The organism is Rufibacter ruber, assembly GCF_014138425.1.
GTDB classification, from domain to species: Bacteria; Bacteroidota; Bacteroidia; order Cytophagales; family Hymenobacteraceae; genus Nibribacter; species Nibribacter ruber_C.
Genome location: NZ_JACJIQ010000011.1, coordinates 57,672 through 173,014, shown reverse-complemented (window position 1 = coordinate 173,014; position 115,343 = coordinate 57,672). Strand labels below are relative to the sequence as shown.

The 115,343-nt window shown below is 48.6% G+C and carries 91 protein-coding genes and 1 tRNA gene (1 of these 92 only partly in view); 33 read left to right on the top strand and 59 right to left on the bottom strand.

Features of this window, described 5'->3' with window-relative positions:
* Together FHS90_RS14005 and FHS90_RS14000 are read right to left on the bottom strand one after the other, a co-directional pair.
* Positions 1–56: the 5' end (the start) of an RNA polymerase sigma factor gene (locus FHS90_RS14005; protein WP_066505647.1), read on the bottom strand. It extends 553 nt beyond the left edge of the window; 56 of the gene's 609 nt are visible here — the first part of the coding sequence; it begins with the start codon at positions 54–56; its stop codon lies off the left edge, out of view.
* Complete coding sequence (locus tag FHS90_RS14000) at positions 47–1,177, bottom strand: glycosyltransferase (RefSeq protein ID WP_182513495.1); 1,131 nt, start codon at positions 1,175–1,177, stop codon at positions 47–49. The genes FHS90_RS14005 and FHS90_RS14000 overlap by 10 nt, the downstream gene beginning before the upstream one ends.
* Before the next feature lie 170 nt (positions 1,178–1,347).
* On the opposite strand from FHS90_RS14000, the gene tgt reads away from it, so the two are divergent.
* From tgt to FHS90_RS13985, 3 genes are all read left to right on the top strand, one after another.
* Entirely contained in the window at positions 1,348–2,478 is a 1,131-nt protein-coding gene (gene tgt, locus FHS90_RS13995; RefSeq protein ID WP_182513494.1) for a tRNA guanosine(34) transglycosylase Tgt, read from the top strand.
* Positions 2,479–2,584: 106 nt separating this feature from the next.
* Positions 2,585–3,661: an LptF/LptG family permease gene (locus FHS90_RS13990; RefSeq protein WP_182513493.1), complete on the top strand. Its 1,077-nt coding sequence runs from the start codon at positions 2,585–2,587 to the stop codon at positions 3,659–3,661.
* Between the two features lie 304 nt (positions 3,662–3,965).
* Positions 3,966–4,889, top strand: coding sequence for a DMT family transporter (locus FHS90_RS13985; RefSeq protein ID WP_182513492.1), 924 nt, complete (start codon positions 3,966–3,968; stop codon positions 4,887–4,889).
* Here FHS90_RS13985 and ispE read toward each other — a convergent pair.
* Positions 4,866–5,678 (bottom strand): 4-(cytidine 5'-diphospho)-2-C-methyl-D-erythritol kinase, encoded by an 813-nt coding sequence (ispE, locus tag FHS90_RS13980; RefSeq protein ID WP_182513491.1) that lies wholly within the window; start codon positions 5,676–5,678, stop codon positions 4,866–4,868. The two genes, FHS90_RS13985 and ispE, sit on opposite strands and share 24 nt — an antisense overlap.
* A 267-nt stretch (positions 5,679–5,945) precedes the next feature.
* Between ispE and FHS90_RS13975 the strand changes: the two genes are divergently transcribed.
* Genes FHS90_RS13975 through FHS90_RS13960 form a run of 4 tightly spaced genes read left to right on the top strand, consistent with a single transcriptional unit; the run spans position 5,946 to position 9,493 of the window.
* Entirely contained in the window at positions 5,946–7,046 is a 1,101-nt protein-coding gene (locus FHS90_RS13975; protein ID WP_182513490.1) for a transglutaminase domain-containing protein, read from the top strand.
* Positions 7,047–7,083: 37 nt separating this feature from the next.
* Positions 7,084–7,704, top strand: coding sequence for a sugar transferase (locus tag FHS90_RS13970; protein WP_182513508.1), 621 nt, complete (start codon positions 7,084–7,086; stop codon positions 7,702–7,704).
* Positions 7,701–8,360, top strand: a complete 660-nt coding sequence (locus tag FHS90_RS13965; RefSeq protein WP_182513489.1) for an acetyltransferase — start codon at positions 7,701–7,703, stop codon at positions 8,358–8,360. The genes FHS90_RS13970 and FHS90_RS13965 overlap by 4 nt, the downstream gene beginning before the upstream one ends.
* Entirely contained in the window at positions 8,357–9,493 is a 1,137-nt protein-coding gene (locus FHS90_RS13960; protein WP_182513488.1) for a DegT/DnrJ/EryC1/StrS family aminotransferase, read from the top strand. The genes FHS90_RS13965 and FHS90_RS13960 overlap by 4 nt, the downstream gene beginning before the upstream one ends.
* Before the next feature lie 801 nt (positions 9,494–10,294).
* On the opposite strand, the gene FHS90_RS13955 is transcribed toward FHS90_RS13960, so the two are convergent.
* Positions 10,295–10,879 (bottom strand): 50S ribosomal protein L25/general stress protein Ctc, encoded by a 585-nt coding sequence (locus FHS90_RS13955; protein ID WP_066829745.1) that lies wholly within the window; start codon positions 10,877–10,879, stop codon positions 10,295–10,297.
* Positions 10,880–11,034: 155 nt separating this feature from the next.
* Positions 11,035–11,967, bottom strand: a complete 933-nt coding sequence (locus FHS90_RS13950) for a ribose-phosphate pyrophosphokinase (protein WP_066829748.1) — start codon at positions 11,965–11,967, stop codon at positions 11,035–11,037.
* A gap of 726 nt (positions 11,968–12,693) precedes the next feature.
* Between FHS90_RS13950 and FHS90_RS13945 the strand changes: the two genes are divergently transcribed.
* Positions 12,694–14,127 carry a hypothetical protein gene (locus FHS90_RS13945; protein ID WP_182513487.1) on the top strand — a complete coding sequence of 478 codons (1,434 nt, stop codon included), beginning with the start codon at positions 12,694–12,696 and terminating at the stop codon, positions 14,125–14,127.
* 90 nt (positions 14,128–14,217) lie between these two features.
* Here the strand turns inward: FHS90_RS13945 and FHS90_RS13940 are convergent, their stop codons facing one another.
* From FHS90_RS13940 to FHS90_RS13930, 3 genes are all read right to left on the bottom strand, one after another.
* Positions 14,218–14,709 (bottom strand): hypothetical protein, encoded by a 492-nt coding sequence (locus FHS90_RS13940; RefSeq protein WP_182513486.1) that lies wholly within the window; start codon positions 14,707–14,709, stop codon positions 14,218–14,220.
* A gap of 208 nt (positions 14,710–14,917) precedes the next feature.
* Positions 14,918–16,069 carry an SH3 domain-containing protein gene (locus FHS90_RS13935; RefSeq protein ID WP_182513485.1) on the bottom strand — a complete coding sequence of 384 codons (1,152 nt, stop codon included), beginning with the start codon at positions 16,067–16,069 and terminating at the stop codon, positions 14,918–14,920.
* Positions 16,070–16,142: 73 nt separating this feature from the next.
* A complete protein-coding gene (locus FHS90_RS13930; RefSeq protein ID WP_182513484.1) occupies positions 16,143–18,803 on the bottom strand; it encodes an NB-ARC domain-containing protein in 2,661 nt (886 codons plus the stop codon).
* 235 nt (positions 18,804–19,038) lie between these two features.
* Here FHS90_RS13930 and FHS90_RS13925 point away from each other — a divergent pair, with 235 nt between their 5' ends.
* Entirely contained in the window at positions 19,039–19,620 is a 582-nt protein-coding gene (locus tag FHS90_RS13925) for a recombinase family protein (RefSeq protein ID WP_182513483.1), read from the top strand.
* Here the strand turns inward: FHS90_RS13925 and FHS90_RS13920 are convergent.
* From FHS90_RS13920 to FHS90_RS13855, 14 genes are all read right to left on the bottom strand, one after another.
* Positions 19,617–20,594 (bottom strand): ADP-ribosylglycohydrolase family protein, encoded by a 978-nt coding sequence (locus tag FHS90_RS13920; protein WP_182513482.1) that lies wholly within the window; start codon positions 20,592–20,594, stop codon positions 19,617–19,619. The genes FHS90_RS13925 and FHS90_RS13920 overlap by 4 nt on opposite strands.
* Positions 20,595–20,665: 71 nt before the next feature.
* On the bottom strand, positions 20,666–21,631 hold the full coding sequence (locus FHS90_RS13915; RefSeq protein ID WP_220483070.1) for a DUF3644 domain-containing protein: 966 nt from the start codon (positions 21,629–21,631) through the stop codon (positions 20,666–20,668).
* A gap of 290 nt (positions 21,632–21,921) precedes the next feature.
* Positions 21,922–22,989, bottom strand: a complete 1,068-nt coding sequence (locus FHS90_RS13910; protein ID WP_182513480.1) for an HNH endonuclease — start codon at positions 22,987–22,989, stop codon at positions 21,922–21,924.
* 61 nt (positions 22,990–23,050) lie between these two features.
* Positions 23,051–23,947, bottom strand: a complete 897-nt coding sequence (locus tag FHS90_RS13905; protein ID WP_182513479.1) for a PD-(D/E)XK nuclease family protein — start codon at positions 23,945–23,947, stop codon at positions 23,051–23,053.
* Positions 23,948–24,019: 72 nt separating this feature from the next.
* On the bottom strand, positions 24,020–24,862 hold the full coding sequence (locus FHS90_RS13900; protein ID WP_182513478.1) for an agmatine deiminase family protein: 843 nt from the start codon (positions 24,860–24,862) through the stop codon (positions 24,020–24,022).
* 8 nt (positions 24,863–24,870) lie between these two features.
* Positions 24,871–25,632 carry a hypothetical protein gene (locus FHS90_RS13895; protein ID WP_182513477.1) on the bottom strand — a complete coding sequence of 254 codons (762 nt, stop codon included), beginning with the start codon at positions 25,630–25,632 and terminating at the stop codon, positions 24,871–24,873.
* Positions 25,633–25,691: 59 nt separating this feature from the next.
* Positions 25,692–26,381 carry a hypothetical protein gene (locus tag FHS90_RS13890; RefSeq protein WP_182513476.1) on the bottom strand — a complete coding sequence of 230 codons (690 nt, stop codon included), beginning with the start codon at positions 26,379–26,381 and terminating at the stop codon, positions 25,692–25,694.
* Positions 26,382–26,393: 12 nt separating this feature from the next.
* A complete protein-coding gene (locus tag FHS90_RS13885) occupies positions 26,394–27,992 on the bottom strand; it encodes a GIY-YIG nuclease family protein (protein ID WP_182513475.1) in 1,599 nt (532 codons plus the stop codon).
* A gap of 77 nt (positions 27,993–28,069) precedes the next feature.
* Complete coding sequence (locus tag FHS90_RS13880; protein WP_182513474.1) at positions 28,070–31,042, bottom strand: type I restriction endonuclease subunit R; 2,973 nt, start codon at positions 31,040–31,042, stop codon at positions 28,070–28,072.
* A gap of 5 nt (positions 31,043–31,047) precedes the next feature.
* Positions 31,048–32,370, bottom strand: coding sequence for a restriction endonuclease subunit S (locus tag FHS90_RS13875; RefSeq protein ID WP_182513473.1), 1,323 nt, complete (start codon positions 32,368–32,370; stop codon positions 31,048–31,050).
* A gap of 12 nt (positions 32,371–32,382) precedes the next feature.
* A complete protein-coding gene (locus FHS90_RS13870) occupies positions 32,383–34,101 on the bottom strand; it encodes a type I restriction-modification system subunit M (protein WP_182513472.1) in 1,719 nt (572 codons plus the stop codon).
* Positions 34,102–34,278: 177 nt separating this feature from the next.
* Positions 34,279–34,674: a hypothetical protein gene (locus tag FHS90_RS13865; RefSeq protein WP_182513471.1), complete on the bottom strand. Its 396-nt coding sequence runs from the start codon at positions 34,672–34,674 to the stop codon at positions 34,279–34,281.
* Positions 34,675–34,749: 75 nt separating this feature from the next.
* Positions 34,750–36,150, bottom strand: a complete 1,401-nt coding sequence (locus FHS90_RS13860; protein WP_182513470.1) for a hypothetical protein — start codon at positions 36,148–36,150, stop codon at positions 34,750–34,752.
* A 361-nt stretch (positions 36,151–36,511) separates the two neighbouring features.
* Positions 36,512–36,712 carry a hypothetical protein gene (locus FHS90_RS13855; protein WP_182513469.1) on the bottom strand — a complete coding sequence of 67 codons (201 nt, stop codon included), beginning with the start codon at positions 36,710–36,712 and terminating at the stop codon, positions 36,512–36,514.
* Between the two features lie 83 nt (positions 36,713–36,795).
* Between FHS90_RS13855 and FHS90_RS13850 the strand changes: the two genes are divergently transcribed.
* The 3 genes from FHS90_RS13850 (at position 36,796) to FHS90_RS13840 (ending at position 38,029) form a co-directional block, all read left to right on the top strand.
* The gene (locus FHS90_RS13850; protein WP_182513468.1) at positions 36,796–36,996 is read left to right on the top strand and encodes a hypothetical protein; all 201 of its coding nucleotides are present in this window, start codon (positions 36,796–36,798) and stop codon (positions 36,994–36,996) included.
* A 5-nt stretch (positions 36,997–37,001) separates the two neighbouring features.
* On the top strand, positions 37,002–37,364 hold the full coding sequence (locus FHS90_RS13845; protein WP_182513467.1) for a hypothetical protein: 363 nt from the start codon (positions 37,002–37,004) through the stop codon (positions 37,362–37,364).
* 80 nt (positions 37,365–37,444) lie between these two features.
* Positions 37,445–38,029, top strand: coding sequence for a hypothetical protein (locus FHS90_RS13840; RefSeq protein ID WP_182513466.1), 585 nt, complete (start codon positions 37,445–37,447; stop codon positions 38,027–38,029).
* 302 nt (positions 38,030–38,331) lie between these two features.
* Here FHS90_RS13840 and FHS90_RS13835 read toward each other — a convergent pair whose 3' ends face one another.
* A complete protein-coding gene (locus FHS90_RS13835) occupies positions 38,332–39,015 on the bottom strand; it encodes an ADP-ribosyltransferase (protein ID WP_182513465.1) in 684 nt (227 codons plus the stop codon).
* Positions 39,016–39,130: 115 nt separating this feature from the next.
* Between FHS90_RS13835 and FHS90_RS13830 the strand changes: the two genes are divergently transcribed.
* Complete coding sequence (locus tag FHS90_RS13830) at positions 39,131–39,280, top strand: hypothetical protein (RefSeq protein WP_182513464.1); 150 nt, start codon at positions 39,131–39,133, stop codon at positions 39,278–39,280.
* Positions 39,281–39,542: 262 nt separating this feature from the next.
* Here FHS90_RS13830 and FHS90_RS13825 read toward each other — a convergent pair.
* Together FHS90_RS13825 and purL are read right to left on the bottom strand one after the other, a co-directional pair.
* Positions 39,543–39,615 (bottom strand) — tRNA-Gln (locus FHS90_RS13825).
* Positions 39,616–39,709: 94 nt separating this feature from the next.
* Positions 39,710–41,932, bottom strand: a complete 2,223-nt coding sequence (gene purL, locus FHS90_RS13820) for a phosphoribosylformylglycinamidine synthase subunit PurL (protein ID WP_182513463.1) — start codon at positions 41,930–41,932, stop codon at positions 39,710–39,712.
* Between the two features lie 742 nt (positions 41,933–42,674).
* Here purL and FHS90_RS13815 point away from each other — a divergent pair.
* Positions 42,675–43,085, top strand: coding sequence for a hypothetical protein (locus FHS90_RS13815; RefSeq protein WP_066829754.1), 411 nt, complete (start codon positions 42,675–42,677; stop codon positions 43,083–43,085).
* Between the two features lies 1 nt (position 43,086).
* Entirely contained in the window at positions 43,087–43,320 is a 234-nt protein-coding gene (locus FHS90_RS13810) for a hypothetical protein (RefSeq protein WP_182513462.1), read from the top strand.
* 3 nt (positions 43,321–43,323) lie between these two features.
* On the opposite strand, the gene FHS90_RS13805 is transcribed toward FHS90_RS13810, so the two are convergent.
* Both FHS90_RS13805 and FHS90_RS13800 read right to left on the bottom strand, forming a co-directional pair.
* Positions 43,324–44,451, bottom strand: a complete 1,128-nt coding sequence (locus tag FHS90_RS13805) for a hypothetical protein (RefSeq protein WP_182513461.1) — start codon at positions 44,449–44,451, stop codon at positions 43,324–43,326.
* A gap of 1 nt (position 44,452) precedes the next feature.
* Complete coding sequence (locus FHS90_RS13800) at positions 44,453–45,091, bottom strand: ABC transporter ATP-binding protein (protein ID WP_182513460.1); 639 nt, start codon at positions 45,089–45,091, stop codon at positions 44,453–44,455.
* Between the two features lie 257 nt (positions 45,092–45,348).
* Between FHS90_RS13800 and atpD the strand changes: the two genes are divergently transcribed.
* From atpD to FHS90_RS13775, 5 genes are all read left to right on the top strand, one after another.
* Positions 45,349–46,854 (top strand): F0F1 ATP synthase subunit beta, encoded by a 1,506-nt coding sequence (atpD, locus tag FHS90_RS13795; RefSeq protein WP_066829767.1) that lies wholly within the window; start codon positions 45,349–45,351, stop codon positions 46,852–46,854.
* Positions 46,855–47,019: 165 nt separating this feature from the next.
* Entirely contained in the window at positions 47,020–47,268 is a 249-nt protein-coding gene (gene atpC / locus FHS90_RS13790; protein ID WP_066829770.1) for an ATP synthase F1 subunit epsilon, read from the top strand.
* Positions 47,269–47,856: 588 nt separating this feature from the next.
* Entirely contained in the window at positions 47,857–48,984 is a 1,128-nt protein-coding gene (locus tag FHS90_RS13785) for an aminotransferase class V-fold PLP-dependent enzyme (protein ID WP_182513459.1), read from the top strand.
* 598 nt (positions 48,985–49,582) lie between these two features.
* On the top strand, positions 49,583–50,143 hold the full coding sequence (pth, locus tag FHS90_RS13780) for an aminoacyl-tRNA hydrolase (RefSeq protein WP_066829932.1): 561 nt from the start codon (positions 49,583–49,585) through the stop codon (positions 50,141–50,143).
* 627 nt (positions 50,144–50,770) lie between these two features.
* Positions 50,771–51,289, top strand: coding sequence for a DUF421 domain-containing protein (locus tag FHS90_RS13775; protein ID WP_066835014.1), 519 nt, complete (start codon positions 50,771–50,773; stop codon positions 51,287–51,289).
* Between the two features lie 127 nt (positions 51,290–51,416).
* Here FHS90_RS13775 and FHS90_RS13770 read toward each other — a convergent pair whose 3' ends face one another.
* A complete protein-coding gene (locus FHS90_RS13770) occupies positions 51,417–51,959 on the bottom strand; it encodes a GAF domain-containing protein (RefSeq protein WP_220483069.1) in 543 nt (180 codons plus the stop codon).
* 239 nt (positions 51,960–52,198) lie between these two features.
* Between FHS90_RS13770 and FHS90_RS13765 the strand changes: the two genes are divergently transcribed.
* The 3 genes from FHS90_RS13765 to FHS90_RS13755 all read left to right on the top strand — a co-directional run bounded on the left by FHS90_RS13765 (position 52,199) and on the right by FHS90_RS13755 (position 55,735).
* Positions 52,199–53,413: an MFS transporter gene (locus tag FHS90_RS13765; RefSeq protein ID WP_182513458.1), complete on the top strand. Its 1,215-nt coding sequence runs from the start codon at positions 52,199–52,201 to the stop codon at positions 53,411–53,413.
* Between the two features lie 197 nt (positions 53,414–53,610).
* On the top strand, positions 53,611–54,696 hold the full coding sequence (locus FHS90_RS13760) for a lactonase family protein (protein WP_182513457.1): 1,086 nt from the start codon (positions 53,611–53,613) through the stop codon (positions 54,694–54,696).
* Positions 54,697–54,763: 67 nt separating this feature from the next.
* On the top strand, positions 54,764–55,735 hold the full coding sequence (locus tag FHS90_RS13755; RefSeq protein ID WP_182513456.1) for an NAD(P)H-quinone oxidoreductase: 972 nt from the start codon (positions 54,764–54,766) through the stop codon (positions 55,733–55,735).
* A gap of 296 nt (positions 55,736–56,031) precedes the next feature.
* On the opposite strand, the gene metG is transcribed toward FHS90_RS13755, so the two are convergent.
* The 9 genes from metG to msrB form a co-directional block, all read right to left on the bottom strand.
* Positions 56,032–58,077, bottom strand: a complete 2,046-nt coding sequence (gene metG, locus FHS90_RS13750) for a methionine--tRNA ligase (protein WP_182513455.1) — start codon at positions 58,075–58,077, stop codon at positions 56,032–56,034.
* A 354-nt stretch (positions 58,078–58,431) separates the two neighbouring features.
* Positions 58,432–59,562 carry a cytochrome c peroxidase gene (locus FHS90_RS13745; RefSeq protein ID WP_220483068.1) on the bottom strand — a complete coding sequence of 377 codons (1,131 nt, stop codon included), beginning with the start codon at positions 59,560–59,562 and terminating at the stop codon, positions 58,432–58,434.
* A 146-nt stretch (positions 59,563–59,708) separates the two neighbouring features.
* Positions 59,709–61,196, bottom strand: coding sequence for a DUF6850 family outer membrane beta-barrel protein (locus FHS90_RS13740; protein WP_182513453.1), 1,488 nt, complete (start codon positions 61,194–61,196; stop codon positions 59,709–59,711).
* A 41-nt stretch (positions 61,197–61,237) separates the two neighbouring features.
* Entirely contained in the window at positions 61,238–62,539 is a 1,302-nt protein-coding gene (locus FHS90_RS13735; protein ID WP_082893753.1) for a DUF4876 domain-containing protein, read from the bottom strand.
* Positions 62,540–62,548: 9 nt separating this feature from the next.
* Positions 62,549–65,311: a TonB-dependent receptor gene (locus tag FHS90_RS13730; RefSeq protein ID WP_182513452.1), complete on the bottom strand. Its 2,763-nt coding sequence runs from the start codon at positions 65,309–65,311 to the stop codon at positions 62,549–62,551.
* Between the two features lie 181 nt (positions 65,312–65,492).
* Entirely contained in the window at positions 65,493–65,843 is a 351-nt protein-coding gene (locus FHS90_RS13725) for a hypothetical protein (protein WP_182513451.1), read from the bottom strand.
* 21 nt (positions 65,844–65,864) lie between these two features.
* Positions 65,865–66,170 (bottom strand): hypothetical protein, encoded by a 306-nt coding sequence (locus tag FHS90_RS13720; RefSeq protein ID WP_182513450.1) that lies wholly within the window; start codon positions 66,168–66,170, stop codon positions 65,865–65,867.
* A 68-nt stretch (positions 66,171–66,238) separates the two neighbouring features.
* Positions 66,239–67,018, bottom strand: coding sequence for a DUF3050 domain-containing protein (locus FHS90_RS13715; RefSeq protein ID WP_066838243.1), 780 nt, complete (start codon positions 67,016–67,018; stop codon positions 66,239–66,241).
* 196 nt (positions 67,019–67,214) lie between these two features.
* Positions 67,215–67,724, bottom strand: a complete 510-nt coding sequence (gene msrB, locus FHS90_RS13710; protein WP_182513449.1) for a peptide-methionine (R)-S-oxide reductase MsrB — start codon at positions 67,722–67,724, stop codon at positions 67,215–67,217.
* Positions 67,725–67,952: 228 nt separating this feature from the next.
* On the opposite strand from msrB, the gene typA reads away from it, so the two are divergent.
* On the top strand, positions 67,953–69,758 hold the full coding sequence (gene typA / locus FHS90_RS13705) for a translational GTPase TypA (protein WP_066838244.1): 1,806 nt from the start codon (positions 67,953–67,955) through the stop codon (positions 69,756–69,758).
* Between the two features lie 92 nt (positions 69,759–69,850).
* On the opposite strand, the gene FHS90_RS13700 is transcribed toward typA, so the two are convergent.
* The 6 genes from FHS90_RS13700 to FHS90_RS13675 all read right to left on the bottom strand — a co-directional run bounded on the left by FHS90_RS13700 (position 69,851) and on the right by FHS90_RS13675 (position 79,819).
* Positions 69,851–70,993, bottom strand: a complete 1,143-nt coding sequence (locus tag FHS90_RS13700; RefSeq protein ID WP_066838245.1) for a DUF4249 domain-containing protein — start codon at positions 70,991–70,993, stop codon at positions 69,851–69,853.
* Positions 70,994–71,001: 8 nt separating this feature from the next.
* Complete coding sequence (locus FHS90_RS13695) at positions 71,002–73,428, bottom strand: hypothetical protein (RefSeq protein WP_066838246.1); 2,427 nt, start codon at positions 73,426–73,428, stop codon at positions 71,002–71,004.
* The gene (locus FHS90_RS13690) at positions 73,428–74,564 is read right to left on the bottom strand and encodes a DUF4249 domain-containing protein (RefSeq protein ID WP_066838248.1); all 1,137 of its coding nucleotides are present in this window, start codon (positions 74,562–74,564) and stop codon (positions 73,428–73,430) included. Before FHS90_RS13690 ends, FHS90_RS13695 begins: the two co-directional genes overlap by 1 nt.
* A gap of 5 nt (positions 74,565–74,569) precedes the next feature.
* Positions 74,570–77,104 carry a TonB-dependent receptor gene (locus FHS90_RS13685; RefSeq protein WP_338152765.1) on the bottom strand — a complete coding sequence of 845 codons (2,535 nt, stop codon included), beginning with the start codon at positions 77,102–77,104 and terminating at the stop codon, positions 74,570–74,572.
* Positions 77,105–77,330: 226 nt separating this feature from the next.
* Positions 77,331–78,140, bottom strand: coding sequence for a hypothetical protein (locus FHS90_RS13680; protein ID WP_066838255.1), 810 nt, complete (start codon positions 78,138–78,140; stop codon positions 77,331–77,333).
* Between the two features lie 602 nt (positions 78,141–78,742).
* Complete coding sequence (locus tag FHS90_RS13675; protein WP_182513448.1) at positions 78,743–79,819, bottom strand: oxidoreductase; 1,077 nt, start codon at positions 79,817–79,819, stop codon at positions 78,743–78,745.
* A 242-nt stretch (positions 79,820–80,061) separates the two neighbouring features.
* Here FHS90_RS13675 and FHS90_RS13670 point away from each other — a divergent pair, with 242 nt between their 5' ends.
* The 5 genes from FHS90_RS13670 to FHS90_RS13650 all read left to right on the top strand — a co-directional run bounded on the left by FHS90_RS13670 (position 80,062) and on the right by FHS90_RS13650 (position 83,593).
* Positions 80,062–80,532, top strand: a complete 471-nt coding sequence (locus FHS90_RS13670) for a hypothetical protein (protein WP_182513447.1) — start codon at positions 80,062–80,064, stop codon at positions 80,530–80,532.
* A gap of 236 nt (positions 80,533–80,768) precedes the next feature.
* Positions 80,769–80,960 carry a cold-shock protein gene (locus tag FHS90_RS13665; RefSeq protein WP_066838271.1) on the top strand — a complete coding sequence of 64 codons (192 nt, stop codon included), beginning with the start codon at positions 80,769–80,771 and terminating at the stop codon, positions 80,958–80,960.
* Positions 80,961–81,176: 216 nt separating this feature from the next.
* Positions 81,177–82,070, top strand: a complete 894-nt coding sequence (locus FHS90_RS13660; RefSeq protein ID WP_182513446.1) for a polysaccharide deacetylase family protein — start codon at positions 81,177–81,179, stop codon at positions 82,068–82,070.
* A gap of 15 nt (positions 82,071–82,085) precedes the next feature.
* Positions 82,086–82,928 (top strand): metallophosphoesterase, encoded by an 843-nt coding sequence (locus FHS90_RS13655; protein WP_182513445.1) that lies wholly within the window; start codon positions 82,086–82,088, stop codon positions 82,926–82,928.
* 125 nt (positions 82,929–83,053) lie between these two features.
* Positions 83,054–83,593: a pyridoxamine 5'-phosphate oxidase family protein gene (locus FHS90_RS13650; protein WP_182513444.1), complete on the top strand. Its 540-nt coding sequence runs from the start codon at positions 83,054–83,056 to the stop codon at positions 83,591–83,593.
* Positions 83,594–83,877: 284 nt separating this feature from the next.
* Here FHS90_RS13650 and FHS90_RS13645 read toward each other — a convergent pair whose 3' ends face one another.
* Entirely contained in the window at positions 83,878–85,047 is a 1,170-nt protein-coding gene (locus tag FHS90_RS13645) for a trans-sulfuration enzyme family protein (RefSeq protein ID WP_182513443.1), read from the bottom strand.
* A 630-nt stretch (positions 85,048–85,677) separates the two neighbouring features.
* Complete coding sequence (locus FHS90_RS13640; protein ID WP_182513442.1) at positions 85,678–86,100, bottom strand: OsmC family protein; 423 nt, start codon at positions 86,098–86,100, stop codon at positions 85,678–85,680.
* Between the two features lie 56 nt (positions 86,101–86,156).
* Here FHS90_RS13640 and metX point away from each other — a divergent pair, with 56 nt between their 5' ends.
* Positions 86,157–87,212 carry a homoserine O-acetyltransferase MetX gene (gene metX, locus FHS90_RS13635; protein ID WP_182513441.1) on the top strand — a complete coding sequence of 352 codons (1,056 nt, stop codon included), beginning with the start codon at positions 86,157–86,159 and terminating at the stop codon, positions 87,210–87,212.
* A gap of 214 nt (positions 87,213–87,426) precedes the next feature.
* Here the strand turns inward: metX and FHS90_RS13630 are convergent, their stop codons facing one another.
* From FHS90_RS13630 to FHS90_RS13590, 9 genes are all read right to left on the bottom strand, one after another.
* Positions 87,427–88,305 carry an endonuclease/exonuclease/phosphatase family protein gene (locus FHS90_RS13630; protein ID WP_182513440.1) on the bottom strand — a complete coding sequence of 293 codons (879 nt, stop codon included), beginning with the start codon at positions 88,303–88,305 and terminating at the stop codon, positions 87,427–87,429.
* A gap of 343 nt (positions 88,306–88,648) precedes the next feature.
* Complete coding sequence (locus FHS90_RS22780; protein WP_220483067.1) at positions 88,649–90,160, bottom strand: TSUP family transporter; 1,512 nt, start codon at positions 90,158–90,160, stop codon at positions 88,649–88,651.
* Positions 90,161–90,663: 503 nt separating this feature from the next.
* The gene (locus tag FHS90_RS13620; RefSeq protein ID WP_182513439.1) at positions 90,664–92,346 is read right to left on the bottom strand and encodes an NADPH-dependent assimilatory sulfite reductase hemoprotein subunit; all 1,683 of its coding nucleotides are present in this window, start codon (positions 92,344–92,346) and stop codon (positions 90,664–90,666) included.
* Between the two features lie 438 nt (positions 92,347–92,784).
* The gene (locus FHS90_RS13615; RefSeq protein ID WP_182513438.1) at positions 92,785–94,500 is read right to left on the bottom strand and encodes a diflavin oxidoreductase; all 1,716 of its coding nucleotides are present in this window, start codon (positions 94,498–94,500) and stop codon (positions 92,785–92,787) included.
* Positions 94,501–94,510: 10 nt separating this feature from the next.
* Complete coding sequence (gene cobA, locus FHS90_RS13610) at positions 94,511–95,326, bottom strand: uroporphyrinogen-III C-methyltransferase (protein WP_182513437.1); 816 nt, start codon at positions 95,324–95,326, stop codon at positions 94,511–94,513.
* A gap of 609 nt (positions 95,327–95,935) precedes the next feature.
* Positions 95,936–97,213, bottom strand: a complete 1,278-nt coding sequence (locus tag FHS90_RS13605) for a sulfate adenylyltransferase subunit CysN (RefSeq protein ID WP_182513436.1) — start codon at positions 97,211–97,213, stop codon at positions 95,936–95,938.
* A gap of 308 nt (positions 97,214–97,521) precedes the next feature.
* Complete coding sequence (gene cysD, locus FHS90_RS13600; RefSeq protein ID WP_182513435.1) at positions 97,522–98,430, bottom strand: sulfate adenylyltransferase subunit CysD; 909 nt, start codon at positions 98,428–98,430, stop codon at positions 97,522–97,524.
* 14 nt (positions 98,431–98,444) lie between these two features.
* Positions 98,445–99,197: a phosphoadenylyl-sulfate reductase gene (locus tag FHS90_RS13595; protein WP_066839311.1), complete on the bottom strand. Its 753-nt coding sequence runs from the start codon at positions 99,195–99,197 to the stop codon at positions 98,445–98,447.
* 301 nt (positions 99,198–99,498) lie between these two features.
* Positions 99,499–99,681 carry a hypothetical protein gene (locus FHS90_RS13590; protein WP_153042863.1) on the bottom strand — a complete coding sequence of 61 codons (183 nt, stop codon included), beginning with the start codon at positions 99,679–99,681 and terminating at the stop codon, positions 99,499–99,501.
* Positions 99,682–99,945: 264 nt separating this feature from the next.
* Between FHS90_RS13590 and FHS90_RS13585 the strand changes: the two genes are divergently transcribed.
* Together FHS90_RS13585 and FHS90_RS13580 are read left to right on the top strand one after the other, a co-directional pair.
* Positions 99,946–101,262 (top strand): leucine-rich repeat-containing protein kinase family protein, encoded by a 1,317-nt coding sequence (locus tag FHS90_RS13585; RefSeq protein ID WP_182513434.1) that lies wholly within the window; start codon positions 99,946–99,948, stop codon positions 101,260–101,262.
* Between the two features lie 356 nt (positions 101,263–101,618).
* Complete coding sequence (locus tag FHS90_RS13580) at positions 101,619–103,400, top strand: glycoside hydrolase family 15 protein (RefSeq protein WP_066834164.1); 1,782 nt, start codon at positions 101,619–101,621, stop codon at positions 103,398–103,400.
* A 739-nt stretch (positions 103,401–104,139) separates the two neighbouring features.
* Here FHS90_RS13580 and FHS90_RS13575 read toward each other — a convergent pair.
* The gene (locus tag FHS90_RS13575; protein WP_182513433.1) at positions 104,140–106,311 is read right to left on the bottom strand and encodes a bifunctional alpha,alpha-trehalose-phosphate synthase (UDP-forming)/trehalose-phosphatase; all 2,172 of its coding nucleotides are present in this window, start codon (positions 106,309–106,311) and stop codon (positions 104,140–104,142) included.
* Positions 106,312–106,565: 254 nt separating this feature from the next.
* Between FHS90_RS13575 and FHS90_RS13570 the strand changes: the two genes are divergently transcribed.
* Positions 106,566–107,651 carry a mechanosensitive ion channel family protein gene (locus FHS90_RS13570; RefSeq protein WP_246387030.1) on the top strand — a complete coding sequence of 362 codons (1,086 nt, stop codon included), beginning with the start codon at positions 106,566–106,568 and terminating at the stop codon, positions 107,649–107,651.
* A gap of 963 nt (positions 107,652–108,614) precedes the next feature.
* Here the strand turns inward: FHS90_RS13570 and FHS90_RS13565 are convergent.
* The 4 genes from FHS90_RS13565 to FHS90_RS13550 all read right to left on the bottom strand — a co-directional run bounded on the left by FHS90_RS13565 (position 108,615) and on the right by FHS90_RS13550 (position 115,298).
* A complete protein-coding gene (locus FHS90_RS13565; RefSeq protein WP_182513432.1) occupies positions 108,615–109,838 on the bottom strand; it encodes an RtcB family protein in 1,224 nt (407 codons plus the stop codon).
* A gap of 465 nt (positions 109,839–110,303) precedes the next feature.
* Positions 110,304–110,603 carry a hypothetical protein gene (locus FHS90_RS13560; protein ID WP_066834170.1) on the bottom strand — a complete coding sequence of 100 codons (300 nt, stop codon included), beginning with the start codon at positions 110,601–110,603 and terminating at the stop codon, positions 110,304–110,306.
* A gap of 355 nt (positions 110,604–110,958) precedes the next feature.
* Positions 110,959–114,243: a S41 family peptidase gene (locus FHS90_RS13555; RefSeq protein WP_182513431.1), complete on the bottom strand. Its 3,285-nt coding sequence runs from the start codon at positions 114,241–114,243 to the stop codon at positions 110,959–110,961.
* Between the two features lie 461 nt (positions 114,244–114,704).
* Complete coding sequence (locus FHS90_RS13550; protein WP_182513430.1) at positions 114,705–115,298, bottom strand: thymidine kinase; 594 nt, start codon at positions 115,296–115,298, stop codon at positions 114,705–114,707.
* Positions 115,299–115,343 lie beyond the last annotated feature (45 nt).

The window sequence follows — 115,343 nt, the reverse complement described above, 5'->3', positions numbered from 1 at the left end:
TGGATCAGTTTAAAATCGTGTTTCGCTTTCGCGGAGAATTGCTTGTTTACTTCCATCTTACCTTTTTAGTTCTTAATACCGAGATCCCGATCCCTATATAATTGAAGTAATACCCTAGTTCCAGCACGGGCAGTAACCACCAGTTGAGCGGGTCTTGCAGGCGTTTGGCTACAGACAGGTAGGTGCCGTACAGCGCTACAAACCTTGCTCCAATAATAACGCCAACCCATGGCAATTGGTACTGCATTGCTAAAAGAACGGGTGATATTACATAAAATAGCACATTAGACAAGACAAAAAGTCCGATTCTGACCTGTTCTTTCTTCCGGTACTGCCGTCCCGCCGACAGGTGCCTTCGCTTCTGCTGCCACCACGTACGCCACTGCGTCTCAGGGGCACTCTGCGTGTGGGCTTCCGGATCTATGACCATCTGAACGCTTGAATGTTTGGCGGCTTCCTGCACAAATAAGTCGTCATCGCCACTTAGTGACCTAATGTGGCTGGCAAATCCCTTATTTCTATAAAAAGTGGTTTTGGTATAGGCCAGGTTTCGGCCAACCCCCATGTACGCCCCACCCCTCTTGGCAAACGACAGATACTGCATTGCCGTTAAGAAGGTTTCAAAACGGATCAAATGATTTAAAAATCCATATATCTGCATATACGGAGAAACGCCTAAAATGATATCTCCGCCCCCAAAAAAACCACCGGCCATGCGCTGGGCCCATTGCAAAGAAACAGGTCTGCAGTCAGCGTCTGTAAACAAAAGATGCTCATACTGAGCGGCTTTTATCCCCAGAAAAATGGCCGTCTTTTTGGGACTCATGTACTCGGGCTCCACCTTTACGCGCACCAACTTTACCTGCGGGTGCTCCAGCATATATTCTTTCACCAGCACGTGGGTGCCGTCCCGGGAGCGGTCATCAATGATGATGATTTCATGGGGCCGCGGGTATTCCTGCTGCACCAGCAGCGGCAACAGCTCCTTCAGGTTCTCCACCTCATTGTGGGCGCACACCAGAATAGACAGGGGCGGCAGATCACCGGGCTGGGCAGGCTTAGGGTCTTTGTGAAACGCCAGCGGAAGGAAATAATAGAGTTCGTAAAAAAACTGGATCAGCACCAGCGTGCCGAGCAGGTAAAGCAGAATGTCTCCTGAATGTGTGTAGTAGTCCAAGGCGCATGTAAAACAGAAGCCAAAAATAGCACAAAATTCCATGCGCGGCGGTTATACCCACGGCAATCTGTATCTTTGCGGTTTGGATAATCTGCGGCGGTGGGTTCTTGGCCAACGCGCTGCCCGCCAACCCTTAATAAGCAGATTCTCCGGCACTTTACCTGTTGTACATGACCTTTGAATTCCTAGCGAAAGATCCCGCTTCCAAAGCCCGCGCGGGGGTATTAACCACGGCGCACGGCACCATACAAACCCCTATTTTCATGCCGGTGGGCACTGCCGGCACCGTGAAAGCCGTGCACCAGCGCGAACTGAAAGAAGACGTGAAAGCCCAGATCATTCTGGGCAATACCTACCATCTGTACCTGAGACCAGGGCTGAACGTGCTGGAAAAGGCGGGCGGACTGCATAAATTCAACGGCTGGGACCGGCCCATTCTCACAGACAGCGGCGGGTACCAGGTTTTCTCGCTTTCGGGCACGCGCAAAATTGTGGAGGAAGGCGTGAAGTTCAGGAGCCACATTGACGGCTCCAGCCACCTGTTCACCCCAGAGAACGTGATGGACACCCAGCGCACCATTGGCGCTGACATTATCATGGCCTTTGACGAATGCACGCCCTACCCGTGTGACTACAAGTACGCCAAGAACTCTATGGAGCGCACGCACCGTTGGCTGCAGCGCTGCATAGACCGCTTTGACACCACTGACCCCAAATACGGCTATGAGCAGACGCTGTTCCCTATTGTGCAGGGCAGTACCTACAAAGACCTGCGCATTCAGTCTGCGGAGACCATTGCCAGCAAGAACCGCCCGGGCAACGCCATTGGCGGTTTATCTGTCGGCGAGCCCGCCGAAATGATGTATGAGATGACTGAACTGGTCTGCGATATACTGCCCGCTGATAAACCGCGTTACCTCATGGGCGTGGGCACCCCGGCCAATATTCTGGAGAACATCGCCCTGGGCGTAGACATGTTTGACTGCGTGCTGCCAACCAGAAACGCGAGAAACGGAATGCTGTTCACCACGCAAGGCATCATCAACATCAGAAATGAGCGTTGGAAGGAAGATTTCTCGCCCATTGATGCGGAACTGGGCGGTTACGTGAGCACGTTCTACAGCAAAGCGTACCTGCGGCACCTCATGCACGCCACTGAGATGCTGGGCGCCCAGATTGCCAGCGTGCACAACCTCACGTTCTACCTGTGGCTGGTGGGGCAGGCGCGGGAGCAGATCATGGCCGGCACCTTCAGGGCCTGGAAAGACCAGATGGTGAAGAAATTAATGACACGTTTATAATTGAGAATTCAGAATTAGGAATTAAGAATTGGGAGAAGCGCATTTCACCTGTCTCTAGATTGAAATAATTCCTAATTCTCAATTCTTGATTCCCAATTAAAATACGGTGAAGCTACTAGATAAATACATTCTCAAGAAGTTCCTGACCACGTTTGTGTTTGTGGTGCTGATTCTGATTGCGGTCATCTGCGTGATTGACTTCGTAGAGAAGAATGATGACTTCATTCAGAACAACCTGTCAGTGAGCACCATTCTGTTTGATTATTACATCAACCTGATTCCGTTCTACGTGAACCTGCTGAGCCCCATCACCGTGTTCATTGCCACGGTGTTTGTAACGGCTAAGCTGGCGTCTCATACTGAGATTGTGGCCATCTTGAGCAGCGGCGTTTCCTTCAAGCGTATGCTGGTGCCCTACGTCATTGGCTCAGCGCTTATTGGCATCTTCACTTTCTTTTTCTCCTCTTATGTCATCCCCAACGCGAACAAAACACGGGTGGCGTTTGAAATTAAGTACGTGAAGAACCCTTACACGTATGAGGGTCGCAACGTGCACTTTCGCATTGGCCCTGAGACTTATGCGTACCTGGAGAGCTATAACAACCACGCCAACGTGGGCTACCGCTTTACCCTGGAAACCATTAAAAAGCAGGAGCTGGTCAGGAAACTGTCTTCAGAGTCTATCAGGTGGGACAGCACCAAGCAGAAATGGCACATGGACAGCTACACCCTTCGGATTTTTAACGGCGACAAGGAAACCGTGACCCAAGGCGGGGCCATTGACACCACCTTGAACCTGCTGCCCAAAGACTTCGCCAGCACCTACCGCCTCAAAGAAACGCTGACCAACGCTGAGCTCAACAAGCTGATTGATGAGAAGATCCTGCGCGGGGCCACTGACGTGGAAATGTACATGACGGAGAAGTACGAGCGCATGAGTTACCCTTTTGCCATCACCGTGTTGACCATCATTGGGGTGATTTTAAGCTCCCGAAAGGTGCGCGGCGGCGTGGGTTTGCAGATTGCGTTAGGGTTCATTCTGGCCTTTATCTTTATCATCTTTGTGATGATGAGCCGAAGCCTGGCCTCAGTGGGCGGCATTCCTCCGCAGGTGGCAGCCTCTGTCCCCCTGGTTGTATTCTCCATAATTGGGGTGGTGCTCTACCGTACGGTGCCCAGGTAATTTCAGATGGCTGAGTCTTCACCGGTGCTAATGTCCAGACGCCTGCCACAAGTTGCGTTTTTGAGCTATTTTAGCCAAAACAGCTCAAAAACAGAAAGGCATATACCGTGGTTCTGCTGGCGCCGAAGGAAGGAGTAGAAAGGCACGTATGAATTCCTTCGCCATAGAAGGCCATAGAAAACCGCAATAATTTAAGCACAATACCCAACCTGTTTTGGGCCTGTTTTCCGGAAAACAGGCCCAAAACAGAAAACCCAAGCTTCGGCGTAGCCAAAATCCATACTTCTTAATTCCCAATTAACCCTTGGAAACTCCCCGCTTTAAAGATTACCTGGAACTGCATTTCATCATTCTGCTGTGGGGCTTCACGGCCATTCTGGGAAAATTGATTTCTATTCCGGCGGTGGAGCTGGTATTCTTCCGGACCATTATCACGGCGGTGGCCTTGGGGCTCCTGATCAAGTTCAGGGGCCAGTCGCTGAACATTGGCAGAAAGAATGCAGTGAGAATTGCCAGCGTTGGGTTTCTGATTGCCGCGCACTGGATTCTGTTTTTCGCCTCGGCCAGAGTTTCCTCCGTGTCCATCTGCCTGGCGGGCCTGTCTACCTCCAGCCTCTGGACCTCTTTTCTGGAGCCTCTCTTCACCAAGAAAAAGGTCAAAGCCCATGAGGTGGCGCTGGCCGTGCTCATCATGGTGGGGCTGTACATCATCTTCCGGTTTGAGTTTGACCACGCGGTAGGCATTGCCATGGCGGTGGGCTCGGCGTTTCTGGCCTCCTGCTTCACCATTATCAACAGCAAACTCACCAAGCAGATGCCCGCCACCACCATCACCTGCTATGAGATGGCCGGGGCCTGGCTCGCCACCACGCTCTTCCTGCCCTTCTACCGCACCTTCATGACAGACACCGGCCAGCTGCAATTGGCCGTGTCCTGGGCAGATGTGCTCTGGATTGGGATTCTCGCCATTGTCTGCACCTTTTACGCCTATACCGCCGCGGTGCGCCTCATGCAGAAGTTCAGCGCCTACACCATGAACCTCACGGTGAACCTGGAGCCGGTGTACGGTATTCTGCTCGCCTTTTTCATTTTCAATGAGGCGGAGCAGATGTCGGCGGGGTTTTATTACGGGGCGGCTATTATCCTGTTCAGCGTGTTCCTGCACCCCATTCTGGAGGCGGTGGTCAACCGGCGGCAGCGGAAACTAAAGAACGCCCTGCCAAACTGAGTACTCTGCCGGGAAAGGCAACGGCGCGGCTGGCGGTGTTTGGAACAGCCCGTACATGGTAGACCCAGACCCCGACATGGACGCATACACCGCGCCCATCTCATACAACTGCGCCTTGATCTGCGGCAGCACCGGGTATTGGGGAAACAGGCTCTTCTCAAAATCATTCACCACGGTTTCTTTCCAGGCGGCCATGTCCTGGGTCAGGAGCGTTTTCAGGCTGTTTTTTGGAAAACACGGTGAAACGGCGGCGTACGCCTCAGCGGTGCTGATGGCAAGGTTGGGGTACACCAGCAGCAGGTGCCAGCCTGCCAAATCCAGTTCCAGGGGTTCAAAGACATCTCCTTTCTCTACGGCCAGCACCGGCTTATTCTGCACAAAAAAGGCGCAGTCGCTGCCCAGTTGCCGGGCGTAGTCTTCCAGCTTCTCAATTGTAAGACTCAGCTCAAAGACTTGGTTCAGGGTTTTGAGGGTAAACGCCGCATCTGCGGAGCCGCCGCCCAACCCCGCGCCCATGGGAATAACCTTGTGCAGGTGCATCTGGATGTTGGGCAGATCAAAGTCCTTTTTCAGCAGCTCATAGGCTTTCCAGCAGAGGTTACCCGTAGGCGCACCGGGCACCGGCAACCCCGAAAGGGTAAACGTACTTTCGGCCTGGGCCGGAAGAATCTCCAGCGCATCTGTCCAGGGCACCGGGTAGAAGCAGGAGACCAGGTTATGGAACCCGTCTGGGCGCTTCTCCACTAACTGCAGGCCAAGGTTAATCTTCGCGTTGGGGAACTGAATCATGGTGCAAAGGTAGCAAAGACAGGTATAGTTTAGGCAGCCGGCCCGGGAAAGAACGGCCTCCCTTTTTGCTTTTTCTGCTGGAGGAAAGCAATTTACAGAACCAAGTACGCTACGGGTGTGTTCAGCGGGAAAGGACAATGTGCGTTTTGGGGCCGTTTTTCTGAAAACAGGCCAAAAACGCACCCTGTCTCACTAAATCAATCCATTTATCGTTTTAAAAACAGAAGGTACTCAGGCTGCCTTTCCTTTTTTTCTCCTAATCATCAGATGCGGGCGTTCTTCTATTTTATTCTCTTTCTTACCCTCCCGTTTACGGGGGCGGCACAGGCTACTTCGCCGTTTGCGCACGTAGACCAGAAGATTCTGCAGCTGCCGGCGCAGCAGAGCCAGAGCGTTGAGCAGCTCTCAACGTACATCAACCAGCAGTTCAAGACCCCGCAGGAGCGGGTGCGGGCGGCGTATGTGTGGCTGGCGAACAATGTGGCCTATGATGTGGCGGCCCTGAACATGAATTTCACCATCAAGAAAGGCCACAACTTTGTGGAGCAGACCCTCAAAACCAGAAAAGCCATCTGCCAGGGTTACGCCGAAACCTTTCAGGAGCTCTGCCAGCGGGCGGGCGTGAAAACCTTCTTTGTGGGCGGTTACACCAAACAGCTGGGGCGGGTAGAGTACATCCCGCACGCGTGGTGCGCCGCCCAATTAGATGGCCAGTGGTATTTGTTTGACCCCACCTGGGGTGCCGGGTATGTAGAGGGCAACACCTTTGTAAAGAAATACAATGAGCAGTTCTTCATGGTGGCGCCGGCCATGATGATCAAATCGCATTATCCGTTTGACCCGCTGTGGCAGTTCTCCACGTTGCCCATCACCAGCAAGCAGTTTAATGAAGGGTTACCGGCGGCGCCGAATCTGAAAATCCGTTTTCACTATACAGATACGTTAAAAGCGTATGACGCCCAAGATGAGAACCAACGCCTGGCCGGCACCGCCCGCCGCATGCAGGCGCACGGCGTTGACCATGCGTTTCTGGCCAACTACCTGCAGCACCTGAACCAGGGCGTAGAAATTGACCGCTACAACGCCATCACAGACACCTACAACCGGGGCATTGACCTGCTGAACCAGTTCACCTATTACAAGAACAAAAAACAGCTTTCCCAGAAGAGCGAGGCAGAACTCAGAAAGATGCTTTCTACCTCAGTGACCAACCTGCAGGAGGCGAAAAAGCAGATGGCGTCTACCCACTGGCAGAAAGGGCAGCAGGAGATGGCGGCCTTCGCCCGAAACATTGAGCTGGCCCTGAACCAGGCGCTTTCTCAGGAAGTTTACCTGGACAGGTATTTCCAATCAGCAAACATCAAGTGAAAGCCGTATTTTAGGGGCTTGAACAGGTGTGCCCCTTATGTACCAGCGCTTCGGGAAACGTTTCTTAGACCTTTTGATTGCCGGGGCGGCCCTGCTGCTGCTCTGGCCGGTCCTGCTGGCAGTGGCGCTGGTGCTGTGGGTGGGCTTTGACGGCCATGTGCTGTTCAGGCAGCAGCGCCCCGGCCTGCACGGCCAGCCGTTCACCTTTTACAAGTTCGTGACCATGACGCAGGCCCGGGATCTGCAGGGGCACCTGCTGCCAGACGCCCAGCGTCTCACCCCCCTGGGGAAATTCATCCGGAAAACCTCTTTAGACGAACTCCCCCAGCTCTTCAACGTGCTGCGCGGTGACATGAGCCTCATTGGCCCCCGCCCGCTGCTCCTGGACTACCTGCCGCTTTACAGCGCAGAACAAGCCCGCCGGCACCACGTAAAACCCGGCATTACCGGTTGGGCGCAGGTCAATGGCAGAAACCTGCTGTCTTGGGAAGAAAAGTTTACCTTTGACGTCTGGTACGTAGAACACGTGTCGTTACGGGTAGACCTCCTCATCCTGTGGCGCACCCTGCGGCACCTGTTCAAGCCTGAAGGCATATCTGCGCCCGGCACCGCCACCATGGAACGCTTTACCGGCACCAGAGACAACCCTGCTTCATGAGTGAGAAAAAACAGAAAATAGCCATTGTAGGCGCTGGCGGCCTGGGCCGGGAGGTGCTCATGCTCCTCCACCAGATCAACCACCACACGTCCAGCTGGGAAATAGTTGGATTTTATGATGATGCCGCTCCCGCGGAAGAAAAAATCTGCGGCTTCCCCTACCTTGGCACCGTTGACCAGCTGAACCGTACACAGTGGCCGTTGCACGTGGCAGTAGCCATTGGCAGTTGTTCGGCCAAAGCCGAAGTGGTGGCCCGGCTCTTCAACCCGCTGCTGCAGTTCCCGGTCCTGGTGCACCCCACGGTGCTTCTCCTGGAGGAACAGGCCCATCAGATTGGCGAAGGCTCCATTATCTGCCAGAACTGCATTCTCACCACCAATGTCACGCTGGGCAGGCACGTGTTGCTCAACCTGGCCTGCACCATTGGCCATGACGCTGTGCTGGGCGATTTCTGCTCCCTCATGCCGCAAGTGGCGGTCAGTGGAGGCGTACGGATGGACAACGGCGTTTACGGCGGCACCAACAGCACCCTTCTGCAGAACCTGCACGTGGGGGCATTCACCACCATTGGCGCCGGAGCCGTAGTCACCAAAGATTTACCCAGTTACTGCACCGCCGTGGGCGTTCCCGCGCGTATCATCAGCCAAAGCGCATGAGCCAGCCCAAAGATTTTATCTACCTGTCGCCGCCGCACATGGGCGGGAGAGAGCAGTTTTACGTGCAGCAGGCGTTTAACCAGAACTGGGTCACCACCGCGGGCGCCAACGTAGACGGGTTTGAACAGGAGTTAGCCGCTTATCTGGGCGCTGCTTCGGCGGCGGCCTTGTCATCTGGCACGGCCGCCATTCACCTGGCGCTGCTGGCCCTGGGCGTGGGCCCCGGTGATGAGGTCTTCTGCTCCACCTTTACCTTTGTGGCCAGTGCCAACCCCATTCGGTACGTGGGCGCCACCCCTGTTTTCATTGACAGCGAACCCACCACCTGGAACCTCTGCCCCACCGCCCTGGAAGAAGCGCTACTCAACCGGCAACAGCAGGGCAACCTGCCTAAGGCTTTGCTGCTGGTGCACCTCTACGGCATGCCGGCGCAAATGAAAGAGATCCTGGAAATCACCCGCCACTACAGAGTTCCCGTCATTGAAGACGCCGCCGAAGCGTTGGGTTCCCGCTACCAGGGCCAACTCCTGGGCACCTTCGGCGAGGCCGGGGTTTTCTCTTTCAACGGCAACAAGATTATCACCACTTCTGGCGGGGGCGCGTTGGTTTCGGCCAAGGCCGAACTCATTCAAAACACCCGCTGGCTTTCTACCCAGGCCAAAGAACCGGTTCCGTATTACCACCACACCACGCAGGGCTACAACTACCGCCTCAGCAATATCTGCGCGGGCATTGGCCGGGGGCAGTTAGAGGTACTGGAGGAACGGGTACGGCAGCGCAGGGCGGTGTATGAAAATTATCTGGGCCTTTTGGCCGAGGTAGACGAACTGGAATGGCTGCCCGAGCCCGAGGGCTTTTTCTCTAACCGTTGGCTCTCCTGCTTCACGGTCAAAAAAGGCTGCTTTGTTACGTCAGAAGAGCTACGCTTGGCTCTGCTTGCAGCGAACATAGAAGCCCGTCCGCTTTGGCAGCCCCTGCACCGGCAACCGCTGTTCAAGGGCAGTGAGGTGTTTGGTGGCGCCGTAAGTGAAGACTTGTTTGCCCGCGGTTTGTGCCTTCCCTCCGGCTCCAGCCTCACGTTAGAAGACCAGGAACGCGTAGCCAACGTGATTAAAAAAGCGTTTTCGGCCTAGTTTTGGGAAAACAGCCCAAAAACGCAACAGCGGAGTTCCTTCTCCCTCTGGGAGAAGGTTAGGATGAGGGCAAGTTCGTTGCTTTTAGAGCATGTTTAAATTTGTCTTTTGCGCTGCAAATTGATATCAAAAGAACCTGGCTTTGCTTTTTTCTCGCACCATAGCGCTGCTATGCTGCTCAAAAAACGCTTCGTGAGAACCTTTCGCTCCAATTTTCGCTCGCAAAACCAAAATTTAAACAAGCTCTTTGAATAGTAAAGGCCAAGCAGAAGAAAGGCACGGAAGTAACTTCCGCGCCATAGTAGGTTTTATTGAAAGTAATCTCTGGCGCCGAGTCTTCAGACTCGTGCCGATGGGTGGTTGGAGTCTCCAGGCTCCTGTTTCACAAATTCCCAGCTCGTGGTTCCCGGCGAGTCTGGAGACTCGCAGCACATGTAAGCACGAGTTACAAACTTGCGCCAGCGCACTATTCTTTACACATTCTTCTTAATCGCCAGCGCATTAGATTTTAAAATCAATAATCAACAAAGACCAATCAGCCATTCTTAAAAGACCCCGTAGCGTCTGGAGGACCTGTGAGCGTCTGTGCCAATAGCGCACCCAATCCTGAAATTAACTTAATCCTATAAAATCCTGCATCTGACAACTTGAATTGTCCTTCTTCCAGCGGGAGCAGTAACACCGCCATTTCTGTTTTTGGCCTATTTTGGCTAAAACAGCCCGGAAACAGAAAGGCCAGAAAACAAAACATCCTGTTCCGCAGGGCGAAACAGGATGTTTGAGACAATTTGAATGAAAAGACTATTTCTTGCCTTTTTTCTCCTCGGTCTGAGCGCTTTTCAGAGCTCTTGGGATGGTTACCGTAGCCACTGGTGAAAGCGGGTTGGTCAGGATGGTGTAGTCACCAGGCGTGATTTTGTTCACTTTGATAGACTTACCCAGCTCCAGGTCAGAGATATCAACCGCGATTGAATCTGGCAGGTTAGCTGGAAGTGCTTTCACACGCAGTTTACGCAGTTTGGTCACCAGTTTACCACCGGCCATTACCCCTGGAGAAGTACCTACAAAACGTACAGGCACATCAATTTTCACTTCTTTCTCGTCTTGCAGCAACAGGAAGTCTACGTGCAGTAACTGCTCGTTTACCGGGTGGAACTGCAGGTCTTGCATGATGGCTTTGTAGTGTGTGCCTTCAATGTTCAGGTCAACCTGGTAAACCTCTGGAGAGTACACCAAGTCACGGAACAGGATAGCTGGGGCAGAGAAGTGAACTTGCTCAGCACCGCCGTACAACACACATGGAACTTGAGCTTCCTCACGAAGCGCCTTTGCTTCGGATTTACCGAGATTTGCTCTTTTAAACCCTATAATCTCTAAGCTTTGCATAAAAAATAGTTAAAAATAAAAAATGGAAAAACACTTTTGAAGTAGCAAGTATCACGTATCAAGACACAAGACTTCTTTTTTTGTGGTGATGCCCCAACAAAGGCAACCGGAGTACTTCTTCTAACTAATATCTAATAACCAACAACTACCAACTGTTAGATAAACAGCGAGCTGATGGAGTCATGGGTCACCACGTTGCTGATGGCCCGCGCAAACAGGTCAGAGAACGTAAGCACCTTGATTTTTGAGCTTTCCTGCTTTAATGGAATGGTATCTGAAATCACCAGCTCCTCCAGCACAGACTTCTCAATGCGCTCATAGGCCGGGCCAGACAACACCCCGTGGGTAGCAATGGCTCTCACCGTTTTGGCACCTTTTTCTTTCAGCAACTCGGCGGCTTTGGTTATGGTTCCGGCAGTGTCTACCAGGTCGTCTACCAGCACCACGTCCATGCCCTCCACGTCACCAATCACCTGCATGGAGGCAATCTCGTTGGCCCGCTTGCGGTGCTTGTCACACACCACCATTTCCACGCCAAACACTTTGGCGAAGCTTCTGGTACGTACCACCCCTCCCACGTCTGGCGAGGCGAAGATCAGATCCTGCCCCAAATCCAGGCTGCGCAGGTACGGCACAAAGATGGCTGAGCCGTCCAGATGGTCCACCGGAATGTCAAAGAAGCCCTGAATCTGACCGGCGTGCAAGTCACAGGTCATGAGGCGGTCAGCGCCCACGCACTGAATGGCGTTGGCCATCACCTTGGCCCCAATAGAGACGCGCGGCTTGTCTTTTCTGTCCTGGCGGGCGTAGCCGTAGTACGGCATCACCACAATCACCTTGTGCGCCGAGGCACGCTTGGCCGCGTCTACCAACAGCATCAGCTCCATCAGGTTGTCGGCCGGCGGAAAGGTAGACTGAATCAGGAATACCTCACACCCCCGCACTGACTCGTTGAAATGGACAGAAATCTCACCATCTGAAAAACGTTGAACCGTGATATCACCAAGCGGAAGGCCATAGGCATCAGCCACTTTTTCAGCGAAATATCGGGAGGCGCTCCCGGAGAAAAGCTTAACCGTAGGGTTCATGAGGAGAAGAGGTTGCCGAATGAAGTCGCAAAATTACTTCTTATTTTGGAAGGGTCAAACCTATAGCCTGTAAATACCCGTACTTTTTAAGAAATATTAAGTAAAACTACAGACGGGAAAGAGGGGAACAGACATTCAGGATTTAACTTAAAATTACCCAACCTCCCGCTGGCCCCTTCTCCTGTCCTGCCAGAACGATCTCTGGCAAATTAGATACGGGGAGCCAGTTTTGTTACCGTTCGCGGCCCAGCTCTTTTCAGGATGACAAAAGAAGAAAGTATACATCAGTACAGCCATCCCTTTGACAGCAATTACTTTCAAGCCCCTTCTACCGCAAACTTAGCGCCAGCATAGCGTGCGGTTTTGATATTACCAGTTTGTCACGGGCCCTGCACCTGCCGGAAATCTAACCTGACCTCATTTCCTGTTTTTGGCCTGTTTTGGCCAAAACGAGCCAAAAACGCATTAACATGTTGAGAAGCGCTTTTGAAGGGAGGCCGCATGCAGAATGAGAGCCTTTCCGCCGCCGGCGGAAAAAGAAAAAGCCTCTCAGATTTCTCTGAGAGGCTTTCTAGGTTGTCCGACCAGAATTAGAACCACTTTTTAAAGCGCCTTAAAAGCTATTTAAACCAATTTTTAAATAATTGTTAGTACAATGTTAGGATAACTAATGCAAGTGTTATTACCTTTGTTTCAATCAGTTAAACACTTACATTATTTAAAGAAATGAGCTATTCCACAAAAGCAATCCTTTTAAAGCCTGACAAACAAGGCTTTAGCCGTATCCACATACGGTACACCTACAACCGAAAACCATCCTCAATATCCATAGATGAAAAGATAGAGCGGGTACACTTCGATACTGTAAAAGGTCTGGTTAAACCAAAACACCCCGATTCAAGCGAGATCAACAACAAGATCAGAACAGCCCAAGCTGAATTAGAAAGCGTTGCAAGCAGTTTAGAAAATCCTGAGTTTGTCCAGGTTAAAGAGATATATGAGAAAAGAGTAGCTGAAAAGGTAGCAGCCCATAAACGCAAAAGGCTACATGAGAAGATAGACTATGTCATTAACATATCAGATGCTAATGACATAGCAAAACAGATTGCATACCATCAAAACAAATTAAATGAATTAATAAAGATGCAAAAAGAATTAGCTTTAAAAGGTTTTGGCTCTAATAGCTATGAGCATAACCAGATATTAGAATATTTAAATGAATTCATTAAATACCATGCTGACAAGCCGGTATACCAAAAACAATTAAAATCATTTAGTGTACGTTTCAAGAAGTTTACAGAGAAGAACAATATAATATTAGATTATAATATATTTGACAAAGATTATTATAATTTATATTGCAACTATCTAAAAACAGAACACAATGCAACATTAAATTACATTGGCTCTAATGTTAAAAAATTAAAAGCGTTTTTAACATGGATCAACGAAGTAAAAGGCATTGAAATGAAGAAAGATTTCAAGAAGTTTAAAGTACAAACTGAAAAAAAAGATGTAATCTATTTTACAGAAGAAGAGTTAGACCTAATATGGGATTATAAAAAAGAATGCAAAAAAGAATATAAAAAGTATATTGACCTTTGTGTTTTTGGCAATCATACTGGTTTACGCATTAGTGACATTAGACAATCAACTTTTAGAATAGAGGTTGTAGACGATGAAAAATTATTAATAGGCAGAACTGTTAAAACAGATGGCTTTTATCAAGTGCCGTTGCTATTTGATAACAGGATAGAAGAAATTCTAACTGAGCATAAGTATAATTTAAACCTAGTGTCTGACCAAAAATACAACAAGTATATAAAACAGATTTGCAAAGAAGTGTTTGCAAAACATAACATAAACCAAGAACCAATTATAATAGCAAGAAAACAGTTTGGAGATAAAGAAAAATCCTCAAAATCATTCTTTAAACATGATCTTCTTAGTAGTCATTCAAACAGACGTGGATTCTGCACAAGACTATACAAAGATGGATGGACTGAATATGACATTCTAAATATAATTGGTAGTACTTCAAGCGCTATTCTACGTGGTTATATAAGTAATATAACTAGTGACATAGTAAAGAAGGCTAAGAGTAAGCGCTTAGAGAAGTTAGAGAAGGCAAAAGAGAAGTTAAAGAGGGTACAAGCTTAAAAAAGAAAAGGACTAGCCATCAAGCTAGTCCTTTCTTTTTACACATTTGGTTACAATTAAATTCTACATGTTTTTCACTCATTTTACATTCTAAATAAATATTAATTTAAGTTTACAATCTTTACAGAGATGTTTCTTAGTTTGATCTATAGTTGCACCCTTGCCTTTTGCATCTTTCATAAAGCACTTTTGGTCTTTGGACGAACAATGGTCTATGTTCATCATATGCCCTGTTTCATGAAGAATGACTTTTTGTAACCGACTCCTTTTGCTGTTCATCCGGAATGTAGAAACAATACTTACATCCCCTCCAAGAAAAGCGAGCCCCATCACTCCCCAATGTGTATCGCCATCTTCTGTTTCTATATCCTTATTTGTTAAAGCAATAACTTTATAATTCTTGCCAGCAGAACCAGGGATTTCTAAACTAGCTAAATAATTTAAAATTATTTTGGCTATATACCTTTTTCGAATTGAGCAATACGCTGCTTCTGGTAGTTTATATTGACCTAAAATCTTAACATCAAACCCATAGAATTTTTCAATTTCTGCAGCTGCATTGTTAATTTTACTAACCGGCATATTATTCATATAAACCAAATAAATAACTTTCCTCCTATTATCTAAACTATTTAATAAAATTCTATAATTACAAAAAATAGTAATTAACAATATGCAAATAATAACTAAAAATAACTTAACTCTAAAAATTCTCATTCAACATTATATAAAACCAATAAACTTTAGCATCAGGCACTTCTAAATATTTATATTATCAATCCTAAACTAACTAATGGTAAAATCTTTGACAAAAACCATTTTCAACAATATATGTGTTACTATTCAAGCCCTCTTTTGTAAAAATACCGTTGCCAATAACATTTATTAGTTCTCCTTTAACTTCCTTAGATGAAGCCATTCTTCTCCCCCTACTATCATACATTACTAAAGCCTCTTCCATCTCTATTACTACCATATGTTTACTATAACCATAGAGTTTACCATTTTTGATAGTTCTCACAATTATTTTACCCTTTTCATCAAATATGGAAAGATAAGAATCTTCATGTACTACAGAACCAATCAATATATTTTTACGATTATCTTTATTAAAGTTACGCTTACTATTTTTTCTAAAAATCAACCTATATACTATCTTAATAACATAAATAAACATAAAACTAGAAATAACAATTACTAAATACTTTATCCAAGAAGACCCAAAAAGATCATCCTTACTAACATAATTTATTGAAAGAAATTTACTTGACACGTACCCCTGCAAGCCATCTTCTGTTTCAATATAAGACCACTTACTCCCATTTGACAAAAGCTTTACAACCTCTCCCTTATCCGATTTGCCAATAACTTGAAATCCTCCTCCGGCTCCTTCCCTAATATTAAGAGAATTCCCCTTTATGTATCTTAATTCTTCATTAGTACCAGTCTCACCATCAAAACTTCTCTCGGCAACGTTTTCATCAGTCAAGTTAGCTTCATCAATATTTTCAGTTGATTCATCAGTGCTGATATTTCCAAAATCTTTGCCACTAGATTTACTATTCTTTTGCTCTTCTTTTTTCTTCTCTGCTGCTGCAAGCTTTTTAGCATGTGCTAACGAAGTAATTGGGAAAATTTCGTTTGCTATCATCTCTCCATTTTCATACCACTGGTAAAACCAAATCCCTAAGGAAGATATTTTAAAAGCACCTTGCGCAACACCATGATTAAAATTTCCGCTAGCCTTTATACTACCATTATTGAAATACAGAATATATCTCCCATGTTTTCTCCCTTCACTATCTACATGATATCTCTCCTTACATGTTTCAGTGTCGTATTCATCCTGACAGGGCAGCTCTTGTGAAAAGGCTGAAAAAGATGCTAATACTAAGACTAGACTTATAAAATGACATTTAGATATATGAATGAATGATTTCATTTTAATTATTTAAATATGAGCCTCAATTGCTTTAACCGATTTTTCTAAATGATAAATTGTCAAAAATCAACAATTATTTCACACTTTCTACTATTTTCACATTCTTAGCACAAGGACCTTTTGTATTAATTCCCTCTTCAAAAGAAACCAACTGCCCATGCTTTATTTTTTTCAATTCAGCAGACGACTTTAAATCAGCAAAATCGGAATAATGGGCAAAATACCTTTCACTTTCAGATTCTATAAAGACATAAGTATCGCTTTGACCTTTTATAAGATTTCCGATTTTTGTACCATCTGCAATTTGGGCATCTAAAAGATAACTTAATGAATCATCTTCGAAACGCTCTGCATATTTAAAAATTAGTTTTCTATTCAAGTATATAAGGCTTATCTGGTTTTGATGAGCTAATATAACCTCTTTTATATAAGCCTTAGAGTTACTAACTTCCGTAGCAGGAATCATACTTATGAAGGTATGTAATGCCTCACAAAAGTTTTTAATCATTTTAATATCTACAATCCCCTTTTCATCACACTTGTCAAATGTTTCAAATGATTTTTTAAAATGGCTTATACCATTATCAATATCGTTTTCAACTCTTAAATAACTTTGTCCATTATGAGCATAAAGAGAAATTAATTCTGTATATGCAACTCTTAAATTTTGTGGATCTAACTCAGTCTTGGAAATAAGATTTCTAATAATTTGAATTGCTTTATTATATTCCTTCATAGTATTATAACACCGTGCAAACAAAAAAGACGTGTATGGATGTTCCGGCTTAATTTTATGAAGCTTTTGTGCATATTCTAATGCTTTCTCTGTGTCTTCCAAATGAAACAACAAGAATTGAGCATAAAAGAAAAGCAACCTAGGGTTTTCAGGAGCAATTTCTAAACCTAATAAATAATCATCATCGGCACTTAAAGTATCTCCATTAGTCGCTTTCATGAAAGCACTAACTCTGTAGACCTCATAATAGTTGGGATCAACATTTCTTGCTTCGTTGACTTTTTGATATGCTTTTGTATAGTTGCTAACCCTGGAATAATTTAAAGCTTCTGATAGTAGCTTTGCAGCAATTCTCTGATTAGGGGTTTCACATGACAAGGCGTTAATTGAAAATTCATTATAGCTATTAATTTTCTTAATATCTTGGATACCAGAGTTCAGTTCTTTTGATTTTCTAGTAATTTTTTTTACAAATTCCTGTTCGACAGGGTGCTTTTGTGACAAGAATTCTTTTGCAAACTCAGGTATATAGTAATAAACTTCTTCCAAATTAGTTGCATCTATTATTTCTCGGCTAATTAATGTTGTCTTAAACAACTCTATTAAAAACTTCCTAGCTTCTAAAGTATCATAATCAGAAAGATATAGTATTTCAGCACTACTTAATTTTCTTCTTGAAGCCCTTATTGAATTCAGAACAGATATAGCGCCTTCACTTAGTTTTTCATAAACGTTTGTTAAACAGAAATTAAGTAAATCATCTTTATTATTTAAAACTTCTTGTGGTGAAATACCAGTCTCAACTGTGGATACAAACCACTTTAATGCTAATGGATTGTAATAAAGTTTAGAAGCTATTTCAATTAGAGTACTTTGAGGAAGTTTCATCAATATATCACTATTTCTGATTCTTGCAATCTCTCTTATTAATTTCGCACACTCTGTATCGGTAAGTCCACTTAGAGTTCTAGGATACTCCAATTCTCCTAGTCCAATTCTAGAAGTTATAACAATATTGCATCTAGTTTGAGCATTTCGTATAAAATTTCTAACTTCTTCACTCTGAATTGTTTCTAGATTATCAATAATTATCAACGTTTTAAATAATTCAAGATACTCTAATATAGAATCAATTTTATTCTCTTTTATAGATGAGTCTAATGTGTCTGAAATAATTGAAATTAATCCAGTATAATCTGTTATTGCAGTGTAAATCTCTTCTATGCCTTTTGAAGTTAACATTGTGGTTTTAGCAGATGTCCAAATAATTAATTCGAATGGACATTTATCCCCCATATCAACTAAATCGTAAGCTATTTTTACAGCTAATGCAGTTTTACCTATACCCCCATCACCTAGGATACTTACTACTTTATTGGAAAAAATTAATTTCTTAATTTCATCTACATCTTTTGTTCTACCAATAAAGCCAGTATCATCAAAATCAGGAATAGGAAGGTTATGCACAACTTTACTTGGGATATCATAATTTGCTAACTGCGGAAGCCTAAGTGTTAAAATATATGATGGATCTTTTTCAATTAAATCCCGAGTATCAATTGAAAATTTCCAATCTATTGGTGAATTATGTTTTAAATTTTGAATGAAATCATACACAGCAGAAAAATCACCACCTAATAAAGGTCTAGTATGCATTACCCTATTCCGAACAGGAATTAAGTCAGTTAAATTCTGAAAGATTGACTTCAAATAGTCAACCAATGGCTTAGGTAGAAAAACACAATTTTTATTTAATATATTGAAAGAGTCATAGAAATCTATATAATCTACAACATCGTCAATATTATTTTTAAAATCTACACCAGGATTGTCTTTTCTAAAACGATCCAAGATCCTTACTTCAAGTTCAGAATCTTTAATAAACTTTAAATCACCTTGAAAGGGTGTAATATATTTTTTTATAGCATTTTTAAGATCGATCTCTATGCCATATATAAATGCTGCTAATGTTAACCTTATTTCTGTAATCCTAGCCATAAATTTTTGTCAACTGTCGTTAATGATGTAAATTATTAAAATCCTGCGATTACCTATTATAACTAAGGAAAATTTTTAATATAAAAAACGAATGTTTTTTTAACTCCCCTACCCTGTTTTATTGATAGCCGCTGAATCGCAGCAAAGGCACAATAGAAAGTAAAAAAACTCAGTTAAATATTCAAAGTAATTTATTAAATTTGTATAACGAGATATTTAACTAAATTCCTTGCTTATGCTTATTGGCTACGCCAGAGTTTCTACGCTTCTCCAAAATGCCGACTTACAACAAGACGCACTCATAAAAAGTGGTTGTGAGAAAATATTTACAGATAAGATTTCAGGCACGGTCAGTGAAAGACCTGCCTTGGGTAAGGTAAAGGAAATTCTAAGAAGTGGGGATACTTTAGTTGTATGGCGATTAGACAGGTTAGGCAGGTCATTGAAAGACCTAATAGAATGGATGAATTTTTTGGAGAGTGAAGGAATCGCTTTAAAAAGCTTGCAGGAGTCCATTGACACAACTACCGCTACTGGAAAACTCGTATATCACATCTTCGCATCCATATCTGAGTTCGAAAAAAGCCTCATTCAAGAACGTACGATGGCGGGGCTTGCTGCTGCCAGAGCCAGAGGACGCATGGGTGGTCGCCCAAAAAAAATGAGTGAAGAAAAACAGAAACTCACAATAAGGCTTTACCATGAAAAACAGCATTCGGTTGATGAAATATGCCGAATGATGTCTATATCCAAGCCTACTTTGTACAACTATTTAAAAGGCGCTATTGCAGATAAGGATGAATCAATTGGTCTCTAGTTTTGGCTCTCGTTGGTAGAGCAAATTGAGTCAGCAAACCGGTTTGCCAATGCATCTATCTCATCTCTTCTAGCTAATTCTCCAAGCCATTCATTAGGGATACTGTTAAGACCATAGACCAATGAAGTTAAGCCACTAGTAACGGCTGATGTGGTATCTGCATCAAGTCCAAACCTTACTGCTTTCACAGCCGCCTCTTTGAATGATTGCGTAGTAAGTAAGCAATAGACCGAAGCCTCCAAGGTGTCTACCACATATCCAGATGAATTGATGAGTTCTTCCGGTAAATCAGAGATGTTACCACTTAGCAAAACATCAAAACATCCTAACTCCTGCTCTTTGATATCGATTGAAATCAGGTAATTTTTAACTGTTTCGTTTGCCAGCCTATATGCTTCTAACTTTTCCGTGCTGGACAGTAGGAGCCTGGCAAATTCCAAGTAATAGAAACAGGAGATGACTGACCGATTGTGGGCATGGGTAATACTACTTACTTGTTTTGTCAACTCAAACCGGTCATCTATCTCTATATCCTTTATATAGAAGACAAGTGGCAGGATTCTCATTAAGCTACCGTTGCCGTTACTGTATTCATCATTATCCCCACTTTCCAATGGCGACACGCCACTTTTAAGACGTTTTATGGCATTCCTGGTAGATATACCGATATCAAACACCGTTTTTCCATCAGCAGCCCATAACCCATCGTCATACCACTTAACAAACTTATCCGCAATATCTTCCAAGTCGAATCCATTGCAAAGAGAATCTGTCAAACAAAGAGTAAGGCAGGTATCATCGGTGTATGTTCCCTTAGCTTGGTTATGGGTGCCACCATCCCTGTCAACTATTTCTTGGAACATTTCCCTAATTTCGTTCCGACTGAGAAATTCATAACTCCTGCCCAAACTATCTCCACAGGCTATACCCAAAAGTGCCGCCTGTATTCTCCCTGATAAATAATTTGAATCCATGTTTTAAGATAACTGCTAAACCGTCATTTCTTGATCCGATTTGTTCAATTGGAGTTGACCTTAGTGTTGTTCTATCTATATAATTCACCTGATTCCAGACAGTGTTTTTGTACCTCCTTCAACCACGTGTCATACCAATACCACTGTTTGGCAACCAATATTCCATAGTTTTTCCCAGCCACTTTTGCATTTAGTCCCTTCCAAAGCATTGTGTGCTGGTGAGAGCCGAATTTAGAGTACCCTTGGTTTTGCATCTCCTTCCAGATATCGGTAGGCAGATATTTCCTTTTCTCTTTTTCCTTTATCACCACGTACTCCTGATTCAGGGATGCAGCTTCCGGTGAGTCCGCCTTGATAAATTCAATCACCTTATCTGCCTGACCTTTATGGTTTACCAGTTTAGGCACGTACAACACCCGATAAGAATACCTGATGTCATTATATTCCTCATCCGTCAATGATTCATCGAATGCATTGATGTAAGAGGATATATTTTTAGGCAAGTCAGTAAATTGGCGCAGTTGCGTAGCGTGATCTTCGTCAATAGTGGAGAACTGCAGGGAGAATGACAGATATTTGTCTATACTGTAAGATTCACCGAACATGGTCTTAATATGCGTGTTGTAGTTTAGGCAGCAAGCCTGAAACCTGGCACTCAGGTAATCATCTACCCTGCGGCTCATCTGGTGTTCTATCTCGTGTCTTAAACCTATCAGAAATTTCAAATTTGATTTTGCCACCGGATCAATAGGGCAGGCGCTATCATCTAGGCACCGCTCCAACTCCCAACACTTGAAGGCACCCTTCTTCGTTTTATCGTACCTTCTTATACCGTTGTTTTCTTTATAGTACCTGTATTCTACTTTGTTCCCCTTGTAATAGGCATGGAGCAGATACATCCAAGCGATATTTGACAAGACAATGAAGCTTTCCGACTTGAACTTCATGTTAGGGTTATTGAAGATTTGTACGGCACAGAGCATCGCCTCCCTGGACTTAACCAAAAGTTCTTCTTTGAATGACTTTATCTTTTTCACTTTCTGAATATTATATGGAATAATTGTGGTTGCTGAAATAAATCTTTTAAACCTGCAAATTGCCTTATGAAGATAAAAGCCTAAAGACCTTCTTTCTAAGAATCTCCTTCGCTTTAAACAACTAGGCATTCAAATTCACGCATCTGAAATTCAACCAACAGCTGACCCTCTGCAGTTTTTTCCTTTTTATCTTTCAAGTCTATTGATGATAGTCCAAAAACTTATGTCTGTTCTATATTTCTTAACTAGAAATCGAGTTAAACCTAGAATTTAGAGAAAAAAGATGGCGCTTAATGTAAGCTTATTTTATTTATATCAATTTTTTTACCATCAATTTTGAAGACAAAATGGTGGTCTGTCTGTCCGATAAGCGTTGAATCACCATAGTGTAATTGTCTATGGTGGTTAGCGCATACAGTGATTAGATTATCCATACTTAAAACACCATTTTTCATTGAACTAACTGGCTCTACATGGTGGGTTTCAACATAATACTCTCCGTTTGGTTTCTTAAAAGATATAGGGTTTAAGTTCAGGGATTCACATATAAGACATCTATAACCTGTTAACTTTTTGACCTTGGCTGCAATTGCACCTCTTTCTATATAAGTGGAGATGCGCTGTTTTACCTCAGGGGTTTGCTTTGCCATCTTCCTTTCTAATACAGCTATGTCTTTTAGATTATCAGCACTGTATCCTTTGATTACATCAAAATAGTCCTCAACATTAGACTTCTGATTGATATAATCAACCAAGGCTGGAAATTTCTCTACAAAAGCTCGAAGCTTAGTATTGTTAGGGTTTTGCGTAAGAGCAACTGAAATTAGGTTGTAGACATTGTCGGAGTTCAGGTAATTGAAGCCTCTTTGGGAAATTTTTTTATCTTTTGGGAGTAAATTGTTTTTTGCAACGATGTCATTGCTTATCAAAAGCGGGTTTTCGAGGTGAATTATATCACTTGGATAGGCTCTTATATTTCCTCCATCATATTTTCTGTAAAGCCTATGCTTTGCTTGACGGGGAAAGTTCTGACCAAATTCTGGGTTTCCATAAAATCCCAGAATTAGTTTTCTGTTAGAATTCTTATAGTCACTACTACACAGAAAGATGATTTTAACAGAACCTGATTTATCGGGAGCAGGTGCCTTTCTAAGCATTGGGGTATATCCAATGTAATACCCATCTTCTTCTGGTGGAAAGATTTCATGTCCGAAATTCAAACTTTCGTGTGCATGTGACTCATCCTGAACATACCCATATTTTGACCGATTTAAGTCTTCTTTGCTTGGTTCGCCTGCCCATTTGTTGCTGTTCCATGACATGGAGGCAAGTATTCCGTAATTTTCTATGATATCCATAATCTTTTCCAGTGCTCTTTTAAATTTGAAATGACTTCTTCATTCATGGCAGTAACCTCATTCATGGAATATGTAAAGCAGAAGGTTGATGATTTATCCAATTCTTATAAAAAGTTTTGATTCTATTCAGTAGTTCATTGTAACCAATATCAGTGGCTTCTATGTTTTCTTGACCACATTTCTCGCTACCAAACCATTTTTCAAGCTGCCAGCCAAATGTTTTGGTTCTGATTTTAAGAGACACCTGACCACGCTTCATTTCAATATACCCACCGTTGGACTTCTGAAATTCACTATTGATTCCGCTATCATTCAACTTCTTACAAAGAGTTGTTAGGGTATGGTATCTAGTAGAGCGAATCCCCCTGTTCTCCACAGTCCGAACCAAATCATTGAAGTATTGGTAATATTCTCCTGCCAATTCGTCCCCGTGAAAGTGCTCTGGCAGCAATTCAATTATTTTTTCAAAAAAATGGCTAAGAATCACCAGTTTGAACTCTGTTGTCTTCTTGGCTTCACCAATAGGCTTTTTCCTGAAAGGTGAAAGCACTAGAAAGTAGTGTTTTTTCTTTGGAAAAGCTGCCTTCGTGAAATCAATGTACTGTTTCAGTGGATTGTTAAGTTCATGGTTGATTTTGAACTCTATACAGACAACAAAGTCATTGCCTATGATTAATAAATCAATTCTTTTGTCATTGCCTGCTGGCTCTTCCACCTTAACCTTTATAGAGTCTGGCGTTAAATCTATTTCTGATGTCCGGTCAATACCATTGCCACCATTTCTTTGCGATCCGGGTTCAGTTGTAATATCATCAGGAGATTTGATTTCTAACCATTGGGTTTTCAACAAAGCCCTGAGGAAAAGGGTACCCAGTCTGTGTTTTTCCTTGGGTCTAAAGAAGAAGCCAAGAACCCTGGCAAACGGAACTTCACGTTCATGAACTTTCAAAACCTCCATGAAGGTACTCCTGGGTTCTCTATATATGATTTCGTTTATTCTATCCATAATCAATTAATATTTGCCCCCCAATTAACCTTCTAATTTTATATTCCATGAGATGCAGTTCAATACGCCTCCATCGTCAGCAATTTCATTGCTGTTGACAATAGCCAAGTTATAATTAGGGAAAAGGTTCTCCATCTGCTTTGCAGCCATTTCATCTTCCCTTATCCCGAAAGTGGGTAGGATGATGGTTCCTTCCATCTCTAAATAGTTGATGTAGATACCGTTTGCCTGTATTTTCTCTATGTTGTCGTATGGGTTGTATGGTATTTCCACCCAGTTAAGCCCTGCGTTGTGCAGCGCCATCCTGAACGTAGACTGGAATTCGGGTTTCTCTTTTGAGTAGTCGTTTATTAGAACCGTATGATTATCCAGAAAACGTACCATTCCGTCTGCATGCCCAATCTTATCTGCTTTATCGGTAGGTATAAAAATAACATGATCAACCTCCAAGTATTCACTCAACTCCTTTATCAGCCTTTTTTCAGGAACGCTTGGGTTTTCCCTGAAAACTTTGTCACACATTATTACCTTGTACTTACTGCGGATAACATTGCCACCGTCTAATACTATGGGAGACTTCACCGGTACTACTCCCATTGTTGCACAGATGGCATCAACGTCTGAGATGGTCTTCCTAAGCTTTATAGTTTGGAGGTAATCTGGATTATATACGAACTGCACGAATCGGTCAGAGGCTACTTGAACAGGCATATAATCAACTGCCCAGACATCCTTGGTTTTTGGCAGAAATGAGTAATTTACTTCATGCTGCCTAAGTACATGTTCCAGACTTTGGCAAAATGTTGGGTAGAACTGCGGTAAGGTATCTGCGAGGTAAAGGAGATTTTTTTCACTGTCAGTGACCATGTTACCAATCAGAAATTATTTGGGTTAACTCCTTTACTCACTAGCCACCCATGGTCAAGATGGCAAAAATTTGGTTTGTTAATAGGAACAGCATGATGTAAACCATTCCACACCCAACAGTGAGCCAAAGACCAGGCACGATGTGGGTAAGCAGGGAGGTTCGCCCTAAAGCCGTTCGCTGTGGGTGTGAAAATGGAGCAGGCAGTTGTGGGAGCAATCCTATCGGCAATAGAGTTCTTTAAGGTTAGCAGCCAACCGGTTGGCTTGAACGTGAAGTAGACATGCTTTATGGACTTGGTTGAGTTAATGTAGTCCACTATGGCATCTGCATTGTCATCAAGCCAGCCATTTCTGCCCATTATTTTCAAATGAGTGTCTTTGTAGTCTTCCCATATATATTCATTGTTTACTAGGATCGAGCGTCCCTGCTGCTCCACTGGGATGTTCGGTCTTGTACCCTGCACCACGTCAGCGAAAGTGATTCTTGCTTTCTGACAGACTTGGAAGATTTGTTCCAGATTTGGAGTATCGTTAAGTACTGTCCTTGGTTCTGTTAGGGCATTTCCATTATTAAGGAAAAGGTTCGCCATGATAGTCCACATGTACATTCCCCTACCGTAAAAGAAGTCAGCATTATTCCAGTCCCATCCATGGTTGAACGTTCCTATGATGATGACCTCCGGCTCATAAGGGATAGTGTCCAAAATTGCGCGATGTGTTTCAAATCCATTTTCCCAGTTGTAATTATAAAATCTGTGTAAAATTGGCATCTATCTCAATTTGTAAATCTGGTTCGGCTTAAAGAATTTAAGTGTTGAGACCAGTTGGGTTAATTATTATTTGCAGTGATAAGCTTCCAATACGCAACGGCATTCACTATTTGATCCACATAAACTTCCCTTGTTTGCTTTGTTTGAGCAGGGTGATAGACATCCATAAAGAGTTTGCCGTCTTTTATCCAAGCACCGCAGTTTTCAAAGCCTTTTTTTCGCTCAACAGCGTGCTCATTCCCGATGCCGAATCTTTCTCTATATAAAAGGAATGTACCGCAGAAGATGTGAATGTCAGGCTGTAAGGTTGCGATCTGTTGCAGGATTATATCTTTACAAGATTGATAGCCTTGGGCAAGGTTCTTCCAAATAGTGCGGGTGCCTGTAAGGGAAGGGAATTTGTTGGCATTTATTAAAGCAACTTTGTTTATAACGTCACACATTTCAGGCTTATTCCTAATGTACGGCATCTCTTCCCAAGTCAGGAACCCATTCAAGATGCCGTAGCTGGCGTAGATGATTGGGTGCCAAGTTGGGGTGGCTGCGGTACGGAAAAACTCCCAATAGGCATCTTCCTGCCCGTAGTATTTCTTTATATGCCAACCTTCTTCCTCATCAGTATAAGCCTCCTTCAAGAACCAAGCTATTTTAGGACTGCTTTTAAAATATTGTTCCCCATCCACGACACCGTCAATGATGGTACCAGTAGGGAATAACTTCTCGTATGCTTCGATTTCTGCCAATGACATAATATTCTGGTTTTAGTTTAGCCCGTAGGCTCTGGTTCCAAGTTTCTTCATATATAGGTACTCTATTGCCACTACCTCCTTTTTGGAGAGGTTGGCGGGAAGTGGCTGTAAAACGGAGAAGCGGAAGTTTCTCCCGTAACCAGGGGTAGCGCAAAGTTCTATTAGCTTTTTATTGCCGCCATGCGAGTTGTGGGTGTACTCGCACCAACGTTGCCAAATCCCTTCTGTGCCGCAGGCAGAACCAACGTATTGGTTGCCAGTCTGGGAGTCCAGTACAAGATAAATTCCGTTCACGGCTGAAAGGTGGCTTTTCCAGTCCTGGTTCGCCTCTGGGTTTTGGGTCAGCTTTTGAAGATCATCAAAGTCCAGGACAAAGTTCAGCAGACCTGGAAAAGAGCCTAAGAAGCCTTGTGGCAGAATTTGCACAACCTCTTTCGGCTGCTTATGGTACCACTGGTGCCAAGCAATGGCGTTGTCTCCCCAGTCAACCACTACACGGTCAACAAGATATTCAAATCCATCAACCTGCTCCAAGTCATAATAAAAGGAAGTTTCACGTTTCTCTACCCCGTTCACCTTGAAGATGCCGAACAGTAGTGATTTCGTGCCTTCCTGACCCATAAAGGAAATAATGAAGTCGCAGTCTTTGAATACCTCCTTGCTCTGCTCTCTCTGATATTCCAGAAGTTTGGATTTGTCCTTAATCAGATCACGGTACTCACGCCTGCTGTCTTTATGCCGCACCATTTTCACTTTCGAATTCCGGAACAAGTCACTCTTAAAGTCGAGTATATCTTGCAGCGTGAGTGTGGTTGCAGATTTGTATGGGGAAGGTTCTTCAAAAGCTAGGTCTGGTTTAGAGCCAGGTAAATCAACCTTCTTGCCATGGTACACGATTTCTATTAGGTCAACAATAAAGGTCAGAAGCCTGCTCCTAAGGAATTCTGGGTCATTTATATACGTGACAGGCTCCGGGAGAGAGTGCAGATGTTTATTACAGAGTGCTGCTTGGTTGAGACTCATTCCCATTTCAGGGAGCCAACTGATGTCCGCCTTATGGTACTTCTCAAACAGGGATAACAGTAGCCTATATAACTGGGTATAAGAGTTGTAATCTGACATCCCTTCATCAAGATCACGTTTCTCTAACTTCTTGATAATGCTAGGGTTCTCGAAATCTATCTTGAAGTGCCTTGACTGGCGCTTGTATGACATTTCAGAACTCTCCCTTGCCAACGGGTTGCCGTTTTTAAAACTGGAATAAGCATAGGCTAAGTTTTCTAGGGTAAGCCCTAATGGTGGTTCTACTTCATTTGTGAGATAATTCCTAAACTCGTCCAGTGAGGAAAATATGGCAATATCAGTGTAGTAATTGGCACCTCGGGCGTGTGCAAGAGCCGCACCGTTGATGTTCTGCGTCCCGAAAACAGATTCCTCCTTGAATTTCCCGGTTCCACGGAATTTCAAGGTTACCGCATCAGAGCCTAATACTGCTAATTGCAGGTTAGATTTCGGGCATTCCCAGAAATCATCTTTATTGAGCAGTAATTCTACTTCTTTATCGTGAAGTAAACATTCTGGGCAATAGCCATCATTATAGATAAGTTCCATGATTTGATATGAAATAGGAAGACAATATTGCTAATCCTAAATATACCAAATCTCTTTAAATATTGACATTTAATCTTTTACTCATTCATCTTTGCATAGACCTTCTTCAACATCCAACTCTTCACTAACTGCGAGAACTCATCATTGTCCATGATCTTGGAGAAGATATCCTGGTTGAGTTCCATTCTCTGAATCACCTTATTCAGGAACCGGTCTTCAAAGCCGAATTTAAAGTTCTCGATTGAATTGCTTTTGGCTTGCAGGGATAGGTCTTCATCCAACATCAACTCTGCCTCAATCTGGTCGAAAAACAGCTTGTCTGCCTCCGTGAACTCAGTACCGAACCGGTTATTTAACACTTTGATGATCTCCGAAAGCTGCGCCTGCTCTTCCTTGTTCAGCCGCATGCCTGCCTGGGTGGTGCCTTCCAGACCGTACTCACCCTGGTCTTCCAGGACTATGTTGCCCTCGCTTATTTTCTGTATGCGGTAATACTCCAATGCCACTTCATCATCCAATCTTATCCCACCACCACCGGAATTTCTAGGAAGCTTATTATAGAGTAACCTTCCGTAGGCAAAAAGTTTCTCCATATCTAGGTCATGGAAAGGCATGATTTGGGATAAGAAGGAGTAAAGCCTGATAAATGAAATGAGCGTGTGTTTGAAATCCTCTTTCTCTTCGTCCGTGGGAATACATTTATACCGGTCAACGGCAGGGTCTACTGCTGCATCCAGTTTCTTCTGCATCTTGGCGTTCACCCTTTCCATGGATTTGAAATAAACCTCACAGAATGCATCAACTTCTGACTTCCAGATAATCTGCGCTGACTCAATCTTGTATTTCAAATCAGACAACAAGTTGGGGTCAGTGGGCGTGTCAACCGTAGTCAGTTCATAATAGGGCTGAAAGGAGTTCAGGATATCTTCCTGCTCGTTTGCGAAGTCTAATACAAACGTGTCATCCTTTCCCTTAGCCGTTCTGTTCAGCCTGGACAGGGTCTGAACAGCCTTTACCCCAGACAGCTTCTTGTCAACGTACATGGTGTGTAACAGCGGCTGGTCAAAACCGGTCTGGTATTTATCAGCCACCAACAGGACTTGGTAGGCATCTGTCTCAAACTTTTCCGGCAGTTCTTTTTCCCCGAATCCGTTCAGCGCCACCTCTGTCAATTCACTGCCATTGTCCAAAACTTTACCAGAGAAAGCAACCAATGCCCTTATATCAGAATAGCCTTTCTCTGTGATGTAGCGCTTGAACTCCATGTAGTAGCGCACCGCATGTAGTCGTGAGCCTGTCACCACCATAGCCTTTGCTTTGCCACCGATCTTCTTGGAGACCACCTGCCGGAAATGCTCAATCATGATCTCTGTCTTCTGCGCCAAGTTATGAGGGTGCAGCGAAACATACTTCCCAATGGCTTTGTTTGCCTTCTTTTTGTTGAGCGCAGGGTCATCCTCTATGGCTTTTGTCAACTGGAAGAAGGTCTTGTAAGTGGTATAGTTCTTCAACACGTCATGGATGAACCCCTCCTGTATCGCCTGCCGCATGGAGTATAGGTGGAACGGGCGTGGCTTTCCATCGGCACCTGGTTGACCGAAAACGTTCAGGGTTTTCTCCTTAGGCGTGGCGGTAAAAGCGAAGAAACTCAGGTTGGGCTGCATGCCACGGGCAAGCATTGACTTGCGGATATAATCCTCGGCATCTTCTTCACCAGAATCCGTTTCGCTTTTCTCTGCCTCTTCCAGTGACTTGGCAGCCAATATCTCCTTTATTTTCTTGGAAGACTCACCGTGGGCGGAAGAGTGCGCCTCATCCTGGATAATTGCGTAGCTTCTGGCGGGCAGTTCCTTTACCTTGTCCAAAATAAACGGGAACTTCTGCAAGGTGGTGATGATGATATTGGAACCAGCAACCAATGCATTGGCAAGCTGCGTGGAGTCTTTGTCAATCTTCTGCACCACGCCCTGCTTGTGGTCAAACTGAAAGATGGTGTTCTGCAACTGCTGATCCAATACCTTGCGGTCTGTAATCACTATAACACTATCAAAAACACGTTCATCACTGACATTGTGCAGACTAGATAACCTGTAGGCAAGCCAGGCGATACTATTGCTCTTACCAGAACCGGCTGAATGTTGAATCAGGTAATTCTTTCCGGCACCATTCTCCCGGGCATGTATTGAAATCTTCCGTACCGCATCCAACTGGTGGAATCGTGGGAAGATGATAGTCTCGTTTTTATATTTCTTTCCGTTGCTCTCATACTCACTGATCTGTAAATGGACGAACTTACTCAGGATGTCCATCCATGAATCTTTCGCCCACACTTGCTCCCATAGATAGGAAGTCTTATAACCATCTTGGTTAGGCGGGTTACCGGCACCGTTTTTATACCCTAGGTTAAAGGGCAGGAAACGGGTATTCTTGGCATCCAGTTTGGTAGTCATATAGACTTCGTCTTTGTCTACCGCAAAGTGCACCAAAGCCCTCTTCTTGCCCTGGAACAGTAATTCCTTGGGGTCACGGTCTACCATGTACTGGCGCTTAGCGTCCTCTACATTCTGGTTAGTGAATTGGTTTTTGAGTTCACATGTTGCCACCGGCAAACCGTTAAGACTCAACACCAAATCCAAAGAATTCTCGTTCGATTTGCTGTACTTAACCTGTCGGGTCACCGTGAGTTGGTTAAGATCATACAGCGCCTCCGCCTCAGGGTTCAGATTTGATTCCGGCTTGAAGTAAGCCATGCGAAATTTCACGTTGTAGTCACTGATCCCGTTGCGCAATACATCCAGTGTTCCTCTCAGTTCTAATTCCTTGTAAAGCCGGTGGAGTAGTTTTTTCTCCATCTCATCCCCGTGTATCTGGCTGAGGTTATTCCATGCCTTCGGCTGCGTGGATTGCAGGAATGAGAACACCACTTTCTCATCAAAAGCCAGGTCTTTGTTGAAGCTGAGCCTGTCGCCTTTGGTGTAGCCACCTTGGTCAACCAGGTAATCTTCAATCGCTTCTTCGAAAGTCTGTTCGGTATGGATGCCTGTTGCCATGGGGTCTATGCTAATTCAAGCTGTTGTGAGTTGATTGGTTCTGGTTGATAGTCACGCACATCTATCTTACCAGTTACAGCTTCGGAAATTAAAGCTATGCGGTATTCCTGCATCAATTTGATTTCTTTAAATGCTTTCGCCTTTACCGATTCTATTCTTCTAATATTATCATTAATATGCTGAATTATTTCTATTTGCTCTTTCAAAGATGGAATCGGAATCAATAATTGTTCTATAAAACTCCAACTTGCCCTTGGCATTTTAGACCCATAGGTAGAACTATTCACTTCTTTTATAAAATCACTTGATAGTATTCTATAAAATAGAAACTCAGACCAGATTTCTTCCTTAGGGCGGAAAACCAAAAGTTCACCTGCTGCCACACCTTCTTCTTTTGCTAAGTAAACTTTTGCCAAATATGGTCTTAGCTTACTAAAAAGGACATCACCTTTTATAAAATGTGAACCACATCCTTTAAACTCAAATGAAAGTTCCCCTTCTAATAAACGCCCAGTATTACTTTCAATATTCTCTAATGCTACCTTATGAGAAAGGCTTTTAGTAGATATGCTATCATTAATCAGGTGAACCAGGTACTTTAACTTTTTAGGCTCCCAATGCGCAGGTACTGCACCCAACCAATCAACTCCACTATCTTTTAAAGGGGCATCAGGGTTCAAGCCTTTGGTGACTGCCTCGTTAATGACCGCTGTTTTTTCCTCTTCCAATAAAGCAATCATTTGCTGCTTCTTCTGGATAAGAATATCAAACTGTGATGTTTTGTAATAAAGGAACTCTCCAATTATCCGCTGCTCATTTATTGAAGGCAATGGAACAAACAAGGATTTCAGCAATGATAACGTTATACCTTCCCTTTGCCCATCTCCAACAAGCCCTCTTAACTGCTTATATTTACTTTTAAGAAAAAAGAATAAATAAAGTGGGTTCAGTTTTTCTTCATTACATATAAATCCTGCTAATGATTGATTACATGTAGTTTCTGTTCTAAGTAGAGCAACAGTACCTTTAGTTTTACCTTGACCGTTTAAGGCAATCATTACTGTATCTATGGGTAATATGGAAGCATTAGAATTTTTTAACCCATCATCAGTGATTCTTTCGGCTACTTCATAAACATATTCTTTGTTTACTTCACCAGAAGACATCCATCTTATTGTGCCATTCTCCCAATATTCTGGTCTCTCTTTATTTGGAGTGCCACCCGTTTTAATTTTAGAATAGTAATTTATTTTGGCAAAACCCCATTGTTCAGGTATACTTCCCAACCAATTAAGTCCAGTGTCCTTATAGCTATCATATTTCTTCATCGCCTTATAAAATTAAGAAATAACAGAAGCCACTTCATTGAAAACCTCCTCTTCCAACTTCATGATATCAGCACGAATTTCTTCCAAAGAACGCAATGGTTTGTACTGGTAGAAATACTTGGTAAAGTTAATTTCATAACCCACTTTGGTCTTATCATGGTCTATCCAAGCGTCTGGTACATGTGGTAACACCTCCCGCTCAAAGTATTCTTCTATATCCTCAGTTAAGGGCACGTTCTCGTTGTCTCGCAATGAGGCATCAGGCTTTGGATTGCCTTTTTTATCAGTCACCATTTTACCCTTTTCATCAAGCAATGGTCTCTCAATGGTGATACGGCTGTAGCCGAAATCTTCATTATTGAACAACTTAGAATGTTCCCCCGGCTTGAAGTCACCGTACATCTGGGTTATTTCCTCTATCTGCTTAGGGCTGATTTCATTCCGCTTGTTCCCTAGACTCTTTGACATCTTCTGGTAAAATGAAACAGCATTCACCAGTTGCACCTTACCTTTCCTCTCTTTGGACTTCCGGTTCGTCAGCATCCAGATATAGGTGGAGATGCCTGTATTGTAGAACAACTGATCTGGCAGCGCAATAATAGCTTCCAACAGATCATTCTCAATGATCCACTTCCTGATCTCCGACTCACCGGAACCGGCACCACCTGAGAACAATGGAGAACCGTTGAATACGATACCAATGCGGCTGCCCTCATCGTTCTGCTTCATCTTGCTCACCAGATGTTGCAGGAAGAGCAAAGAACCGTCAGAAATGCGTGGCAGACCCGCCCCAAAACGCCCACCGAATCCTTTCTTTTGGTGCTCGTCCTTTATCTGTTTCTCTGCTTTCTTCCACTCCACCCCGAAAGGCGGGTTGGTAAGGCAATAGTCAAATTTGTGGTTTTCAAGCCCGTCATTGGAGAGTGAGTTACCAAGCTTAATGTTGGTCGGGTTCTGTCCTTTTATGAGCATATCGGCTCTGCAAATGGCATAAGACTCAGGGTTCAACTCCTGCCCAAATACTTCCAGACGAGCCTTTGGGTTCAGTTCTTTCAGGTATTCCTCTGCCACGGATAGCATACCACCGGTGCCTGCACATACATCATACAATGTCTTTACAATACCTTCCTGGGTAAGAATATCACGGTCGTTAAGGAACAAAAGGTTAACCATAAGCCGGATCACCTCCCTTGGGGTAAAATGCTCCCCTGCCGTCTCATTTGATATCTCTGCGAACTTACGGATAAGTTCCTCAAAGATATATCCCATCTCCATGCTGCTTATTTTGCTTGGGTGAAGGTCAATCTCCTGAAACCGCTTTATCACCAAAAACAACAGGTCAGCGTCTTCCAACCGGTTGATCTGATCTTCAAACTTGAAGTACTCAATGATCTCCCTGGAACTGTCAGAGAAACCGTTAATATAGTTTCGTAGGTTGGCAGCCAAGTTATTTGGGTCAGCCACCAATTTGTCAAAGTCAAACTTGCTCCTGTTATGGAAACTCAGCCCCACCTCTGCGTTCAGGATAGGGTCTACGTTTTGGATAGATGTGTTCTTTAACATCTCATACTTACTCAGCACGTTTGGTTTCGTCTTTTCTAGAACACAGTCCAAACGCCTAAGAATAGTTAATGGTAGGATCACTTTGCCATAGTCTGCTTGTTTGTAATCTCCACGCAAAAGGTCTGCCACCGACCAGATGAAATTGGCGTATTCTCTAAAGTTTATCATTATAAGCGTATAGTTCGTCTTTGACTTATTCTTGACAAGATAGCCTTTAGCCTTAATAAAGAAAACCCATAACCTTAGACTGACTGCAATATTTTCATTCTAATCACTCCCAAAAAAGAAAAGCGGCACCGGGGGCTCCGATACCGCTTCTAGCGTAATTCAAAAATTCTTAGGCTTTTAAGTCTTTGTAGGGTGGTTTAAAACCATATCTATTTTTCTTTTCCTAATTTGCCTGTCGTAAACTTCAGGATGGAAACACACACCTTTCATGATACCTCCTTCTAAGCATTCCAAATTGAACTTGAACACAATGAAATCATTAGGTTGGTCATCCCAATCATGAAAGGCTTGAAACAAAACAAACTCCGGCAAGCTTATACTTCTGTAAGTATATTCAACCTCAGCTCCAATATCAGGCTCTTTTATTATAAACTCCTGTTTTATTTCACACCAATCATTTTCATTCCTTGACCCAATAATTACCAGATCATTTAACTTATAAAGTTCAAGAAACAATTCCTTGTCTGATTCATATTCTCTTTCTTGATTCTCCATTTCGTAATCTTCCCACATATTATATTAATTTAGTTGTTAATACCACTTATATAAATTCGTAAAAGATAAGTTTTAAAAATTTTATAATTTATTTCAGGCAGCTATTTTGTCTACAGAAAGACCGTATGTTTCTTTAAATAATCTTTCAACATCCAAGGATGGAGTTATTTTATACTGTTTCACAAAATTTTTTATTACAGTTTTTTTAACCTTGTCAGCATCTTCCTCAAAAACAATTACAGAGTCATGAATTGTAGTCAGAAAAATAGAATTCTTCTTTAACGTTTTTACCACTTTATTAATAATAACATTAGCTTCATAGGTTTGCATTACCTTACTAAGGTACTTATAATCTTCTGTTTTCAGTTTCCTAACAATTTTATAAACATTGGGGAACGCACTTCTAAAAAACATTAATTCTTTAGATTTATCTGAATAATTGTTTTTACAATAAAAAAGAGTAGAGAAAAACAATTGTTTAAATTCTTTCCGGCTGCCTTGGTAACTTATCTCCTTCATCAGGAAGTCATATAGCTTTCCTGACTCGCATAATGTTATATATTTTTTAACATCGTCAGGAATATCAGAACCATACTCTTCAATCAGAAGAGAACAGAAAATAAATGGTTGCGAGTTTTTTATGTCTATGTTAACCAAGGCTTTATCAGGAAATTTTACATGAAAGAGAAATTGCCGGAGACAGCTAGAAAGATTGGTTATAAATGTATAAACTCTTCCAGTATTTTTATCGACCTCAAACGACCACTTCCGATTCCAAAGGTTCATAATGGCGTAAAAATCAGCATTATACTTACGATTCATGATATCAATCAAACTTTCATGGTCTTTGAAATTAGAGCAGCTATATAATTTTCTATCTTTTAAAGGCACTGAATAATAGTCTTTTGTGGTTGAACTATCGACTATTTGAAGGAAGTTATTATATATATTCTTAACCGGTAAACTTTTAATCAAACTTATTGTCTCTGTTAATTTATGGTCTATGTAGTTTAAAGCAGTATCATGGTCAATATGTATATATCTTAGTTGAGAAAGAACGTAATGTGCTTCCTTTGACCATTCAGTGGACTGTTTCTTTTTTAATTTTGTGGCAAACCTTTCATTCAATATCAATACCTCCTTTGCTTTGGATTGGTACTTCCTGGATATCGCATATCCTTTGGACTCTTCATCTGTTTTGAAATGGTTGTCAGTTATTATAACATTCCATCTCAGTAAATCTTCTAATACCTTTTTATACTTACAACCAAGAATTGATTGTAAAGTAGCTGCATGCAATGGAATCAATCCATTTCTTTTCTCTCTCGAGAATATACTCATCTCAATAATTTTAGACAATACATATGCATACTTATCCTGATGATCATTTAAATACCTTTCAGTATTCTCAGCAAGAATTAATTCTTTAAGATTTACTTTACTTGGGATATATAATTTCCTTTCACCCTCTTTTAATACTTTGTTGTTTTTCATATTCAACTTCTTTTTTTATTATTTATATATCCATTATATAAACAACAGGTAGGAAGTTTTAAAAAATTACTCAAAGCAAGTATTAACTTATACATTTAAAAACACTAACTATATTATACAAGTAAAAAGGTATAAAATATACAAAGTTAAAATATTATTTTATTTTCATATAAATCATTAATCTCTTCTCTTACTCTGTATAGGTAATATATATATAGACAGTAAAAAACCCAGTAAAATGCATAGAAATGCTCTTTTTTGAGGTTTTATATATTTTGTATTTTTCACCTTTTTGTTTAACATGTTCCTATTACATTGTATCATCATGTAATACTTTCATTATTAAACTACAACAATCTAACTAAGGCAGATCATTATATAGTCTTTCAATTTCATCTACCGGACTTTTAATCTCTGTTTCAACGGGGATAGTGCCCACCAGGTCAACATCTATTTTTAAATTATTCAACGCTTCCTTAAACCCACTGATTTCGATTCTGAGGTTCAAACCATTAACATCATCACTCATAAATTTGATTACTATACCTCTACTACTCATCATTTATATAATTTTTATATTGTATATATCCGTGGCAAAACCCATATCAGGAAAAATCCCCAAAATTGGTGGAAAAAAAGTAGAAAGTGGAAAACCTAAATAGATATATACCTATAAAAGGAAAGGATATGAATAGGTTTAAAAGTATAAAGGCAAGAGTTAGAACGATGCAGGAATTGGATGTGGCAATCTTGATGCTTCAAAAAAACGGTTATCACTTAAACAAATCTGAGACCCTGGATTTAGCTGTCAGAAGGCTGATAGAAGCTATAAAAAAAATGAAATAAATTTTATGTTAGAGGAATTAATCGAAAAAGGCAAAGTAAGTTATATGACCAAAATCGGAAATATATCTTATTGTATCACTTTGATTATGAATGAGAAAATAGAAATACACTATGACTATATGGTTTCCATAAACAGCCTAGAACCAGAATTGGAACGTATTATACATAATCAACTACAAACGTGTAAGTATAGGACAATTGCTATTTGTTTAATGGAAACTATAGCTTACCCACCCTTACCGCTCATTCAATTATTAAATTTAGTGGTTTCGATAGAAGATACACAAGATGGTCAACCAGTTATTTATAAAGATAAAATTCCAATTTTATCATATAACCAATTCACTCAGATTCTTGAACATGAGTAAGCTGTATCATTCAAAATATTGGGTTAAACTTTGTTTCGTTCCATTTATTGGTACATTGTATAAAGAAAAATGTAATCGCCATGAAATCTTTAAAAGACATTCAACAACAATATTTTGGGAAGCACATCCCCTATTCAATTTTGTTAAGTCTAGAAGAGTGGAAGGCAAAAAGAAAGGAAATCATAGATAGGGCTAAGAACACATGCGAAAAATGCAAAGAAGAATGCATTGAAGGGTACATGCCCACATTGGTAGGCTCTATTACTGTAGAACGCCCATACATTTGGGAAGAGGTAGAAAGGGAAATAGAAATAAAAGATTTTTATTCAGGCGAAGTGATTGACACTTATACTGTGCCCGATGTAATAATATCTTTCCAGAATGATCCACTTTTCGCTCACGTTCACCATACATATTATCTGGCTAACCGGCTGCCGTGGGAATATCCGAATGAAAGCTTACTATTAGTTTGTCATAAATGCCATCTTAAAATACACCAGGAAGAATCTATACCTTTCTATCAGGATGAAAAGCAATCAAGCTTTAAAAATCTTACTCCATGTAATAGGTGTGATGGAACAGGGCATTTACCCCAATATGATCACGTAGAGAATGGAATCTGTTTCCGCTGCAACGGCAACTGCTTTGAGGAATGGATAGACTAAACAGGTTAGTTACCACAAAAAGCTTTTCCCTTTTTTAAAGTTTGGAATGAACGATTCTTACAACAAGGTTTAAAAGTTGAATAATAGTCTTACTACATTTTTAATGTTCTGTTTTTCTTCATATAGTCATTCAAACAGGTCCAATAGACTCTATAAAGCTTTCTAGTAAAATTTACAAAAGCTTTAAAATCCTTAGAACTCAAACCCCCTCTCTAATTTAAATAAAGTGGGATTTAAGTTCTACAAAAGGTGATCCTTATATTTTTCCTTTTATTCTTATACCAAATTATTTCCTAAATTTTTTACCTGATGTTCCAGTGGTAGAGACCCGTCAATGCAAAGCTTGTTTCATGTTGGCTATCTATTTCATCCAGGTAAACGTAGCATTTCTCTTTGTCCACTCCCTTGATTAGGAACTTAGCCCCCTTATTAAATAGAATTTCTTGTTCCGGAGGATTATTGGTTAAATTAGATATATCTCTTGCTAGGCTATTTTTAGGTAATGTTTGAATTTGCCATACAAGTTGATCATTCCCCCAATCTTCTTTAGAAGTTGACAAGAAGTATGGTAAAACAAAAGTACGCCCCATCTTAGATTCAAACCAGTTTAACACCTCTTCGTCATCTGAAACCTCCGTCTCCATTCTAAACGCCAATGCATTGTTAAATGGGGGTATTTTGTTCAGCACGAAACTTAGATACTCTGAATAAAGGATTTTATCAGCACGCTTATGTGTATTCCCATTTCTTAGATCATGGTTAACCCAACTTGATGTTTTGCTGGCGGTATACGTCAAAACAAGAAATGCTTCCTCTTCGGTCAGGTTATGATCTATCATACCCTTTAGATTCCTGTCTAGTTTGACGTCTCCATTCCTGTAACTATCGAACCAGACTTTGAATCCACGGAATGAATCCCTAAGGTTGTCATCCCAATTTTTTTCTAACTGGTCATTCAGACTGAAAAGCTTCTCAATATCAATCATGTGTAAATCATAAGTTATGGTCACTATTTAAGATCAGTTTCAATATTCAGACTTCTAACTATAACTAAATAAAAACTATGCGTGAATTGGTAAAAAGAGAAATCGACAAATTCATATGTCAATAATCAAGGCTGCATCTAATGTAAGGGAGGTTGAAGCAGTATTAGATGTATTTACCAGGATGAGGGCGCTGACAGACGAACTTCCGGTCGGTACTGGTAAAACCGGTGCAAAGCGTGGGCTTAAACCAAAGGCACAGCAGTAATAGATTCATTTTTGATCTAAGACGGTCTAAGCCATTTTAAGAGGCAGCTATAAAAGTAGCTGTCTCTTTCACTTCAATGCCATACAGAAGCTTCTAACTACCTAGAATATTGTATTAGATTTATATCCTCCATGAATAGCCTATACTAACATTGGTGCCAGTTGTACTAACAAATCTAAAAAAAGTTAGTACAATTAAAAGCCTTAAAAGCATAAAAGCCTGACTATCAAAATGATAATCAGGCTTTACTGTTAGTACAATGTTGTCCGACCAGGTTTCGAACCTGGACTCTTCTGAACCAAAATCAGACGTGTTGCCAGTTACACCATCGGACAATCTCCCTTAGACAGCGTTGCTATCGTTTGGTGATGCAAAGGTAGGAAAGATTTTATTCAGCGCAAATTTTAGGAATAAAATTTTTCAGAAAATTTATTCCATAATCCGCTCCAGGGCGGTGTCATAGCTGTTTTTGATGTCCTGGATAGCATGGAACGTCTCCCCGTCTACCACGCAGTTCTGGGCCGTTACCGTACCAAGTTTCGTGAAAGTCAGGCCGTTGCCAGACACCAGTTTCTCAAACGCCTCCTGCTGGGCAGGGCTTACGCTTACCACCACGCGGCTCTGGCTCTCGCCGAACAGGTAGGCATCTTTCCGGAAATTTTTATCGGTGACCACGTCAAACCCGAACTCATTGGCCATGGCAGATTCCAGCAAGGTGATGTACAGACCACCGTCGGCACAGTCATGGGCAGATTGTACCAAACGTGCTTCAATCAACTCTTTCACGGTCTTCTGCACCAGTAGTTCCTCGTCCATGTCAAAAGCAGGGGCCGGTGACAGTTTCACGCCTTGGTACGAGTACAGGTATTCGCTGGAAGCGATGTCATTTTTAGCGGCACCTAATAAATAGATGGCATCCCCTTCGTTCTGGAACGCCAGGGTCATCACGTTGGCTTTGTCCTCCACAATGCCCAGCATACCAATAGTTGGGGTCGGGAACACAGGTCCTTCATCTGACGACTGGTTGTAAAAGCTCACGTTTCCGCCGGTCACGGGCGTACCCAGGGCAGTACACGCTTTGCCCATGCCTTTGATAGCGCCCACAAACTGCCAGTACACCTCGGGCACATACGGGTTCCCGAAGTTGAGGCAGTTGGTAATGGCCACAGGCTCACCGCCCGAGCAGACAATGTTACGGGCGGCTTCGGCCACGGCAATGGCAGTGCCCTGCTCAGGGTCGGCGTTTACGTAGCGGCTGTTGCAGTCAACGGTGATGGCAATGGCTTTGTCAGACCCTTTCACCTTCACAATGCCTGCATCTGCCGGGCGGTTGGTGGTGAGGGTAGACGCGCCAATCATGGAGTCATATTGCTTGTACACCCAGCGCTTAGAGGCAATATTGGGGTGCGTGGCCAAAAACTCAGCTACTTCTTTATAGTTAGTTGGCTCCTGCACCGAGTCAATGGTGAATTTCTGGGCTTCTGCAAAGTACGCTGGCTCGCGGTATTCTCTATGATATACGGGAGCACCGCCTCCCAAAACTAAATCTTCGGCGGGCACATCAGCCACTAGCTCACCGTTCTGGTAGTAGCGTAGGCGTTTGGTATCGGTTACTTCGCCAATCTGGGCGCAGGACATATCCCACTTGTCGCAGATTTGGTAAATCAGGTCTTCAGAGCCTTTTTCCATGACCACTAGCATGCGCTCCTGGCTTTCAGAAAGCAGAATCTCGAAGGGTTGCATGTTGGCCTGGCGGGTAGGCACCTTGTCTAGCCAGATTTCCATGCCGCTTTCGCCTTTGGCGCTCATTTCAGAAGTAGAGCAGGTAATCCCGGCCGCACCCATGTCTTGCATGCCTACCACTTTGCCGGTTTCCAGAATCTCCAGCGTGGCTTCCAGCAAAAGTTTCTCCTGGAACGGGTCACCCACTTGCACAGACGGCAAGTCGTTCACAGAATCCTCGGTGATATCTTTACTGGCAAACGCCGCGCCGTGTATCCCGTCTTTGCCGGTGGCAGAACCGATGATAAATACCGGGTTTCCTGCTCCGTGCGAGGTGGCGCTGGCGGTTTTACCTACTTCCACAATACCCGCCGAAAAGGCGTTCACCAGCGGGTTCACGTTGTAGCAGTCGTCAAAGAACAGCTCGCCGCCCACGGTGGGTATCCCGAACGCGTTGCCGTAATCGCCAATTCCTTTCACCACGCCTCTTAACAGACGCTTGGTTTTGTCTGAGTTCAGGTTCCCGAAACGCAGGGAGTTCAGCTGCGCGATGGGCCGGGCACCCATGGTAAAGATATCGCGGTTAATGCCGCCCACGCCCGTGGCCGCGCCTTGGTACGGCTCCAAGGCCGACGGGTGGTTGTGTGATTCTATTTTGAAAGAGCAGGCCAAACCGCCGCCAATGTCTACCAGACCGGCGTTCTCTTCGCCCGCCTTCGCCAGCATGCGCGGCGAGTCTTTGGGCAGGGTTTTGAGCCACACAATGGAGTTTTTGTACGAGCAGTGCTCAGACCACATCACTGAGAAAATACTCAATTCAGTGAAGTTGGGCGTGCGGCCCAGTATTTCTTTGATGCGGTCAAACTCTTCGGGTAACAGGCCCAGTTTCTGGGCGGTATCAACGGTGGTGAGCGTGGTCTGGGTTTCCAAGACGGATGTTGGTTTGGTAAGACGAGGGCAAAAATAAAGATTTCTTTGAGAAGCAGCGGCCTAAATGCACACTCTTTTACTAGGCGTTTCCGGCCTGTTTTTCAGAAAACAGCTCCAAAACAGGAAACTTCAGCTCTGGACTTCCCTTGTGAGCACCGGAAATTCCTCAACCCAAGCCGTGGCTTGCCAGCGCCATGTGTGCTTGCTGCCCCACCCTTTCCCCTGCCAACAGGGATCTCCCCTGGCTACCCCTGCAGAATGTTCCCCTCTCAGGAGAGCCTTGCCCTTCCGGAATTCTACTCCGGAAGCAATCTGCCAGGGAGTTCAACTCCCCTTTTTATCTGCGGCTCCCGGCGGAGTGGAACTCCGCAGCAGGCAGGTTCGGGAGTAGAACTCCCGAATAGCTGGACCAGCTGGACGGAACCTCCCGAACAGCTTGGGCTAAAAACAAAGGCACCTATTCTCTTTTGTCCTCCTGTGAGGATCTTGGTGGAGAACAAGAGAAACCTGTTTTGACTGCCTCTGCCGTTCGCCTGCCAGGTTCTTCCAGAATTATGCGAGCTGGGCAGTGCGTTTCCGGGCTGTTTTTCTGAAAACTGCGTCAAAATGAAGGAATTGTTACGACTAGGTTAGTGAGTTGTGACGGGCCGGTTAAGTTTTGGTTAAGCTTGCCGGCGGGGCTGGATTGGCTCCAAAGGACTTCGTAGACTTACACAGGTTCTCAAATTAACCGCCCGAAACCATGGCAACTACAGAGAAAAACACCGTCACGCTGGTAGTCTACTACAACGCCACCCAACCCATTGCCACACTTATCTTAGACAAGGAAGACGAATATCTGGCGTGGCTGGTAGACAGCCTGGACGTGGTTCCCTGCGGAAACTACTATTGCCTGCGGCTGACCTGCGCGCAGGAGTTCCGGCAGGCCCGCCGCATTTTCCCGGCCATTGGCTTCACCAGCCGGCATGTGCGGTTTAGGGGAGTTTTAAGAAAAGCAGCCCAGAAACGCATTTCTCCCTCGGCGGCGCCGGAAGAAAGAACGGTGGTTTTTCAGGAGCAGCCCACCACGTTTGCGGTGAAACTGGCCGCCTTCACCGGGCTTCGGTTTGACTGGATAAAGTCTGTTTTCAAAACCTCGTTAACCGGCATATAAGATGACTACCGCCACCACCCTTTGGTTCTACCTGAAATCGGCTTCGCCAATCTACACCTACACATTGCCCAGTCAGGACAAGCGGCTCCCGCAGGTGTTGGAAGATGTGCGCATGATTAAGCACGGCAGCCACATTTTCATTCATTTGCGCAGTGAGTTTGAGTGGGAACGGGCCCTGCATTTGCTAGGCGAAACCAAAATAGCCAACCGACTTTCCCCTTCCTCGGCGGCTTAGTTATTACGCTTCTCCCGGCCCATTTTGGCTGATAACCCGCTCGTATTGATAATACCAACGCCGGTACCGCAGAAAAGAAAACGCCAGAAACAACAAAGCCACCAGCCAAAGCGGCGGCGACAGCAGAAACCCTAGCAGCAGCCCCATGAACAGGAAAAACACTTGCTGCAAGTACGTTTCCTGCGCAGAACCGGGCCGGTAGAGCAGTGTCAAAAGCAGCAAGAGGTACCCCACCCCGAACAGGCAAAGCTGCCCCAAAGGCCAAAGCGTTTCCCAGTGCCCGGCAAACCTGAACAGGAAAAAGAACTCTGGCAACAGCAGCACCCCAAACAACAGCGCTTGCTGCAAGATTCTAGCCGCAGACGTAAACGGTAACTGCCGGATCACCTTCAATTCCGCCTCCTGAAACTCTTGGACCCGTTGCACCAGCATGGCATGCGCCGTGGCGGCAATCAAGAAACCTACCTGTGTTGGTCGTAGGTCAAATTCCGGGTACGGGTACAGGTGCATGAACCCCAGCAACACAGCCACCGCCAACAATTTGGTCAGGAGCAGCATGACCGGTTCCTGGTGCAGGAAAAACCGGAGCGGCCACAAAAACGGCGGCCACGGCCAGGAAGGCAGTTTCAACCAGGGCTTTCCGCGCTGCGGAACTCTATAGCCCGAAAGCTTTTTCTGCAGAAGTTTCACCGTCACCAGCAGCAAGCCCACCTGAAACACCAGTACCAGTAACATAGCCCAATAGCTACCCGTGTACACGCCTACAATTCCCAGCCACCCCGTGTACGCCACCGCCGGGAGAAACACGCCCAAATACGCCTTCGCCCAACTGAACCTCAGCTCCTTTTCTGGCAGCAACGAAGCCAGGTACAGAAACTCGTTCTCCGGCGCTTGCAGCACTTTCAAGAGGAATTGCAGACATTTTAGGTAGTACAGGAAGAACACGCCCAGTACCAGCAACGTGAACATCGGCGAAGCCGCCACCCCAGACAAAAACATGGGGCTGATTAAGAACGAGGCCGGTTGCTGCACTCCAAACATCAGGAAAAACACCACCAGAAAGAAACCGGCGTTTCTGGTGTAGAACTGTTGCACCACCACCTTGCGCAGCACCGCGTCCAGGGCCTTCATCTTACGCGTTGGTGACTAAAGTGAGCATTTGGTTTTGCACCAGCCACGTGGCGGTGAGCGGCAAATCTGGCATTTCAATGTCCTGGTGCGAGGTCAGCAGGAAACTAACGCCTTGCCCGTGGCACGCCTTAATTAAAGCGTACATGGCTTGCACGGTGGCGGTATCCAGGGTGATGAGCGGCTCGTCCAGTAGAATCAGGCGTGGCGTGCCCAGAAACGCCAGCACCAGCGACAGCTTCTTCTGCATGCCGCTGGAATACGTGCCCGTGGCTTTGTGCAGAAACTCTTCCGCACCTAAAGCCTTGGCTAACTGCGCCGCCTGCCCGTGCGGGGCTTGGCGGGCTTTGGCAAACAGGTTCACCAGTTCCTGCCCCGTAATAAAGGACGGGTACAGCGGCTCAGCTTCGCCGAAACTGATGTGTTGCCGATGGAGCACCGGCTGTTGCGACAGCGCCACCGTTCCATTTAAAAAGAGGTCTCCTTTATACGGCAGCAACCCCGCCAGCACTTTAAACAAAGTGGTCTTGCCCGAGCCGTTCCGGCCTTTGACCCAGTGAATGCCCGGCGGCACCGTGAGTTGCTGAATCTCCAGCACGGGTGCGTCTGCGTAAGATTTAGAGAAGCCTTGAAAGGTGAGCATAGTTAGACACGCATTTGGTTTTAAAACTACCTGCGTTTCAAATTAGTATGGCGGGCGCAATGAAAATAACCAGGCACCTGTTTTCGGCCTGTTTTTGGGAAAACAGGCCGAAAACAGGTGCCTCCTGCGCCGCTTTCCTTACCGGCAAAAAGCCGCCTAAAACTTTTTCACTACTTCTATGGAAATCAAGACAGAATGCCCTATTTTTGCAGCCTGAAAGAAGTGAGTATCTATCTAAATTCTTATAAACCAACCAAATGGCGAATATTGGCAGAATTACCCAAGTAATCGGCCCTGTAGTGGACGTTAGCTTTTCGGGTGAGAATTCTAAGTTGCCCAACATCATGGATGCCCTGGTAGTGACGAAGGACAACGGTGCCCGCGTGGTACTGGAGACCCAGCAGCACTTAGGCGAAGACAGAGTACGTACCATTGCCATGGACGCAACCGAAGGGTTGACCCGCGGCATGGAAGTAACTGACCTGGCGGCTCCTATCTCTATGCCTACCGGCGACAACGTGCTAGGCCGTCTGTTCAACGTGATTGGTGATGCCATTGACGGTATTCCGCAGCCTGCCAGCCAACTGGACCTGCCTATTCACCGCAATGCGCCTAAATTTGAAGACCTTTCTACCTCTACTGAGGTATTATACACCGGTATCAAAGTAATTGACCTGATTGAGCCTTACTCTAAAGGAGGTAAAATCGGTTTGTTCGGGGGTGCCGGGGTAGGTAAAACCGTATTGATCCAGGAGTTGATCAACAACATCGCCAAAGGCCACGGTGGTCTTTCTGTGTTTGCCGGGGTGGGTGAGCGTACCCGTGAAGGGAACGACTTGCTGCGTGAGATGATTGAGTCTGGCATCGTGAAATACGGTGACGAGTTCATGGAATCTATGGAGCACGGCGGCTGGGACTTGTCTAAAGTAGACGCTAACGCGTTGAAAGAGTCTAAAGCTACCTTCGTGTTCGGGCAGATGAACGAGCCTCCTGGGGCCCGTGCCCGTGTGGCCTTGTCTGGTTTGACCATTGCCGAGTCTTTCCGGGACGGTGACGGTACCGGTGCCGGCCGTGACATCCTTTTCTTCATTGACAACATCTTCCGTTTCACCCAGGCAGGTTCTGAGGTATCAGCCCTTTTGGGTCGTATGCCTTCTGCGGTGGGGTATCAGCCAACCTTGGCTACGGAGATGGGTGCCATGCAAGAGCGTATCACGTCTACCAAGCGTGGCTCTATCACGTCTGTACAGGCCGTTTACGTACCTGCAGATGACTTGACGGATCCGGCTCCAGCAACCACCTTTGCTCACTTGGATGCCACCACCGTACTTTCCCGTAAAATCTCTGAGCTTGGTATCTACCCTGCGGTAGACCCTCTGGATTCTACGTCCCGTATCTTGACCGCTGACATTGTAGGCGAAGAGCACTACAACACTGCCCAGCGCGTGAAAGAGATCCTGCAGCGTTACAAAGAACTGCAAGACATCATCGCCATCTTGGGTATGGACGAATTGTCTGAAGAAGACAAACTGGTAGTTCACAGAGCGCGCCGTGTGCAGCGTTTCTTGTCGCAGCCGTTCCACGTAGCCGAGCAGTTCACCGGCTTGAAAGGGGTATTGGTTGACATCAAAGACACCATCAGAGGCTTCAACGAGATCATGGACGGTAAGCATGACAACCTGCCTGAGGCCGCCTTCAACCTGGTAGGTACCATTGAAGACGCCGTTGCCAAAGGACAGAAAATGCTGGCCGAAGCAAAGTAAACTTTGAGTTCTGAGTCTTGAGTTCTGAGTCTTGAGTCTTCTAAAGATTCTAGTTCAGAGTTTAAGACTCAGAATATAATTAGTTTTATTCCTTCTAAGTCCTAATTCTGAATTTATCAAAAGATAGACTCAAGACTCAAGACTCAGAACTCAGAACTCATAGCAATGTATTTAGAGATCATCACCCCAGATAAGAGAGTATTTGAAGGCGACGTGACTTCAGTGAAGTTTCCGGGCATCAATGGTGGGTTTGAAGTGTTGAACAATCACGCCGCCCTCATCAGTGCCCTGGCCAACGGACCGGTGCGCATTACCCCTGCCTCTGGTGCTCCCGTTGAGTTCCAGATTGACGGTGGGGTGGTAGAAGTGCTGGACAACAAAATCATTGTACTGGCCGAAGCTGTCACTGCCTAAGTCTTTCCTGTTTTCATCTTTGAAAGCCCGCCCTTCTGCCAAGAAGGCGGGCTTTCGCTTTTATAGGCGTTTGGGATGTGTTTTGGGAAAAGTAGGCCAAAAACGGAAAGGAAAACAATAACACTTATCACATAGAATCTGTAAATCTTTCTTCCATTGAACAGTCTTTGCCGCTCTCTCCTATCATCTTAGCTTCCCATTCTTTTTCTCTCTTTTGTCATCCAGAAAGGATCGAACAGCATTCCTATAGCCATCAGTTCTCTACATTAATTCCCTTCATTCCCGCCGGAAAAATGGCAGCATAGGCTGGTATTCAAATTTACTTGAAGTCAAATTCATTAAAGTCCGCCCACAGGGTCCTTTCAGGATGACAAAAGAGAGAATAGAACACGAAAGATAAAATTGACTGTAAGAAAGGATAAAGGAATCAAAAAATTTTATGTTCAAGAATAATAGAAAAATGATGAGAAAGAAGAAAAAGCCCAATGTAAAAATGCCACAGCTACGTAACTTACGCTCCTACTGAAATACCGCTATCACGGGCAATACCTTTCACATTCTTAATTCCTAATTCTGAATTCACAAGCTGTGTCTATAAACCCTAAAACCACCCCTATCTACCAAACCTCGGTTTTCACCTTTGACGACCTGAACGCGCTGGAAGCCTACTTTGAGGAGCCCGGCCAGAGCTATATGTACACCCGTTACGGCAACCCCAACAATGAGGAGCTGGCGCAGGAGATCAACCGGCTGGAGCAGGGGCAGGGGGCGGTCATCACCTCCTCAGGCATGTCAGCGATTTTGACGGCGGTGCTGGTGTACGCCAAGGCCGGTGACCACGTGCTGTGCGCTGAGGAGATTTACGGGGGCTCGTCGTCGCTGCTGTCGCAGGAGCTTACCCGGCTGGGGCTGGAGGTAACCTACGTGCCTTCGGCCGAAATCTATGCGCTGGAGGGGTATGTGCAGCCCAACACCAAACTGCTGCTGGCCGAAACCATCAGCAACCCCATGATGGTGGTCACTGACCTGGCCCGGCTGGCCGAAACCTGCCACGGCAAAGGGATCAAACTGGTGGTAGACAACACTTTCGCCTCGCCTATCCTTACCCGGCCGCTGGCGCTGGGGGCTGACCTGGTGATCCACAGCGTGACCAAATACCTTGCCGGCCACAGTGACGTGACCGCGGGCGTGGTCATTGCCCAATCTGAAGCAGATGCCAAACGCGCCGCCCAGATCATGCGCACCTGGGGCCTGAACCTGAGTCCGTTTGACAGCTGGCTGGCCGCCCGAAGCCTCAAAACCCTCAAGCTGCGCATGCGTGCCCATGCGGCCAGCGCCCTGGCCGTGGCCCAGTGGCTGGCGCAGCACCCCAAAGTACAGGCTGTTTTCTACCCCGGCCTGGCCTCACACCCGCAGCATGAACTGGCCCAAACACAGGGCAACGGCCTTTTTGGGGGCATGCTGTCCTTTAGAATGGCAGATGACCAAGAGGCCGTGAACCGGTTCATGAGAGCCTTGCAGCAGATACCCTTTGCACCGTCATTGGCGGGGGTCACCACCTCTCTCTCCTACCCGTTGGGTACGTCGCACCGCGGGCTGACCCGGGAGCTGCAGGAGAAGATGGGCATAACCGCGGGGCTCATCAGGCTGTCAGTGGGCATTGAAGACGCAGCCGAGATTATTGCCGATCTGGAGCAAGGACTGGCAGCGGTGTAGCCTTTCTGTTTTCGGGCTGTTTTTCTGAAAACAGCCCGAAAACAGAAAGAGGAATAGCCGTTTACCGCTGGCCCGGGTACGCGTGAGGGATAGCAGCGGAAAGCCCACAGGGCGAGGCACGAGCCCGAGGACTTGCAGCGGATAGCCCGACCCGCCAGGGGCACGCCCTGAAAGAGTTCTGAGTCTTAAGTTCTGAGTCTTGAGTCTTGAATTTGGAGTAGGCCTGGAATAAACATTGCACCTTTTTCTCAAACGACTGTTTGAATTCGCCTTTTGTGATGCAGGTGAAAATATAAAGCCCCTGTATTCCTTTTCCCCTCGCACCGGCGCGCTTCCAAACTGCTCAGAAACTGCTTAGGTAGAACCTTCATCTGCTCTGTTTTGCCTGCAATTCAACTGGATACCAGCTCTGACCTGACCAACAACTCACACCCCCTGCTCTAGTTTCCCACCTTTAGATTATCTTCAGTTTGGGGCTGTTTTGAGAAAAGTAGCCCTAAAACAGAAAGACGCTTACCTTTGCACCATGCTTCACCGTTTAATGAGCTGGTTTACCGGGAAAGGGCAACCCGCCCCGGCAGATGACACTCCTGTTGATATGAAATACTTACTGGTGGGCCTTGGCAACATTGGCCCTGAATATGCGAATACCCGCCACAACATTGGGTTCATGGTGCTGGATCACCTGGCGAGCAAGCACGGGGTCTCTTTTGACACCGGCCGCCATTCGTTTGTGACTGAATTCAAGACCAAGGGCAAACACTTTACACTGGTCAAACCCACTACCTACATGAACCTGAGCGGCAAGGCGGTGGCGCACTGGCTGAGCGTACTCAAGATCCCGGCCTCGCAGATGCTGGTGATCACAGATGACCTGGCGCTTCCGTTTGGCAAACTCAGAATGCGGGCCAAAGGCAGCGCGGGCGGCCATAACGGGCTAAAGCACATTGAAGAGACGCTGGGCACGAATGAATACCCGCGGCTTCGGTTTGGGGTAGACGCGCAGTTCTCCAAAGGCCGCCAGGTAGATTATGTGCTGAGCCCGTTCTCAGAAGATGAGCAGATTGACCTGGGCACCTACATTGAGAAAGCCGGCGACATGTGCATTTCGTTTGGGGCCATAGGCCTGGAGCGCACCATGAATTTCTTCAACAAGTAAGGTGTTGAGGCCCCCAAAAAGATGGGTCTGGAAAAAGTATTCAAGTTTTTGGGGCTGGTCTGACTTTCTATCCCGGGTCTTTACGTTCTGCTGAACGACTGGCATGTGTACTACAAAGGGAAACCCTAGCCAGATACAAAGCCGCTTCTCAGGACCTGGCTGTTCCTTTACCTCCGTTTAGCAAGACAGGAGATAAGATTTCAACCCGTTTTAAAGATGACACTCCTGCCTTAGCTATGCGCGCCCCCCTACTGGTGAAAGATGAACAGGAAATTGGAACTATGCGCGTATTACATTTCACGGGTGGGTTTTCTATTTATTCCTTACATATTGATGAGATGAAAAGAGAAGCACCCAAGCAAGCGGCTTGACTTCTAATAGGTGGGGAAACCATACAAAGGGTTTGCCCCAGCAGAGAAACTAATTTTACAAGTGCTGCCAGAGTGAGGTATTTCCTGGCTACCGCATAGCCAAACGTCCTTCTGTTTTGGGGCTGTTTTCTGAAAAACAGCCCCAAAACAGAAGGACGTTCTTTTTCTGGCCCGCCCCGCCGCCTGAGTTCTTCTAAACCCGGGGCTCCTTTTCCCGTCTTCTATAGAGGAACTTACTGCAAACCAGGGTATAGATATGGAAGACATGTTTTTCAAGAACTGGGACGGGATACTACGGGTGGTGTTGATGTCATTGCTGGCATACGTGTACCTGATAATTGTGCTTCGCGTTACCGGCAAGCGCACCCTCTCCAAAATGAACGCCTTTGATTTCATTGTGACGGTGGCCTTTGGGTCTACCCTGGCTACCATCATTCTCTCCAAAGACGTGACGCTGGCCGAAGGGGTAGTGGCGCTGACCATGCTGACCCTGCTGCAGTACATCATTACGTGGCTTTCTGTGCGGTCTAAGGCAGTGTCTGAGCTGGTGAAGTCAGAGCCCCGGTTTCTGTACTACCAGGGCAAATTCCTGGAGAAGGCGCTGCAGGAGGAACGGGTAACCCAAGACGAGGTGCTGGCCGCCATGCGCAGCAGCGGTATTTCTGGTCTGGAACAGGTAGAGGCGGTAGTGCTGGAGACCAGCGGCAGTATGAGCGCCCTTAAAAAGCAGGAAGGCACGGCCCCCACCGTACTGCACAATGTAAAAGAGGCATAATTCAGCTGGTTTCAGACGGGAGACGGCACGGGTGCAGCTCTTTCTGAAGATATCCCAGTGGAAAACATTAGAAGGAGACGCTCTCCCTGGCTCTTAAATTTATGTGCTGGCCCCGCAGGGCCAGGCGTTAGTTCAACGGAGGGTTCTGGGAGTTCATGACTTTCTGCAACTGCGCCAGCTGTTGCTGGACCAGTGCCAGTTGCCCCTTTTCCCGTTCCCGCTCCAGCCTGATGCGCCTCAGCTCAAAGTGCAGCATCACCTGCCTGGCCAGCACCTCCAGCGCCAGCCGCTGCTCCTGGGTGAGAATACGCGGCTGGGTGTCTATCACACAGAGGGAGCCAAGGGCATGGCCCTGCGGGGTCACCAGCGGCACGCCGGCGTAGAACTTGATATTGGGGTTACCCGTTACCAGGGCGTTGTCTTTAAACCGATGGTCTGTGGTGGCATCTTCTACCTCAAACAGCCCGTTGCCCTGAATGGCATGGTGACAGAATGAAACAGACCGCGGCGTCTCTGAGATGGTCAGCCCCAGTTTTGACTTAAACCATTGCCGGTCTTTTGACAGCAGGGAAATAAGGGAGATGGGCACCCCGCACACCTGTGACGCCAGCTCCGTGAGTTCGTCCAGCTCCTCTTCTGCGGTAGTGTCTAAGAGTTCATATTCTGCCAACGCCTCTAAGCGCAGCTCCTCGTTTTGGGAAGGGGTGTTTCCTGGAGAAAACTCGGCTATGGCATTTCATTTGGCTTAGGGGTGGTCAAATTTCTTGTGGCAAAGGTAATTGTCAACCCCGTGGCCGGACCAAAAAATCGTTGAAATAGAAATATACCCCGTTGAAACTGAGCTTTCACTAGTTACTGACTAGGCTGATTTTCAGCAATTTCCTACTTTTGCGCGCTCAATTCGGCAACATGGTCAAAATTCTCACCCTCTACCGCAATGCCTTTGGCGGCCTTTCCCGGGAGGCCTGGCTGTTGGCGGCGGTGATGTTCATTAACCGGAGCGGGGCCATGGTGGTGCCGTTCCTAAGCGTGTACCTGACCGAGTCTCTGGGGTTCAGCGTGAGGGAAACGGGTATCTTGCTCAGCCTGTTTGGGGTGGGTTCTATGTGCGGCACTTTTCTGGGCGGCTGGCTCACTGACCGCATTGGCCATTTCAGGGTGCAGTTCTTCAGCCTGGTTCTGGGCGGAGGCTGGTTTTTTGTGATGGTGCAGCTACAGCGGTTTGAATTGTTTGCCGGGGGTATTTTCCTGCTCAGCCTGCTCACTGAAAGCCTCAGGCCGGCCAACGCCTCTTCGGTGAGCTCGTATGCGCGCCCTGAGAATGTCACCCGCGCGTTCTCCCTTAACCGCATGGCCATCAACCTGGGCTTTTCCATTGGCCCGGCGCTGGGCGGTGTACTGGCCACCGTTTCCTACCAGTGGCTCTTCATGGCAGACGGCCTGACATGTATCACTGCGGGGGCTATCTTCTACTTCTACTTTCGGCACCGCCAGGGCCACGCCCCACTGCCCAAACCGGCAGAGGCCGCTGCGCCTGCGGCCGCACCAGACCGCAACCCGTACCGTGACGGCCTGTTCCTGCTCTTTACGGTGCTGTGCTGCTTTTTTGCGGTGGCTTTCTTCCAGTTCTTCTCTACCATGCCGCTGTATTACCGGCAGGTGTACCAGCTCTCTGAGCTGCAGATTGGCGCCCTGCTGGCTTCTAACGGACTCATGGTGTTTCTGCTGGAGATGATCATTGTCTATCTGGTGGGGGACCGGTTCCCCCTCTGGAAGATGATTGTCACGGGTCTGCTGCTGCTGGCCATGGCGTTTGCGCTCCTGAACCTGACCTATGGGTTTCTGGTGCTGTTGCTCTCGGTGCTGCTCATGAGCCTTTCTGAGATTCTGGCCATGCCGTTCATGAGCACGCTCACCGTGCACCGGTCGGGCCTGCGCAACCGGGGTTCCTATATGGCGCTCTACAGCCTTGCCTACTCCGCGGCCCATATCATTGGCCCGTTTGTGGGCACCAGAACCATTGCCAGCTTCGGGTTTGACACGTTGTGGTGGGCAGGCTGCGGGCTCTCTGTCTTAACGGCAGGCGGTTTCTACGTGGTGGTGCGCCGGTTACAGGCCGCCTAAGCCCTAGTTCTGTTTTTGGCCTGTTTTCCTGAAAACAGGCCAAAAACAGCCGTTTCTTTTTCTCTGTGCCCTCTTTTTTGCAACTTACCGAAAACCAACTCTCCCTGTCTGTGAAATCTCTGAATGCCTTAGTTCTATTGGTTGCCATAACCTTAGCCGCCTGTACCTCCGTTAAACAGATCCAAACCAATAAAGAAATGATGGTCTACGTAGGTACGTACGCAAAACCAGACGCCGAAAGCATCTTTGCCTTCCGGCTGAATGAACAAACCGGGGAACTGACCAGGGTGATCTCCGTGAAAGGCGGTGAGAACCCTTCTTTCCTGGCCCTGGACAAAGACCGCCAGCACTTATACGCCGTGAACGAGACCGCCCAGTTCCAGGGGCAGAAAGGCGGCGGGGTAAGTGCGTTTTCCATAGATCAGCGCACCGGCAACCTCACCCTCCTGAACCAACAGCCTACCTTGGGCGGCGCCCCCTGCTATATCAGTCTGGATCATTCCGAGAAGGTAGCGCTGGTGGCCAATTATTCCGGCGGGAACGTCACGGCGTTCAGGATTGAGGCCGACGGGAAGCTGAGCGCGCCCACTGATTCTGATCAGCACGAAGGAAGCGGCCCCAGAAAAGAGCAGAAAACGGCGCACGCCCACTGCATTGTACCAGATCCCAAAAACGACTTCGCCCTGGCGGTAGATTTGGGCATAGACCAGATCATCGGCTACAAACTGGACAAAGCCAATGGCAAACTGGAGCGCCAGGCGCAGCCCGCGTTCACGGCCAAGCCGGGGGCCGGACCGCGCCACCTCACCTTCCACCCCAACAAGCGCTTTGCCTACGTGATCAGTGAGCTCAACTCCACCCTCACGGCCCTCACCTACAACGCCGCCACGGGCACGTTCACCGAGGTAGAAACCGTTTCCACGCTCCCGGCGGGCTTCACCGGCGAAAGCTTCTGCGCCGATGTGCACGTTTCTGAAGACGGCCGGTTTGTGTACGGCTCTAACCGCGGGCACAACAGCATAGTGGTGTTCGCCATTGACCAGACCAGCGGCAAACTTACCTTGGTGCAGCATGAGAATGTGCAGGGCAACTGGCCCCGCAATTTCGGGTTTTCGCCCTCAGGGAAAACGCTGTTGGTGGCCAACCAGCGCTCCAACAACATCACCACGTTTAAAGTAGACCCGCAGACAGGCAAGCTCACCTACACAGGTAAATCAGTGGAGTTGCCTTCGCCGGTGTTTGTGCAGGTGGTGCCCGCTTTCCCGGAAACACCCAAGTCTTAAACCTGTTTTCGGGCTTTTTTTAGAAAAACAGCCCCTAAACGCAAATCTACCTACTCCTTCGGTTCCTATGAAAGCAGTGGTTATTTCAGCCCCCGGCGCGCCGGAAGTTCTGCAAGTGCAGGAGCGTCCTACGCCTACCCCCGCCCCGCACCAGGTGTTGGTGAAGGTCCACGCCGCCGGTATCAATCGGCCGGATGTGGCCCAGCGCAAAGGCCATTATCCGCCCCCGGCGGGTGCCCCGGCAGACATTCCGGGTTTGGAGATAGCCGGTATCATTGAAGCGTGCGGGGCCAACGTGGAGCGCTGGCAAACAGGAGAAGCCGTCTGTGCGCTCTTGCCCGGCGGCGGCTACGCCGAATACGTGGTGGTGGATGCCCGCCATTGCCTGCCCCTGCCGCAAGGCTGGAGTTTTGAAGAAGCCGCCTCCCTTCCCGAAACGGTGTTCACCGTCTGGCACAACGTCTTCCAACGGGGGCAGCTGAAGGCCGGGGAGAACTTTCTGGTGCACGGCGGAAGCAGCGGCATTGGCATTACCGCCATTCAGCTGGCCAAGGCTTTAGGAGCCCGCGTCTTCGCCACCGCCGGTAGCGCAGAGAAATGCCGGGCCTGCGAGGAACTGGGTGCTGAACGGTGCATCAACTACAAAACCGAAGACTTTGAGGAAGCCTTGCAACCCGAGGGCCTTGACGTGATTCTGGACATGGTAGGCGGCGACTACATCCCCAAGAACCTGAACCTGCTCCAACCAGACGGGCGCCTGGTGTTCATCAACGCCATGCAGGGCGCCAAAGGCGAATTCAGCGTGATACAGGTCATGCAGAAGCGCCTCACCCTTACCGGCAGCACCCTCCGCCCCCGTGACGCTAATTTCAAAGCCGCCTTGGCCGCAGAGATAGAGCAGCACGTCTGGCCCTTGCTGGAAGCCGGAAAATTCAAGCCGGTGCTATCCCAAACGTTCCCCCTGGAAGAAGCCGCCCAGGCCCATACCTTGATGGAAAGCAGTACGCACATTGGGAAGATTGTGCTGCTAGTGGATTGAGAAAGGAATTAAAAGTGACTCCTTGGAAATCACTGACCACCCAATAAAATCGCCTTGCCCCGTCCACTCCCTTTTGTCATTTTGAAAGGACCTTATGGGCGAACTAGAAAAGCGTTGTAGTAAGCGCTATTACCGTTCGCCCACAAGATCCTTTCAGGAGGACAGTAAAAGGAAAAAAAGCCTCACTGGTAAAGAAACCAGTGAGGCTTTTCTGTTTTCTGTTTTGGGGCTGTTTTCAGAAAAACGGCCCCAAAACGTCACTCCATTCTTAATTCCTAATTCTGAATTCTCAATTCCTAAGAAACGCCCCCGCCGTTCACCACGGGCTTAGACGGTTGCATAAAGGCCAGAGAGCCATCTGCGTTCTCGGCCATGAGCAGCATGCCCTGGCTCACAATACCTTTGATTTCGCGCGGCGCGAGGTTTACCAACACGCTTACTTGCTGACCAATAATTTCCTCGGGGTTGAAGTGCTCAGCGATGCCGCTCACAATGGTGCGCTGGTCAAGGCCAGTGTCCACTTTCAGTTTGAGGAGTTTCTTGGTTTTGGCTACTTTCTCGGCCTCCAGAATAGTGCCGATGCGGATGTCAATCTTGGAGAAATCCTCAAAGGTGATGTTCTCTTTGGCAGGCGCGGCCACGGCGTTAGCTATCTCATTGGCTTTCTTGGTGTCCAGCAGTTTCTGCACCTGGGCCTCAATCACGGCGTCTTCAATTTTCTCAAACAACAGCGCGGCCTCGCCGATGGTGTGCCCGGCCGGAAGCAAGTCTGTAGAACCCGCCTCGTCCCATTTGCCTGGGGTGTAGTGGAGCATGGCCGCCAGTTTACCGGCGGTTTGTGGCAGGAACGGCTCTGCCAGAATAGCCAGACTAGCCGAAATCTGCAGCGCGATGTTTAGGATAGTTTCCACGCGCGCGGCATCGGTTTTGATGAGTTTCCACGGCTCGGTGTCTGCCAGGTATTTGTTGCCCAGGCGGGCCAGGTTCATGAGTTCGCCCAGGGCTTCTTTGAAACGGTACTGCTCTAAAGAGGCAGCAATTTTCTCGGGGAACCCGGCCAGTTGTGCCAGTACTTCCTGGTCAAAGTCCGTCAACTCGCCGCGTTGCGGAACGGCGCCCTGATAATATTTATGCGTGAGCACCACCGCGCGGTTAATGAAATTCCCGAAGATGGCCAGCAGCTCATTGTTGTTTCTTGCCTGGAAATCTTTCCAGGTGAAGTCGTTGTCTTTGGTTTCGGGGGCGTTAGCGCAGAGTACGTAGCGCAGCACATCGGCTTTGCCGGGCAGTTCCTCTAAATATTCGTGCAGCCACACGGCCCAGTTGCGGGAGGTGGAGATTTTGTTGCCTTCCAGGTTCAGGAACTCGTTGGCGGGCACGTTGTCGGGGAGCACATAATCTCCGTGGGCCTTGAGCATGGCCGGGAAAATGATGCAATGGAACACAATGTTGTCTTTGCCGATGAAGTGCACCAGCTTGGTGCCCTGGTCTTTCCAGTACAGTTCCCAGTCTGGCGTGAGGTCTTTGGTAGCCGAGATGTAGCCGATGGGCGCATCAAACCACACGTAGAGCACTTTGCCTTCGGCGCCTTCTACGGGCACGGGAACGCCCCAATCTAAATCTCTCGTCACCGCACGCGGCTGCAACCCTTGGTCAATCCAGCTTTTGCACTGGCCATAGACGTTGGTTTTCCAGTCAGATTTATGGCCTTCCACAATCCATTCGCGCAGCCAGGCTTCATATTGGTCTAAAGGCAGGTACCAATGTTTGGTTTCGCGCAGCACAGGCGGCTCGCCGCTCAGGGTACTTTTCGGGCTGATGAGGTCGGTGGCGTTGAGGGACGTGCCGCAGCTTTCGCACTGGTCGCCGTAGGCGTTCTCGTTGCCGCACTTGGGGCAGGTGCCCACAATGTACCGGTCGGCCAAGAACTGCTGGGCTTTCTCGTCATAGTACTGCTGGGTGGTCTGCTCTATGAACTTGCCTTCGTTGTAGAGTTTCAGGAAGAAACCCGAGGAAACCTCGGCGTGTGTTTTAGACGAGGTGCGGGAATAGATATCGAAGGAAATATTGAAATCAGCGAAGCTCTGCTTGATGAGCTCGTGGTATTTGTCAACGGCCTGCTGCGGCGTGATGCCCTCTTTCTTGGCCCGAATGGTAATGGGAACGCCGTGCTCATCTGACCCGCAGACAAACTTCACGTCGCGCCCTCTGGAACGCAGGTAACGGGCGTAAATGTCTGCCGGGATGTACACGCCCGCCAGGTGCCCAATGTGAACGGGGCCGTTGGCGTAGGGCAGCGCGGCGGTCAAGGTATATCTCTGGGGATAGGTAGTTTCAGCCATGGGATGTGAATTACGGTGCGAATATAACGAAAAACCTCACCCCCTGCCCCTCTCCCACGGAGAGGGGAGTTTCTGGTAAAGCGTTTTTGACCTGTTTTCGCCAAACCAGACCGAAACCACCTACACCTTTCTTCTCATTCCTGGCGCGAGACTTTTGTCTCGGGACAAAGGATGAAGCGAGTCTCCAGACTCGCCGGGAGCCAAGAGCCGAGCATGTGCGCAAGTGGAGTCTGCAGACTCCACCCACCTATCGGCACGAGTCTGGAGACTCGCGCCAGGGCAAAAGGCTGGGTTCCAGTTTAGGCCTGATTTGAGAAAAAGAGCCGCTAAACGCCGGTTAGAACATCTGCAAAATTACTGCGGAAGCTCCGGTTGGGCAATGCGCTGCTGCACCGAGGAAATGGCGCCCAGAAACGCCAGCACCGCCTGTTTCTCTTCTTCGGTGAGGCCCAGCGGCTTTAAGTGCGGGGAGGTCTTGGGGAACAGCGTATCAGCTTTCTCGGCGTCAGTTTTGGGTTGGAGGTTGGGCATGCCGGCGTTGTACATGTTCAGGGCCCCCTCCAGGGTGGGGAAGAGCCCGTTGTGGAAGTACGGGGCGGTATAGGCCACATCACGCAGGGAAGGCGTCCGGAATTTCCCCACGTCTTCGGCGCGTTTGGTCACGTGGTAGCGGCCCAGGTCTTCGTATTTGCGGCCGTAGTAGGTAAGCCCCACGTTGTGGAACTGGTTGTCTGTGAACAGCGGACCGTTGTGGCAGTTGATGCAGCGGGCCTTGGTCCGGAACAGGTGCAGGCCTTTGATCTCCAGATCGGTGAGTTCATTCTTTTTGCCTTCCAGGAAACGGTCAAAGCGGCTTTTGCGGCTCACAATGGTGCGCTCAAACGTGGCCAGCGCCTGCGAGATTTCCTTCTCGGTGAATTTCTCCTTGCCAAACACCTCTTTGAACCGCTGCTGGTAGCCTTTGATTTTGTTCAGGCGTTTGGCCACCTGGGCTATCTCATCGTTCATCTCCAGCTTGTCCTGGATGGGGAACCGCAGCTGGTGCTCCAGGCTGTTGGCGCGGCCGTCCCAGAACAGCTGCTCGGCGTTCCAGACGTTGAGCAGGCTCATGGCGTTGCGCTTGCCCGGCTGGCGGTCATGGCCCAAAGACACCTGTTTGCCGTCTGCCCAGCCCAACTGCGGTTCATGGCAGGAGGCGCAGGCAATCTGCCCGCTGGAGGAAAGGCGCGGGTCAAAGAACAGCATCTTGCCCAGTTCGGCCTTCTTCTCTGAGTACGGGTTGTCCTTCGGGAATTTAGGATCAGGCCGAGGGCCCAGTTCCCGGAAGTTCTGGATGCCTGGATCTACATCAGGTTTAGGCCATTGGCTGGTGGGCTGGCTGTAGAGCTGACGGAGTTGCTCCAAGGTAAAAGGTTGGTCTGAAACTGTCACAAACGCCGAGGCGGCAAACAGTACCCCTGACAAGAGAACAAGCAAAAACTTCACGCGTATTTTCATAACTATATTGCTGGCCCTTTTAAGGACCGATTTCCTTGAATTTCTGAGGACGGAAAGGGCCGCCTCTATTTTATGCCTGCTCCCGTTTTGGGCCTAGTTTGGCGAAAACAGGCGAAAAACGGAAACCGTCTTTCTTACAGGTGCACGTTCAGCTGCACCCAGTAGGTGCTTCTGCTTTGGCCCGGCTGGTAAGCGGCCCCGGGCACGGCCTTCACCGACATCGGCTTCTGCCACTGGTAGCCCAGCGTAGGCAATAACAACACATTCTTCACTTTCACGCCGTACCCCAGGCTCATGCCCGGCTCCAGCAAACCGCTGCTGTAATAGGCAAAATCTGGCAGCACCACGCCGCGCATGAACTCATTGTACTGGCTGCCAATGGTAAGTTTGGAACCTACATCTGCCCTATAGCCCACCTGGCCGTTCACTTGCAGAAAATTGCCCCCTACATTGATTCTTTTGCTGGCCTCCGCTTGCAGGCGGGCCGTTTGCACCAGGTAATTAACCGCGGCCGTGCCGTCTTTTCTGGAATCTCGCCGCAGGTTCAGTGACAGGCCGTACTCCCAGGCGGGCCGTTTCTCATCATAAGACAGCGTGGCCGTGCGGTGCGTACCCAGGTAGTTGTTGCCCTGGATGATGCGGCGGTTAAAGTCTTTCACTGAAACAGATTGAAACTCTAGCCCCGCCAGCCGCTGTACAGCTGTTTTTCCCCACTGGTAACTACTCACCAAACAATGTTCATTTTGGGTGACATCGCCAATAGGGCTATAAGGACTTATGTCTCCAGAAACAGGGATCTCACGGGAATAATCCCTTTCTTTCTGCTGGTACATATAGGTCACATTTATGTTACCCACCTGCACCACTGCGGCGGCACCTTTTATTTTCAGATCTTCGCGCAGGTTGATACCGGTTTCAGTCACCACCCGGTAGAAGCCGTACCCCATCACATCTTGTGCGGTGTAGGTGGGCCTGCCTTCAGAACGGTTCATCTGGTTCTGATAGCTCACCTTGTTTGTTTCTTCCCCATACCCGTAAATACCAGACAGCACAAGGCTAGCTGAGGAGATGCTGTACCCTATCCCGCCTTCTAACCGCAACCTGTACCTTGAAATTTCTGGCCTTGGGTCATTGTACCGCCCGTAGGTGCCCGTCTGCAGCCTTGCCCCCGCCACCAGAAGTATGTGATCACTTACCCGCACTCCGGCTGCCCCTTTCAGTTGATAATCATGCGTGTCCCAATTACCTGGTTGTATGTTGGCCAGATAATAGGGGCTCACATCATTCTGCTCAGGCCGCAGACGCCAGCCCACGCTGTCTTCCTGCCGGCGGGTATAACGAAAGTCTCCCCACACCTTGAATTGATTTACCTGGCTCACACCTGTGGAGGAAATCTGGTATTTGGTACTTTTCTCAGGCTGTTGCAGTGTGCGCCAGTTGCCTTGGCTGCGGGCCATCTCTAACTGGCTCAGGCTGTAGCCCGAGGAGGGGTGAAACAGCACCTGCCCCGGCGTCTGCTCATAAAAAGAAAAAAGCCGCTGTTGAAAAATACCCAAAGACGGGAAAAAAGCAGAGTCAGGCTGACTCTGGATAGAACCAGCCTGCTGTGCCCTTACCGCCATAAAGGGTAACAGAACAAATGAAAAAGAAATCAGAAAGCGCATTAGAATCCTTTAGGGTTGGCCCGGTCTAAAGGCCTAAAGTCATTGGTGGAGTTGTTGGTATCTTGCAGAATAACCCGGCCGTTGAAGGTCTTGGCTACTTTCCGGATCACTGATTGGGAAGAATACTTACCTAACGGAACATAGGTATAACCGGCATCTAGCGCATTTGGCAGTTTCTTAGGAAGGAGCTTAGTGCTGCTTTCCTGAACCTCTACCGCATCAAGTACCCAGTCTACGGGCACCTGGTAATACAGTGTTGTGGCAGAGGTAATGGTAGTCTTATCAGGAGTTGGGAACTTTGGCAACGAAGCCACACCCGGGTCTTTTTTTATAAGCACATAGGCATCTCTGCCTGGGTTGTCAAAAAGCATGTCCTTGCCATAGGTATGAAGCAGAATTAAATTGGGCACGGCTGGGTTATTGATATCAGAGGCTTGGGTGCTGCCATAAAAAGCCTCAAAATCTGCCCCACTTAAATCAACCGTTAAATCTGGGTTGATTGGTGTTATTGTTTTCCCAGCCTGGTCCTGGTAGGGAGCCTTGTGGTTCAAGGCATTCTGCGCTATGACAATGCTCTGGCCCGGTTGGATTGGGTATTGCGTTCCGGTACCCGGAATCTGGAACAGACTCTCCATGTAGACAAAATCTGTGTTCGCCCTATTGCCTACCGTCATGCCTAAGGACTTAGACCAGTCATACTGCCCATTCTCCTGTAAATACATAGGGTCTACTTTCACGGTCCCGCCTTTCCCAAGAACTTGCCCAAAGCATATTCCATCTGCATATTGTACCTGGTCAGAGTTATTATGAATTTCTATGAACTGGTCTCTGAACAAGGCTCCGTCTTTTGCATCTGAGCCAGCAAAATACACCTGCTTGATCACCAGATTCCCCACGGGTGATGAAGCCAGTTCCAGCTCAAACCGCTTAGTTGCCGCTACATTAATGGTTTGATTGGTAAGAGTAGCATTAAACACCACATCATTTTCTACAGTTTGTCCTGAAAACTCTAAGAACTGGGCAGGACTATATGTCTGACTTACAGAGATGTCATACACCCCCACGGGCAGATTCTCAAAATTAGCCACTCCAATAGCATTAGTGGTTGCTTCGGTGGCTATTTTACTGTCTAGGTTCAACGCTTTCACCTTTATGTTTGACGCCGTCTGGTTCCCATAAGTACTGGAATATTTCACCACTACTTCAAATGAAACAGGCTGCACGAGGGGGGAATCATCTTCCTCACAGGCTAAGAACAACAGTGGCATTAACAGAACCACGAATGGGAGTATTCTTTTCATAGCATAAAATTATTTAAGGGTGAGCCTCACCTCCATTCCAAAGGCCGGGGCTTGGTTTAAGATTCTGCGTTCCCTGGCCTTGGTATCATAGTACTCTGGCCGGTAATTGAGGAAATTATTAGCATAAAAAGAAAGCCGAAACACGTTTCGCACCTCTTTACTCAGCTTTAAGTGGTAGTTGGAGTAGATGCGTTTCTGGTGCAGCATTCCGGCGGCGCTCTCATCTTTCACCAAGTGGGCGTATTCTGGGCTGGTTTGCTCGGCCTCAGGAATTGTATAGTATTGCCCATTGATATCATAGTAGGCCACGGGGTAAATATTATTTGCACTGTTCCTGGTCCACTTATCCCAGAAAATCTGGGTCCGGAGATTTACCAGCAAACCCAGCCGCGAGATATGATGGCTGGAAGAAACGGTTGTAATAGATTCCAGCCCACTGGAGTGAGGGTTTGTAAACACCCCCACCAGCGCTTTCTTCTCATATTGCCATTCTGTTGGCTCTGCTACTTCCAGTGAAGGGTTGGTAGCCTCTGAATAATATAAAGAAGTAGAAAGGTTAAAGGAAGTTTGCAACGCCCTAATCTTGGCCGTGCCCACCATCAGTTCCAGACCATAATCTTTTGAGGACAAAGCGTTGGCAAACTGGGAGTAGAAGCCAAAACCTTCCAAATGGTTACCAGTAGGCCCGTAAATTGGTCTTTCATCTGGTCTGGCCTCAATAATGTGGTATTGAGGCACGTCAACTAACCTGACCTTTTTATTGGCATCAAAGCCGCCAGAGGTTCTTTTATGAAAACCTGTGAGTGACACATTAAACAACTGCTTACGGTAGCTCAGCCCCATTTCTAGATGTTGCGTCTTCATGGCTTGCAGGGCACTGTTGTCTGGTACAATCACTGCGGTATAGACCAAAAATAAGTTCTCTCTATAATTATTGGTGTAATGGTTAATGAGCGGAAAATCATGATAAATGGGCTTAGGCTGCAAGTGCACCAGCCCTGGAGACTTAGTAGCTAAACCATAAGCCGCATTCAACATCAGGGTCGGCGTTAATTCCAGAGTAGTACTTAAGCGTGGTGACAGGGAGAAATACTGAAACTGTTTATCGCCTCGCAAACCTAAAGATGTGCTCCATTCTCTTCCCCACAATGTAGTGCTGATTCTGTCTTCCAGATAAACGCCCACATTGTTCAATACCGGCGTGTGGTAAAAGTCATAGTCCCGCCCATAAAACCTGTCACTGGTGCTGGACCAACGGGGGCGGTATGGGTCTGTGTCTTCCCCTCTGGTGCGGTTGGTCTCCCGGCTGTAGTTCAAACCAAATGAAATGGCATGTCGCACAGGACCTGTTTGCGCTGTTCGCACTGCATTAAGACTGCCGCTCCACCGCACAGGATTGCCGTATATAGCTGTTTCTGCTTGATAGTTAGGGTAGGTATAGATCCCCTCAAATACGCCTTCCTCGGCTGAGATTGGGGCGGGTTTTACCCCTTGGTTCAGATACCAGGACTCATAGCTGTATTGTCTGGTATTGCTGTAAGAAAAGCTGTAGGTAAGTTGATCAAACAACCGCGCATTCTCAGCACGCCAACTTCCCCGGTAACTTACCCGCACATTAGAATTCTCGGCCTTTACCTTACGGGTAGGGTCATCTGGTTCGTTTTTCCAATCGTCAAGATTGGTAGAAAAATCTACTCCAAAGTTACTGCTTACGGTACCGGCTTTGTTCAAATAGGTAGTCCACAGCACTCCAGTAGAGACGCGGCTGTATGACTTTAACTTATTGGTTGTACTAGGGGCAGCGTCTAAGTAATCTAGTGACACATTTAGAGCGCCGGCTTTGGGGCCCAAAGCAAACCCTTTGTCTAGTGAAAAGTTGTTGGTCCCGTTTTGGATTCTAGCTGAGATATTCCAGGGTGACACCCCGGCTTTGCGATCAATGATAATAGCCCCAGAACCCATATCTCCATACTTAGCCGAAGCCACACCTTGTATGACCTCTATCTTCTCAATATTGCTGGCCGGGATCTGACGCAGGTCTACAGAACTGAAAGTATAGTCCCCAGAACCATAGCTACCCGCATTGATTTGCCCCAACAGTCCACTTTTCCCGGAGAAAGCCGTCTGCAGGTTGGCATTGTTAGACAACGCCTCCCCGTCTAAGACAATGCTGGTCCCGAACTGGTTGTTCAGCGCATGGTTGCCCGTGGAGACGCTCCTGAGGTTAATGGCTTTTGCTGATTGCAGATCTGGGTTCAGAATAGTTTGCCCCGGCAGCAGGTTGAGCAGAATATCAGACAAGCTGTAAGGCTGGATCTGCTCAATGGCATTTTGCCCAATAACAATAGACGAATTGGAGTTGGTGGTGTGCACCCGCAGGGCGTTAATCTCCACTTCATTCAGGTACAGGTTATTGTCTTCCAGCACAAAAGAGACAGTGGCCGTTTGGTTTCTCACCAGAGACACCACCTGGCGCATTTCTTTTTTGCCCACAAACCCGGCTACCACCGTTACCTGGGTATAGGTCTGGTCTGGAGGCAGAGTGTAACTGAACTCCCCTTTCTCATTGGTGCCCATGAAGAGGTGCGGTTCCACCAGCTGGATTCTGGCAAACGGGAGGGCATTCTTTTCAGCATCCAGCACGGCGCCTTGTATCCTGGTCTGGGCATGGCTTACCCCTGCTCCCGCCCCAAAGGCGAGAAGCAAACTAATGACCCACAAGTACAGAGAGAAGCGTGGCAACACGGTAACTGAGATTGTTTGATGCCACAAACCTATTGTTTAGAATATTTCTAAACAAAAATTATTTAGATTAAATTTAAATAACCGTAGAAACATTTTAAGAAAAATCCTGAAAGTAACCCCAACAGAAACGCCCTTGCGGCTTCTTGCTATAAGAAGCCGCAGGGGCGTTTCCAGGCTGTTTTTGCCAAACCAGGCCCAAAACAGAAGGCTACTGCCTCCGCCTCAGGGTATCTCTGCGGGTGCGGGTAGAGGCCGTGTCTACCCGCACCGGTTGCCTACCAGGCAGTATCTGCTGGCTCCGAACGGCCGGCGGTTCATTGGCCGGCGCATTAGGGTCGCGGTTCTCAATGTTCTGCTTGCGGTTAATATCACTGGACTGCTCGTTCATGTCCCGCACAGTGGGGGTGGCCCGGTACACCCGTTGCGGCTCAGAGCTCTCCAGCACAGGGTTGTCCCGGGCAGAGGTACAGGCCACGGCCAGCCCCAGGCCTAACCAGCCTATCACCGCGGCTCCTGTTTTCTGCCTGTTTTTCCAAAAACTGCTCCAAAACGTCTCCATACCGTCCCCTCCTTTTTCCGCTTAGCGGGCATTGTTTTGGCTAAGGTCTTTGCCGTCAAACTCCTGCACAGCCCGGTAGCCTACTTCGGTGAGGAGCAGACCGGCCGGATCAGGAATGGCATACCCCTGGTTGCGCAAGTGCTCTTCAGCGCGCTTCTGCACATCTTTGTAATGGTACTTCTCATCCTCCTGGTGCAGGAACGGGTAAATCTCCGTCCATTCCAAAACCTCATTGGCCTTGGTGCCTTTCTCTTTAAAAGCCTTTAAAATGAGGAATCCGGTGTTTTCAATGTTCTCGCTGTTGGAGCTTAAGTTCTCTGCATCCATAGTTTTAGTGGTGTTAAGGTCTGTGCCTCTACAGTACGTCAACTTACGGGCAAAAGATATGAGCAAGCTTACTGGCAGACCTGCAGGCAGATCCCGTCCCAGAGGCGGAGGCGCATACGGTGGCAGGCCACTGCCTCCTCCAGACACTCGTCCCATTTCTGGTCATCATCACCGCAGAGCACAGAGACCATCTGCATGGCCAGCGGCGAATGCACCTCGTCATCCAGGTGAATATGGCGCTCTATGTAGTACTGGTAAGTGTCTAACGTACCCGGGTAGCGTCTGCCCAGGTCACTGATCAGGCACCGGAACATGTCTGGAATCACATCTTCGCGCCCAAAGGTGAAGGCGGCGGCAATACGGTGCGCCTGCCCGCTCTGAATGATCTGGAACGTGTGCTTCACAAAATCCTGGGTATTGCCGGGCACCGGCAGGTTTTCCAGCATGGTGTACACGGCTTTCCCCTGCTGCAGCCCCTTGATAAAATCATTAATGACCTGGGTGTCTGCGCCGCATTCCTCCATGGCGCGCACGTATAACTCAAAGTGGCTGATGGGCTGCCCGTCTACATCTACATCTGTCTCCTCTTCCAGCACAATCTCATTGATCAGGCGGCGGTTGCCGGGGTTGCCATGCGGGGTCCAGGGCACTTCTACGCAGGTAAGGTGGCGTTGCAGGCTTTTCAAAAGGCTCATGAAGTCCCAAACGGCAAAAACGTGGTGTTCCATAAACGTGCGCAGACTGGCCAGCGTCTGCACGTTCTGGTACAGTTGGTGCTGCATGAGCGCCTCGCGGTGTGGCCTCAGCTCCTGCTGCAGCCACTGTATTCTCTTCTGGTTGATGGGCATGGGATCAAAAAGTTCTGGATTGGGCCCAGAATATGAATTGTGCTCGAAAGATAACGAAAGGAAATGAAAGTAACCATATACTGTAACCTCCTCCTCCCGGTCTGCACCCGCGCCTGCTATTCTGGATAATAAAATACGTAAAACCAGACTTTTCGTTTCTGACCTGTTTTTTGAAAAACAAGCCAAAAACGCAGCATTACCGCTTTACAAAGGCCAATGCCGAAGAGTTAAGGCAGTAGCGCAACCCGGTGGGCTTGGGACCGTCTGCAAACACGTGCCCCAGGTGGCCGCCGCAGGAGCGGCAGAGCACCTCAACCTGCTCTACGCCCGCACTGGTATCCAGCTCCTGGCGTACTGCAGCAGCGCTAACGGGGGTGAAAAAACTGGGCCAGCCGGTACCAGAGTCAAACTTGGCCTCAGAGCTGAACAGGGCTTGCCCGCATCCCGCACAGTGGTACATTCCCTGCGCCTGGTGCGCGTGGTACTGACCGGAGAAGGGCCGCTCAGTCCCCTTCTCGCGCAGTACAAAAAACTGTTCTGGGGTCAGGGTCTGCCGCCAGTACTCCTCTGTTCTGGAGAGCGTGTCCCCAAAGACCGTTCTTGCGGGAACGGCCGCCAAAGGCAGGTGGGCGGTTCTGGCGTTCAGGGTGCAGCCCATTGCGGTGCCTAACCAAAGGAGCAGGAGGAGAGAGGGGAATGGTTTCATATGAGGTCGGCCGGCCAGGGAAACGTTGCCCCTACTATACGCAGAAACCTCTGCCACCGGCGCAGAGAAGAAGGGCACACGGGGCACCCTCAGGAACTTACCTCCCGCTCAGGCTGTTATACCCAACACAAGGAATCCCGTAAGTAACTGGGTCAAAGGCTTTTTATTTATTTAATATAGAAAAGCATCAGAAAAACCCTACCTTTGCGGGCTGAAAACAACCTCTGAATGCAAAGTATCCGCAACATCGCGATTATTGCCCACGTGGACCACGGTAAAACCACGCTGGTAGACAAGATCATCCACGCCTCAAAGATATTTGACGCGCACCAACAGTTTGACGACCTGATCCTGGACAACAACGACCTGGAGCGGGAGCGCGGCATCACCATCGTTTCTAAAAACGTATCTGTACGTTACAAAGACGTAAAAATCAACATCATTGACACCCCCGGTCACGCCGACTTTGGAGGTGAAGTGGAGCGCGTGCTGAAAATGGCCGACGGCGTTCTGTTGCTGGTGGATGCTTTTGAAGGCCCCATGCCCCAGACCCGCTTCGTGCTAGGCAAAGCCATACAATTAGGCCTGAAGCCGATTGTGGTAGTGAACAAAGTGGACAAAGAAAACTGCCGCCCAGACGAAGTACACGAAATGGTGTTCGACCTGATGTTCAACCTGGACGCCACTGAAGACCAGCTAGACTTTGTGACCCTGTACGGCTCCAGCAAACACGGCTGGATGAGCACTGACTGGCAACACCCAACCGACAACATCACGCCTCTTTTAGATGCGATCATTGAGGTGATCCCCCCGGCCCCTTCTGAAGAGGGAACGCCGCAGATGCAGATCACTTCTCTGGACTACTCTTCTTTTGTGGGCCGTATCGCCATTGGGCGCGTAAAACGCGGCACCCTGCAAGAAGGTGCCAACATGAGCCTTTGCAAGCGTGACGGTTCTATCAAGAAAGTAAAAATCAAAGAACTGCAGGTTTTTGAAGGCTTGGGCCGCGTAAAGGTAGAATCTGTTTCTGCCGGCGAAATCTGCGCCGTAACCGGTATTGAAGGTTTTGAGATTGGTGATACCCTCGCTGATTTTGAGAACCCTGAGCCGTTGGAGCGTATTGCTATTGACGAGCCTACCATGAACATGCTGTTCACCATCAACAACTCTCCTTTCTTTGGGAAAGAGGGCAAGTTTGTAACGTCCCGTCACCTGCGTGACCGTCTGTACAAAGAGATGGAGAAAAACCTGGCCCTACGCGTAGACGAGACTGACAAAGAAGATACGTTCCTGGTATACGGCCGCGGTATCCTTCACTTGTCTGTACTGATTGAAACCATGCGCCGCGAAGGCTATGAGTTACAGGTAGGTCAGCCGCAGGTAATCTTCAAAGAAGAGAACGGCCAGAAAATGGAGCCAATGGAGCACCTGGTGGTAGACGTTCCTGAGGAATCTGCCGGTAAAGTGATTGAACTGGTAACCCAGCGTAAAGGTGACCTTCTGATCATGGAGCCAAAAGGCGACTTGCAACACCTGGAGTTCAACATTCCGTCACGCGGTTTGATTGGCCTGCGGAACAACGTCTTGACCGCTACAGCCGGTGAAGCCATCATGAACCACCGCTTTATAGCCTATGAGCCCTTCAAAGGCACTATCCCGGGCCGTATCAACGGTTCTTTGATTGCCATGGAGACAGGCCCTGGAACGGCGTACTCTATTGACAAACTGCAGGACAGAGGCGTGTTCTTTGTGGAGCCGGGCGAAGATGTGTACATGGGTATGGTGATTGGGGAGCACTCCCGCCAGAATGACCTGACCGTGAACATCCAGAAAGGAAAGCAGCTGACCAACATGCGTGCCTCAGGCTCTGACAACAACGTGAAGATTGTTCCTAAGAAGCAATTCTCACTGGAGGAAGCCATGGAGTACATCCAGAAAGATGAGCTGTTGGAGATCACGCCTAAGAGCATTAGAATGCGTAAAATTTACCTAGATGAGAACGAGCGCAAGCGCTACGGAAACTCCCAAGGTTAATTCTGATCTTTCATAAAAGAAAAAGCCCGGCCAATTGGCCGGGCTTTTTTTAATGCACTTTGCTCTAAAGCTTATTGAAATTATGATAACAATTACCAGAAATCAGGTCTTCTTGTATCTCCCCCTTTTAAGCGACAATCTGTACATTCCTTTGTAGCTAATAGAGTGGGAAACGCTCTTCCGGTAGTTGGGTTTATTTCGGCTGAAACAACATTCATGTTTGAAGGTATAGGCTCTCCAGCAGCCTCAAAAATCCTACATTCTGGCCATTTGGGCTTAAAACCCCACTTCTTCAACTCCTTCGCCTCAATAAAAACCCTTTTACTGCTCCTTGACCTGGCACTAAAATAACCAAAAACTGGCTCATCTAAATTTTTCACACTGGAAACATTCCCGGTGACATAAGAAGGTTGGGCATCAAACAAGGACCCTACGCTTTCAGTATTCTTCCTAAGCATAGTCCAATAATCAAATTCTCCTTTGCTAATAGCATATTGGTGAACCAGCAGGCTAAATTTAATACCAAACCTATCCCCATCACCCTCATGAATGACCAGCGGGTAATGTGCTATGATATCTTTGGCTAAGTGGGCACTTGAACCAACCAGAATAGTAGTGGAAGGGGTGGTAGCCCAACAAGTATATATTTGGGAACTAGACGGTCTTAACACTAGAATCCAATTACCAGTGTACATAAAAGCCGATTCCATATAAGATTTATATTCATATGTTTCCACATATTCCCATTTGTAGTATCTAGTCTTATTAGCGGAATCATGGGTATTGGCTGCTAAAATCACCTTGCCTCCTTCCACACTCCATGTTAAGCTATCAATAGCTGGAGTCTTATGAGTTGACACAAATTCTGATTGATATTCCTTTCCCTGACTAGTTTTAATGTGCAACTTGTACTTTTTATTATAAGCCCAAGATGCATTATATCCCGTATATCTTCCTTCTTGGATGGGATTTTCCTTGAGCTGAAATCTTTGCCCACTCTCATCCTCAATACTTACTTGAGCCCCGTGCTCCTGTACTGGTTCCTGGTCTGCAACAACCAAATCTTGAGTGCGGGAGAGCTTTACCACGGCTATTTTATCGTCTAAATTTATATTACCATCTACAACCAATAATTTTAGGTCAGTAGCTGTCTCTGGCAATTCATATTCTTCTACACATCCCCCTATCAATAGTAAAAGGCAACAGAAGAATTTTAGTTTCCTGCATTTAATCATAGTAGGGACTATTGAACAGCTTTCTTCACTTCAAATGTATAAGTGCTGCTGCCAGCTTTTCCGTCTTGAGTTAAACCTTGCACCACAACCACATACTTTCCAAGCTTATCTGAAGTATAAAATTCAATCTCTTTTTTACCCAGTTTGCCAGTTCGCATGTCTCCTGCCCAATACAATACATTTCTGAGGTCTGGTATTCGGTTGGCAATTTGCTCTGGGCTTTGGTATACAGGATGATAAAACTCACGTGTTGGCTGTAGCCCCTCATATTCCACCAGTAATGCTTTGGGATCTACTTCATACCCTTCCATTGCACCGTTATAGGTTGAGAAACTAACAATACCACCGTATGTAAAAGGGCCATGGAAGTATTGTTTGTAAATAACCTCCAGCTTTCTCACTTTTTTTGGGTTGTATACCATTAATCTATCCAGATCAAAGACAGGCATCCCATCTAGTAGTACCAAAGGTTCTTCTGGCAAGGTTTCTTTACGTTGCTCATCTATCATCACAAAATAGAATTTTCCTTTACGTTTACGCACCATCACCGGTGACACATATTCTTTCAGTACATCCTCTAAGGTGGGGAAGCGGTTATAATAATCTAAGAAATAGGTTCTGGAGGGTTGGCCATAGAAGGTAGTGGTATCTATTGGCAGTAAGTTAGGGAGAGTGTCATTACCTAGGGAGAAATGGTTCTGCACTTGCAAATGTACATTCTTGGCCTCCAGGTTCTGGTAAAAGTGTTCTGGCAAGTCAAACGTTGGCAATGTAAGGGTGGCGTTCTGTGGGGAGAAGGGTGAAACCGTTTCTAACTGGTAAGAACTGTCTTTACGGGTATTGGTTTGCAGCACCACATCTCTTATACCTTTAAAATCCTTAGTCTCAAAAAAGACTACTCCATCTTGGTTGCTTTGCGCCCCATACAACCTAATCTGCCGAGACGGAATTGTTAAATATGTTTGCACACCCGGCGCAGGTAGCCCTGTCTTAGAATCTACAACTTTGGCTTGGACCAAATGCCCCGTATATTCTGGCAAAAAAAAAGGCGCAGGACTATTCTTTTGGAATACCTTTTCCCATGAAAACCTGCGCCAACCATGTGTAAGCATGAGGTTCTCAATGGCTATATCTGCTTCTGGCCCGGCTTGGGAGAGATAATACCCTGGTGCCTCCACCGTTCCTTTTAGGTCTGAGCTCAACCATAGATAACTCACTATATCTGGTTGCTCTACCGTCTGTAAAGAATCAATTTGGAATACTGAAAGAGAGAAATCAACCTCTGTAGGTTGTCCATTATCCCGTTGAGCCACAACTGACAATTTTACGGCGGCTCTAGGCCCTGTCTCTCTTTTGTCTGCCGCTACTTGTAGAGTTAGCAGTGAAGTAGGTTTCTTAAAATAGAGCCGCTCGCATACAGGCTTTCGTTCACTATTAAAGACGGTAAGATGGGAAATACCTTCGCCTAATTTGTCTTTTGCTACCGCGAATACCATCCGTCCTTCAGCATCCGGGAATCTAGCCTCGGCTAAAACGGGTATCTGGCGCGTATGCACTAATAAATACATCGGTTGGGTAGCAGAATAAGCCAGATTAGAAGAAACAGTTACTTTTAACATATTTGCCCCTGCTTCACTTACTGCCATCACCGTCCCTTTTTCTTTGACTATTGGCAGAGGACGGGTAATGAGGTGCCCATTGTCGCTTTTTAGAAGCGCCCGGTATACTTGGTTGGGCTCAGGTGTGAATTGAAAGCTTCCAATCCCAAATTTATGAGTATAAAACCGTGCCACGGTATCATTCTGTTGGTCAAGCACCCATCCTATGAAAGAGGCACCTTTACCATTTATATCAGTTACCTTGAAAGCTACTTTACTTTGCAAATTACCCACCAAATCTCCTCCTTCCGGGAAAAATTGGACATCATAATCTGTGGAGAATTCAATGGGCTTAAGGCCCAACTTCTGGAAGGTATTGATAACGGTAAAGGGCTTTTGGAAATAATAATCGGCACCCGTGTTTTTCATCCAATGGGTATAAGCCCGCAAAACAAAATGGCCAGAGGGCAGAGAGTATGGTAAGATTAGATACCCCTGCCCAGATCCATCTGTCAAGGCCACCTTTACCTGTAAAACAGGGGAATTGTCTTTATCTAGTATCTCTACATAAGCTACTTTACTTAGAATTAAGGAAGTATGAGCCATACCCTCTACATTATAGACTTTAAACCAGATGGTTTCTCCAGCCAGGTAAAAGTTCTTGTCTGTGTGAACAAACACTTTTTCCTGTAGATTACTTTTCGCAAATAACTGAAAGGGTTCCAGAACCGGGGCTGCACTTTGTCCCTTCCCAGGTATAGGAAAAAAGAGAAACAAAAGAAAGCACAGCATACCTATTTTAGGTACAGAACTTATACGTGAATATCTAATTTGCATTACCAAAAGTCAGGTTTGATGGTGCTACCACCTTTAAGTCTACAGTCAATACATTCATTCTTAGCCATAATGTACATTGGTTCAGGACCAGATTCATCTACATCTATTATTAAAGAACTGAACTCATATTGGGGGAGCTGGGCTTTCCCAACCCTCATTGACTCACATAAGGGAAGTGGCTCTTTTTGGAAATTAAATTGCCTAAGTTCAGAAGCACTGATGAATATTCGTTTCTCACTAATTGATTGCACACTGAAATATCCAAACACTGGTTCCTCTGGATTAGTAGTACAGGTAAGGTTACCGCTCACATAGGAAGGCTGAGCATCAAAGAGGGAACCAACTGCTTCTGTATTCTTCTGCAACATACGCCAGTAGTCATATTCAGCTTGGCTTATACTGTATTGTTTTACCAGAATACTATACCGGTGATTAAACAAAATCCCTCCCCCGCTCTGAGAAACCAGGATATAGTTATTAACATTACTTTGCTCCAGCTGATCGGTAGAGTTTACTAAAATTCTAGTAGAGGATTGATTTTTCCAGCAAAACTGGATTTTCTCATGTTCTGCCCTTGGCACAACCTCATTGTTCTCAATTTTATAGAAAGAGGGTAGTAAGGACTGATACTCATATGTCTCTTCATACTCCCACCGGTAGTACTTAGTGTTGTTTGTAAAATCTTGGGTACTGACTTTAACTTGGATTTTGTCCCCTTCTACCCCCCAAGCTACTTCACTTATGGGTGGCGTTTTAGTAGTAGCCACAAAGTCAGAAACATATTCTTTGCCTTCTACAGTCTTAATCCGCAAACGGAATTTCTTTCCGTATTGCAGGGCAATACCAGATTTTGAATAGATTCCCGGGACACTCTCCCGTAATTGAAATTTCTCTAATGTCTCTGCCTCAACAGCCACAGAAGCATTTGTTTCTGGAACAGGTGCCTTATCAGCTTCAGATAAATCATGTGTGCGGGAAAGTTGCACCAAGCCAATTCCTTGTTCCACATTCAAGCTGCCATTGACAACGAGAAGTTTAAGATTTGTGGCCTGCTCAGGCAAAGTGTACTCCTCTACACAACCAGGTAAAACAACCAAAGCAAAATAAAAACAAAGGCAGTATACTAGTTTTTTCATACCCTCTAAAACCTGAAGTTGTACGTGATGGTAGGGATAGGCTGCCCAAAAACAGATAGTTGATACCCTTTAATTTTGCCACTTTCAGACTTAAAATAGACTGAATACGGGTTACGCCTGCCAGTTACATTATAGATCGCAAAGGTCCAGGAACTATGGGCGAGTTTTCGGGCTTTATGGCCTCCTTCCAGATTTAATGACAAATCACCTCGATAATAGTCTGGAATACGATATTGATTCCGTTCTGAGTAAAAGATCCGTTTGGCCCCGCCTAACTCATAAATAGCCATGGGTAATGTAATAGGCCGGCCAGTACTGTATGTTAGGTTGAAAGAAGTACTAATGCGGCGGCTGAAACGGTAGTTCCCAATCAACGTGACATCATGCGGTTTATCAAAGTTGCTAGGGTAAAACTCGCCCTTATTGATTTTTTCAGTATATGGGGCATCATTTGAACGTAAAAAAGCTCTTGAATAGGTATAGCTTACCCAACCATTCAATTTACCAATAGCTTTTTTGAGCATCACTTCCACACCGTAAGCTTTGCCCTCTGAGTTGATAACATCTGTTTCAATGTGGTGGTTGAGCAACAGTTTGGCCCCGCTCTTGTAATCCAGGAGGTGCTGCATCTTTTTGTAATATACCTCTACAGATGCTTCAATGGTATTAGATTTGAAATTCCGGAAAAAACCTAATGACACTTGATCCCCTACCTGCGGTTGAATATAGGAGTCACTCATTTTCCAAATGTCTGTAGGAGACATCATTGCGGTGTTGGTTAGCATGTGCAGGTATTGGCGGGTTCGGTTATAGCTTGCTTTAACCGACATGTCCTCGCGCAGGCTGAATCGGGCAGACACCCGGTACTCTGGCCCATGGTAAGTTTTAATCACCTTTCGGTTACCATACGCCACTGTGTCATCCACTGAATTTTCATTTCTGGAGGTTCCTGGAAAATAACTAATTACATCTTTGGGCCCTAAATAATGGAAGAAGGAATATCTGAGCCCTAAAGAAACGGCAAATCTGGGGGAAAACTCATACTCATCACTTAGATATAGCGCACTTTCTAATGCTTGTTCTGGGGCAACTTTATCTGATTTCACCAGTGATTCTGTGCCTCTGGGTGTATAATTTCCAGGGCTAATTTTGTAGTGGTTGGTGTTGCCGCCAAAGTCTATGGCATGCTTGGGCAATGAAGTGTTATTAAAATCTACTTTAAAAGTAGTTTGCTGCTGCTTATAGGTTAACTCAAAAGCAGTGGTCGGGTTCTTCTCACTTACAACTGAGTATTGGTAATCTGCGTAAGCGGCAGAAAGCTCACCAAAGAAATTGTGATGAAACGTGTGCTGCCATTTAAGAATAGCACTTTTGTTGCTGTAGTGGTAAACAGTATCACTCCCAAACCTGAAACGGTCATTACTCAAATAGCCATTCACGCTGACACTGTTACTGGAATCTATCTGATGGCTCACATTGGCGTTGAGGTCATAGAAAGAAGCTTTGCTCTGGTTCAATGTCTCATTGGGTAACTGCTTCAGGAGCCAATCTGAATACGTAGTCCGCCCCCCTATCAAGAAAGAAGATTTATTCTTGATAATAGGCCCTTCCAGCATCAATCTACTTGAAATCAATCCCAAACCACCGGCTCCAGAGAATTTCTGTTTATTTCCTTCACGGTTGGATATGTCTAACACAGAAGCTAAACGCCCTCCAAACTTAGCTGGAATACTGTTCTTGTAGAGTTCTACTCCCTTCACCACATCGGGGTTAAAGGCAGAGAAAAATCCAAATAAATGAGAGGGGTTGTATATGGTGGCACCGCCGAACAGAATTAAGTTCTGGTCAGTGGCCCCGCCGCGCACGTTCAGGCCGGTTGAGCTTTCCCCAACAGATTTGACACCAGGAAGCGTCAGCACCACTTTCATCACATCAGCCTCACCAAAGACGGTAGGCACTTGTTTGATCGTGCTAATGCTCAACTTCTCTACCCCCATGTTCAGGCCAGAAACATTTTTATCCCGGTCTCCCCTTACTAATACTTCATTCAAAGACACCACATCTTCCTGCAACTGCACATTCAATTTTCCGTCTGAGTACAGCATTACTTGCCTTCTAACCTCTTTCTGCCCCACACTTTTAATCTTCAGTACGTGCCTCCCCCTGGGCAAGGTGAGCGCATAAAACCCACTCTGGTCGGTATTGGCCGCTGTAAGAGGTATCTCAATCATCACTACCGCTCCAATTACTGGCTGACCAGTTTTGGCATCTGTTACAATTCCTGAGATGGTGGCTTTTCCTGGTTTAAGGTTATTGGTTCTAATGCCAATTTCATACAGCCGATGGGGACTGCCAGATGGTATCTTGTTTGAGCGGGCAACAGGATAGGTAGCTGAGACAGGTTCTGTCTCCTGCTCATGGCTTCTGGAGAAATAGCCGGGTGGCAACGAAGCTTGCAGCGGGCCTTTCACTACAAAAACTCTCTGGTCAGGATCAATAGCAAACTGGAAATCTGTTTTCTCAAAGGCTTTATTCAGCACCCGTTCCAGCGGTTCTTGCTGCACCCGAACAGAAATACGCAGGCTATCTATGTGGACTGGATTAAAATAGAAACGGTATTTCGTCTGACCCTCAAGACGCTGCACAAACTCTGTAAATGGAACATTGTTAAAATCACCAGTAATAGTAGAGTCTTGCGCTGTTTGCCCCAAAGCAGATATAACCGGAAGCAGTACCCACACCAGTGCTACAATAAGAAACCTCACCCTAATCATTTGCAGTGGTCATTTGGTGGTAGTGAGCAGCTACTCTGGCAATAGCCAATCCTTTATCTTGCCTAAAGTCTATTTTTTGATCTTTAATGAAAGTGACTAAATGTGCTTTATGTTCTTTAAAAACTTTCAGTAATGAACTTTTACTATTTACCGGGTAGAAGTGCCCCAACTTATGCACATAAAATCGGTCATTCTCTGCAAAAATCAGTTCAGAAGGCCTATTGGTTACCTGCTTGCTTCTCTTGGCCAGCACCTGAACACTCCCGTTGAACAATTCCTCATAATACCCACCATTAATTTGGTTAGTAGAATCCTGTACAGCAACAAAACGGCGGTCATTTATTGTGAAATAATGGGTCCTTTCACGCACCAATACAAATTTCTGCAATGGGTCACTGTCACCGGCATAGCCAATCACAGCCATATCACTTACCACATCATACAACAATGGAATTTGAGGATACAGAACCCCATCAAACAAGATAGTAGCATCTGCCCACTCTCCATTTCCTAAAAAGGGGTGCCCTTTACTGGGTCGGTTATATGGTGCATATACTGCACCTGAATAAATTCTGGCGTTCCTGCCTAATGCCTGGTGAAAAAGAGTGATAGCTTCCTGCACCGCTTGTTTGGAAGAATCAGGGGCAAGTACACTTCTACTTTGTCCAGTTGCATGAGAACCTAAGAAGCAAACAGCGGCAGCAGCTAAAACAAGGTAAAATAATCTTGTACGTATTTTATGTACAGAGCAAATTGTATATAACACGAGTAGTTGCTTTTTATTTAATATATATACGAACATGTACTATTCTTTACTTCGGTTAGCACATGCTTTGCATGAGGCGTAGCCGAGCATAAAGTACGTAACATGTTAGCCGAATTTTTTCTTACTATCAATCTATTTTCTTCTTATACCATTATTAATGCTTGTACCAATGCTTGCTGTAATATTATGAAACATTCTTTTATATCAAAGAAGAGCACAACCCCAATCTCCTAAGCCAATAACTGCAAAAAATAAGAAACCCAACCATAATTCCTGAGTCTGAATAATAGTTAAAATAGACATCAAATCAGCTATAATTAAGAGTCTATGCATATAGAACTTAAAAGAAATTGTATCATCACTTATAATGAATTCACCTCTTTCAATAAATATAAACTTGCTAAAGCTCCATGAACTCATTAGGCTTACCGAAAATGAAAGCGAATCCTATGTTACAACTAAATTCCATCCTTTGTTCTTTCCTACATAGTGGGCTACCTGATTGATGATGTCATTTTTCTCAATCGGCTCTGTAAACTCATTTTTATATGTAAAAGAGAATGGGATCATATTATATGGGTACTGCAATTTAAGTTACGGCTACCTAATGTATAAAAAATAAAATAAGTATAACTATATTAATCATAGAATGAAAATCTTCGCTTCTCATTACTACTCCTTTCCGCCAACTCAATCACCCTGATCACATCCCGCCCCTGTTCCGGCGTTACAAATACTTCCTGTTCCCCCAGAACAGCATCCCGCACATTCTCATAAAACCCACGGTAGTCCCCTGCTTCGCTTTCAACCCTGCCCTTGAAAGGAAGCCCCTGAAAGTCTGTGTTCAGGTGCCCCCAAAGATGCTCTGGCTCCACTCCCCAGGCTGGTGCACCTTCTGGCGATTTCCCGGCCTTGAGGGCCTCCTCCTGCACGTCTAACCCATACTTCAGGAAAGACCCCCGGTCTCCGTGCAAGGTGTACCGGGGGCTGGGTTCCCGCACCAGCAATCCGGCCGACAAGGTCACCGTTACCCGTTCATAATAGAGCCTGGCTTCAAACTTATCAATAATGCGGCTATGGGGGCGTTGCACCTTCAGCTCTGCATACACCTCCTGAGGCAGGCCAAACAGCACCAGCGCCTGGTCAATAAGATGCGAACCCAGATCATACAGAATTCCGGAGCCGGGCGTGTCTTCCTCTTTCCAGGTATTCTCCCTAATGGCTGTCCTAAACCGGTCAAAATGGGCTTTGTACTCCACCACACTCCCCAGCACTCCGCTTGCCAGGACTTTCTGCACGGTTTTGAAGTCACTGTCCCAACGGCGGTTATGGTACACGGTGAGCAACCTCTGCTGCTCCTTTGCCAGTTGAATAAGCTCATCCGCCTCCGCAGAGGTGGGGGTGAAAGGCTTTTCCACTATGACATGCTTTCCGGCCAGCAGCGCCCGTTTGGTTAATTCAAAGTGCGAGCTGTTGGGCGTGGCTACCACTAGCACGTCAAGGGCATCATCCTGCAGGAGATCTTCTACCTGGGCCGTAATCCTGGCCTCGGGATACCGTTGCCGGGCAAGCTCCATGTTAGCCGGCCTTGATTCCCTGATCCGGGCCAGTTCCAAGCCCGGCACACTGTGAATGAAGGGGGCATGGAACACCTGCCCCGCCATGCCATACCCTATTAACCCTACCTGAATCTTTGCGCCGCTGTTGTTGCCCATACACATTCGCTTTTCTGATACTAATGATGAAAAATACTCAAAACTGACTATTTCATTTGGTCAGCAGTTGCCTGACTTTTGCAAGACCAGTGACGCTCCACCGCCCCTCAAAACCTCTCAGTTTTTTGGCGTATGGTGAGCCTGGGTCATTGGTAAAGTACGGAGAATTCTGAAAATCCAGCAAAGAGTAAGAGGTGAATCCTGAAAAACCCAAGAGTAAGGCAGACGACAACCCCAGGAGCATGAAAACATTTTTATCCCTTTCCAGAGCAGCCTTGATGCTGCTTTTACTGATCACCTTTGTTGGCTGCAGCAAAGATGACGACCCTGAACCAGAGAACGAGGAAAGCAACATTCCCCCAGAGTTCCGGGGGAGGAATGTAGAAGTAAACCCTAAAACGGTTTACGTGTCCAGCAAGAGCATCTCTGTGAGTGTCTGGGACAACGGCAACCTGGTTGACGGTGATATTGTCTCTATTTATGTGAATGGGGAAAGAGTCATAAACGAGCACGAACTGACCCGCACCAAACATACCGTAGATGTAGACTTGAAGTACAAAGGGTACAACTATATTCTGCTGTACGCGCACAATGAGGGCACCTCCTCCCCCAACACCTGCGCCGTAGAGATAGAAGATGACAAGGGCAAGCAGACAGTGGTACTGAATGCAAAACTCACCACCAACGCCGCTGCCAACGTAGTGGTGGAGTAGTCTGATCAGAAGATTAGGAAGGTTTGCTGCCTCTGTAGGGAAAGTGGTTTCTGCCGCCCTTACAGAGGCATTTCTTTTACCTTACCATAAGCAACGGCAGAGACCTCACTGATGCGCTTCCAGATATTCCGGCTTCTAAAAGGGGTTCTTTTACAAAATCTGTAAATAAATATCTTCACACCGCCTTCCCTATCCATTTATTATACCTATCTTTGACTATCTTTTAATATCACATAATGAAAAACGGTAAAGTAAAATTCTTCAATGACTCCAAAGGTTTTGGTTTCATTAAAGACGCTGACTCCAATGAGGAGTATTTCGTACACGTGTCTAACCTAGTGGACGAAATCAGAGAAAATGACGAAGTAACCTATGAGCTGAAAGAAGGCCGCAAAGGTTTGAATGCTGTGAATGTGAAACTTGCCTAAGTTTTAATATACCTCAGTTCTCAAAAGGGCTCCACAAACGTGGAGCCCTTTTTTGTGTCTGCCCGCCCAAGGGCAACCAGCGGCTGCCCTTATCTTTCCAGTGGGCACCTTCCTGTTTTTGGCTTGTTTTCCAAAAAACAGGTCAAAAACAGGAAGGTGCCAGATATTTAAGTACATTGGAAGAGAATAACCTACGTCTTTCCGCTTATTTCCAGTATGTCATCTATTTTTTCCAGGGGGAAAGCTTTTTTCCTTTTCGCCAGCTGTATCCTGTTCAGCGCCTGTTCCACCAGCGAGCAGAAAACCGAACCTACGGCACCCACTACCCCGGCTCCAGCTGTAGCCACCTCCGTCAAAGCTGAACCAGCGCCCACCACCTCCCAAGCTCCTGCCCTTCCCGCAGAACCGGCCACTGCTGCCTCTGTTCTAGCCAAAAAGCAGGTGCCCATTCTGTGCTACCACCAGATCAGGGAGTGGACCGCCCGTGACGGGAAAGTGGGCAAAGACTACATTGTGAAGCCCGCTGATTTCAAAGCCCAGATGAAAATGCTGGCCGACAGCGGGTACCACACCATTCTGCCAGATCAATTGCAGGACTACCTCACCAAAGGCACCCCGCTACCAGAAAAACCCATCATGCTCACCTTTGATGACACCAAGCTGGACCAGTACACCGTGGCCAAACCAGAGCTGGACAAATACGGTTTCAAGGGCGTGTTCTTCATCATGACCGTGTCCATTGGCCGACCCAACTACATGAGCAAAGCGCAGATAAAGCAGCTCTCAGACGAAGGCCACGTGATAGGCTCCCATACCTATGACCACCACAACGTAAAGAAATACGAAGCCAAAGATTGGGTCACCCAAATTGAAAAACCCACCAAACAACTGGAAGCCATCACCGGCAAGCCGATAGAATATTTCGCGTACCCTTTCGGGCTGTGGCGGCCCGAGGCCATTCCGGAACTGCAGCAACGCGGGTTCAAAGCCGCCTACATCCTGGCCACCAAACGCGACCCCAATGACCCGCTGTTTACCATTAGGCGCATTATTGCCAGCGGTTACTGGAGCACCAAAGGGTTGTACAACAGCATTCAGAACAGTTTCTAGGCCTCGCTTTTCCCCATGAATAGACGGGATTTTCTGAACCATGCGCTGCTTGGGGCGCTCGGGCTTGGGACTTTAACGGGAGTTTACACCTTACACGTAGAACCCTTCTGGCTGGAGTTCGTCCGGAAGAAAATGCCTATCCGGCACCTTCCCAGTCACCTTGAGGGCAAGACCCTGATGCAGATTAGCGACCTGCACGTAGGCAATCGGTTTGATTATAACTATCTGATTAACGCCTTTCAAGACGCCCAGAAGCTGGAGCCCGATTTTGTGGTGTACACGGGAGACTATGTGAGCTACGAAGACGCCATGCAGTTCCAGCAACTGGCAGAGGTCTTGCAACACACCGTGAAAGGAAAGCTGGCCACCGTGGGCATCTTAGGAAACCATGACTACGGCAAAAACTGGGCAGAACAACCCGTGGCCGACCAAATCTCCTCGCAACTGGAGCAGGCGGGCATTACCGTCTTGAGCAACCAGCAGGCAGATTTCGCAGGTTTGAACATCATTGGGTTAGACGATTACTGGGCCATGAACTTCTCGCCTGAAAAGGTCATGACACAATATGACGCTTCAAAGGCCAATGTACTTCTCTGCCACAACCCCGACGTCTGTGACCTTAACGTGTGGAACGGCTACCAGGGCTGGATTCTGGCCGGGCACACCCACGGCGGGCAATGCAAGCCGCCTTTCTTGCCCGCGCCCGTCCTTCCGGTCAAGAACAAGAGATATGACCAGGGAGAATTTGACCTAGCCGATGGCCGAACCCTGTACATTAACCGGGCCATTGGGCATTCGTTTCAAGTCAGGTTCAACGTGCGGCCGGAAATCACCATTTTTGAACTGGCACAAGCCTAGAAAATTTCCTGTTTTCGGCCTGTTTTTGGAAAAACAGGCCGAAAACAGGAATTGCCTTTCCCGCCCCAACATCCATATGCCGCAAAATCCAGTACATCTAGGTTCACCTAGCACTTGAAGGCACCATGGATAGCATCAATAAAAACCAACCTGAAGACAACTTAAAGAATTTGCAGGGCCAGGAGGCGGCCCAGAAAATGAAAGAGCTGGCCCAGAGCGCCGAAAGCTGCTTTTTCTGCACCAACATTACCAGCGGCCAGCCCATCACCTCGCGGCCCATGGCCGTGCTCAAAACCGATGATGACGGCAGTTTCTGGTTCCTGACCTCAGATGATTCGCACAAGGTGGAGGAGTTGGAACGCGACCCGCTGGTGCAGCTGTTTTTTCAGGGCTCCAAATACTCAGACTTCCTCACGGTGCACGGCACGGCCCGCCTCAGCAAAGACAAAGCTAAAATCAAGGAACTCTGGAACCCCATGCTCAAAGTCTGGTTCACTGAAGGCGAAGAAGACCCACGTATTACGGTGCTGCAGGTAATTCCCACCGGCGGCTACTACTGGGACAACAAACACGGTAACGCCATCGCGTTTGTAAAACAGGCAGTGGGCGCGGCCATTGGCGTAACCCTGGATGATTCTGTTGAGGGAAAACTGGACGTGAAATAGGCATTCAAGCCGTTGAATAAAAAAAGCGTTTTCGGGCTCATTTCTGTAAATGAGCCCGAAAACGCTTTTTGGTTTTAACCCAAAACCAAATCATAACGCCTCCCCCCCTCTTTTGTCATCTTGGAAAGATCTTGTGGGCAAGCTAGAAAAGCGATTAGTAAAAGCCTGGCTAGTTCGCCACCAAGGTCGCTTTCAGGATGACCAAAGGAAAGGTAATTGAGTTAACGGTTCGGCTAAAATCTTCTAACAACGAACAACTAATAACGAACAACTGTCAACGAAACTCAGCACTTCTCCAGCGCCTGCAGAATATCGTTCAAAATATCATCTGCGTACTCTAAGCCCACTGAGATTCTGATCAAGCCCGGCGTAATGCCAACCGCCTGCCGCTCCTCCTCAGTAAGTTTGGCGTGGGTGGTGCTGGCAGGGTGCGAGGCAATGCTGCGGGTATCACCCAGGTTGGCCGTCAAAGACATCAGCTGCAGGCTGTCCAGGAACTTGCGGCCGCTTTCCAGACCGCCTTTGAGTTCGAAGCAGAACAGTCCGCCGCCGTTTTTCATCTGTTTTCTGGCAATGTCAGACTTGGGGTGACTGGGCAGGAACGGATATTTCACCCACGTCAGTTTCTCATGCCCCTGCAGTTTGGTAGCCACGTTCAACGCGTTGGCCGCGTGGCGCTCCATGCGCACATCCAGCGTCTCCAGGCTCTTGCTCAAGACCCACGCATTGAACGGCGACAAAGCGGGACCCGAACTCCGGCAGAACAGAAAAATTTCTTTCACCAGTTCTTTCTTGCCCACAACCACGCCTCCTAACACTCGGCCCTGGCCGTCAATCCATTTAGTAGCCGAATGCACCACCAAATCAGCCCCGTACTCAATGGGCCGCTGGTTCACGGGCGTAGCGAAGCAGTTGTCTACGTTCAGGATGATGTTGTGCTTCTTGGTCAGCTTGCCCGCCGCCTCCAGGTCAATGATGTCCAGCCCCGGGTTGGTAGGCGTTTCCAGGTAGAACATTTTGGTGTTGGGCCTGATGGCCGCTTCCCATTCCTCGGGGTTGTCTGCGCTCACGTAGCTGTACTCAATGCCGTACTTGGGCAGGTACTTGGTGATGATGGTGTGCGTGCTCCCGAAGATGGAATTACAGGCCAGCAAATGGTCTCCGGCTTTCAGTAAGGCCATAAATGAGGCAAACACCGCGCTCATGCCCGAGGCGGTGGCGTGCCCGGCCTCGGCTCCTTCCAGGGCGCACATCTTGTCAGTGAACTCTTGCACCCCGGGATTGCTGAACCGACTGTAAATGTTGTCATCGGTTTCATCGGCGAACGCCGCCCGCATGTCCTCCGCGTTCTCAAACATGAAGCTGCTGGTCAGGAACATAGGCGTAGAGTGCTCCATCTCGTTGGTGCGCTCGGTTTGTATTCTAATGGCTTTGGTAAGCGGGTGGTATTCCATAGTGGTACTTTTTGGTATCACGTATCAAGTAGCACGTAGCAAGACACATGAATTCTTTATCAAAGACTTTCTCTTTTAACTTTAGGTGATACTCCCTTTGAAGGGGGCGAAGGGGATTTTTACACAAGCTGGTCTACGCATTTCAGATAGTGCGTTTTCGGCCTGTTTTTCAGAAAACAGGCCGAAAACAGAACTTCCTTTTGTTGAGCGTTGCTATTGAAGAAGTGCCTCCTGAACTTGACGAAGCTGCGTTGGCAACCGCTACTGGCACAGACGCTCGCAGGTCTTGAAGACACTGCGAGGTCTTTTGAGCAATCGCCTCTCCAACTGGCGCGAGACTCCAGTCTCGTGACTTGGGATGCTGCGAGTCTCCAGACTCGCCGTGAACCATGAGCCGAAAATGCGCCAGTCCCCAATGCGTTCTTTCGCCGCCGATGCGGCGAGGGTAGTCCGGAGACTACCCAAATCCTATGGCACGAGTCTTGAGACTCGCGCCAGGAAAGAAGCTAAGAGCTAAAACCTGTTTTGGGGCTAATTTCTAAAAAACAGGCCCAAAACAGCTTCAGTCAAATCCTCTTTCAGGAAAGGGTTGGTAACTCTCCCCACTCAAGACTCGCGACTCAGCACTCGTTACGCAGTAACGCGCACCTCCCAGGTAATCTCGGCCCCGGCCCGGCGCAGCGTCTCGGCCACCGAGCAGTATTTTTCCATGGAGAGCTGGCAGGCGCGTTCGGCTTTGGCGGGGTCAATGGGGCCTTGCAGCTCGAAGATGACGTGCACTTGTTTCCAGAGGCTGGGTTCTTTGCCGGCTTCGCGCTCGCCCGAGATGTCCATTTTGAACCCGGTGATTTCCTGACGCTGCTTCTTCAGAATCATGACTACGTCAATGCCGCTGCAGCCACCCAGGGCCATCAACAGCATCTGCATGGGGCGTACCCCGAAGTTCATTCCGCCGCTCTCTGGGCTGGTATCTGTGGTGATGACGTGGCCGTTGGCGTCCCGGGCCTCAAAGCCATAGTCGCCGCCCACGCGGTTCATCTCAATTCTTATCATATTTATTACGCTTTTACGCCTCCAGCTATTTACTTTGTAAAAGACAAAGGTACTACATGAATTATTTTCAATACAACCAACCTTTTGAATTAGAGGGAGGGCAAACGTTACCGGAAATTACCATTGCTTACCATACGTTCGGTCAGTTGAACGCAAAGAAAAGCAATGTGGTCTGGATTTGCCACGCCCTGACCGCTAATTCAAACGTGCTGGACTGGTGGGACGGACTTGTGGGGGAAAATAAAGCCATGGACCCTGACAAACATTTTATTGTCTGCGCCAACATTCTGGGCTCCTGCTACGGCAGCACCGGCCCGTTAAGCGTAAACCCTGAGACGCAGCAGCCTTATTACAATACCTTCCCGCAGGTCACCATCAGGGACATGGTGAAAGCGCACATTTTGCTGCGCGAACATCTGGGGCTAGAGAAAATACACATTCTGGCGGGCGGTAGCTGTGGCGGTTACCAAGTGCTGGAATGGGCCGTGGCCGAACCTGAGGTGGCAGAGAACCTTTTCCTGTTGGCCACCTCCGCCGCCGAAAGCACGTGGGGCATTGGCATTCACACCACCCAACGCCTCATGCTGGAAGCCGACGGCACCTGGGGCGAACCTTCGCCCACCGCTGGCAGCAAAGGCTTAAAAGCAGCCCGCGCCCTGGGTATACTCACGTACCGCAATTACCAAATCCTGGCCCAGAACCAAACCGACCCTGATCCCGAGAAGCTGGAAAATCACCGCGTTTCCTCATACCTCAACTACCAGGGCGACAAACTGGTGGCCCGCTTCAACGCCTATAGCTATTGGTTCCTGACCAAAGCCCTGGACAGCCACCACCTCGGCCGCGGCCGAGGCGGGCGTTTAGAGCCTGTTTTGCAGAAAATAGCTCAGAAAACGCTTATCATTGGCATCAGCAGTGATATTCTCTGCCCCGTACAGGAACAGCAGTTCCTGGCCCAGCACCTGCCCAACGCCACCTACGTAGAAATTGACTCCAACTACGGGCATGACGGGTTTATTATTGAAGGCGAGAAAATTTCTAAGCATTTTTCGGCGTGGCTGGCAGAGGTGGAAGATGAAAAATTAGCTCCAAGCCCGGCAGTACCATTGTAGAAATTGATGAGCCAGCTTTAATAAAAAGTTCTGCCGCAAGTTTAGCGATAGCGTAACTTGTGGCTACTAATCATGTAAGTTTTTAAACTTACATGCAAATTCCACAGCAGTCGGCACAGACACTCGCAGGTCTGAAAGACCCTGCGAGGTCTTTTGAGAAACTGCAACCCTGTTTTCGGCCTGTTTTCCCAAAAACAGACCGAAAACAGAAACCCTATTTTTTCTTCCCCTTCTTCACCACCGCCAACTCTACCATCACCGGGAAGTGGTCTGACGGATATTTACCAGGGCCGTAGGTGTTGGTTAATATGCCGTATTTCTTCACCTCAAACTGCGGCGTCAGGAAAATATGGTCAATGCGTCGGTCAGAGTGCCGCTGCACGTTAAAGCCGTTGAACGTACCATTGGGTGCCAGCTTGAACTGCGCCGTCTCAAACGCGTCTTTCAGCTTGCCCGAGGTATTCAGGATTTGGTAGCTTTCATCGTCCTGGTCAATGTTGAAATCGCCCATGAGCACCACCGGCGTATTGGGCGCCACGGCCTGCATACGGGCCAGAATCTGCTTGGAGCTTTCGCGGCGGGCTTCTACCCCGCGGTGATCAAAGTGCAGGTTGTACACGTAAAACACAAACCCAGAGCCTTTCTCTTTGAGCTGCACCCACGTGCAGATGCGCGGGAAAGCAGCGTCCCAGCCTTTGCTAGGTTTATCAGGCGTGGTTGAGAACCAGAACGTGCCCGAATTCAGCAACTGAAATTTGTCTTTCCGGTAGAAAATGGCCGAATACTCGCCCTTCTCCTTCCCGTCATCGCGCCCCACGCCGGCAAACGCAAACCCTGGCAATTCCTCTTGCAAATGCTGAATCTGGGGCCCCTTGCCCTCCTGCGTACCCACCACATCAAAATCATACAGTTTGATGAGATTGGCCACCTGCGGATACCGGTCTTTCCAGGGGTTGAGCGAATCAGCTTTCACATCTACCCGCACATTAAACGTAGCCACACGCAACGTCTGCGCCTGGGCAGCAAAAGAAAGAAGGCTAATGCCGAAGACCAGAACCAGCACTAACTGTCTGGGAGAAGAGAATATTTTCATAGCAGGAAGAATGAACCGGCAGCGTTTGATGAAGCAACTGCCTGCCCCAAATTAAAAAGAAATCTGGTCTGTTTTCGGCCTATTTTCAGAAAAACAGCCCAAAAACGCACTAACAAGCTTCTCTTCTTAAATTACGATACCTGATCGTCCCCCTTTGAAGGGGGTAGGGGGATGACAAGGGCGGCAGGAGAACCATCTGCTTCAGCAAAATGATAACAAAAAGTTATTCTCGGGAATGCGTGATGCTGCATGAGTAACTCTGCATGAGTAGTCATCCCCCTTCCCCCTTCAAAGGGGGACGGAATGCGTGCAAATAATATAAAGAAGAAGGTAAGTTGGTGCCTTAAAACAGCCCCACCGCTTTCAGCAGAATGCGCAGGCTCCAGATAATCACCAGGGAGCCTACGGCGATGAACATGGTTTTCATGGGCAGTTTCCCAGCCAAACGGGCGGCGATGGGCGCGGCGATGAGGCCGCCTAAAACCAAGCCTAGAATGATGTGCAGGTGACTTAACCCCAGCATGGCGAAAAACGTGAGGGAACTGGCCAGCGCCACAAAGAATTCGGTAATGCTCACGGAGCCAATCACGAAACGTGGGGTTCGGCCTTTGGAAATGAGCGTACTGGTCACCAACGGACCCCAACCACCGCCTCCAAATGAGTCCAAAAATCCTCCGGCTCCGGCCAACAATCCGGCCTTCTTAATTTTTTTGCGGGTCTTGGTCTTCCGGAAGGCGTTGTACACAATGCGCGAACCCAGAATTAACGTGTAACTTGCCAAGATAGGCCGTACGTAACTGCCGTACTCCTCGCCTACCACGCTCAACAGATACGCGCCCGCAATAGCCCCCAGCACCCCCGGAATGAGCAGCACCTTGAACAACTTCTTGTTCACGTTCCCGAACCGGTAGTGGTTGTAGCCCGAAGCCCCGCTGGAAAAAACCTCGGCGGTATGAATGCTTCCGCTGATGGCGGGTAAATTCACACCCAAAGACATGAGAATGGTGGTACAGGTCACGCCGTAGCCCATGCCCAACGCCCCGTCTACCATCTGAGCGGCAAACCCGGCCAGAATCATCCAGTAAAACAGCGGCTCAATGTTCAGCAACAGGTTCTGGGTCTGGGCTGCCGCTTCGGCCAGCGGAAAGAAGAAAGAGACTCCGTAGCCCAACAGCATCAGGAGCAGCGCAGCCGCACCGCCCAGGGTCAGTTTCTTCCAGGGCTTTGGCGTTGGTTTCTTTTGGCGCGGCAATTTTTCTTTTACGGCTAGCACTTTGGTGATGTCATTAAGGTGGGTCACTTTGGCGGCGAAATCTCCGGCCAATCGGTTCCTGATTTGCTGCAGATTGTCCAGCACCTCGTCCAACTCCTCGGGCAGCGTGTCATTAAAGGTTTCTTTCAGGCGCTTGGCCATGGTGGGCGATTTCCCGTTGGTAGAGATGGCAATTTTCAGGTTCCCCTTCCGCACCACCGAACTCAAGTAGAAATCGCACAAATCTGGCGTATCAGCCACGTTCACCAGCTTGCCCTGGCGCTTGGCTTCCAGGCTGATGTCGCGGCTGGCCTCGCGGTCATTCACAGCCACAATCACAATATCGGCCCCGGCCACGTCTTCCGCAGAAAACGCTTTGGGCACCAGCGAAATATTGTCATGCTCCAGCGCCAGTTGCAGCACCGCCTGGTTAAATTCAATGGCTACCACTTTAATGGTAGTCATCGGGGAATTCTGCAGCACCGCCGTCAGTTTCTCCAGCCCCACGTTTCCGCCGCCCACCACCAGCACGCGCATCTGTTCCAGTTTCAGAAAAACCGGGAACAGGTTGTTTTGCTCTTTGACGGTGAGGGTTGTAGACACAGAAATTGTTGATTACTAAATGTTGATTGTTTTTCTCTTACCCTGGCGCGAGACTTTGTCTCGTGACTTAGGATGAAGCGAGTCTCCAGACTCGCCGGGAACCATGAACTGTCTATTGGTAAATGGAGTCTGGAGACTCCAATCATCCGTCGGCACGAGTCTGGAGACTCGCGCCAGTTTCAGTTATTTAAATCTTTCTGTTTTCAGCCTGATTTTGGAAAACGAGGCCGAAAACGCATCTGCGGTGTCCCTTCTCCCTCTGGGAGAAGGTTAGGATGAGGGAAACCCGGTTCAAACAGTAAAAGCAGCAGCGAAACAACATCAGGATTCTACTTCACTTTTCCGTTTGTTGCATAGCCAGCGTTTCCCCCCTCACCCTAGCCCTCTCCCTCCAGAGAGAGGGACTGCCGCTTTTCTGTTTTCGGCCTGTTTTCACAAAAACAGCCCGAAAACAGAATTCCAGAACTCCCCTCTCCGTGGGAGAGGGGCCGGGGGTGAGGTCTCTAATTCACCAGCGTTCTATAAGCAAAATCCCCGAAGCGCTCGCCCAACTGGCGGTTCTGCTTGAACAACCCGAAGGCGGTGTCCAGCTCCTGCAGAATGGCGGCCTCGTCCAGGTTTTCTTTGTAGAGCACGTTCAGACGCTCGCCTTCCATGTCGCCGCCCAGGTTCAGGTTGTAGCGGCCGGGCGCGGTACCAATAAAGCCAATTTCTGACAGCACTGAACGGCCGCAACCGTTGGGGCAACCGGTCATTCTGATGATGATTTCCTCGTCCAGCAACGCGTGCTTGGCTAAAACCTCGTCAATTTTGGTGATGAGTTCCGGCAAGTAGCGCTGGGCTTCAGCCAAGGCCAAGGGACAGGTAGGCAGGGCCACGCAGGCCATGGCGTTTTTCCGGAGCAAAGAAGCTGCCTCGGTATGCGCCAGTACGTTGTGTTTGGCTAGAATCTGTTCAATTTCAGCTTTGTTCTCAGGCGTGATGTCGCTGAGAATCACGTTCTGGTTACAGGTGAACCGGAAGTTGGCTTTGCCGGTTTGGGCTACCTCTAAAAACGCGGTTTTCAGCACCACGCCATTCTCCAAATCCAGCACGCGGCCGTTCTCCACAAACACGGTGTAGTGCCACAGACCAGTATCGCTCTGCGCCCAGCCGTAGTGGTCTTTGCGCGAGTTCAGTTTGTAGGGACGCGCTTCCTCCAACTGAAACCCGATGCGGCTTTCTAGTTCTTTCCGGTAGCCGTCTACAGTCAGGGCGTCAATGGTATATTTCACACGGGCGCGTTTGCGGTCAGAACGGTTCCCGAAGTCGCGTTGCACGGTCAAGACCTCATACACGGCTTTAAACAGCTTCTCATCAGATTCCTCCACGCTCACAAACCCCAGAATAGAGGCCAGGCGCGGATAGGTTTCGGCGTTGCCGTGGGTAAAAGAAAGACCTCCGCCTACGGCGATATTAAAGCCCTTCAGCTCGTTGTTCTCAATAATGGCGATGAGCCCTAAATCCTGCGCAAACACGTCTGAGTCATTGTTGGGCGGAATGACCAGTCCAATCTTGAACTTGCGCGGCAGGTAACGGTCTTGGTAGAGCGGGTCTTCCTCTTCCTTCTTGTCAATGATTTTCTCGTCTTCCAGCCACACCTCATAATAGCCGCGGGTCTTGGGCAACAGGTACTCGCTGATGCGGTCGGCGTACTGGTAAATGCGCTCGTGCAGCGGCGACTCCAGCGGGTTGGCGCTGGACACCACGTTGCGGTTCACATCGCCGCAGGCGGCGATGGAATCCAGCCCCACCTGGTCAAAGGCCTTGATGGTGGGCCGCGTCTTGGACTTCACAATGCCGTGCAACTGAATGGTCTGCCGCGTGGTAATTTTGATAACACCAGTAGAATTCTCCCCGGCAATATTATGCGTGGCCACCCACTGCTGTGGCGTCAAAAAACCACCCGGCAACCGAAGCCGAATCATGAACGAGTACAGGCGCTCCAGTTTCTTGGCGGCGCGCTCCTCGCGGCGGTCGCGGTCGTCCTGCATGTACATGCCGTGGAACTTCACCAAATTGGTATCATCTTCCCGAATGGCGCCGGTGATTTCGTCTTTCAAGCTTTCGTTAAGGGTACCCCTTAGCCCGTCGCTCTCAACTTTGATGCGCTCAACGGGTGACAGATTCTTTTGCTCAGTTGCCATGTAAACTGGTTCTAGTTAGAGCGAAAACTTCCGCCCAATTTCTTTTATGGTTCTTGCTGTTTTCGGCCTGTTTTTCTGAAAACAGACCGAAAACAGGTTTTTATTATTTGTTCGCTGGCGCGAGTCTCCAGACTCGTGCCGATGGATGGGTGGAGTCTCCAGACTCCCGTTTATTAACTCATGGTTCTCGGCGAGTCTGGAGACTCGCTTCATCCTAAGTCACGAGTCTTCAGACTCGCGCCAGTTGGTTTAGTACTTCTTCGTCCCCCTTTGAAGGGGGTAGGGGAATGATAACTCGTGCTGATAAAATATTCCCGAGAATCGTTATACCTACTTTTGGCTTCAAAAACTATTGGTTCTTCAACGGGTCTTGTCATCCCCCTACCCCCTTCAAAGGGGGACGGAATGCGTGCCGATGAAAACTTGAAGCAGAATTCTTTAATACACGTCCTTCAAATACCGGCCTTCTTCCTTGAGTTGCTCCAGATAAACCGCAGCTTCCTCCGGAGAGGAACCGGCACCCAGCCCGATGATTTGCAGCAAGGTATTCTCCACGTCAACGCTCATTGGTTCTTTGGCCCCGCACACGTACACGTATGCGCCAGATTTCAGCCACTCATAGAAGTCTGCAGCGTTTTCCAGCATCTTGTGCTGCACATAGATTTTCTCTTTTTGGTCGCGGGAGAAGGCACCGTTGAACTTGGTCAAAATCCCTGTCTCAAACCAGCTCTGGATTTCGGTTTGGTACAGGAAGTCTGTCACAAAATGCTGGTCCCCGAAGAAGAGCCAGTTGCGGCCTTCTGCCCCTACCGCATCACGCTCGGCCAGGAAAGAGCGGAACGGAGCCACGCCGGTACCAGGGCCAATCATAATCACGTCTTTATCGGCGGCTGGTAATTTGAACTGGCTGTTTTTATGAATGTAGAATTCCACGGTGGAGCCTTCAGCCAATTCAGACAGGTAATCAGAGCAATGGCCGCATAATAGTTCTTCGTTGATTCTGAATTCGTCCCGCGCCACGGTCACGTGGATTTCACCGGAATGCGCTTCCAGCGATGAAGAAATGGAATACAGGCGCGGCGCGATGGGCTCCAGAACCTGCAGCACTTCCTTGAACTGCTCGGCGTCTTTCACGGGGTAAATGCGGAGCAAATCCAGCAAGTCAATGCGGGTGGCGGGAATGTTCTGGCCTACTACTTCGGCGTACTTTTTCACCACGCGCTCGGGCAGGTAATTGATGTTCACCTTGTCATGGAGCAACTCCTGCACGGTGGCTTCGCTGTTGCGGTGCGTGATTTTATCTGCGGGAGAGGCACCCGTGATGTTAAGAATGGCCTCAATGGTAGCCGGCCGGTTTTTCGGAACCATGCCCAGCGCGTCGCCGGGTTCGTAGACCAGGTCATCGGCCTCAATCTCAATGTGGTGGGTTTTCTTGTTAGAGCCCACGTCATTCAAGATGATGTTGGTGAGAATGGTGCCGGTGTAGATTTTCTTGCCGGTTTTCTTGGCCGGAGCCGGTGCGGTAACGGCTGGCGCCGAAGCCGCAGAACCGTTGCTAGCCAAGGTCTGCATCACGCTCTGGAACCAGGCATTGGCTTCGTCTTCATAATCTACATCGCACTTCTGAATGGGCACCAGTTGGCTGCCGCCCAGGCGCTTGAGTTGGGCGTCTACGTCTTCGCCGGCTTTGCAGAACAGCGGGTACGAGGTGTCACCCAAGGCCAGCACGCTGTATTTGAGTTTGGGCAGTTGCTTTTCGGTTTGGTGCACGTAGTCATAGAACTTCTGAGCCCCGGCGGGCGGGTCGCCTTCGCCTTGGGTACTGATGACCGTGAGGAAGTATTCTTCCTTCTCCAGGTCGGTGAGGCGGTATTGGTCTAGGCTCACCACTTTGGCGTTGATGCCGCTTTTCTTGGCTTTGCCCGCCAAATCGGTGGCCACGCGCTTAGAGTTGCCGGTCTCGGTGCCGTACGCGATGGTCACTTTGCCCACCGTTGCCTTCGGCGCAGCCGCCGCAGTTTCTGCCGCCGTAGCCGTTGCGCTGCCCCCGGAAGAAGCCAGCCCGGCTACGTAACCGCTTATCCAAATCAGTTCTTCTTTGCTTGATTGGCCTACCAGCTCCTGCAAGGCTTTGATTTTTGCTTCTGCTAACATTGCGTTGTTCTTATTGAAGTACCAAACCGACCTGCTCAGAAACCGGCTTGAAGTAATGTTCTCTTGTTGGGTTGTTGGTGAACCACTTAAATTCCTGGTGCAGGTTCACCACTTTGCCAATAATCACCAGGCTGGGCGACACAAACTGTTTGCCGCCCAAATTCTGGGCATATTCATAGAGGCTGCTGGTCTGCACGTGCTGCAACGGCGTAGTGGCCTGCTCAACCACAGCCAGCTGTTTCTCCCCAGAAATGCCGTGGCGGGTGAGTTTCTCCACCACTTCACTTAGCCGTTCAGAGCTCATGTAGAACACCAGCGTGTCTTCGGTTTGGGCCAGTTCCTGCCAGTATTCCTCGGTGAGTTTACTGTAGGTGTAGAAGGTCAAGAACCGGACGGCCGTGGCATGTTGCCGCGCCGTGAGCGGAATACCCGCGTAGGCCGCCGCGCCCAACGCCGCCGTAATGCCCGGAATAATCTCAAAGGCGATGCCGTGGGCCGTGAGGGTCTGCAGTTCGTCCAGCACGTTGGAGAAAATGGAGACATCTCCACCCTTCAGCCGAAGGACTTTCTTGCCCAGCAGCGCGTACTCCAGCAACAGCTCATTGATGGTGGCCTGCGGCGTGGTGCCTTCTTTGCGGCATTGCTTGCCCACGTACACAATCTCTGCCTCCGGCGAGGCGTAACTGTTCAGGATTTCCTCGCTCACCAGCCGGTCCACCAGAATCACCTCGGCCCAGCGCAAGGCTTTCACCGTTTTCACGGTAATCAAATCAGGATCACCGGGACCGGCGCCTGCAATGATGACGGTGGCTATAAATTGTTTCATGTGACCTCACCCCCAGCCCCTCTCCCGTGGAGAGGGGAGCTCTGTTTTGCGTTTTCGGCCTGTTTTTCTGAAAACAGGCCGAAAACAGGTTTATGTTTTGTTCGCTGGCGCGAGTCTCCAGACTCGTGCCGATGGATGGGTGGAGTCTCCAGACTCCAGTTTCCCGCAATTACTTTGCGTGGTTCCCGGCGAGTCTGGAGACTCGCTTCATCCTTTGTCACGAGTCATTAGACTCGCGCCAGTTGGTAATGGTCAACCTTAATTCAATTAGCAAAGCTTTCGGTTCTTCAACTGGATTTGTCCTCCCGGGCCTGCAAAGGGGGACGAAGGAGTAGCGTTTCTTTTCCCTTGAATAGCCGCTTTTCTAGTTCACCCACAAGGTCCTTTCAGGATGACAAGTGAAGAAGGTCAAGTTTTCTGTTTTCGGCCTGTTTTTGGGAAAACAGGCCGAAAACGCAATTCAGGTAAAAAAACCTCACCCCAACCCCTCTCCCGCGGAGAGGGGCTTTTCAGATAATTCGTTTTTCAGCTCTATTCCACAAAACAGCTGAAAAACGAATTAGCGGCGTTCCCCCTCTCCGTGGGAGAGGGGCCAGGGGGGTGAGGTTTCTATATCTCCGGCCAGAATTCTTCCTGCTTGGCTTCTGTCGAAATCATGCAGGCGCCTACGGTCACGTTGCTGGTTTCGTCTATCAAGATGGCGCCGCCGTTGCTTCTTAGTTTCTGATAAGAGTCGAAAGCAATGGGCGAAGCGGTTTTGATAGTAGCTTTCACCACATCGTTCAGGCCCGCAGACACCGGCGACAGCTCTTTCTCCAGGGTGTTCACGTTGAGTTTGTAGTGCAGTTCTTTCACCACGGCGCGCACGGTGCGGCTGTTGATTTGCAGCAGGTATTTGTTGCGTGGCACCAGCGGAGTGTTGCCCATCCAGCACAGCACTACTTCAAATTCCTGGGCCACCTGCACGGGCGCGTCTTGCTTCACGATCACGTCGCCGCGGCTAATGTCCACGTCATCAGCCAGGTGCAAAACCACGCTCTGCGGCGCGAAGGCTTCTTCTACTTCCTCGCCGGCAATCTCAATGGCCGAGATGGTGCTTTCCACGCCTGACGGCTGCACTACTACTTTATCGCCTTTCTTGTAGATGCCGCTGATGATTTTTCCGGCGTAGCCGCGGTAATCATGCAGTTCTTCGGTCTGCGGCCGTATCACGTACTGCACCGGGAAACGGCCTTCAGAGAGGTTGATGTCTTCGTGTACTTCCACGGTTTCCAGCACGCGCAGCAAGGACTCGCCCTCGTACCACGGCATGGCCGACGATTTGTCCACGATGTTATCGCCGTTCAGGGCGCTGATGGGAATGAAGGTCACGTTTTTCAGGCCCAAAGATTTGGCCACCTGCGCGTAATCAATCACAATGTCATTGTACTTGTCCTCAGAGAAGTTCACCAAGTCCATCTTATTCACGGCCACCACCACGTGCGGCAGGTTCAGCAAGGACACAATGATAGAATGCCTTCTGGTTTGCTCTACCACGCCATGCCGCGCATCAATCAAGATAATGGCCAGGTCTGAGTTAGAAGCCCCGGTCACCATGTTGCGGGTGTACTGGATGTGGCCCGGCGCATCTGCGATGATGAACTTGCGCTTGGGCGTGGAGAAGTATTTGTAGGCCACGTCAATGGTGATGCCCTGCTCCCGCTCGGCCCGAAGCCCATCTGTGAGCAATGCCAAATCCACTTCGCCGTCTGCGCGGTTCTTGGTACTGCGCTCAATGGCTTCCAGTTGGTCTACCATGATAGATTTGCTGTCATACAACAAGCGGCCAATCAACGTGCTTTTGCCATCATCTACGCTCCCGGCGGTTAAAAATCTTAGAATATCCATTTTGAAAATGAGTTCTGAGTCTTGAGTTCTGAGTTTTTCTGTTTTGGGACTGTTCTTCTAAAAACAGGCCGAAAACGCATCGGTCTCCCCTCTTGGCTCTTTCGTATTTTATGTCGGCTGCGCCGATAGTGTTTTTTTCTGCTTGGCAAGTGCCTTTCTAGTTTGAAACAACACCTCACCCCCTAGCCCCCTCTCCCACGGAGAGGGGGAATTCTGCTTTTTTGTTTTTAGCCTGTTTTTTAAAAAACAGCCCGAAAACGCATTTGCTGGGCTCCCCTCTCCGTGGGAGAGGGGCTGGGGGTGAGGTCCTAAAAGTATCCGTTCTTCTTTCTATCCTCCATAGCCGCCTCAGATACGCGGTCATCAATTCTAGTCTGGCCGCGCTCGCTGGTGTTGGTGGCGATGATTTCGTTGATGATGTCATCTAGGGTAGAAGCGCTGGACTCAACGGCGGCGGTACAGGTCATGTCGCCCACGGTGCGGTAACGGACTACTTTGCGGGTCACCACGTCGGTTCCGTTGAGAGAAATAAACTGGTTGGTGGCCACTAAGCGGCCTTCAAACTCCAGCACTTCGCGCTCATGAGCGAAGTAGATTGACGGCAATTCTATGTTCTCGCGGCGGATGTAATTCCAGATATCCAGCTCAGTCCAGTTGCTGATAGGGAACACGCGCACATTTTCGCCTTTGTTGATTTTGCCGTTGTAGATGTTCCACAATTCGGGCCGTTGCAGCTTGGGATCCCAGGTGCCGAACTCGTCCCGCACGGAGAAAATACGTTCTTTGGCGCGGGCTTTCTCTTCGTCGCGGCGGGCCCCGCCAATGCAGGCGTCAAAGGCAAACTCCTCAATGGTGTCCAGCAAGGTGTAGGTCTGCAGGCCGTTGCGGCTGGGCAGTTTGCCTTTCTGCTCAGTGAGGCCGCGGGTTTTGATAGTGTCTTCCACGTTGCGCACAATCAGCTTCTCGCCAATCTTGTCTGCCAGGTAATCCCTGAAATCAAGGGCTTCCTGGAAGTTGTGGCCGGTATCTACGTGCACCAGCGGGAACGGGAATTTGCCGGGTCTGAAGGCTTTCAGGGCCAGATGCACCAGCACAATAGAATCTTTTCCGCCGGAAAACAACAGGGCGGGGCGCTCAAACTGACCAGCCACCTCTCTGAAAATGTGGATTGCTTCGGCCTCTAACTGGTCTAGGTAATCTAATTTATATGAACCCATTTTGGTATTTCTATCTATTTTGAAACCAGTTCCGGGGTAACCGGAGCCGGCGATTCTGACACATGTAATCCGCACTCTTTTTTGCTGCTATCTTCCCACCACCAGCGGCCCGCCCTGAAATCCTCGCCGGGCTGAATGGCGCGGGTACACGGCGCGCACCCAATGCTGATGAAGCCTTTGTCATGCAAGGTGTTGTACGGGATGTTGTGCTGTTTGATGAAGGCCATCACCTCCTCTGTAGACCAATGCAAGAGCGGGTGGAACTTGATGAGCTGGTTTCCTTCGTCCCACTCAAATTTGGGTAGGTCAGAGCGGCCTTGGGAATGCTCGGCCCGGAGGCCGGTAATCCAGACCGCGTTGCCGGCCAGGGCGCGCTTGAGCGGCTCTACCTTTCTGATGTGGCAGCAGTCTTTGCGGTTCTGGGTAGATTCATAGAAGGAGTTGGGGCCCGTGTTGTGCACAAACTCCTCCAGCTGCTCATGGTTGGGGTAATACGCCTTAATGCGGGTCTTATACGCAGCATTGGTCTTGCTCCACACGCTGTAGGTCTCGGGGAAAAGCCGGCCGGTGTCCAGCGTGAAAATGCTGATGGGGAAGACGTTCTCCAGAATCTGGTGCGAGATCACCTGATCCTCAAAGCTGAAGCTGGACGAGAACGTTACTTCACCGGGGTACAGGTTCACCAGCAGCGCGAACGTCTGGTCTATGGGTAAGCCTTCTGTCTCCTGTATAAGTTGAGACACGTGCTCTTGTTTAGAAGAGGCCATGGCAAGAAAATACGGGTAAGAAATGAATGGATGTTGGGGTGCCGCCAGGGCAATAGAAACTTGTTGACTGCCAAAGATTAGCAACAACAGCAGCAGGGGCTGCAACAGCAGAAGCGCATTCGCTCTATGTGAGATGGGTAGACCATGTAGTCTTTGTCTGGCTGTTAAGTAAGTGCTGCAAAGATAAGTACCGATTTTTATAAATCAAGTTTTCCTATCAATTTAATAGAGATTATAGAATAAAAATCTACAACCCAAACATCTGTTTTATTATCTTTCTACTAAAGAACAACAACCAACTTTAACGCTTTCGTAATGATTGAGTTTCTGTTTTAAGCCTATTTTCTGAAAAACAGCTCAAAAACAGAAAACTCCCCCTTTGTGCCGCCGCCATGCGCTCACCAGCCACAGCAAGAAAAGCCATCTTGCAAGGAATCTGGCGGCGCACCGCAGGAACAAAAAATTTCGTTTCTAACCAGTTCATTTCCCATCAAAGCCTCTCAAGGCTGCAGATATAGGGAAAGCATTTCCTAATTCCCCATTCTTAATTCCTTTGGGGCGTGCCCCTGCGGGTCGGGCTATGCGCTGCAAGTCCTCGCTCACGCTGCGGGCTTTCCGCTGCTATCCCTCACGCAGTTCTGTTTTAGGCCTCCTTTCCAAAAAGCAGCTTAAAAACACCCACTCCAGACTCAGGACTCAGGACTCAGAACTATTCTGGTTACCTTTGCCGCTTCATTCTCCCGCACCCATGCACACGCTTCACCAACTTGAGTCTGGCCAGTTAAAAGGCACCAAAACGCTTAAACTTTCCTGCGGCCTCACCCATCTGCCTCAGGAGACACGCACCCTGGCTCAGACCCTGGAAGTGCTGGATCTTTCTGGGAACCAGCTCACCGCGTTACCAGACTGGATGGCCGAATTGACAAACCTGCGCATTTTGTTTTGCTCCAACAACCCCTTCACCACATTCCCGGCGGTGCTGGGTCAATGCCCTAAGCTAGAGATGATCGGGTTCAAAGCCTGCCGCCTCACCACCGTCCCTGAAGGTGCGCTGCCGCCCTCGCTCCGCTGGCTCACCTTGACAGACAACCAGATCACCCAACTACCCGCCTCCATTGGCCAGTGCACCCGCCTCCAGAAATGCCTGCTGGCGGGAAATAGATTAACACGCCTGCCGGCCGAAATGGCCCAGTGCCAGCATCTGGAACTGCTGCGTATCTCTGCCAACCACCTCACTGCACTGCCTGACTGGCTTTTCTCCCTGCCCCGCCTCTCCTGGCTGGCCTTTGCCGGCAATCCGTGCCAAAACGCCCAACCGCTTCAGGAGCACCTGCTGGAAATATCTTGGGAAGAGCTAACCTTTGAAGAACAACTTGGTGAAGGCGCCTCTGGCATTATTTCCCGGGCGCGTTGGCACCACAAACCCACAGAACAACTCCCTGCACAAGTGGCGGTGAAGGTGTTCAAGGGCGAAGTGACCAGTGACGGGTTTCCGCAAGATGAAAGGCAGGCGTGCATGGCCGCTGGCGATCACCCCAATCTGGTACAGGTGCTGGGCAAAATCACCCAACATCCGGCGCAGAAGCAGGGGCTGGTGTTCAGATTGATCCCGCAGGGCTACCGCAACTTAGGCGGCTCGCCCAGCTTTGAGACCTGCACCCGGGATGTATTTGCAGCTGGCACGGCTTTCAGTTTGCAGGAGGTGTTAAAGATTACCAGCGGCATTGGGGCTGCGGCCGCTCACCTGCACGCCCGCCACCTTCTGCATGGTGATCTGTATGCGCACAACACGCTGGTGGATGACACTGGGCACGCGCTGTTCGGGGATTTCGGCGCAGCCACCCTTTATAAGAACCTTTCAACCGAGCAAGCCGCCCTTCTGGAACGCATAGAGGTGAGGGCTTTTGGGTATTTGTTAGAAGATCTGCTCACGCATTTGGCCCCGGCAGAGGTTTCTCAGGCGCAGGCGCTCTTTCAATTACAGCAGGCTTGCCTGCAGCCAGAGCCCCTTGCCAGGCCAGGCTTTGCCACTATTTCTGCCGTTTTGGGTGCCTTAGCCGGGTAACGCAGGCGAAAAAAAGTCACAGCAGAGTGCCTGTCTACTACTCCCTGGGCGCCTCCGCCAGGCGTCTTTTTGCGCGCAGAAAAAGGTTCTGAGGCATAAAGAGAAGACACACAGCGAGTTTCTCAAAAACAGTACCCGCCCGGAGCAAAGACGGCTTCCCCCGCGCCCGGCCAACTCCCCTGCAGGGCATGAAAGGGGTTTTGTGATTTCCTGTTTTGGGGCTGTTTTGGCCAAAACAGCCCCAAAACAGGAGGGAATACCGCCGTCTGTAAAAATTAGGAAACCTCTATACGTCTAAAACGGTACATGTTAGTTCAAGCGCCGGCAGGCAACCCCGGTGCCCGAACAAAAACCATATGGCGAAGCACACCTATGACATGGGGCTGATTGGCAACTGTGCCTATCTGGCTCTTATTCACAAAGACACCAACATTGAATGGCTCTGCTGGCCCCGCTTTGACAGTAGCTTCATCTTCGGGCCCATGATGGACCGGGAAAAAGGCGGTGAGTACTCGATCAAGCCAGACACAGACCACTTCTCGTCGCACCAATACTACACAGAGAACACCAACATTCTCTGTACCGAGATTTCCTGTGAAGAAGGCTCTTACCGGGTCACGGACTTCGCACCGCGTTTCAGGCAGCACCAGCGCTATTACAAACCGCTCATGCTGATCAGGAAGGTAGAGCCGCTGGCGGGTTCGCCGCGTATCAAGGTCACCTGCCGCCCCGTGGGCAACTACGGGCAGCTGGAGCTCAAGCGCCGCCGCAGCAGCAACCACATCTCGTTCAGAGGCCTTGACGAGGAGGTACGCCTCACCACCAACGCCTCGCTCAGCTATATTCTGGAAGACCAGTATTTTGTCTTGAATGAGACCATTTACCTGGTGCTGACGTATGGCGCGCCGCTGGAGGCCCGTCTGGAAAGCACCGCTGAGGAGTTCCTGAGCCAGACTACGCGCTACTGGCGCATGTGGGTGAAGAACACCAGCATCAGCAACTTCTTCCAGGAACAAGTCATCCGTTCGGCCTTGGCCCTCAAAATTCACCAGTACGAAGACACGGGCGCCATCATTGCGTCACCAACCACCAGCCTACCGGAACACCCCGGCTCCGGCCGTAACTGGGACTACCGCTTCTGCTGGATGCGCGACACGTATTACATCCTGAACGCGTTCAACAACATTGGGCACTTTGAGGAGATGGAGCGGTATTTCCATTTCATTGCCAACATCACGGCCAAAGATACCCAGCGCTACCAGCCGCTTTACTCCATCAGTGCGCAGAGCAAGCTCACTGAGATTGAACTGGAGCTGGACGGTTACCTGGGCAACAAACCCGTGCGCATAGGCAATGACGCTTACACCCACATCCAGAATGACGTGTATGGGCAGATTCTGGTGGCGCTGCTGCCGCTGTACGTTGACCGCCGTTTCAATGACGCCGAGCGCATAGAATCACAGAAGCTGATCTACAAGACGCTGTACAAGATACGCGATACCATGAACGAGCCGGACGCCGGCCTGTGGGAGTTCCGTGATTTTGCGCAGTACCATTGTTATACGTACCTGTTCCACTGGGCCGGGGCCGCCGCCGCCCGCAGTGCCGCCCGCTACATGGGAGATGAGCAGCTGGGCCAGTTGGCCAACGACCTCATGCAGCAGGCCGCGGCCAAGATTGAGGAGTGCTTTGACCCGGCGCAGGGCGTGTACACGCAGGCCATCGGGAAAAACCACATGGACGCCAGCACGCTGCAGCTCATCATGATGCACTATCTGGACCCCGCCTCTGAGCGCGCCAAAACGCACTTGGCAGCCATGGAAAAGGAACTGAAAACCCCAGAAGGTCTCTTTTACCGCTACAAGCACGCAGATGACTTTGGCGTGCCGCAAAGCACTTTCCTGATCTGCGCGTTCTGGTACATTGAGGCCCTGGCCTGCGTGGGCCGCGTAGACGAAGCCATTTTTGAGTTTGAGAACATTCTGAAATACTCGAACCACCTGGGCTTGTTGAGCGAAGACGTGGATTCCCGTGACGGCAGCCAGTGGGGGAACTTCCCGCAGGCCTACAGCCACGTGGGGCTGCTCAACGCCGCCTACCGCATCTCCAAACGTCTGGATAGACCGTCCTTTCTGTAGATGCTTAGCTTCTGAAAAGCATAGTTGACAAGAAAAAGCTCCTGCTAGAAATGGCAGGAGCTTTTTCCGTTTCTGGCCTATTTTGGCCAAAACAGCCCGAAAACGGAAACTGCGGTATTCCTTCTCCCCCTGGGAGAAGGCTAGGATGAGGGCGAGGCGGTTCCAGTTGTAACTGCAGTTGGCACAGACGCTCGCAGGTCCTCCGGACGCTACGAGGTCTTAATGAAATGTTGATTATTAAAAACGAAAGCACTGGCGCGAGCTTGCAGCTCGTGCCAGTAGAATGAATGAGTAAACATGAATTTGTATTACTGGCTAAAGCCGAAAGATTCATGCAGTTTCTCTTAGGCAAATTGTCTTACCAGTAGAACGGCCTTACCCTCCTAACCTTCTCCCTTTGGGAGAAGGAACTCCGTGGTTTTCTGTTTTCGGGCTGTTTTGGAGAAAACAGCCCGAAAACAGAAAACCCTGTGAGGTTTGGGAAACCTCACAGGGTTTGGACTACATCATGCTACAAATGTCTACTGCGACTGAAATTAGAGCATGTTTACATTTTCCTTCTGCGCTGCAAACGGGTATCAAAAGAACCTGACTTTGCCATTTTCTCGCACCATAGCGGGGCGTATGCTGCTCAAAAATCGCTTCGCCAGAACCTTGTGCTCCCCATTTTCGCCTGCAAAATCAAAATGTAAACAAGCTCTTAGTAAACAATAATCAGCAATGAACCATTAGCATTTCCTTAACAAAGCGACTTGAGCAGTTTGCGCACGTCATTGCTGCCGTCTACATTGAAGCGGGCGTTGGAGCGTTCATTGCCTACTTTAATGCTGAAGGCCTCTTTGGGCATGGCCTGGAACATGTCTTCGTCTGTGCGGTCATCGCCAATAGACAGGATAAAGTCATGCGGGTGCTGTTCCAGCCAGCGGGCGGTGGCCACGCCTTTGTTAACTTCCACGTTTTTGATCTCCACAATCTTATCGCCCTCCATGACCTGCAGGTTAATGTTGGCGGCTATGAACAGGAGATAGTTGCTGAGTTCACGGGCGCGCAGTTCGGCCAGTGTGCGGTCTACCTTGCGGTAATGCCACACCAGGGAAAAATCTTTTTCTTCTATAAACGAGCCTGGGGTACGGTCTACGTGCAGCTCCAGAATAGGCCTCACTTCTGCTTTCCAGCTGTCACTGAGGTGTTGCAGCATTTCCCACTGGCCGTTCTGCTCCCGTGACCAAACACCGTGCTCGGCAATAAAGGCTACCGGCAGGTGCCCCAGCCATTTCTCCAGCGTATGGCGGTCGCGGCCGCTCACAATCACCACCTGGTTCTCTGGGTTCTGGGTAAGGCAGGTTAACGTTTCCAGCAGTTCCTGGTCTGGGAACGCCGCGTTAGGATCTTTCTTGAAGGGACTTAATGTGCCGTCATAGTCCAGGAACAGCATGCGCTGATGTGACTTTTTAAAGCTTTCCAGCAGTTGGGCACTCTCCTCTTTAGAAAGCGACTCAGTGGCCATTGCCTTTTGCTTTTCCTTGATGTACTCCAGCCGGTTCATGAAAATGCTCACCCAATGGTGTATGTTGTAGCGCTGCACAATCTCCTGCATGTGCTCCATGCGCGTGATCTGCTCCTCTTCGGGCATCAACAAGGCTTCTCTGATGGTGCGCACCATCTGCCCCAGATCATTGGGGTTGATGAGCAGGGCGTCTGCCAGCTCTCTGGAGGCACCTGCCATTTCGCTTAAGATCAGCACGCCTTTCCGGTCTACCTTGCTGGCAATGTATTCTTTGCAGACCAGGTTCATGCCATCCCGCATAGGCGTGACCAAGGCAATGTCTGCCACGCTGTACAGCGCCGAAAGTTCTTCAATGGGGAACGAGCGGTAGAAATATTGAATGGGGGTCCAGGTGATGGTGCGGTAAGAGCTGTTAATACGGCCCACCAGTTCATCAATGGTCTCCTTAAGTTGCTTGTACATCTCCACCTGGTCCCGAGACGGCACCACCAGCATAGACAGCGTTACCTTGCCGTGAAAATCTGGGTTTTCCTTCAGGAACAACTCAAAGGCTTGCAACCTTTGCGGAATCCCCTTGGAGTAGTCCAGGCGGTCAATAGACAGGATAATGCGCTGCTCCTGCAAGGCTTCGCGGTATTCGGCAATTTTGGCGTGGGTTTCTTCTGACGTGGCCAGGCTGGCGTACTTGTCATAGTCAATCCCCATGGGGAACGCATCTACCATGATGTTCCGGAACCCGTTGTCTATAAGCCCCTGCGAAGTGTTCAGCCCCACAATACGGCTCACGGAACTGAGGAAGTGACGCGCGTCATCATAGGTATGAAACCCGATCAGATCTGCGCCCAGCATGCCCTGTAGCAGTTGCTCCCGCCAAGGCAGTAATCTGAAAACCTCAAAGGACGGGAACGGGATATGCTGGAAAAACCCGATGGTGCTCTCCGGCATCTGCTCCCTAAGCATGGCCGGTAGCAGCAGCAACTGGTAATCATGCACCCAGATAGTGTCACCGGCAGAGGCCAGCTCCATGACCGCCTCACAGAACTTCTGGTTCACCCGCTGGTAGGCCTCCCAGTAGGTGTCCTCATACACTGCGTACTGGCTGAAGTAGTGAAACGTAGGCCACAGCGTCTCATTGCTGAACCCCTCGTAAAAGTCCCTGATCTCCCCTTCTGTAAGGTAGACAGGGTGCATGCTTTGCTGATGAAGGTCTTGCCGCACCTGCTTTTTCTCTGAGTCTTCCTCAAAGTAGGTGCCGGGCCAGCCAATCCAGACGTTGTCGCCTTGTTTGTAGATAGATCCCAAACCGGTAGCCAAGCCACCCTCGCTTGACTCATATGCCAAGCCTTCTTCTGTTCTCTGTACTTTGATAGGCAGCCGGTTGGAGATGATAATGGTTTTGGGCATAGTAGGTTGGATTTAATGGAAAATAAGTGGGAGCCCCAGGCAACGGTTTCGTTTTGCCTTTCAGGAATAATTCCCTAAACAGCCCCACCTGCTCTTATGTATGGGTTTACTGGTTTGGGTAAGCTTTTGTTGGTTAATATTCAAATATTAATATATAAAAAGACGCTTAAAAACGGCCCCAGCCCGTAGTGAAAAGTAACCTTTCTCCTGCTTGGCGGGTAAGCATGAACTTGTATTTGAACAGGTCAACAGGAATGATTGAAGAAATTAAACACTTTACCCTAGACCACTTTCCCCATTTTCTGCAAGGTGCCGGCGTCATAGCGGGGGCTATCATGGTAGGCATCATTATCAAGTGGCTGATCTTTAAGGTCCTTTCCACCTATCAGCACTGGTTCCCCCATGTTTGGGTAGAGGCTATTCTCAGAAAACTCAGCAAACCTGTTTCTTACCTCATGCCCCTGCTGGCGCTGGGCGCTGCCCTGCCCTTGCTGCCGTTGACCCCAGAGGCGCGGGAAGTCTTCAGGCGGGTCATGGAAATCTCCCTCACCGTGGTGTTTGCCTGGTTCCTGATTGGGTGGGTAAACGTGGTTCAGTACCAGATCAGAAAGAAGCACCAGCTGGACAAGGCAGACAACATCAAAGAGCGGCGGCTCTTCACCCAGCTCCAGTTCATCAGGCGGATGGCCATTATCCTGATTGTGTTCCTGGCCGCCTGCCTTATCCTGATGAGTTTCCCAACGGTGCGTAAAATTGGTACGGGTCTGGTGACCTCTGCCGGGATTGCGGGCGTGATCTTGGGCTTTGCGGCCCAGAAATCGTTGGGGAACCTGCTGGCGGGTTTTCAGCTGGCCTTCACGCAGCCTATGCGCCTGGATGATGTGCTGGTGGTGGAGAACGAGTGGGGCCGCGTAGAGGAAATCACCCTCACCTACGTGGTCATGCGCCTCTGGGACCAGCGCCGACTGGTGTTGCCCATCAACTACTTTATAGAGAAGCCTTTCCAGAACTGGACGCGCACCAACGCTGAGTTGCTGGGCACCGTTTTCCTGTACCTGGATTATACCGCCCCCATAGAAGCGTTGCGCGAAGAACTCACCCGCATCTTAAAAGAAACCCACCTCTGGGACGGCCGCGTGGGCATACTGCAGGTCACCGACTCCAAGGAAAGAACCTTAGAATTGCGCGCCCTGGTCAGTGCCCGAGATTCTGGGTCTGCGTATGACCTGCGCTGCTTTGTGCGGGAGAAGCTGGTAGATTTCGTACAGAAAAACTACCCGGAGTGCCTGCCTCTCAACAGAACCATTCTGCCCGCCGGCACAGATCCTGCTGTAGCGTAATTGGTGGCTGGTTTTGTTCTATTTTTCTGGTTGCTTTGGGCCAGATAGAAAGATCTGTTTTTCGCTTATTTTTAGGAAAACATGCCGAAAACGCTTTCTGGTGATCCTGAGCATTCTTGAGGCGGGAGCCGAAGAGAGCTAGGCGTAGCTACTGAAGGATCTAACGGAGAAGTGTTTGCCTTTGCGTAGTCTGCTGTTCCCTAGGCTGTGCCGCTGTTGGCAATGCCTCACTGGCTGTTCTGTTTCACCTCTTCCGGTAAGCGCTCACGGCCGCGGGGCCCCGTCCTGCCGGCTCGCACTGCTGTTAAAACTACGCCTTTGGCGTTGCCTTCGGCACCGTATTAACAGAGGCGCTCACCCCCAGGACTGGTTTCTGTTCCTTTCCTGAGCAGCTTGTCTGCTGGGTCTGCTTTAGCAGGTCACTGCTGCTGTCCCGCTAGCCTGTGGCGAGCCCGTGCTGCGCACATCAGTCGGGGGCATGGGTGGTGGAATGTCTGTGGTTGACGGTTAGTGGCTGCTGCTGCTGCTGGAAGTGACTTCAGCAGCTGGCGCGAGTCTCCAGACTCGTGCCTACAGATGATGGGGAGTCTCTGACTACCCTCGCTGCCCGGCAGCGAAACCACGCGTTTCAGATGCACCTTTTGCTGGTTCAAGTTTCCGACTTGGACCCACCATGGCGGAAGCTTGAAGCTTCCATGTGGCGAAGCCTCAAAGAGCGCTACCAGCTACTCCCCCTTTGAAGGGGGTGAAGGGGGATGTTTACACCAGCAGGTTCACGCATTCCCGAGAACTCCCCTCCAGGGAAGGATAGGGGTGGGTTTGTTACAGCTGCCACCGCTTTACCGCCTGCTCAAAAGACCTCACAGGTTTTAAAAACCTGTGAGGTCTATGCCATTTCCCGTTTTCAGCCTTTTTTCAGAAAAACAGCCCGAAAACAGGAATGCTTACCACCCTACGGCTCCCCTACTCCTTATAGGGGTCATACACATCTTCGCCCGCCATGGCCACGCCCAATGGGCGAAGGGTGTGCAGAACTTTGATGGTGTTGCCCTGGTATTTCAAGACGTCCTCCAGTTTTTTGTAAGCCTCGGGGGCTTCATCGGCGCCTGCGCCGCGAAGTTCTATGCGTTTTTCTTTCATGCGCTGCTGCACGGCGTCAAAATCTACCAGGCCCGGGGAGACAACGGTTTTGCGCTTCACACCTTTGGCGTCTCTGATCCATTTGGTCTTGCCCGCGGCGGCCCGTCGGCTGAGCAGGCGGCCCGCGCCGTGTACGGTAGAATATAGTCCGCGCACGGACAGCTCACTTTCCACGCCTTCAATGATGACCGAATTGTCAAACATGTTGGCGCCAATGAACCCTTTCTGGCCCGGAAACGCGGGCGTACAGCCTTTGCGAACTACCCAGTAGTCTTCGCCCTGGTGGCGCTCAAACCACGCGAAGTTGTGGTGGTTGTGAATGACTTCGGTGGCGGTGCCACCCAGAATGTGCAGCACGTTCTCTACCACAATGTCTCTGCCCGCGTAGGCGTATTCGCCCGCCAGGGCCATGGCGGCAATGTAGTCCTGCCCAATTTCTGAGTCAATGTCAAAGAGAATGGGCGGACCGTCCATGCCGCTTTCACGGGCTTTGTCAAAGAAGCTTCCGCCCTGTGAGAGGGCAATGAACCCGGAGGCGGTCTTGTGCCCAAACCCGCGGGACCCGAAGTGCACGCCAATCCAGAGGTAGCCTTTCTCGTCTTCAAAGAGGTCAATGAAGTGGTTTCCGCTGCCCACGGTGCCCAGCTGCTCGGCGGCCAGTTTTCTGAGTTCGCGCTGCGGTTTGAACTCTGCCTTCTTGATGTGCTCCAGCACGGGGTGGTCCACGCGCTTGGGATTGGGCCGCCCCACGCCAAAGCCAATGGTCTTCATGATCTCGTCCATGACGCGGGCAATGTTCACGTCACGGGCCATGATATCAGTTCTAACCGCCTTGTTTCCGCAGCCAATGTCAAACCCCACGCCAGAGAGCGAAACTTTGTTTTTGTAGGCCACGGCGCCACCTATGGGGTGGTTGTAGCCGTAGTGGGCATCTGCGGTGAGCACGCCAATGTCTTCTGGCCCCACGCAGCGTTTGATCTGGTTTATAGCGCTCTGGTCAATGATTTCCTCGCCAAAGATGGTGATGTTGTTTTCTACGGTAGCCATGGCCTTGTCTGGTTGGTCGCTTCTTCTATACGGAATTTCAAGATGCCGTTTTCGGCTTGTTTTCAGAAAAACAGGCCGAAAACAGAAAGAAAGGATGGTCCAGCTGGGATTAGTCAATGCTTTTGAACCCACCCATACCCCTTTAAGGAGCAGGGCCGTTTTATTCTACGCATTTCTAGTGATCTGCAGGTTTCGCCATGCCTTCTTTTGAGGCTTTCGCCTCACTGAAGTTGAAAACTTCAGTCTAAAGTAGGTCCAAGTTGGAAACTTGAACCAGAAAAGTTTAGAATGAAACGGCCCTGCTCCAGGTAGGGGAATTCTGCCCGAGTGCGAAAATTTCCTTTCTTGGAGGGGTAGACACTTCTTGCCTCGGCATTTACCATTTTTATCTCGCAACTTGGGTTATGGACACAAAAAAAGGGGAAGCCTATGCCTCCCCTTTCTCTTTCCGTTGAGCGGTTCTGATTATAATCCGCCGCGGGTGCCACCGGTTTTCTCACCTTCGTGGCCTTTTACTTTCACTACTTTGTTGTACAATCCTAACAACAGGAACGGGGCTGGCCACTGGCCTACGAACAACGCCTCATCATCTTTTTTCATGATTTTCAGCGTAGCTGAAACCGCCATGGAGCCTAGTGCTGCCCACAGGAACAGGTCAGAAGGAAGTTTAGCGGTATACTCTTCTATTGTTCTGGCTACTGGTCCTTCTCTGTGCTCTGGGTTGAAGTTGTCTGCAGCGTCTTTTACATCTTGTGCTTTTGCCATAGTTTTATTTGCGTTTAAAGTTTTCAATCCCCTATGAAAACGAATAAACGGCGGGAGGGTTTACCTAAATTTCACAAGTCTTCTTCCTGAACAGCAACCAGATCAACCTTTGCATCTTTTCAGCCTGATTTCTGTTTTGGAGCTGTTTTCTCAAAAACAGCCCCAAAACGCAGAAGCCCCACCAAACCGGTGAGGCTTCTGTGCGAAGTAGAAAAATGTAACTCTATTTAAGGCCATTTTTATTTGTCCTCCTAAAAGACCTTGCTAGAGAACGGTAGTTGCTGTTCCTAAAAGCGTTTACAGTTCGCCCACAAGATCCTTTCAGGATGACAAATAATATAGTTATTGGCTTTGGTTACTTCTTAGGCAGTTCCTGCAAGAGAACTTCCACGGCTTTCTCCAGCTGCTGGTCACGCCCTTGCGCGACGACGGCGGGATCATTGGCCACCAGATAATCAGGCTCCAGCTGCGAATTCTCCAGGAACTTGCCGCCGCCCAGCGTGCGGTACCCAATCTGCGGGATCCCGAAGACCATGGTAGGATCAATCAAGGTTTCCCACCACACAAACGTACCCGTTCCGGCCACGGGCGTGCCCACGGTTTTGCCAATGCCCAGCTCCTTGTAGAGTACCGGGAAAATGTGGGCGTCTGAGTAGTTGGCCTCATTCATGACCACAATTGAAGGCTTGGTCCATTTGTTGCGGGGCTCATCACTCAGGTGCTGGCCGCGCGGGCTGAACTGGGCGTACTGCTTGGTGTTCAGGAAGCTGATAAGATCATCATGCAAGTTGCCCCCGCCGTTGGCGCGGGTGTCTACAATCAATGCTTCTTTGGTGGCGTTTTTGCCTAGGGCCTCCTCATACACGGTGCGGTAGCTGGCGTCATTCATGCCCCTGATGTGCACGTAGCCCAATCTTCCGCCCGAGAGGCGGTCAACCTCTTTGCGGCGGTTCTCCACCCAGCGCTGGTACAGCAGTTCGTTCAGTTCACCGCCGTTAATGGGCTTTACCGTTTCTTCCCAGCGCTTCTTGGTTTTCTCGTCATACAAAGACACCAGCGTGAATTTGCCCGCTTTGCGGTTCAGGAGCTGGTCAAAGTCAGTGTTGTCTTCAAGGATCTGGCCGTCAATTTTCTCCACAATCACCCCCGCTTTCACTTTGGAGCTGGCACGGTCAAACGGACTCAGGTTGATCACTTCTTTCACCTTCAAACCCGCGCCCGAATACTGCTCATCAAAGAACAGCCCCAAAGAGGCGGTGGCGTCTGCGTTGGCTTGTCTGTGACTGTAGCGACCGCCTGTGTGCGAGGCGTTTAGTTCACCCAGCAGCTCACTCAGCACATCTGCGAAGTCATAGTTGTTGGTGATGTGCGGCAGGAACTGGCGGTAATTCTCTGTGTAGAATTTCCAGTCTACGCCGTGCAGGTCTGTCACGTAGAATTTCTGCTCCAGTTCCCTGATCACGTGGTCATACATGTAGGCGCGCTCAGCGGCGGCGTTCAGGTTCATCTCCCCGTTCACGCGCACCATTTCCTGTTTCCCGTTCTCGGTGTCCAGTTTTAGAATCTTGCCTTCAGTGAGTACAAACAGGTTTTTTCCGTCTTTAGAGAGCGTCATTTCTCCGCCGCGGGTGCCCAGTTTGGCCAGCAGTTTGGTGTCATTGTCGCGCAGGTTGGTCACCCACAGGTCATAGCCTTTCTCGAAGCGGCTCAGGTAGAACAGCCTATCGCCTTTCAGGGACACCACGGCATCTGAAATGTCTGAGGAAGTGGCCGTGAGACGGGCTTTGCGGTACGGCAGGTTGTCTAGCTCCAAGGCCATGCCGGCGGGCGCCGATGTTTTGCTTGTTTCCCCTTTCTTGCCTTTGCCCTTGGTTTTACCCTTTGGTTCTGCTGTTTCTTCCGGCCCTTTAGACTCCGCTTCGCGCTTCTCCAGATCCTCCAGCAGTGAGTAGTCTTCTTTGCTCAGTTTGAAGCGGTCAAACGCGTCTTGGGTGGTGAACAGCGCATAGATGTCACCGGTGCCCGAGTTATTGCCGTTGCCCCTGAGGCCTTCGCGGTTGGAGTAGTAGATGATCATCTTGCCACCCGCCATCCATCTGGGGCCGTTTTCATAATAGCCGCTCTGGGTGAGGTTCATCACGTTGCCGTTTCCGGAGGCAGAAATCAACCCCACCTCAGACAGCCACTGCTTGGGCTGGTTGTACTGCACCAGAAACCACTTTCCGTCTGGCGACCATTTGTAATCCTGATCACCGTCTGCGTAAGAATAGTTGTTGGCGTTGGCCAGGATGGTACGCACCTGTTTGCTGGCTTTGTTCACCACTTTCAGGTTTACGCGGTCCTCCAGATACGCCACCTCCTTGCCGTCTGGTGAGTAGGTAGGCTGGAATTCCTCGGTTGGCGTGGCAATCACGGTCTCCTCTTTCAGGAGCGTAGAGGCGTAGAAATAAGGCTCAGCGGCGCGCACCAGGCTGGTTTCATAGATGTTCCAGCTGCCGTTGCGCTCGCCCGCGTACAGAATCTTGCGCCCGTCGGGCGAAAAGCTCACGCTGCGTTCCTGCTCTGGGGTGTTGGTGATGCGTTTGGTGATGCCGCCCTCCACAGAGCTTACAAAGACTTCGCCCCGGTTTACAAACACCACCTCTTTGCCGTTGGGTGACACCTGCATCTCGGTCATTCCGCCCGAAATGGGCAGCACCGTCTCTGGGTTTGACCTGATACCAGAATATAGCTGAATGGCCACTTTCTGCGGCTGTCCGCCTTGTTTTAAAGTGTAGATTTCGCCGTTGTAAGTAAACGAAAGCGTTCCGTCTTTGGCGCCGCTCAGGTGCCGCACCGGGTGTTTGCTGAAATTGGTGACCGCCGTGCTCTGCTTAGGGTTCTGCAGGCTCATCTTGCGCACATTGAACGTGCCGTTGGGCTGCTCACTCAGGTAAAACAGCTCCTGCCCGTTCGGCCCGAAAACGGGTTGACGGTCCTCGCCTATGTTCTCAGTGAGTTTGGTGTGCTGCTTGGTTTTGGTGTTGTACACCCAAAGGTCACGCGCCGTGGAAGAGGTCTGGTGCTTTCTGAGGTTATTCTCAAAGCTCTTCTTGTCCTGGTACACCAGCATTTCGCCGTTGGCGCTGTAGCGGGCGGCCTCTGCGGGCGTGGTCAAGACCATGGCGTTGCGCCCGCCGCCTAACGAAACCGTGTACAGCTCAGGGAAAGCCCCAGAAGGGAATAAGGCATTGGCCGCAGCGTCTACCCGTGAAGAGGAGAAAATCACGTTTTTGCCGTCCGGCGTGAAATCTGAAGGCACGTCACTGGCTGAATGGAAAGTTAACCGCTTGCCTTCGCCGCCCTGGGCGGGCATCACAAACACGTCAAAGTTGCCGTAGCGGTCTGAGGCAAAGGCAATCTGCTTTCCGTCTGGCGACCACACGGGGTTGAACTCATAGCCCTCGTGCATGGTGAGCGGCGTGGCATTTCCGCCCGCGGCGGCTACCTTGTATAAATCTCCCTGGTAACTGAAGACAATGGTCTGCCCGTCGGGCGAAATGGCTGGGGTGTTTAACCACAGCGGTGTCTGGGTCTGGGCCATGGCACCCACGCTGCTGGCGCAGCAGAAGGCCAACACGGCAAGAAACCGCTTTTTCATAAAGTAAAGGGCTTGTTTGTTAGATTGGAATACTAAATATACCAAACAGGCGGGGCAATTCAAACAGGCGGCGGCAGTGATGGCAGTTGCGCGATGGATGCATTCCCGTTTCCGGGCTGTTTTCTGAAAAACAGCCCGGAAACGCATTAGGTAAAAATAGGGAACGGTATTGCTGATAGGTAGAGACCAGGCACCGCCTCGTCTCCCACGCATTGCAGATCTATTTTCACCAGCGGTAGTGACCTGTGTTTAAAGCAGGCAAGGTTTCATACATTAACCAGCAGGTGGGACAGGTCGTGGCCTGTCTGTCCAGCATTTGGGGTAGTGGGATGTAAGAGATGAAATAAGGATTCAGGAATGCGTGGAGACGAGGCGGTGCCTGGTCTCTACGGGGTTAAATGCGTTTTGGGCCTGTTTTCTGAAAAACAGGCCCAAAACTGACTCAAGACTCAGAACTCTGTCTACAGCTTCCCTTTCATGCCCTCCATGAAACAGTGGCGGCAGCGGGCCTCATATGAGTCGGTTTCGCCCAGAAGCACCTTCTCCTGTGACACCGCGTTGCGGAAGGAGTATGAGGCAATGTCCCCGCACTGCACGCAGACGGCATGCACTTTGGTCACGTATTCGGCCACGCCCATGAGCGCGGGCATAGGCCCGAAGGGTTTGCCCAAATAGTCCATGTCCAGACCGGCCACAATCACCCGGATGCCGTTGTTGGCCAGGTGCACGCAGACCTCGGTGATGGCTTCATCAAAGAACTGGGCCTCATCTACGCCCACCACGTCACAGCCGCTGGCCAGCAGCAGCATGTCATTGGCAAACTGAATTGGGGTAGACCGTATGGCCGTGGCGTTGTGCGACACCACGTCTTCCTCATGGTAGCGCGTGTCAATGGCCGGTTTGAAAATTTCTACCCGCTGCCTCGCAATTTTGGCGCGGTTAAGCCTTCTGATCAGCTCCTCGGTCTTTCCGGAGAACATAGACCCGCAAATCACTTCAATCCAACCACGCTTCTGGGCCTGATGCCGGTTTCCTACCCGAGGCTCTATAAACATACCTTCTAATTAATGAGAGAATGTGTGATGGACGGAAGGAATGAA

Coding starts and splice junctions, on each gene's coding strand:
- atpC (WP_066829770.1), top strand. CDS start 47,020: ATGTATTTAGAGATCATCACCCCAGATAAGAGAGTATTTGAAGGCGAC.
- FHS90_RS13810 (WP_182513462.1), top strand. CDS start 43,087: ATGACTACCGCCACCACCCTTTGGTTCTACCTGAAATCGGCTTCGCCA.
- FHS90_RS13895 (WP_182513477.1), bottom strand. CDS start 25,632: ATGCCAATTTTACACAGATTTTATAATTACAACTGGGAAAATGGATTT.
- FHS90_RS13860 (WP_182513470.1), bottom strand. CDS start 36,150: ATGAAAAACAACAAAGTATTAAAAGAGGGTGAAAGGAAATTATATATC.
- FHS90_RS13640 (WP_182513442.1), bottom strand. CDS start 86,100: ATGATAAGAATTGAGATGAACCGCGTGGGCGGCGACTATGGCTTTGAG.
- pth (WP_066829932.1), top strand. CDS start 49,583: ATGAAATACTTACTGGTGGGCCTTGGCAACATTGGCCCTGAATATGCG.
- FHS90_RS13665 (WP_066838271.1), top strand. CDS start 80,769: ATGAAAAACGGTAAAGTAAAATTCTTCAATGACTCCAAAGGTTTTGGT.
- FHS90_RS13565 (WP_182513432.1), bottom strand. CDS start 109,838: ATGGCTACCGTAGAAAACAACATCACCATCTTTGGCGAGGAAATCATT.
- FHS90_RS13920 (WP_182513482.1), bottom strand. CDS start 20,594: ATGGATTCAAATTATTTATCAGGGAGAATACAGGCGGCACTTTTGGGT.
- FHS90_RS13965 (WP_182513489.1), top strand. CDS start 7,701: ATGAGTGAGAAAAAACAGAAAATAGCCATTGTAGGCGCTGGCGGCCTG.
- FHS90_RS13650 (WP_182513444.1), top strand. CDS start 83,054: ATGGATAGCATCAATAAAAACCAACCTGAAGACAACTTAAAGAATTTG.
- FHS90_RS13760 (WP_182513457.1), top strand. CDS start 53,611: ATGATGGTCTACGTAGGTACGTACGCAAAACCAGACGCCGAAAGCATC.
- FHS90_RS13950 (WP_066829748.1), bottom strand. CDS start 11,967: ATGAACCCTACGGTTAAGCTTTTCTCCGGGAGCGCCTCCCGATATTTC.
- FHS90_RS13935 (WP_182513485.1), bottom strand. CDS start 16,069: ATGAAATCATTCATTCATATATCTAAATGTCATTTTATAAGTCTAGTC.
- FHS90_RS13835 (WP_182513465.1), bottom strand. CDS start 39,015: ATGATTGATATTGAGAAGCTTTTCAGTCTGAATGACCAGTTAGAAAAA.
- FHS90_RS13725 (WP_182513451.1), bottom strand. CDS start 65,843: ATGGAGACGTTTTGGAGCAGTTTTTGGAAAAACAGGCAGAAAACAGGA.
- metG (WP_182513455.1), bottom strand. CDS start 58,077: ATGGCTGAAACTACCTATCCCCAGAGATATACCTTGACCGCCGCGCTG.
- msrB (WP_182513449.1), bottom strand. CDS start 67,724: ATGAAACCATTCCCCTCTCTCCTCCTGCTCCTTTGGTTAGGCACCGCA.
- FHS90_RS13605 (WP_182513436.1), bottom strand. CDS start 97,213: ATGGATATTCTAAGATTTTTAACCGCCGGGAGCGTAGATGATGGCAAA.
- FHS90_RS13955 (WP_066829745.1), bottom strand. CDS start 10,879: ATGCAAAGCTTAGAGATTATAGGGTTTAAAAGAGCAAATCTCGGTAAA.
- FHS90_RS13645 (WP_182513443.1), bottom strand. CDS start 85,047: ATGGAATACCACCCGCTTACCAAAGCCATTAGAATACAAACCGAGCGC.
- FHS90_RS13660 (WP_182513446.1), top strand. CDS start 81,177: ATGTCATCTATTTTTTCCAGGGGGAAAGCTTTTTTCCTTTTCGCCAGC.
- FHS90_RS13670 (WP_182513447.1), top strand. CDS start 80,062: ATGAAAACATTTTTATCCCTTTCCAGAGCAGCCTTGATGCTGCTTTTA.
- FHS90_RS13970 (WP_182513508.1), top strand. CDS start 7,084: ATGTACCAGCGCTTCGGGAAACGTTTCTTAGACCTTTTGATTGCCGGG.
- FHS90_RS13885 (WP_182513475.1), bottom strand. CDS start 27,992: ATGGAACTTATCTATAATGATGGCTATTGCCCAGAATGTTTACTTCAC.
- FHS90_RS13740 (WP_182513453.1), bottom strand. CDS start 61,196: ATGGCGGTAAGGGCACAGCAGGCTGGTTCTATCCAGAGTCAGCCTGAC.
- FHS90_RS13815 (WP_066829754.1), top strand. CDS start 42,675: ATGGCAACTACAGAGAAAAACACCGTCACGCTGGTAGTCTACTACAAC.
- FHS90_RS13575 (WP_182513433.1), bottom strand. CDS start 106,311: ATGCCCAAAACCATTATCATCTCCAACCGGCTGCCTATCAAAGTACAG.
- FHS90_RS13680 (WP_066838255.1), bottom strand. CDS start 78,140: ATGTTCGTATATATATTAAATAAAAAGCAACTACTCGTGTTATATACA.
- FHS90_RS13975 (WP_182513490.1), top strand. CDS start 5,946: ATGCGGGCGTTCTTCTATTTTATTCTCTTTCTTACCCTCCCGTTTACG.
- FHS90_RS13700 (WP_066838245.1), bottom strand. CDS start 70,993: ATGATTAAATGCAGGAAACTAAAATTCTTCTGTTGCCTTTTACTATTG.
- metX (WP_182513441.1), top strand. CDS start 86,157: ATGAATTATTTTCAATACAACCAACCTTTTGAATTAGAGGGAGGGCAA.
- FHS90_RS13560 (WP_066834170.1), bottom strand. CDS start 110,603: ATGGCAAAAGCACAAGATGTAAAAGACGCTGCAGACAACTTCAACCCA.
- FHS90_RS13620 (WP_182513439.1), bottom strand. CDS start 92,346: ATGGCAACTGAGCAAAAGAATCTGTCACCCGTTGAGCGCATCAAAGTT.
- FHS90_RS13555 (WP_182513431.1), bottom strand. CDS start 114,243: ATGAAAAAGCGGTTTCTTGCCGTGTTGGCCTTCTGCTGCGCCAGCAGC.
- FHS90_RS13875 (WP_182513473.1), bottom strand. CDS start 32,370: ATGAAGAAATATGATAGCTATAAGGACACTGGACTTAATTGGTTGGGA.
- FHS90_RS13800 (WP_182513460.1), bottom strand. CDS start 45,091: ATGCTCACCTTTCAAGGCTTCTCTAAATCTTACGCAGACGCACCCGTG.
- FHS90_RS13615 (WP_182513438.1), bottom strand. CDS start 94,500: ATGTTAGCAGAAGCAAAAATCAAAGCCTTGCAGGAGCTGGTAGGCCAA.
- FHS90_RS13940 (WP_182513486.1), bottom strand. CDS start 14,709: ATGCCGGTTAGTAAAATTAACAATGCAGCTGCAGAAATTGAAAAATTC.
- FHS90_RS13630 (WP_182513440.1), bottom strand. CDS start 88,305: ATGAAAATATTCTCTTCTCCCAGACAGTTAGTGCTGGTTCTGGTCTTC.
- FHS90_RS13830 (WP_182513464.1), top strand. CDS start 39,131: ATGTCAATAATCAAGGCTGCATCTAATGTAAGGGAGGTTGAAGCAGTA.
- FHS90_RS13865 (WP_182513471.1), bottom strand. CDS start 34,674: ATGTGGGAAGATTACGAAATGGAGAATCAAGAAAGAGAATATGAATCA.
- FHS90_RS13755 (WP_182513456.1), top strand. CDS start 54,764: ATGAAAGCAGTGGTTATTTCAGCCCCCGGCGCGCCGGAAGTTCTGCAA.
- typA (WP_066838244.1), top strand. CDS start 67,953: ATGCAAAGTATCCGCAACATCGCGATTATTGCCCACGTGGACCACGGT.
- FHS90_RS13775 (WP_066835014.1), top strand. CDS start 50,771: ATGGAAGACATGTTTTTCAAGAACTGGGACGGGATACTACGGGTGGTG.
- FHS90_RS13925 (WP_182513483.1), top strand. CDS start 19,039: ATGCTTATTGGCTACGCCAGAGTTTCTACGCTTCTCCAAAATGCCGAC.
- FHS90_RS13855 (WP_182513469.1), bottom strand. CDS start 36,712: ATGATGAGTAGTAGAGGTATAGTAATCAAATTTATGAGTGATGATGTT.
- FHS90_RS13550 (WP_182513430.1), bottom strand. CDS start 115,298: ATGTTTATAGAGCCTCGGGTAGGAAACCGGCATCAGGCCCAGAAGCGT.
- cysD (WP_182513435.1), bottom strand. CDS start 98,430: ATGGGTTCATATAAATTAGATTACCTAGACCAGTTAGAGGCCGAAGCA.
- FHS90_RS13735 (WP_082893753.1), bottom strand. CDS start 62,539: ATGAAAAGAATACTCCCATTCGTGGTTCTGTTAATGCCACTGTTGTTC.
- atpD (WP_066829767.1), top strand. CDS start 45,349: ATGGCGAATATTGGCAGAATTACCCAAGTAATCGGCCCTGTAGTGGAC.
- FHS90_RS13945 (WP_182513487.1), top strand. CDS start 12,694: ATGAGCTATTCCACAAAAGCAATCCTTTTAAAGCCTGACAAACAAGGC.
- tgt (WP_182513494.1), top strand. CDS start 1,348: ATGACCTTTGAATTCCTAGCGAAAGATCCCGCTTCCAAAGCCCGCGCG.
- FHS90_RS13675 (WP_182513448.1), bottom strand. CDS start 79,819: ATGGGCAACAACAGCGGCGCAAAGATTCAGGTAGGGTTAATAGGGTAT.
- FHS90_RS13590 (WP_153042863.1), bottom strand. CDS start 99,681: ATGAACTGGTTAGAAACGAAATTTTTTGTTCCTGCGGTGCGCCGCCAG.
- FHS90_RS13840 (WP_182513466.1), top strand. CDS start 37,445: ATGAAATCTTTAAAAGACATTCAACAACAATATTTTGGGAAGCACATC.
- FHS90_RS13960 (WP_182513488.1), top strand. CDS start 8,357: ATGAGCCAGCCCAAAGATTTTATCTACCTGTCGCCGCCGCACATGGGC.
- FHS90_RS13805 (WP_182513461.1), bottom strand. CDS start 44,451: ATGAAGGCCCTGGACGCGGTGCTGCGCAAGGTGGTGGTGCAACAGTTC.
- FHS90_RS13930 (WP_182513484.1), bottom strand. CDS start 18,803: ATGGCTAGGATTACAGAAATAAGGTTAACATTAGCAGCATTTATATAT.
- FHS90_RS13900 (WP_182513478.1), bottom strand. CDS start 24,862: ATGGTCACTGACAGTGAAAAAAATCTCCTTTACCTCGCAGATACCTTA.
- FHS90_RS13585 (WP_182513434.1), top strand. CDS start 99,946: ATGCACACGCTTCACCAACTTGAGTCTGGCCAGTTAAAAGGCACCAAA.
- FHS90_RS13765 (WP_182513458.1), top strand. CDS start 52,199: ATGGTCAAAATTCTCACCCTCTACCGCAATGCCTTTGGCGGCCTTTCC.
- FHS90_RS13655 (WP_182513445.1), top strand. CDS start 82,086: ATGAATAGACGGGATTTTCTGAACCATGCGCTGCTTGGGGCGCTCGGG.
- FHS90_RS13715 (WP_066838243.1), bottom strand. CDS start 67,018: ATGCCCATCAACCAGAAGAGAATACAGTGGCTGCAGCAGGAGCTGAGG.
- FHS90_RS13695 (WP_066838246.1), bottom strand. CDS start 73,428: ATGCAAATTAGATATTCACGTATAAGTTCTGTACCTAAAATAGGTATG.
- FHS90_RS13910 (WP_182513480.1), bottom strand. CDS start 22,989: ATGGATATCATAGAAAATTACGGAATACTTGCCTCCATGTCATGGAAC.
- FHS90_RS13570 (WP_246387030.1), top strand. CDS start 106,566: ATGATTGAAGAAATTAAACACTTTACCCTAGACCACTTTCCCCATTTT.
- FHS90_RS13870 (WP_182513472.1), bottom strand. CDS start 34,101: ATGATAAACTTTAGAGAATACGCCAATTTCATCTGGTCGGTGGCAGAC.
- FHS90_RS13690 (WP_066838248.1), bottom strand. CDS start 74,564: ATGAAAAAACTAGTATACTGCCTTTGTTTTTATTTTGCTTTGGTTGTT.
- ispE (WP_182513491.1), bottom strand. CDS start 5,678: ATGATTCAGTTCCCCAACGCGAAGATTAACCTTGGCCTGCAGTTAGTG.
- FHS90_RS13580 (WP_066834164.1), top strand. CDS start 101,619: ATGGCGAAGCACACCTATGACATGGGGCTGATTGGCAACTGTGCCTAT.
- FHS90_RS13595 (WP_066839311.1), bottom strand. CDS start 99,197: ATGGCCTCTTCTAAACAAGAGCACGTGTCTCAACTTATACAGGAGACA.
- FHS90_RS13890 (WP_182513476.1), bottom strand. CDS start 26,381: ATGTCATTGGCAGAAATCGAAGCATACGAGAAGTTATTCCCTACTGGT.
- FHS90_RS13880 (WP_182513474.1), bottom strand. CDS start 31,042: ATGGCAACAGGCATCCATACCGAACAGACTTTCGAAGAAGCGATTGAA.
- cobA (WP_182513437.1), bottom strand. CDS start 95,326: ATGAAACAATTTATAGCCACCGTCATCATTGCAGGCGCCGGTCCCGGT.
- FHS90_RS13845 (WP_182513467.1), top strand. CDS start 37,002: ATGTTAGAGGAATTAATCGAAAAAGGCAAAGTAAGTTATATGACCAAA.
- FHS90_RS13905 (WP_182513479.1), bottom strand. CDS start 23,947: ATGGAGGTTTTGAAAGTTCATGAACGTGAAGTTCCGTTTGCCAGGGTT.
- FHS90_RS13720 (WP_182513450.1), bottom strand. CDS start 66,170: ATGGATGCAGAGAACTTAAGCTCCAACAGCGAGAACATTGAAAACACC.